The organism is Prauserella rugosa (assembly GCF_000719975.1).
Lineage (GTDB): Bacteria > Actinomycetota > Actinomycetes > Mycobacteriales > Pseudonocardiaceae > Prauserella > Prauserella rugosa.
Window position 1 is genome coordinate 1 of the sequence record NZ_JOIJ01000006.1, and the last position, 115343, is coordinate 115343.

At 70.5% G+C, this 115343-nt stretch carries 108 protein-coding genes and 1 pseudogene (1 of these 109 running past the window's edge); 45 read left to right on the plus strand and 64 right to left on the minus strand.

Annotated features, from left to right (window positions below; translation table 11 throughout):
• The 12 genes from IF64_RS26530 to pyrR all read right to left on the minus strand — a co-directional run.
• The coding region (locus IF64_RS26530) for an S-adenosylmethionine synthetase N-terminal domain-containing protein (RefSeq protein ID WP_157575510.1) at positions 1–114 on the minus strand (114 nt) is incomplete at its 3' end.
• Positions 115–200: 86 nt separating this feature from the next.
• Positions 201–1454 carry a bifunctional phosphopantothenoylcysteine decarboxylase/phosphopantothenate--cysteine ligase CoaBC gene (coaBC, locus tag IF64_RS0110110; protein ID WP_051757692.1) on the minus strand — a complete coding sequence of 418 codons (1254 nt, stop codon included), beginning with the start codon at positions 1452–1454 and terminating at the stop codon, positions 201–203.
• Positions 1455–1637: 183 nt separating this feature from the next.
• Positions 1638–1913, minus strand: a complete 276-nt coding sequence (rpoZ, locus tag IF64_RS0110115) for a DNA-directed RNA polymerase subunit omega (RefSeq protein WP_030531793.1) — start codon at positions 1911–1913, stop codon at positions 1638–1640.
• Positions 1914–1988: 75 nt separating this feature from the next.
• The gene (gene gmk / locus IF64_RS0110120; protein ID WP_030531794.1) at positions 1989–2642 is read right to left on the minus strand and encodes a guanylate kinase; all 654 of its coding nucleotides are present in this window, start codon (positions 2640–2642) and stop codon (positions 1989–1991) included.
• Positions 2639–2956: an integration host factor, actinobacterial type gene (gene mihF / locus IF64_RS0110125; protein WP_030531795.1), complete on the minus strand. Its 318-nt coding sequence runs from the start codon at positions 2954–2956 to the stop codon at positions 2639–2641. Before mihF ends, gmk begins: the two co-directional genes overlap by 4 nt.
• 341 nt (positions 2957–3297) lie before the next feature.
• On the minus strand, positions 3298–4173 hold the full coding sequence (gene pyrF, locus IF64_RS0110130) for an orotidine-5'-phosphate decarboxylase (RefSeq protein ID WP_051757697.1): 876 nt from the start codon (positions 4171–4173) through the stop codon (positions 3298–3300).
• On the minus strand, positions 4170–7511 hold the full coding sequence (gene carB, locus IF64_RS0110135) for a carbamoyl-phosphate synthase large subunit (protein ID WP_030531797.1): 3342 nt from the start codon (positions 7509–7511) through the stop codon (positions 4170–4172). The genes pyrF and carB overlap by 4 nt, the downstream gene beginning before the upstream one ends.
• Complete coding sequence (gene carA, locus IF64_RS0110140; RefSeq protein WP_030531798.1) at positions 7511–8635, minus strand: glutamine-hydrolyzing carbamoyl-phosphate synthase small subunit; 1125 nt, start codon at positions 8633–8635, stop codon at positions 7511–7513. Before carA ends, carB begins: the two co-directional genes overlap by 1 nt.
• Positions 8632–9135, minus strand: coding sequence for a PH-like domain-containing protein (locus IF64_RS0110145; protein WP_030531799.1), 504 nt, complete (start codon positions 9133–9135; stop codon positions 8632–8634). Before IF64_RS0110145 ends, carA begins: the two co-directional genes overlap by 4 nt.
• Positions 9135–10448: a dihydroorotase gene (locus IF64_RS0110150; RefSeq protein WP_030531800.1), complete on the minus strand. Its 1314-nt coding sequence runs from the start codon at positions 10446–10448 to the stop codon at positions 9135–9137. The genes IF64_RS0110145 and IF64_RS0110150 overlap by 1 nt, the downstream gene beginning before the upstream one ends.
• A gap of 183 nt (positions 10449–10631) precedes the next feature.
• Positions 10632–11567, minus strand: a complete 936-nt coding sequence (locus IF64_RS0110155) for an aspartate carbamoyltransferase catalytic subunit (protein WP_030531801.1) — start codon at positions 11565–11567, stop codon at positions 10632–10634.
• The gene (pyrR, locus tag IF64_RS0110160) at positions 11568–12173 is read right to left on the minus strand and encodes a bifunctional pyr operon transcriptional regulator/uracil phosphoribosyltransferase PyrR (RefSeq protein ID WP_030531802.1); all 606 of its coding nucleotides are present in this window, start codon (positions 12171–12173) and stop codon (positions 11568–11570) included.
• A 259-nt stretch (positions 12174–12432) separates the two neighbouring features.
• On the opposite strand from pyrR, the gene bldD reads away from it, so the two are divergent.
• On the plus strand, positions 12433–12921 hold the full coding sequence (bldD, locus tag IF64_RS0110165; protein WP_003096372.1) for a transcriptional regulator BldD: 489 nt from the start codon (positions 12433–12435) through the stop codon (positions 12919–12921).
• A 79-nt stretch (positions 12922–13000) separates the two neighbouring features.
• Here the strand turns inward: bldD and nusB are convergent, their stop codons facing one another.
• Genes nusB through IF64_RS0110180 form a run of 3 tightly spaced genes read right to left on the minus strand, consistent with a single transcriptional unit; the run spans position 13001 to position 15179 of the window.
• A complete protein-coding gene (gene nusB, locus IF64_RS0110170) occupies positions 13001–13465 on the minus strand; it encodes a transcription antitermination factor NusB (protein ID WP_030531803.1) in 465 nt (154 codons plus the stop codon).
• Positions 13462–14019, minus strand: a complete 558-nt coding sequence (gene efp, locus IF64_RS0110175) for an elongation factor P (RefSeq protein WP_030531804.1) — start codon at positions 14017–14019, stop codon at positions 13462–13464. Before efp ends, nusB begins: the two co-directional genes overlap by 4 nt.
• Positions 14020–14057: 38 nt before the next feature.
• Positions 14058–15179: a M24 family metallopeptidase gene (locus IF64_RS0110180; RefSeq protein WP_030531805.1), complete on the minus strand. Its 1122-nt coding sequence runs from the start codon at positions 15177–15179 to the stop codon at positions 14058–14060.
• Between the two features lie 69 nt (positions 15180–15248).
• Here IF64_RS0110180 and IF64_RS28135 point away from each other — a divergent pair, with 69 nt between their 5' ends.
• Positions 15249–16040 carry a B-4DMT family transporter gene (locus tag IF64_RS28135; protein WP_169741936.1) on the plus strand — a complete coding sequence of 264 codons (792 nt, stop codon included), beginning with the start codon at positions 15249–15251 and terminating at the stop codon, positions 16038–16040.
• 48 nt (positions 16041–16088) lie between these two features.
• Here IF64_RS28135 and IF64_RS0110190 read toward each other — a convergent pair whose 3' ends face one another.
• From IF64_RS0110190 to IF64_RS0110225, 8 genes are all read right to left on the minus strand, one after another.
• Positions 16089–17321 (minus strand): family 43 glycosylhydrolase, encoded by a 1233-nt coding sequence (locus IF64_RS0110190; RefSeq protein WP_425468471.1) that lies wholly within the window; start codon positions 17319–17321, stop codon positions 16089–16091.
• A 472-nt stretch (positions 17322–17793) separates the two neighbouring features.
• Complete coding sequence (gene aroQ / locus IF64_RS0110195; protein WP_030531808.1) at positions 17794–18222, minus strand: type II 3-dehydroquinate dehydratase; 429 nt, start codon at positions 18220–18222, stop codon at positions 17794–17796.
• On the minus strand, positions 18219–19337 hold the full coding sequence (gene aroB / locus IF64_RS0110200; protein ID WP_030531809.1) for a 3-dehydroquinate synthase: 1119 nt from the start codon (positions 19335–19337) through the stop codon (positions 18219–18221). Before aroB ends, aroQ begins: the two co-directional genes overlap by 4 nt.
• Positions 19337–19945 (minus strand): shikimate kinase, encoded by a 609-nt coding sequence (locus IF64_RS0110205; protein ID WP_246134695.1) that lies wholly within the window; start codon positions 19943–19945, stop codon positions 19337–19339. Before IF64_RS0110205 ends, aroB begins: the two co-directional genes overlap by 1 nt.
• A 14-nt stretch (positions 19946–19959) precedes the next feature.
• Positions 19960–21153 carry a chorismate synthase gene (aroC, locus tag IF64_RS0110210; RefSeq protein ID WP_030531811.1) on the minus strand — a complete coding sequence of 398 codons (1194 nt, stop codon included), beginning with the start codon at positions 21151–21153 and terminating at the stop codon, positions 19960–19962.
• 48 nt (positions 21154–21201) lie between these two features.
• Positions 21202–21933, minus strand: a complete 732-nt coding sequence (locus tag IF64_RS0110215; RefSeq protein WP_030531812.1) for a prepilin peptidase — start codon at positions 21931–21933, stop codon at positions 21202–21204.
• A gap of 384 nt (positions 21934–22317) precedes the next feature.
• Entirely contained in the window at positions 22318–22779 is a 462-nt protein-coding gene (locus IF64_RS0110220) for a PTS sugar transporter subunit IIA (protein ID WP_030531813.1), read from the minus strand.
• Entirely contained in the window at positions 22776–23078 is a 303-nt protein-coding gene (locus tag IF64_RS0110225) for a PTS sugar transporter subunit IIB (protein ID WP_084705772.1), read from the minus strand. The genes IF64_RS0110220 and IF64_RS0110225 overlap by 4 nt, the downstream gene beginning before the upstream one ends.
• Before the next feature lie 270 nt (positions 23079–23348).
• On the opposite strand from IF64_RS0110225, the gene IF64_RS0110230 reads away from it, so the two are divergent.
• The 4 genes from IF64_RS0110230 (at position 23349) to IF64_RS25375 (ending at position 26444) form a co-directional block, all read left to right on the plus strand.
• Positions 23349–24704, plus strand: a complete 1356-nt coding sequence (locus IF64_RS0110230) for a PTS transporter subunit EIIC (protein WP_048807771.1) — start codon at positions 23349–23351, stop codon at positions 24702–24704.
• A 74-nt stretch (positions 24705–24778) separates the two neighbouring features.
• Complete coding sequence (locus IF64_RS0110235) at positions 24779–25072, plus strand: HPr family phosphocarrier protein (protein ID WP_030531816.1); 294 nt, start codon at positions 24779–24781, stop codon at positions 25070–25072.
• 67 nt (positions 25073–25139) lie between these two features.
• Positions 25140–25961, plus strand: coding sequence for a serine hydrolase domain-containing protein (locus IF64_RS0110240; RefSeq protein ID WP_030531817.1), 822 nt, complete (start codon positions 25140–25142; stop codon positions 25959–25961).
• A gap of 123 nt (positions 25962–26084) precedes the next feature.
• A complete protein-coding gene (locus tag IF64_RS25375; protein WP_036876309.1) occupies positions 26085–26444 on the plus strand; it encodes a hypothetical protein in 360 nt (119 codons plus the stop codon).
• A 10-nt stretch (positions 26445–26454) separates the two neighbouring features.
• Here the strand turns inward: IF64_RS25375 and IF64_RS0110250 are convergent, their stop codons facing one another.
• Positions 26455–27264, minus strand: a complete 810-nt coding sequence (locus IF64_RS0110250; RefSeq protein ID WP_030531818.1) for a siderophore-interacting protein — start codon at positions 27262–27264, stop codon at positions 26455–26457.
• A 166-nt stretch (positions 27265–27430) separates the two neighbouring features.
• On the opposite strand from IF64_RS0110250, the gene IF64_RS0110255 reads away from it, so the two are divergent.
• Entirely contained in the window at positions 27431–29113 is a 1683-nt protein-coding gene (locus IF64_RS0110255) for a GMC family oxidoreductase N-terminal domain-containing protein (protein ID WP_030531819.1), read from the plus strand.
• A 28-nt stretch (positions 29114–29141) separates the two neighbouring features.
• Positions 29142–29777, plus strand: a complete 636-nt coding sequence (locus IF64_RS0110260; RefSeq protein WP_030531820.1) for a TetR/AcrR family transcriptional regulator — start codon at positions 29142–29144, stop codon at positions 29775–29777.
• On the opposite strand, the gene IF64_RS0110265 is transcribed toward IF64_RS0110260, so the two are convergent.
• From IF64_RS0110265 to IF64_RS0110275, 3 genes are all read right to left on the minus strand, one after another.
• Complete coding sequence (locus tag IF64_RS0110265) at positions 29764–30426, minus strand: histidine phosphatase family protein (protein ID WP_030531821.1); 663 nt, start codon at positions 30424–30426, stop codon at positions 29764–29766. The genes IF64_RS0110260 and IF64_RS0110265 overlap by 14 nt on opposite strands.
• Positions 30426–31181 carry an SDR family oxidoreductase gene (locus IF64_RS0110270; protein WP_030531822.1) on the minus strand — a complete coding sequence of 252 codons (756 nt, stop codon included), beginning with the start codon at positions 31179–31181 and terminating at the stop codon, positions 30426–30428. The genes IF64_RS0110265 and IF64_RS0110270 overlap by 1 nt, the downstream gene beginning before the upstream one ends.
• A gap of 184 nt (positions 31182–31365) precedes the next feature.
• A complete protein-coding gene (locus IF64_RS0110275; RefSeq protein ID WP_030531823.1) occupies positions 31366–32565 on the minus strand; it encodes a S8 family peptidase in 1200 nt (399 codons plus the stop codon).
• Between the two features lie 293 nt (positions 32566–32858).
• Between IF64_RS0110275 and IF64_RS0110280 the strand changes: the two genes are divergently transcribed.
• Positions 32859–33722 (plus strand): hypothetical protein, encoded by an 864-nt coding sequence (locus IF64_RS0110280; protein ID WP_030531824.1) that lies wholly within the window; start codon positions 32859–32861, stop codon positions 33720–33722.
• Between the two features lie 185 nt (positions 33723–33907).
• Here the strand turns inward: IF64_RS0110280 and IF64_RS0110285 are convergent, their stop codons facing one another.
• Complete coding sequence (locus tag IF64_RS0110285) at positions 33908–35533, minus strand: acyl-CoA synthetase (RefSeq protein WP_030531825.1); 1626 nt, start codon at positions 35531–35533, stop codon at positions 33908–33910.
• A gap of 148 nt (positions 35534–35681) precedes the next feature.
• Here IF64_RS0110285 and IF64_RS0110290 point away from each other — a divergent pair, with 148 nt between their 5' ends.
• Entirely contained in the window at positions 35682–37337 is a 1656-nt protein-coding gene (locus tag IF64_RS0110290) for a bifunctional 3'-5' exonuclease/DNA polymerase (RefSeq protein WP_030531826.1), read from the plus strand.
• Between the two features lie 100 nt (positions 37338–37437).
• The gene (locus IF64_RS0110295) at positions 37438–38490 is read left to right on the plus strand and encodes an SDR family NAD(P)-dependent oxidoreductase (protein WP_030531827.1); all 1053 of its coding nucleotides are present in this window, start codon (positions 37438–37440) and stop codon (positions 38488–38490) included.
• A gap of 27 nt (positions 38491–38517) precedes the next feature.
• On the opposite strand, the gene IF64_RS0110300 is transcribed toward IF64_RS0110295, so the two are convergent.
• The 3 genes from IF64_RS0110300 to IF64_RS0110310 form a co-directional block, all read right to left on the minus strand.
• Positions 38518–39069, minus strand: a complete 552-nt coding sequence (locus tag IF64_RS0110300) for a TetR/AcrR family transcriptional regulator (protein WP_030531828.1) — start codon at positions 39067–39069, stop codon at positions 38518–38520.
• Positions 39070–39160: 91 nt separating this feature from the next.
• Positions 39161–39931 carry an SDR family NAD(P)-dependent oxidoreductase gene (locus IF64_RS0110305; protein ID WP_030531829.1) on the minus strand — a complete coding sequence of 257 codons (771 nt, stop codon included), beginning with the start codon at positions 39929–39931 and terminating at the stop codon, positions 39161–39163.
• A gap of 17 nt (positions 39932–39948) precedes the next feature.
• On the minus strand, positions 39949–41409 hold the full coding sequence (locus IF64_RS0110310; protein WP_084705797.1) for an aldehyde dehydrogenase family protein: 1461 nt from the start codon (positions 41407–41409) through the stop codon (positions 39949–39951).
• A 371-nt stretch (positions 41410–41780) separates the two neighbouring features.
• Between IF64_RS0110310 and IF64_RS0110315 the strand changes: the two genes are divergently transcribed.
• The 6 genes from IF64_RS0110315 to IF64_RS0110340 all read left to right on the plus strand — a co-directional run bounded on the left by IF64_RS0110315 (position 41781) and on the right by IF64_RS0110340 (position 50504).
• Positions 41781–42518, plus strand: a complete 738-nt coding sequence (locus IF64_RS0110315; protein ID WP_246134693.1) for a GntR family transcriptional regulator — start codon at positions 41781–41783, stop codon at positions 42516–42518.
• Between the two features lie 9 nt (positions 42519–42527).
• Positions 42528–44630, plus strand: coding sequence for a hydantoinase/oxoprolinase family protein (locus tag IF64_RS0110320; RefSeq protein WP_030531832.1), 2103 nt, complete (start codon positions 42528–42530; stop codon positions 44628–44630).
• Between the two features lie 17 nt (positions 44631–44647).
• On the plus strand, positions 44648–46819 hold the full coding sequence (locus tag IF64_RS0110325; protein ID WP_030531833.1) for a hydantoinase B/oxoprolinase family protein: 2172 nt from the start codon (positions 44648–44650) through the stop codon (positions 46817–46819).
• A gap of 161 nt (positions 46820–46980) precedes the next feature.
• The gene (locus IF64_RS0110330; RefSeq protein ID WP_030531834.1) at positions 46981–48126 is read left to right on the plus strand and encodes a 3-isopropylmalate dehydrogenase; all 1146 of its coding nucleotides are present in this window, start codon (positions 46981–46983) and stop codon (positions 48124–48126) included.
• Positions 48123–48893 (plus strand): FadR/GntR family transcriptional regulator, encoded by a 771-nt coding sequence (locus IF64_RS0110335; protein WP_030531835.1) that lies wholly within the window; start codon positions 48123–48125, stop codon positions 48891–48893. Before IF64_RS0110330 ends, IF64_RS0110335 begins: the two co-directional genes overlap by 4 nt.
• Before the next feature lie 99 nt (positions 48894–48992).
• Entirely contained in the window at positions 48993–50504 is a 1512-nt protein-coding gene (locus IF64_RS0110340; RefSeq protein ID WP_084705773.1) for an MFS transporter, read from the plus strand.
• Between the two features lie 294 nt (positions 50505–50798).
• Here the strand turns inward: IF64_RS0110340 and IF64_RS0110345 are convergent.
• The 4 genes and pseudogenes from IF64_RS0110345 to hisD (IF64_RS0110360) all read right to left on the minus strand — a co-directional run.
• Positions 50799–52091: pseudogene (locus IF64_RS0110345) on the minus strand (NAD(P)/FAD-dependent oxidoreductase); the annotation flags it as partial.
• A gap of 71 nt (positions 52092–52162) precedes the next feature.
• Positions 52163–52990, minus strand: a complete 828-nt coding sequence (locus tag IF64_RS0110350; RefSeq protein WP_030531838.1) for a nitrilase-related carbon-nitrogen hydrolase — start codon at positions 52988–52990, stop codon at positions 52163–52165.
• On the minus strand, positions 52987–54309 hold the full coding sequence (locus IF64_RS0110355; RefSeq protein ID WP_211252559.1) for an ester cyclase: 1323 nt from the start codon (positions 54307–54309) through the stop codon (positions 52987–52989). The genes IF64_RS0110350 and IF64_RS0110355 overlap by 4 nt, the downstream gene beginning before the upstream one ends.
• A complete protein-coding gene (gene hisD / locus IF64_RS0110360; RefSeq protein WP_030531840.1) occupies positions 54306–55637 on the minus strand; it encodes a histidinol dehydrogenase in 1332 nt (443 codons plus the stop codon). Before hisD (IF64_RS0110360) ends, IF64_RS0110355 begins: the two co-directional genes overlap by 4 nt.
• Before the next feature lie 72 nt (positions 55638–55709).
• On the opposite strand from hisD (IF64_RS0110360), the gene IF64_RS0110365 reads away from it, so the two are divergent.
• A complete protein-coding gene (locus IF64_RS0110365) occupies positions 55710–56606 on the plus strand; it encodes a LysR family transcriptional regulator (protein WP_030531841.1) in 897 nt (298 codons plus the stop codon).
• Here the strand turns inward: IF64_RS0110365 and IF64_RS0110370 are convergent.
• The 5 genes from IF64_RS0110370 to IF64_RS0110390 all read right to left on the minus strand — a co-directional run bounded on the left by IF64_RS0110370 (position 56601) and on the right by IF64_RS0110390 (position 62165).
• Positions 56601–57599, minus strand: a complete 999-nt coding sequence (locus IF64_RS0110370) for a nuclear transport factor 2 family protein (RefSeq protein WP_246134692.1) — start codon at positions 57597–57599, stop codon at positions 56601–56603. The genes IF64_RS0110365 and IF64_RS0110370 overlap by 6 nt on opposite strands.
• Positions 57596–58990, minus strand: a complete 1395-nt coding sequence (locus tag IF64_RS0110375) for an ABC transporter substrate-binding protein (protein ID WP_145600330.1) — start codon at positions 58988–58990, stop codon at positions 57596–57598. The genes IF64_RS0110370 and IF64_RS0110375 overlap by 4 nt, the downstream gene beginning before the upstream one ends.
• Positions 58987–59889 (minus strand): carbohydrate ABC transporter permease, encoded by a 903-nt coding sequence (locus tag IF64_RS0110380; RefSeq protein WP_030531844.1) that lies wholly within the window; start codon positions 59887–59889, stop codon positions 58987–58989. Before IF64_RS0110380 ends, IF64_RS0110375 begins: the two co-directional genes overlap by 4 nt.
• The gene (locus IF64_RS0110385; protein WP_048807781.1) at positions 59886–60803 is read right to left on the minus strand and encodes a carbohydrate ABC transporter permease; all 918 of its coding nucleotides are present in this window, start codon (positions 60801–60803) and stop codon (positions 59886–59888) included. Before IF64_RS0110385 ends, IF64_RS0110380 begins: the two co-directional genes overlap by 4 nt.
• 240 nt (positions 60804–61043) lie before the next feature.
• Positions 61044–62165, minus strand: a complete 1122-nt coding sequence (locus IF64_RS0110390; protein WP_036876243.1) for a LacI family DNA-binding transcriptional regulator — start codon at positions 62163–62165, stop codon at positions 61044–61046.
• Between the two features lie 114 nt (positions 62166–62279).
• Between IF64_RS0110390 and IF64_RS0110395 the strand changes: the two genes are divergently transcribed.
• The 6 genes from IF64_RS0110395 (at position 62280) to IF64_RS0110420 (ending at position 68274) form a co-directional block, all read left to right on the plus strand.
• Positions 62280–63443, plus strand: coding sequence for a cupin domain-containing protein (locus IF64_RS0110395; protein WP_030531847.1), 1164 nt, complete (start codon positions 62280–62282; stop codon positions 63441–63443).
• Positions 63440–64171 (plus strand): alpha/beta fold hydrolase, encoded by a 732-nt coding sequence (locus tag IF64_RS0110400; protein WP_030531848.1) that lies wholly within the window; start codon positions 63440–63442, stop codon positions 64169–64171. Before IF64_RS0110395 ends, IF64_RS0110400 begins: the two co-directional genes overlap by 4 nt.
• Complete coding sequence (gene hisD, locus IF64_RS0110405) at positions 64156–65541, plus strand: histidinol dehydrogenase (protein WP_084705776.1); 1386 nt, start codon at positions 64156–64158, stop codon at positions 65539–65541. Before IF64_RS0110400 ends, hisD (IF64_RS0110405) begins: the two co-directional genes overlap by 16 nt.
• A complete protein-coding gene (locus IF64_RS0110410; RefSeq protein WP_030531850.1) occupies positions 65538–66302 on the plus strand; it encodes an SDR family NAD(P)-dependent oxidoreductase in 765 nt (254 codons plus the stop codon). Before hisD (IF64_RS0110405) ends, IF64_RS0110410 begins: the two co-directional genes overlap by 4 nt.
• Positions 66299–67054: an HpcH/HpaI aldolase family protein gene (locus tag IF64_RS0110415; protein WP_036876245.1), complete on the plus strand. Its 756-nt coding sequence runs from the start codon at positions 66299–66301 to the stop codon at positions 67052–67054. The genes IF64_RS0110410 and IF64_RS0110415 overlap by 4 nt, the downstream gene beginning before the upstream one ends.
• A 128-nt stretch (positions 67055–67182) precedes the next feature.
• Positions 67183–68274 (plus strand): ABC transporter ATP-binding protein, encoded by a 1092-nt coding sequence (locus IF64_RS0110420; RefSeq protein ID WP_030531852.1) that lies wholly within the window; start codon positions 67183–67185, stop codon positions 68272–68274.
• A gap of 20 nt (positions 68275–68294) precedes the next feature.
• On the opposite strand, the gene IF64_RS0110425 is transcribed toward IF64_RS0110420, so the two are convergent.
• The 4 genes from IF64_RS0110425 to IF64_RS0110440 all read right to left on the minus strand — a co-directional run bounded on the left by IF64_RS0110425 (position 68295) and on the right by IF64_RS0110440 (position 71743).
• Entirely contained in the window at positions 68295–69437 is a 1143-nt protein-coding gene (locus IF64_RS0110425) for an NAD(P)-binding protein (protein WP_030531853.1), read from the minus strand.
• Between the two features lie 91 nt (positions 69438–69528).
• Positions 69529–70461, minus strand: a complete 933-nt coding sequence (locus tag IF64_RS0110430; RefSeq protein ID WP_030531854.1) for a zinc-binding dehydrogenase — start codon at positions 70459–70461, stop codon at positions 69529–69531.
• Between the two features lie 70 nt (positions 70462–70531).
• Positions 70532–70930: an Atu4866 domain-containing protein gene (locus IF64_RS28205; protein WP_425468424.1), complete on the minus strand. Its 399-nt coding sequence runs from the start codon at positions 70928–70930 to the stop codon at positions 70532–70534.
• A gap of 162 nt (positions 70931–71092) precedes the next feature.
• Complete coding sequence (locus IF64_RS0110440; protein ID WP_246134691.1) at positions 71093–71743, minus strand: GyrI-like domain-containing protein; 651 nt, start codon at positions 71741–71743, stop codon at positions 71093–71095.
• Positions 71744–72007: 264 nt separating this feature from the next.
• On the opposite strand from IF64_RS0110440, the gene IF64_RS0110445 reads away from it, so the two are divergent.
• The 6 genes from IF64_RS0110445 to IF64_RS0110470 all read left to right on the plus strand — a co-directional run bounded on the left by IF64_RS0110445 (position 72008) and on the right by IF64_RS0110470 (position 79421).
• On the plus strand, positions 72008–73012 hold the full coding sequence (locus IF64_RS0110445; protein ID WP_030531857.1) for a LacI family DNA-binding transcriptional regulator: 1005 nt from the start codon (positions 72008–72010) through the stop codon (positions 73010–73012).
• A gap of 92 nt (positions 73013–73104) precedes the next feature.
• Entirely contained in the window at positions 73105–74406 is a 1302-nt protein-coding gene (locus IF64_RS0110450) for an MFS transporter (protein WP_036876247.1), read from the plus strand.
• Positions 74403–74762 (plus strand): L-rhamnose mutarotase, encoded by a 360-nt coding sequence (locus IF64_RS0110455; protein WP_030531859.1) that lies wholly within the window; start codon positions 74403–74405, stop codon positions 74760–74762. The genes IF64_RS0110450 and IF64_RS0110455 overlap by 4 nt, the downstream gene beginning before the upstream one ends.
• Complete coding sequence (rhaI, locus tag IF64_RS0110460; RefSeq protein WP_030531860.1) at positions 74762–75928, plus strand: L-rhamnose isomerase; 1167 nt, start codon at positions 74762–74764, stop codon at positions 75926–75928. Before IF64_RS0110455 ends, rhaI begins: the two co-directional genes overlap by 1 nt.
• Positions 75925–78015, plus strand: coding sequence for a bifunctional rhamnulose-1-phosphate aldolase/short-chain dehydrogenase (locus tag IF64_RS0110465; protein WP_084705777.1), 2091 nt, complete (start codon positions 75925–75927; stop codon positions 78013–78015). Before rhaI ends, IF64_RS0110465 begins: the two co-directional genes overlap by 4 nt.
• The gene (locus IF64_RS0110470; protein WP_030531862.1) at positions 78012–79421 is read left to right on the plus strand and encodes a rhamnulokinase; all 1410 of its coding nucleotides are present in this window, start codon (positions 78012–78014) and stop codon (positions 79419–79421) included. The genes IF64_RS0110465 and IF64_RS0110470 overlap by 4 nt, the downstream gene beginning before the upstream one ends.
• A gap of 47 nt (positions 79422–79468) precedes the next feature.
• Here the strand turns inward: IF64_RS0110470 and IF64_RS0110475 are convergent, their stop codons facing one another.
• The gene (locus IF64_RS0110475) at positions 79469–80722 is read right to left on the minus strand and encodes an MFS transporter (protein ID WP_030531863.1); all 1254 of its coding nucleotides are present in this window, start codon (positions 80720–80722) and stop codon (positions 79469–79471) included.
• Between the two features lie 296 nt (positions 80723–81018).
• Here IF64_RS0110475 and IF64_RS0110480 point away from each other — a divergent pair, with 296 nt between their 5' ends.
• Entirely contained in the window at positions 81019–82041 is a 1023-nt protein-coding gene (locus IF64_RS0110480; RefSeq protein WP_036876250.1) for a LacI family DNA-binding transcriptional regulator, read from the plus strand.
• A gap of 6 nt (positions 82042–82047) precedes the next feature.
• Here the strand turns inward: IF64_RS0110480 and IF64_RS0110485 are convergent, their stop codons facing one another.
• Genes IF64_RS0110485 through IF64_RS0110495 form a run of 3 tightly spaced genes read right to left on the minus strand, consistent with a single transcriptional unit; the run spans position 82048 to position 85078 of the window.
• The gene (locus IF64_RS0110485) at positions 82048–82302 is read right to left on the minus strand and encodes a hypothetical protein (RefSeq protein ID WP_030531865.1); all 255 of its coding nucleotides are present in this window, start codon (positions 82300–82302) and stop codon (positions 82048–82050) included.
• 19 nt (positions 82303–82321) lie between these two features.
• On the minus strand, positions 82322–83665 hold the full coding sequence (locus IF64_RS0110490; protein WP_030531866.1) for a TRAP transporter large permease subunit: 1344 nt from the start codon (positions 83663–83665) through the stop codon (positions 82322–82324).
• Between the two features lie 57 nt (positions 83666–83722).
• Positions 83723–85078, minus strand: a complete 1356-nt coding sequence (locus tag IF64_RS0110495; protein WP_030531867.1) for an RraA family protein — start codon at positions 85076–85078, stop codon at positions 83723–83725.
• A 133-nt stretch (positions 85079–85211) separates the two neighbouring features.
• Between IF64_RS0110495 and IF64_RS0110500 the strand changes: the two genes are divergently transcribed.
• Positions 85212–85988 carry an IclR family transcriptional regulator gene (locus IF64_RS0110500; RefSeq protein ID WP_048807793.1) on the plus strand — a complete coding sequence of 259 codons (777 nt, stop codon included), beginning with the start codon at positions 85212–85214 and terminating at the stop codon, positions 85986–85988.
• A gap of 95 nt (positions 85989–86083) precedes the next feature.
• On the opposite strand, the gene IF64_RS0110505 is transcribed toward IF64_RS0110500, so the two are convergent.
• Entirely contained in the window at positions 86084–86380 is a 297-nt protein-coding gene (locus IF64_RS0110505; RefSeq protein ID WP_030531869.1) for a hypothetical protein, read from the minus strand.
• Between the two features lie 179 nt (positions 86381–86559).
• Here IF64_RS0110505 and IF64_RS0110510 point away from each other — a divergent pair, with 179 nt between their 5' ends.
• Positions 86560–87627, plus strand: a complete 1068-nt coding sequence (locus IF64_RS0110510; RefSeq protein WP_051757702.1) for a PQQ-dependent sugar dehydrogenase — start codon at positions 86560–86562, stop codon at positions 87625–87627.
• On the opposite strand, the gene IF64_RS0110515 is transcribed toward IF64_RS0110510, so the two are convergent.
• Complete coding sequence (locus IF64_RS0110515; RefSeq protein WP_169741937.1) at positions 87607–88689, minus strand: AbrB family transcriptional regulator; 1083 nt, start codon at positions 88687–88689, stop codon at positions 87607–87609. The genes IF64_RS0110510 and IF64_RS0110515 overlap by 21 nt on opposite strands.
• A gap of 210 nt (positions 88690–88899) precedes the next feature.
• On the minus strand, positions 88900–89670 hold the full coding sequence (locus tag IF64_RS0110520) for an IclR family transcriptional regulator (RefSeq protein ID WP_030531872.1): 771 nt from the start codon (positions 89668–89670) through the stop codon (positions 88900–88902).
• An 88-nt stretch (positions 89671–89758) separates the two neighbouring features.
• Between IF64_RS0110520 and pcaH the strand changes: the two genes are divergently transcribed.
• From pcaH to IF64_RS28055, 7 genes are all read left to right on the plus strand, one after another.
• Positions 89759–90505: a protocatechuate 3,4-dioxygenase subunit beta gene (gene pcaH / locus IF64_RS0110525; RefSeq protein WP_030531873.1), complete on the plus strand. Its 747-nt coding sequence runs from the start codon at positions 89759–89761 to the stop codon at positions 90503–90505.
• Positions 90498–91055, plus strand: a complete 558-nt coding sequence (pcaG, locus tag IF64_RS0110530) for a protocatechuate 3,4-dioxygenase subunit alpha (RefSeq protein WP_030531874.1) — start codon at positions 90498–90500, stop codon at positions 91053–91055. The genes pcaH and pcaG overlap by 8 nt, the downstream gene beginning before the upstream one ends.
• Positions 91052–92236 carry a lyase family protein gene (locus IF64_RS0110535; protein WP_036876252.1) on the plus strand — a complete coding sequence of 395 codons (1185 nt, stop codon included), beginning with the start codon at positions 91052–91054 and terminating at the stop codon, positions 92234–92236. Before pcaG ends, IF64_RS0110535 begins: the two co-directional genes overlap by 4 nt.
• A 111-nt stretch (positions 92237–92347) precedes the next feature.
• Positions 92348–92725, plus strand: coding sequence for a 4-carboxymuconolactone decarboxylase (pcaC, locus tag IF64_RS0110540; protein ID WP_030531876.1), 378 nt, complete (start codon positions 92348–92350; stop codon positions 92723–92725).
• A complete protein-coding gene (locus tag IF64_RS0110545) occupies positions 92722–93912 on the plus strand; it encodes a 4-hydroxybenzoate 3-monooxygenase (RefSeq protein ID WP_030531877.1) in 1191 nt (396 codons plus the stop codon). The genes pcaC and IF64_RS0110545 overlap by 4 nt, the downstream gene beginning before the upstream one ends.
• A 291-nt stretch (positions 93913–94203) precedes the next feature.
• The gene (locus tag IF64_RS25380; protein ID WP_425468423.1) at positions 94204–95436 is read left to right on the plus strand and encodes an amidase; all 1233 of its coding nucleotides are present in this window, start codon (positions 94204–94206) and stop codon (positions 95434–95436) included.
• The gene (locus IF64_RS28055) at positions 95385–95726 is read left to right on the plus strand and encodes an amidase family protein (RefSeq protein ID WP_425468422.1); all 342 of its coding nucleotides are present in this window, start codon (positions 95385–95387) and stop codon (positions 95724–95726) included. Before IF64_RS25380 ends, IF64_RS28055 begins: the two co-directional genes overlap by 52 nt.
• A gap of 143 nt (positions 95727–95869) precedes the next feature.
• Here IF64_RS28055 and IF64_RS0110560 read toward each other — a convergent pair whose 3' ends face one another.
• The 5 genes from IF64_RS0110560 to IF64_RS0110580 all read right to left on the minus strand — a co-directional run bounded on the left by IF64_RS0110560 (position 95870) and on the right by IF64_RS0110580 (position 101632).
• Positions 95870–97012, minus strand: a complete 1143-nt coding sequence (locus tag IF64_RS0110560) for an L-talarate/galactarate dehydratase (protein WP_030531879.1) — start codon at positions 97010–97012, stop codon at positions 95870–95872.
• A gap of 100 nt (positions 97013–97112) precedes the next feature.
• On the minus strand, positions 97113–98645 hold the full coding sequence (locus IF64_RS0110565) for a tripartite tricarboxylate transporter permease (protein WP_030531880.1): 1533 nt from the start codon (positions 98643–98645) through the stop codon (positions 97113–97115).
• A gap of 12 nt (positions 98646–98657) precedes the next feature.
• Entirely contained in the window at positions 98658–99305 is a 648-nt protein-coding gene (locus tag IF64_RS26015; protein ID WP_051757703.1) for a tripartite tricarboxylate transporter TctB family protein, read from the minus strand.
• Positions 99302–100306, minus strand: coding sequence for a tripartite tricarboxylate transporter substrate binding protein (locus IF64_RS0110575; RefSeq protein ID WP_051757704.1), 1005 nt, complete (start codon positions 100304–100306; stop codon positions 99302–99304). Before IF64_RS0110575 ends, IF64_RS26015 begins: the two co-directional genes overlap by 4 nt.
• Positions 100307–100342: 36 nt before the next feature.
• Positions 100343–101632 carry an enolase C-terminal domain-like protein gene (locus IF64_RS0110580; protein WP_051757705.1) on the minus strand — a complete coding sequence of 430 codons (1290 nt, stop codon included), beginning with the start codon at positions 101630–101632 and terminating at the stop codon, positions 100343–100345.
• 335 nt (positions 101633–101967) lie between these two features.
• Here IF64_RS0110580 and IF64_RS0110585 point away from each other — a divergent pair, with 335 nt between their 5' ends.
• Together IF64_RS0110585 and IF64_RS0110590 are read left to right on the plus strand one after the other, a co-directional pair.
• Positions 101968–102804, plus strand: coding sequence for an IclR family transcriptional regulator (locus IF64_RS0110585; RefSeq protein ID WP_051757706.1), 837 nt, complete (start codon positions 101968–101970; stop codon positions 102802–102804).
• A 36-nt stretch (positions 102805–102840) separates the two neighbouring features.
• Positions 102841–103716 (plus strand): SCO6745 family protein, encoded by an 876-nt coding sequence (locus IF64_RS0110590; protein ID WP_145600328.1) that lies wholly within the window; start codon positions 102841–102843, stop codon positions 103714–103716.
• Positions 103717–103762: 46 nt separating this feature from the next.
• Here the strand turns inward: IF64_RS0110590 and IF64_RS0110595 are convergent, their stop codons facing one another.
• Positions 103763–104677 carry an alpha/beta hydrolase gene (locus IF64_RS0110595; RefSeq protein WP_030531886.1) on the minus strand — a complete coding sequence of 305 codons (915 nt, stop codon included), beginning with the start codon at positions 104675–104677 and terminating at the stop codon, positions 103763–103765.
• Between the two features lie 111 nt (positions 104678–104788).
• Between IF64_RS0110595 and IF64_RS0110600 the strand changes: the two genes are divergently transcribed.
• Positions 104789–105214: a MarR family winged helix-turn-helix transcriptional regulator gene (locus tag IF64_RS0110600; protein WP_030531887.1), complete on the plus strand. Its 426-nt coding sequence runs from the start codon at positions 104789–104791 to the stop codon at positions 105212–105214.
• Between the two features lie 122 nt (positions 105215–105336).
• Here IF64_RS0110600 and IF64_RS0110605 read toward each other — a convergent pair whose 3' ends face one another.
• From IF64_RS0110605 to IF64_RS0110625, 5 genes are all read right to left on the minus strand, one after another.
• A complete protein-coding gene (locus IF64_RS0110605; RefSeq protein ID WP_211252560.1) occupies positions 105337–107049 on the minus strand; it encodes a class I adenylate-forming enzyme family protein in 1713 nt (570 codons plus the stop codon).
• Positions 107050–107107: 58 nt separating this feature from the next.
• A complete protein-coding gene (locus IF64_RS0110610) occupies positions 107108–108391 on the minus strand; it encodes an acyl-CoA dehydrogenase family protein (protein ID WP_030531889.1) in 1284 nt (427 codons plus the stop codon).
• Positions 108392–108589: 198 nt separating this feature from the next.
• Positions 108590–109534, minus strand: coding sequence for a crotonase/enoyl-CoA hydratase family protein (locus tag IF64_RS0110615; RefSeq protein WP_425468470.1), 945 nt, complete (start codon positions 109532–109534; stop codon positions 108590–108592).
• A gap of 45 nt (positions 109535–109579) precedes the next feature.
• On the minus strand, positions 109580–111607 hold the full coding sequence (locus IF64_RS0110620; protein WP_030531891.1) for a CocE/NonD family hydrolase: 2028 nt from the start codon (positions 111605–111607) through the stop codon (positions 109580–109582).
• Between the two features lie 3 nt (positions 111608–111610).
• The gene (locus IF64_RS0110625; RefSeq protein ID WP_030531892.1) at positions 111611–112897 is read right to left on the minus strand and encodes an ATP-grasp domain-containing protein; all 1287 of its coding nucleotides are present in this window, start codon (positions 112895–112897) and stop codon (positions 111611–111613) included.
• Positions 112898–113239: 342 nt separating this feature from the next.
• Between IF64_RS0110625 and IF64_RS0110640 the strand changes: the two genes are divergently transcribed.
• Positions 113240–113443 (plus strand): cold-shock protein, encoded by a 204-nt coding sequence (locus tag IF64_RS0110640; protein ID WP_030531893.1) that lies wholly within the window; start codon positions 113240–113242, stop codon positions 113441–113443.
• Between the two features lie 229 nt (positions 113444–113672).
• Complete coding sequence (locus IF64_RS27110) at positions 113673–113816, plus strand: hypothetical protein (RefSeq protein ID WP_157575511.1); 144 nt, start codon at positions 113673–113675, stop codon at positions 113814–113816.
• 25 nt (positions 113817–113841) lie between these two features.
• On the opposite strand, the gene IF64_RS0110650 is transcribed toward IF64_RS27110, so the two are convergent.
• Both IF64_RS0110650 and IF64_RS0110655 read right to left on the minus strand, forming a co-directional pair.
• Complete coding sequence (locus IF64_RS0110650) at positions 113842–114741, minus strand: alpha/beta fold hydrolase (RefSeq protein WP_084705780.1); 900 nt, start codon at positions 114739–114741, stop codon at positions 113842–113844.
• A 57-nt stretch (positions 114742–114798) separates the two neighbouring features.
• Positions 114799–115343: the 3' portion of an isochorismatase family protein gene (locus IF64_RS0110655; protein WP_051757710.1), read on the minus strand. Its footprint extends 166 nt past the window's final position; the window shows 545 of its 711 coding nt (coding positions 167–711); its start codon lies beyond the right edge, outside the window; its stop codon occupies positions 114799–114801.

The following is a 115343-nucleotide window of genomic DNA, read 5'->3' on the forward strand; positions in this document are numbered from 1 at the left end:
CCGCGGATCCTGCGACAACATCGCATCCAAAATCGTGTCACTGATCGCGTCACAAATCTTGTCCGGATGACCCTCGGTCACGGACTCACTGGTGAACAGACGCTGGACGGGCACGGATGGCACCTACCTCTCGCTTCGGTCAGGACGCCTTCACCCTATCGGCGGCAGCACCCGTTTCCTGGAATGTGAGACGTCGCCGGTCACCCCTGGTCGGCGACAGGGTCCGCGGCGTCGGCCGGGTCCACCCCGAGCAGTCGAGCGGCGGCGTCCCACACCGTGGCCGCCAGCTCCGACTTGGCGCCCAGCGGGATCCGCTCCTCGGCGCCGTCCGCGGCCAGCAACCACCCCGTATTGTCCTCGGTCTCGAACGCCTTGCCGTCCCCGACGGCGTTGACGACGAGCAGGTCGCAGCCCTTGCGCTTGAGCTTGGCCCGCGCATGGTCGAGGACACTGCCGTGGGGGTCCCCCGTCTCGGCCGCGAATCCGACAACGATCTGCCCGTCGCGGCGGTGCTGGACGAGATCGGCGAGGATGTCGCGGTTCCGGGCGAGTTCGATCACCGGATCCGGGGCGTCGTCGCTCTTCTTGATCTTGTGGTCCACCTCGCCCACGGGCCGGAAATCCGCGACGGCGGCGGCCATGACGACGACGTCGGCATCCCGCGCGGCGGCATCGACCGCGGCGCCCAGTTCGGCCGCGCTCGACACCGGAACGAGGTCGGCACCGGCGGGTGCGGGCAGGGCGTCGGTGTGCGCAGACACGAGCGTGACGTGCGCGCCGCGCTGCGCGGCCACCCGCGCGAGCGCGTAGCCCTGTTTGCCGGACGAACGGTTGCCCAGGTGGCGGACGGGGTCCAGGCGTTCGCGGGTGCCGCCGGCGGAGACGACGACGCGGCGGCCCTCGAGGTCGCGGGGCAACGCGTCGCCGCGGGCCAGCAGGAGCCGCGCGAGGTCGACGATCTCGCGCGGGTCGGCGAGCCTGCCCTTGCCGCTGTCGACGCCCGTGAGTCTGCCGGAGGCCGGTTCGGCCACGACGGCGCCGCGCGACCGGAGCGTGGCGACGTTGTCGCGGGTGGCGGGGTGCTCCCACATCTCGGTGTGCATGGCGGGAAAGAACGCCACGGGACACCGGGCGGTGAGCAGGGTTCCGGTGAGCAGGTCGTCGGCAAGCCCGTGGGCCGCCTTGGCGAGCAGGTCGGCCGTCGCGGGCACGACGATGACGAGGTCGGCATCCTGCCCGATGCGCACGTGCTGCACCTCGGGCACCGCCGTGAAGACCCCCGTGTGCACGGGATGACCGGAGAGGGCTTCGAACGTGGCGGCCCCGACGAAGTTCAGGGCTGCCTCGGTCGGCACGACACGGACGTCGTGGCCGGTTTCGGTGAGTCCGCGCAGAACCTCGCAGGCCTTGTAGGCCGCGATGCCACCGCCGACCCCGAGAACGATCCGCTTCATATCAGTACGTCCTACGGCCGAGGGCGGCGGAAAGCAACGTGCGCGTCGACACGCGGCCGCGCTCCACACCGCCCGGTGCGACGGTTCGGCCCACCCCGGACACGACGCGGCCCGGCTCGGGTACCCGCGATGCGGTACCCCGAGCCGGGCCGTGGACGCCGTGGAAGGCCGGCCGAGCCGTCGTCACTCGCCTTCGGTGTGCTCGAGAAGGCCTGCGTGGATCTCGCGGAGCGCGATGGACAGCGGCTTCTCGCGCGGACCCGGCTCGACGAGCGGGCCGACGTACTCGAGCAGGCCCTCACCGAGCTGCGCGTAGTAGTCGTTGATCTGGCGCGCACGCTTGGCCGAGTAGACCACGAGCGCGTACTTCGAGCTGACCTTGTCGAGCAGGTCGTCGATGGGCGGGTTGGTGATGCCCTCGAGCTGCTCGCTCTGCGGGCCCAACGTGAACGCGGTCACTACTGCTCCGAATCTGCGAAAGCGTCGGTGTCGGGAATCAGTCGGAAATCAATGGGCACCGGGCGGCACCCCGGGTCAGTCCGGGGAGCCGGACGCACCGTTGACCAAGTCTAACAACTCGCGTGCGGCCGTCTTCACATCGGCATTGACGACCTGCGCGTCGAACTCGCTGGCAGCGGCCAGTTCGCGCTCGGCCTCCCCGAGACGGGCCTGCACGGCCTCGATCGCCTCGGTGCCGCGCCCGGTCAGCCGGTCGACCAGCTCGCCCCACGACGGCGGCAGGAGCATGACCAGCTGCGCGTCCGGCATGGCCTGACGGACCTGCCTGGCGCCCTGGAGTTCGATCTCGAGCACGGCCGGCCTTCCGGCCTCGAGGGCCCGCTCCACCGGCTCGCGGGGCGTGCCGTAGCAGTTGCCCGCGAATTCGGCGTGCTCGAGGAAGCGGCCTTCGGCCACCATCGCGTCGAACGTCGCACGGTCGACGAAGTGGTAGTGCGCTCCGTCCACCTCGCCCTCGCGCGGTGCGCGCGTGGTCATCGAGATGCTGAAGAAGATGTCCGGGTCGAGGGCACGCAGCTCACTGACCACACTCGACTTTCCGACCCCGGACGGGCCCGATACGACGGTGAGCCGGCGCCGGGCGGTCGTGCCCGACACCGGCTCACCGGATGCCCTCCGGCCGCCGCGCACGCCGGCCTGGTTCGAGCCGCGCTGTCGCTGCTCGCTCACTCGCCGCTGAACTCGGCGAGCAGCGCCTTGCGCTGCCGTTCACCGAGGCCACGCAGACGACGGCTGGCCGCGATCTCGAGGCGCTCCATCGTCTGCTGCGCACGTACCTTGCCCACGCCCGGCAGAGCCTCCAGCAGAGCGGAGACCTTCATCTTGCCGAGCACCTCGTCCTCGTCGGCCTGCTTCAGCACATCAGCGAGGGTCGTACCGCCGCGCTTGAGCCGCTCCTTGAGCTCCGCGCGGGCGCGACGGGCGGCGGCGGCCTTCTCCAGCGCCGCAGCACGCTGTTCCTCGGTGAGCTGGGGAAGTGCCACGTTTTCCTCCGGTATTACTCAAAATTCTGGGTGGGTGTGGCGACCGTACCCACCCCTGACCTGGACTCACAATGCGGGGGTGAGCGCTGAATGCGGGCCTGTGAGACCCGGGAAACCCCGGGACCGTGCGGCCTGCCGGCGCCCGGCGTGCCACGACTGGAGGCCGCGGCACGCGACCCGGGAAGACCCTACCCGTGGCGTCCTCCCCGATCGCCACAAGCCGGAAAACCGCCTCCCGGGCGGCGGACACGATGACACCACCTACCCCCGCCGCGCCATCTTGGTGAACAGCCTAGTGCAAGATCAACATCCCGGTAGACCTGGGGATCGGTTCGCGTACGCTAACCGGACGCGGGCCGGCCGGCCCCCACTTCACCCCACGGCGCACCGGCCGTGATCCGCCTCAGTTCGGCCTGGACGCCGCGCAGCCTCTCCCGCATCGAAGCCGGGTCGGGCCCGGCCCGCAGCAGGTCGCGGGACGAGGCCGGAAGCACCGCCGGCAGGGCCGTTCCGAACACCGCGGAGAGATCCTCCGCGGTGGCTCCCTGCGCCCCGAAACCCGGCGCGAGAATTGGGCCGTTCAGCCCAGCGAGGCGAAGCTCACCCGGGACGTTCGTCGCACCGACGACGACGCCGACGTCACCGACCGGCTCCGCTCCGGCGTTGCGCTCGGCCAGCTGATCCACAATGGACTGGGCCACCGAGATGCCGCCGGCGTCGGCGGTCTGCACCGCCCGCCCGTCCGGATTCGACGTGCGGGCCAGCACGAACACCCCCCTGCCGTGTTCGGCCGCGGTGGCGAACGCCGGTTCCAGCGCCCCGACACCGAGGTAGGGCGAGACCGTCACCGCGTCGGCGGCCAGCGGTGCCCCCTCGGACAGGTACGCCTCGGCGTAGGCCGCCATCGTCGAGCCGATGTCCCCGCGCTTGACGTCGAGCAGCACGAGCGCGCCCGCCTCGCGGCACCGCGCGATGACGCGTTCGAGGACCGCCACACCCTTCGCGCCGTACGCCTCAAAGAAGGCCGACTGCGGCTTGACGATCGCGACGTGCTCGGCGAGGGCCTCCGCCGCGGTCAGCGCGAACCGTTCGAGACCGCTCGCGTCGGCGGGCAGGCCCCATTCCGCCACCAGGCCGGGGTGCGGGTCGATGCCGGCGCACAGCGGCCCGCGCGCGGTGATCGCGCGGGCCAGCCGTGCCCCGAACCGTTCGCTCACGAGGAGGCCCGCAGTGCCGCCTGCAGCTTCTGCAGGGCACGCACTCCCACGTCTCCCCTGATCATCGCCTCGATGCCGTGCACGGCCGCGGAGGCGCCCTGCACGGTCGTGACACACGGGATGCCGCGGGCCACGGCCGCGCTGCGGATCTCGTACCCGTCGATCCGCGGTCCGCTGTTGCCGTACGGGGTGTTGATGACCATGTCGACCCCGCCGTCGAGGATGAGCTCCACGACGTTCTTCTCCCCCGCGTCCGCACCGGCGGCGACCGCGGGAGTCACGGCGTCCTCGTGCTGCTTGCGCACGACACGGCAGGACACGCCGTTGCGGCGCAGCACCTCGGCCGTACCCTCCGTGGCGACCACCTCGAAGCCGAGGTCGGCGAGCCGCTTGACGGGGAACACCAGCGACCGCTTGTCCCGGTTGGCCACCGACACGAACACGGTGCCGCTGGTGGGCAGCGATCCGTAGGCACCGGACTGCGACTTGGCGAACGCGGTGCCGAACGCGGTGTCGACCCCCATGACCTCGCCGGTGGACTTCATCTCCGGGCCGAGCAGCGAGTCGACGCCGTGTCCCTCCGGGGTGCGGAAGCGGTGGAACGGGAGCACGGCCTCCTTGACCGCCACCGGCGCGTCGACCGGCAGGTCTCCGCCGTCACCGTCGGCCGGCAGCACGCCGCGGCCACGCAGGTCCTTGATCGACGAGCCGGTCATGATCAGCGACGCCGCCTTGGCCAGCGGCACGGCGGTCGCCTTCGACACGAACGGCACCGTGCGGGACGCCCGCGGGTTCGCCTCGAGCACGTACAGCACGTCGTCCTTGAGCGCGTACTGCACGTTCAGCAGACCGCGGACGCCCACACCCCGCGCGATCGCCTCGGTCGAGCGGCGCACCTGCTCGAGGTCCGTACGGCCCAGCGTGATCGGCGGCAGGGCGCACGCCGAGTCACCGGAGTGCACGCCCGCTTCCTCGATGTGTTCCATCACGCCGCCGAGGAACAGCTCCTCGCCGTCGAAGAGGGCGTCGACGTCGATCTCGATCGCGTCGTCGAGGAACCGGTCGACCAACACCGGGTGTTCGGGCGTCACCTCGGTGGCGCGCACGATGTAGTTCTCGAGCGAGGGCTCGTCGTAGACGATCTCCATGCCCCGGCCGCCGAGCACGTACGAAGGGCGCACCAGCACGGGGTAGCCGATCTCGTCGGCGATCTGCTTGGCACCCTCGAACGAGGTGGCGGTGCCGAACTTCGGCGCGGGCAGGCCTGCCGAGGTGAGCACCTCGCCGAACGCGCCGCGGTCCTCGGCGTGGTTGATCGCCTCCGGCGGCGTACCGACCACGGGCACGCCCGCGTCGGCGAGCCGCTGCGCCAGGCCCAGCGGAGTCTGCCCGCCCAGCTGGACGATGACGCCCGCGACCGTGCCCGACTCCTGTTCGGCGCGCACCACCTCGAGCACGTCCTCGAACGTCAGCGGCTCGAAGTACAACCGGTCCGAGGTGTCGTAGTCGGTCGAGACGGTCTCGGGGTTGCAGTTGAGCATCACGGCCTCGAAGCCCGCCTCGCGCAGCGCCAGCGCGGCGTGCACGCACGAGTAGTCGAACTCGATGCCCTGGCCGATGCGGTTGGGCCCGGAGCCGAGGATGAGCACCTTCGGCTTGTCCGGCTGGGGCGTCACCTCCGACTCGGCGGCGGGATCGGACTCGTAGGCCGAGTAGTGGTACGGCGTGCGCGCCGCGAACTCGGCGGCGCACGTGTCGACCGTCTTGAACACCGGGTGCACGCCGAGCCGCTGGCGCAGCGAACGGACCCCGGCCTCGCCCGCGAGTTCGGGGCGCAGCGCCGCGATCTGCCGGTCGGACAGCCCCGTCCGCTTGGCCCTGCGCAGCAGCTCGCCCGACAGCACCGGGGCGTCGCGGACCTCGGCCCCGACCTCGCCGATCAACGCGATCTGGTCGATGAACCACGGGTCGATGCCGCTGGCCTCGTGCACCTGCTCCGGCGTGGCACCGAGCCGCAGCGCGCGCTCCACGGCGTAGAGGCGGCCGTCGTGCGGCGTACGCAGTTCGTCCAGAGTGGACTCGAGCGTCGCGCCCTCGGGGTCCGGGCTGGTCCAGAACCCGACGCGCTTGGTCTCCATCGACCGCATCGCCTTGCCCAACGCCTCGGGGAAACTTCGCCCGATCGCCATGGCCTCGCCGACGCTCTTCATCGTCGTGGTCAGCTCGGGATCGGCGCCGGGGAACTTCTCGAACGCGAACCGCGGCACCTTCACCACGACGTAGTCGAGCGTCGGCTCGAAGCTCGCCGGGGTCTCGCCGGTGATGTCGTTGCTGATCTCGTCGAGCGTGTAGCCGATGGCGAGCCGCGCCGCGATCTTGGCGATCGGGAACCCGGTGGCCTTCGACGCCAGCGCCGAGGAGCGGGACACGCGCGGGTTCATCTCGATGACGACCATGCGCCCGTCGTCCGGGTTGATCGCGAACTGGATGTTGCAGCCGCCGGTCTCCACGCCCACGGCGCGCAGCACGTCGATGCCGACGTCCCGCATCCGCTGGTACTCGCGGTCGGTCAGGGTCATCGACGGGGCCACGGTGACCGAGTCGCCCGTGTGCACGCCCATGGCGTCGACGTTCTCGATCGAGCAGACGACCACCACGTTGTCGTGGCCGTCGCGCATCAGCTCGAGCTCGTACTCCTTCCACCCGAGCACGCTCTCCTCGATGAGCACCTCGGTCACGGGGCTCTCCTCGAGCCCGAGCGCGGCCAGGCGCTCCATCTCCTCCTCGGTGTGCACCATGCCCGAGCCGAGACCGCCCATGGTGAACGACGGGCGGATGACGACGGGCAGGCCGACCTCGGCGACGGTCGCGCGGACCTCCTCCATCGAATGACAGACCGCACTGCGGGGCACGTCCCCGCCGACCTGCCGGACGATGTCCTTGAACTTCTGCCGGTCCTCACCGCGCTGGATCGCGTCGATGTCGGCGCCGATGAGCTCGACGCCGTACTTCTCGAGCACGCCGTTGTCGTGCAGGGCCACGGCGCAGTTCAGCGCCGTCTGCCCGCCCAGGGTCGCCAGCAGCGCGTCGGGTCGTTCGGCGGCGATGACCTTCTCGACGAACTCCGGGGTCACCGGCTCGATGTAGGTCGAGTCCGCGAACTCCGGGTCGGTCATGATCGTGGCCGGGTTGGAGTTGACGAGGCTGACTCGCAGGCCCTCCTGGCGCAGCACACGGCACGCCTGGGTTCCCGAGTAGTCGAACTCGGCCGCCTGGCCGATGACGATCGGCCCCGAGCCGATCACGAGCACGTGCTCGATGTCAGTGCGCTTGGGCATCAGTTCCGCGCCTCCATGAGCGAGACGAATTCGTCGAACAGCGGGTCGGCGTCGTGGGGCCCCGCCGCCGCTTCGGGGTGGTACTGCACGGAGAACGCGGGCACATCGAGGCAGCGGACGCCTTCGACCGTGTCGTCGTTCGGGCAGTGATGGCTGATCTGAGCGGCACCGAACGGCGACTCGAACCGCTGGCCGGGTTCGCCCTCGAGCGCGAACCCGTGGTTCTGCGCGGTGATGGCGACCCTGCCGGTGGCGGCGTCTATCACCGGGATGTTGAGGCCCCGGTGGCCGTACCGCATCTTGTACGTCCCGAGCCCGAGCGCGCGGCCGAGGATCTGGTTGCCGAAGCAGATGCCGAACAGCGGGATCTCCCGCTCCAGCACCGACTTCGTCAGCTCGGTCGCGTGGTCCTGGGTCTGCGGGTCGCCAGGGCCGTTGGACAGGAACACCCCGTCGGCCTCGACCGCCAGCAGATCGTCCACCGTGGACGATGCGGGCAGCACGTGCACCTCGATGCCACGCTCGGCCATCCGCCGCGGCGTGTTCGACTTGATCCCGAGGTCCAGCGCCGCCACCCGGAACCGGGCCTGGCCCGCCGCGGGCACGACGTACGGCTTCGCCGTCGTCACCTCACCCGCGAGGTCGGCACCGGCCATCGCCGGACTCGCGGTCACGGCCTCGATCATCTCGTCCGGTCCGGCCAGGCCGTCGCCGGAGAACACGCCCGCGCGCATGGCGCCGTGCTCGCGGATGTGGCGGGTGAGCGTCCGGGTGTCCACATCGGAGATACCGACGATCCCCTGCGCCTGCAGCTCGTCGTCGAGACTGCGCGTCGCACGCCAGCTCGACGGGCTGCGCGCGGGATCGCGCACCACGTAACCGGCGACCCAGATGCGCTTCGACTCGTCGTCCTCGTCGTTCCACCCGGTGTTGCCGATCTGCGGCGCCGTCTGCACCACGATCTGCCTGCGGTAGGACGGGTCGGTCAACGTCTCCTGATAGCCCGTCATGCCCGTGCAGAACACGACCTCGCCGAGCGTGGAACCCTGAGCACCGTAGGCGGTGCCCCGGAAAATGCGGCCGTCCTCGAGCACGAGTGCGGCCGGTGTACGTGTGCCGGTCATACCTGGGCACCTCCCTTGACCTTGTCGATCCACTCCGGATACACGCCGCGATCGTCCGCGCGGAAGCCCGTGTCGACCTCCACCGCGTCGTCGCCCTCGCCGGCACGCCAGGTCACGATCAACAGGCTGTCGGTGCCCATGACCTTGCCCGCCATGCCCTTACCGGTGGCCACCGCGGTGATCGCCGCGCGCGGGATCCAGAACCCGGGCATGCCCGCGCGGTCGACGTCGATCCCGTCGGCGTGCAGGCGCAACGTCGCCGGCCCGCGCAGCCCCGCGCCGCGCGTCACGATGCGCTCCTGCCAGTGCCCGGCGTACGTGGTCGCCACGTACAGCCCCGTCGTCTCCAGCTGCGGCGCGCCCGGATCGGCAGGCCGCTGCGGGAACGGAGGGATGCGCACGCTCTGCGTCCGCGCCTGTCGTCGCCAGCCTCGCCACATGCCGTAGACGCACAGCAGCAGCAGCGCGACGAACACCAGCGTCAGCAACAGCCTGTCCATCAGTCACTCTTCCCTTCACGTGCCGTGATCCGCCCACGCAGCAGCGTGGCCGTCACCACGGCCGGCAGTCGCATCCCCTCGAACGGGGTGTTCTCGGAGACGCTCGCGAACTCCGCTCCCCGCACGGTCCACTCGGCATCCGGGTCGACGAGAACCAGGTTCGCCGGCTCCCCTTCCGCCAACGGCCTGCCCTGGTCGGGCAGCCGCGCGATCTCCGCGGGCCGCTCACTCATCACCCGCGCCACGCCGCGCCAGTCGAGCAGCCCCGGCCGCACCATCGTCTGCGCCACGACCGACAGCGCCGTCTGCAGTCCGAGCATGCCCGGCCGCGCGGCACCCCATTCGCAGCACTTGTCCTGCTCCGCGTGCGGCGCGTGGTCGGTGGCGACACAGTCGAGCACACCGTCGGCCAGCGCCTGGCGCAGCCGGTCGACGTCACGCTCGGCGCGCAGCGGAGGGTTGACCTTGTTGACCGGGTCGTAGGTCTCGAGCCGCTCGTCGGTGAGCAGCAGATGGTGCGGGGTCACCTCGGCGCTGACCTCGACCCCGAGCTCCTTCGCCCAGGTCAGCACGTCCACGGTACCCGTCGTGGAGACGTGGCAGATGTGCAGTCGAGCACCCGCGTGCCTGGCCAGGATGCAGTCCCGCGCGACGATCGACTCCTCCGCCGACGACGGCCAGCCCGCATACCCCAGCCGCGAGGCACGCTCGCCCTCGTGCGCCTGCGCGCCCTGGGTCAACCGCGGCTCCTCCGCGTGCTGCGCCACGACCACACCCAGCGCCGTCGAGTACTCGAGCGCCCTCCGCATCACCAGCGGATCGGCCACGCACACCCCGTCGTCGGAGAAGACCCGCACCTGAGCCTCCGAGGCGGCCATCGTGCCCATCTCGGCGAGCCGCTCCCCCTTCAGCCCCACCGTGACCGCACCCACCGGGTGCACGTCGACGAGCCCGACCTCCTCGCCACGCCTGCGCACATGGCCCGTGACGAGCGCGTTGTCGGCGACCGGGTCCGTGTTGGCCATCGCGAACACCGCCGTGTACCCGCCCAGCGCCGCGGCCCGCGAGCCGCTCTCGACGGTCTCCGTGTCCTCGCGGCCCGGCTCCCGCAGATGCGTGTGCAGGTCGACGAACCCGGGCAGCAGCACCTGGCCGCGGGCCTCGATCCGCTCCGCCGACTCGGGCGCCTCCACCGTGCCCGGCGCACCGATCTCGGCGATCACGCCGTCGGCAACGAGCACGTCCACCGGATCGCCCTCGCCGTACGGCCGCGCGCCCGTGATGAGAACGTCCGCCTGCCGAGTATCAGACATGGTGGTCTCCATCTCCTGCGGGACACCCTCCCCTACTGCGGCGGAGAAGCGTGCCGCAGCGGGGGCCCATCCCGGTCGACCCCCATGTCCAGAAGAAGCAACGAGTATCAGACATGGTGGTCTCCGTCTCCTGCGGGACACCCGCACCCGGTCGACCCCCATGTCCGGAAGAAGCAACGAGTATCAGCCATGGTGGTCTCCGTCTCCTGCCAGCAAGTGGTACAGCACCGCCATCCGCACGTGGACGCCGTTGCGCACCTGGTCGGTGATCGCCGCCCGCGGGTTGTCCGCCACCGACGAGGCGATCTCCATCCCACGCAGCATCGGCCCCGGGTGCAGTACCACCGCATGCTCGGGCAGCATCGCCAACCGCTTCTCGTTGAGCCCGTACGCCACGGAGTACTCCCGCGCCGACGGGAAGAACCCTCCGTGCATCCGCTCCGCCTGGACGCGCAGCATCATCACCGCGTCCACGGTGGGCAGTTGCGAATCGAGGTCGTAGGCGGTCGTCACCGGCCACTGCTCGACGCCCTGCGGCAGCAGCGTCGGCGGCGCCACGAGCACCACCTCGGCGCCGAGCGTGGCCAGCAGGTGCACGTTCGACCGCGCCACCCGGCTGTGCAGCACGTCGCCGACGATCGCGATGCGCCTGCCCTCGATCGCGCCGAGCCGTTCGCGCAGGGTCGCGGCGTCGAGCAACGCCTGGGTCGGGTGTTCGTGCATGCCGTCGCCCGCGTTGACGACCGCGGTGCGCGTGTCGGCGAGCCAGTCACTCAGCCGCTGCGGAGCGCCCGAGGCCGGGTGCCGGACGATCACGCAGTCGGCGCCGGCGGCCGACAGCGTCAGCGCGGTGTCGCGCAACGATTCGCCCTTGCCGACCGACGAGCCGCCCGCCGAGACGTTCACGACATCGGCGCTCATCCACTTGCCCGCGATCTCGAACGAGACGCGGGTGCGGGTCGAGTTCTCGTAGAACATCGTGATGACCGTGCGCCCGCGCAGGGTCGGCAGCTTGCGGACCTCACGTCCGAGCAGGGTGCGCTTGAGTTCGTCGGCGGTGTCGAGCACCGCCGTGGCCTCGTCCAGGGTGAGGCCGTCGGTGCTGAGCAGATGTTGCATCTACTGCCCCCTGATCAGGACGGCGTCGCGGCCGTCCGTTTCCGCCAACAACACCGACACGTCCTCCGAGCGTGACGTCGGCACGTTCTTGCCCACGTAGTCCGCGCGGATCGGCAGTTCCCGGTGTCCGCGGTCGACCAGCACGGCGAGCTGCACGGCGCGGGGACGTCCGTGATCGCGCAGGGCGTCGAGCGCCGAGCGGATGGTGCGACCGGAGAACAGCACGTCGTCGACGAGGACGACGATCCGGTCGTCGATCCCGCCGGGCGGCAACGCGGTCTCCTCGAGCGGGCGGGTGGGCTTACGGCGCAGATCGTCGCGGTAGAGCGTGACGTCGAGGGCGCCGGCGGGAACGCTCACGCCGGAGAACTCGGCGATGCGCGCGGCGAGCCGATCGGCGAGTGGAGTCCCGCGCGTCGGGATACCCAACAGGACGGGCGGTGGCGGCAGGTCATCGGAGCCGGCGGTGCCGGCGCCCCCTTCGGGAGACGCCAGAGCGGTCTTCTCGATGATTTGGTGCGCCATTCGAGCGATGGTGCGCGCGACGTCGCCGGCCGAGAGCAGCTCGCGCTCGACCGGATCCGCCGCACCACGGGGTGGTGCCACGGTGAGAGCTCCTTTCCCGCCTCACGGGACGGGTCTTTAAAGGATGTCGAACCCCTACTTTAGGAGGTCCGGCACAGACCGTAGCAGCCGTGACGCGCTACCCGATCGAGTGGTCCATCTGTGGCAAACAACTCACCGGGTGCGATGACCTCCTTGACCTGGTGACGACAACGCGTAACCATTACTCTGAGTATTCGACTCACGAGTTCCCTGTCGGTCAGCCGGGCCGATCCGGGGCGAAGAAACGGAGAACCACCACATGGGCGATTACGCCAAGGCGCTCGGGGCCAAGCTCCGCGGTATCCGCCAGCAACAGGGCCTGTCCCTGCACGGAGTCGAGCAGAAGTCCGGCGGCCGCTGGAAGGCGGTCGTGGTGGGCTCCTACGAGCGGGGCGACCGCGCGGTGACGGTCCAGAAGCTGGCCGAGCTGGCCGACTTCTACGGCGTGCCGGTGGTCGAGCTCCTGCCCGAGGGTCGGGTCCCGTCGGGCGCGGAACCCGCGACGAAGATCGTGATCAACCTCGAGCGGCTCCAGCAGCTGCCCGCCGAGAAGGTCGGGCCACTCGCGCGCTACGCGGCGACCATCCAGAGCCAGCGCGGCGACTACAACGGCAAGGTCCTGTCCATCCGGACCGAGGACCTGCGCTCGCTGGCGATCATCTACGACATGACGCCGGGCGAACTGACCGAGCAGCTCATCGACTGGGGAGTGCTGCCGCCGGAGGCCCGTCCCTCCAAGGAGGACTGAACCGACGAAACCGCCTGGGCCGCGAACGGCACCAGGCGGTTTCGTCGATCCGGGCTGTGCGAGCCGGGGTCGCCGCGGGTCAGAGGACGGCGCGCAGCCGGTCGGCGATGCCGCCGATCCTGCCCAGCACGCCGTTGATGAACCGCGGCGAGTCGTCCGTGGACAGTTCCTTCGCCAGGCCGACGGCCTCGTCGATCGCCACGGGGTCGGGCACGTCGGCCGACCACAACATCTCGTAGACGCCGACCCGCAGGATCGCCAGGTCGACGGGCGGCATCCGCTCGAGCGTCCAGCCCTGTGCGTGCTCGGCGAGCAACTCGTCGACCCGCTCCTGATGCGCGTCGAGGCCTTCGACGACCGAGTACGTGTAGTCCGCGACCACGTCGACCTCGGGCGAACCGACGTGATCCCGCAGGACGGCCGCGGGGGAGATCTCGCGCTGCGCCGCTTCGTACAGCAGTTCCACGGCACGGCGCCGCGCGGCGCGGCGGCTGATTCTGCCGCCGCGCCGGGACGAGGACTCGGAGCTCACCGCGGTGCTCACACGCGGCCGAGGTAGCGGCCGTCGCGGGTGTCGACCTTGATCTTCTCGCCGGTGTTGACGAACAGCGGCACCTGCACCTCGGCACCGGTCTCCAGCTTGGCGGGCTTGGTGCCGCCGGTGGAGCGGTCGCCCTGCAGGCCCGGGTCGGTGTGCTCGATCGTCAGTTCGGCCGAGGCGGGCAGCTCGACGTAGAGCGTCTCGCCCTCGTGCTGCGCGACCTGCACCTCGCTGTTCTCCAGCATGAACTTCGCCGCGTCGCCGACGATCTCCGGCGACACCGACACCTGGTCGAACGTCTCGCCGTCCATGAAGACGTAGTCGGTGCCGTCGTTGTACAGGTAGGTCATCGTGCGGCGGTCCACCGTCGCGGTGTCGACCTTGGTGCCCGCGTTGAAGGTCTTGTCCACGACCTTGCCGGAGAGCACGTTCTTCAGCGTCGTGCGGACGAACGCGCCGCCCTTGCCCGGCTTGACGTGCTGGAAGTTCACGACAGACCACAGCTGGCCGTCCAGGTTGAGGACCATGCCGTTCTTCAGGTCGTTGGTGCTGGCCACTGGTGTGAGTTCTCCTGTGTCGGGGTCGGGCCGCGCGCTTAGACGACCACGAGTTCCTTCGTGCTGAGGGTGAGGACCTCGGGAGCTGACTCCCGCACGACGAGCGTGTCCTCGATGCGGACTCCACCTCGGCCGGCGAGATACACGCCGGGCTCGACGGTGACCGCCATACCGGCGGCCAGTGTACCGGCGGCCGTCGTGGCCAGACTCGGAGCCTCGTGAACCTCGAGGCCGACGCCGTGACCCAGGCCGTGGAGGAACTCCGCGCCGCGCCCCGCGTCGGCGATCACGCGGCGCGACGTGGCGTCCACCTCGGCGGTGTCGGCGCCGGGAACGGCCGCGGCGACACCCGCTTCCTGCGCGGCGCGGACCAGGTCGTGGATCTCCTTCTGCCACTCCGCCGGTTCGCCGAGCACGACCGTGCGTGTCATGTCCGAGTGGTACCCGTCCACGGTCGCCCCGAAATCGGCCTTGACGAGATCGCCCATGCGCAGCACCGCGTCGGTGGGCCGGTGGTGCGGGATCGCCGAGTGCGCACCCGCCGCCACGATGGACGGGAAGGCCGCGGCCTCGGATCCCTCGTCGAGCATGCGCGCCTCGAGGTCGCGGGCGACGTCGCGTTCCGTCCGGCCCGGCCGCACTCCCCCGACGGCGAGCAGCGACGCCCACGCACGGTCGGCGGCCGCGCACGCCCTCCGCAGCGCGTCGATCTCGACCTCGTCCTTCACCTCACGCAACCGCTCGACCAGTCCGGGGCTCCTGCGCAACTCCGACTCGCCGGTGACCTCGTCCAGGTCCGCGGCCTGTTCGACACTCACGTACTGGCTCTCGAACCCGACCCTGCCGTACCGGCAGCGGTCGCCGCCCACGGTGGCCGCGAGCGCCCGTGCGCTGGCCCGGTCCACGACCGTGGTGAGGTCGGGGACCTCGGAGGCGGCCTGCGTCGTGTAGCGGCCGTCGGTGCAGAAGACGGTGTCCTGCTCGCCGCCCGCGTGGAGCAGGAGTGCGGCGTTCGAGCCGGTGAAGCCGGTGAGATAGCGGATGTTGCGCAGGTCGGTCACCAGCAGCGCGTCGAGGTCGGCGGCGCCGACGAGCTCGCGCAGTGCCGCCCGGCGGCGGGGATGCGCCTCGGCCTGCGAGCCGGGAGAGGATACGGACATAGCGAGCAGCTTAGGAGCGAGCGTCTCGGGTGGGACCGGCCGGTTGCCCCGTGCGGTTACAGTGACCCGATGGCGCCCTGGGTCCTTCGCACACTCGGCATGGCGGTGCTGCATGCCGCCGCGGCCGTCGCACTCGCCAAGATCGCCGTGTTCCAGCCCGGCGACACGACGTTCGCCCGCGCCGCCGCGCTCGCCCTGCTGGTGGGGGCCGCCGCGCTGTGGGGCGCGCTCGACGGCTGGACTTCGCGCCCCGACAGCGGGCGCACCTGGTTCATCGCCGGACTGGTGGCCGGGCCGCTGGCGGGCGTGCTGAGCGTGATCGGCAAGGCGGCGCTGGTCGACCAGACCGGCACCGGTGAGCTCGGCGCCGCCCTGACCGGCGGAGCGGCGTTCACGGCGCTGCTGGTCATCGTGCCCGCGGCGGTCGGACTGCTCGTGGGCGGGCGGCTGCCCCGGCCCGGCGGCGATCTGGACGACGACCCGGAGGAGACCGAGCAGGACTCCCGCACGGGCGATTCGGGCACCGGCGACTCCGGATCCGAGACCACCGGCCGCACCCGTCGGTCGGGGCGCACGCGTACGCGGTCCCGCCGGCACCGCGCCACCGCCGGCCGCGACGCCGACCCCGAGGGCAGCGGCGCAGGCAGTGTGGACGGCGCAGGCAGTGTGGGCGACGCGGACGGTGTGGAGGGCGATGCGTGGAAGGCGCCCGCGGTCGCCGAGATCCCCTCCGGCCCCGATCCCGCGCGCGCCAAGCCCGACGAGCGGGAGGAGACCGTGATGACGGCGAAGCCGCGGCCCTACCGTCATCCGCGGCCGAGCCCGCGCACCCCACGCGGCACCGACGACACCACACGCTGACCCCCGCCGACGGCCAGAGGAAGCCGTGCCGGGCGCGCGGCGGGGTCCTCAGGAGCCCAACGTCGAACCGAGCGCGTAGGAACGCCACTCGTCGGAGGTGATCTCCTCCACCTCCGAGCCGTTCAGCTCGAACGCGTCGGCCGCCCCGTCGGCGACCGGCCAGATGGTGCGGCCGACGAGGAAACCCCTCCCCTCGGGCGATTCCACGGCACGCGCTCCGGCGGGCAGCCGTCCCGCGACGGCGGTGCCGGCGAGGGCCTCCGGCCGCTCGTCGACCATTCCGGACGTCAGGGCCTCCGCCACCGACCTGCGTTCGACCCGCAGCACGCGCCCGTCGGCGACGACGTCCATCGTGCGTTCCGGCGACGGCATCGTGAACCCGTCCAGCGCGGCGAGCGCACCGTCCTCGGTGCCGCATCCGTCGAACCCGGTGGCGTCGACCCCGAACCGCCGCAGGTCGGTGGGCGCCTTGGCCTTGCCGACCCGCGTGGCCTGCACGACGTCGAGCGGCACGCGGCCACAGGGATCCTCGGGCGAGATCCGCGCGTGCCCCTCCGGTGTGCGCACCAGGCCGGGGCCCTCCTCCCACGGGACCGACAGCACCACCGGTTCGTACGGCCGGGCGGAGAAGTCGCGGTTCCAGAAGGTGAGCGTGGTGCCGTCGTCGGTTTGGTGCGCGATGGCGAAGGCGTCCATGGCGTCGATCCACATCAGATCGGCGCTGAACGCGTCGACCACCGAGTGCTCGCGGGGCGCCTCGGGGCTGTCGACGTCGGCGAATCCGTCGGGGCCGAGCGCCTGCACGGTGCCGGAGAAGGTCGGCTCCTGTGCGCGCAGCACGAACTGCCCCGCCCCGTTCCACCCGGCCGCCGCGCCCGTGGTGTCGGTGAACATGAGGTAGAACCAGCCGTCCACGTGCACGGCCGCGGGCTGACCGGCGCCGTAGGTGTTGTCGCGGGTGGTGTCGTGCGCGGCGCGCACGATCGGCTCGTCGACCCGCTTCCACGTCCGGCCGTCGGTGCTGGTGGCCAGGCCGACGGCGTTGCCGTGGTCATGACTGCCCGCGGCGCCGGTGTAGTAGAGGTAGTACACCCCGCCCACGCGGATCACCGAGGGATCGCACGTGTGCTTGCCGTCGAACGAGCCCGGCGACCCCGACAGCACGGCCTCCGGGATACCGCCGCCCGGCGCCCGGAAGGGGCCGTCGAGGCGTGCCGACTGCGCGTGCAGGATGTCATCGCCGGCCGGCCGCGCACTGCCGTACTGGCTGCACCACCACATCCGCGTCGTGTCGCCGTCCTGCATGACGGTGGGGCCGTAGTTGTACGGTGCGTCGGCGCCTCCGGCGGCGACCACGCGGTGACTGCGCCGATCGCGATCGGTCTCGAGGCGCACCGGGTCGGTGTGCTGGGTCTCGGCCTGCGGCCGGCCGGAACCTCCGCCCAGGGGATCGCCCGCCATCTCGGCGTCGCTCGGCGTGCACGAGACGACCAGGGCGGCTCCGGCGAGCGCGGCTCCCACGGACACGCCGCGGCGGCCACGACTCCGCCGGCCGACCGGAAGCCGATCGTCGGTGGGCAGGTCGGGCGAGAGCCGGTCACCGCGACCGCGTCGCGGTCTCCGACCACGGCGTTCGTGCATGGCGCCGACCAACCTCCGTCCCTCCCCCGACGCTCGCGCGCCTCCCCTGCCGCGGCACGCGCCCTCACGCGGGTGGACGCTCAGTGTACGACCGACGTCACCCGGTCGGTGATCACGGTTGCTTCGCGAGCCACTCCAGTGCCAGGCGGTAACCGTCGACGCCGAATCCGGCCAGCACACCCGTCGCGATGTCGGACAACACGCTGTGGTGCCGGAACGACTCACGGCGGTGGACGTTGGAGATGTGCAGCTCCACGAGCGGGCCCCGCAACTGGGCCGCCGCGTCGCGGACCGCGATCGAGTAGTGCGTCCACGCGCCGGCGTTGAGCACGACCGCCGCGCCCAGGTCCGTCGCCTCGTGCAGCCACCCGACCATCTCGCCCTCGTGGTCGGTCTGGCGCACCTCCACATCCAGTCCGAGTTGCTCACCGGTGGACGTGCAGAGTGCCACGAGGTCGTCGTGGGTCGCGGACCCGTAGACGTCGGGTTCGCGGGTGCCCAGCCTGCCCAGGTTGGGCCCGTTCAGGACGAGGACCCTCACAGCAGCAGCCCTCCGCCGCCCGTCGAGGGCTGGTCGTCGGAGGCGATCGCCGAGTAGGCACCCGCCAGCAGCGCCGGGTCGGGGCCTTCGAGCCTGCCCGGCTTGGCGAGTCCGTCGAGCACGACGAACCGGAGCGTGCCGGAACGGGTCTTCTTGTCCGAACGCATGTTGTCGATCAGTTGCGGCAGCGCGTCGGCGTCGTAGCGCGTCGGCAGTCCCAGTGCGTGCAGGACGGTCGTGTGCCGATCGGCGGTGGCGTCGTCGAGCCTGCCCGCGAGGCGGGCGAGTTCGGCGGCGAACACGAGTCCGACGCTCACGGCCGCACCGTGCCGCCAGCGGTACCGCTCGCGCCGCTCGATCGCGTGGCCCAGGGTGTGGCCGTAGTTGAGGATCTCGCGCAGGTCCGCCTCGCGCAGGTCTGCCGACACCACGTCGGCCTTCACCTGGATCGCCCTGCGCACAAGTTCGCCGAGCACCTCGCCCTGCGTGTCGACGGCCGCGGCCGGGTCGGCCTCGATCAGGTCGAGGATCTGCGGGTCGGCGATGAAACCCGCCTTGACGATCTCGGCCATCCCCGCCACGAGCTCGTTCGGCGGCAGGGTGTCGAGCGTGGCGAGGTCGGCCAGCACCGCGGTCGGTTCGTGGAACGCGCCGACGAGGTTCTTGCCCGCCTCGGTGTTGATGCCCGTCTTGCCGCCGACCGCGGCGTCGACCATGCCCAGCAACGTCGTGGGCACGTTGACCAGCCGCACGCCGCGCATCCAGGTCGCCGCCACGAAGCCGGCGAGGTCGGTGACCGCTCCCCCGCCGAGTCCGACGACGACACCCCTGCGGTCCAGGCCCATCTGACCGAGCACGTCCCAGCAGAAGTCGGCGACCTTCAGTGCCTTGCCGTCCTCGGCGTCCGGGATCTCGACCCGATGCGCGTCGAGACCGGCCTCGGCCAGTTCGGCGCGGACCGCCTCGGCGGTCGTCGTCAGGGTCGGCGGGTGGATCAGCGCGACGGTGGAGGCGTCGTGGACGGTGTTGGTCAGCTCGCCCAGCAGGCCGCGGCCCACCAGGACCTCGTAGGGCCGCCCGCTGCGCACCCCGATGCGGACCGGATCGCTGGTCATCACGTGCTCCTCACAGTGCTCGGGTCCGTGCTCGGGTTCCCACCCGAGCTCCGGTGGCGTTCGTCGATGCAGCGCAGTGCCTCGGCGGCGATGTCGTCCGGGGTGCGCTCGTCGGTGCTCACCTCACAGGTGGCGACCTCGCGGTACAACGGCAGCCGGGCGTCGAGCAGGGCCTTGTAGGTGGCGCGGGGGTTCACGCCCGCCAGCAGCGGACGGGCGCTCGACAACCCCGTACGGCGCACCCCCTCGGCCATGCCCACGTTCAGGAAGACGACGGTGTGCTCACGCAGCCGTGCGCGGGTGCGTTCGGACAGGATCGCACCGCCGCCCAGGGCGTACACGCCGTCGTGGTCGGCGAGGGTCGCGGCGATGGTGCGCTCCTCGATGGCCCGGAACGCGTCCTCGCCGTCCTCGGCGAAGATGTCGCTGATCGTGCGGCCCTGGCCGGCCTCGATGTCGGCGTCGGCGTCGGCGAACGCCACGCCGAGCCGCTCCGCCAGCACCCGGCCGACGGTGGTCTTGCCGGATCCCGGCGGTCCCACGACGACGATCGGTCCGTCCGTCCCACCCGTTGCGCCCATCGCGCCCGTTGCGCCCGTTGCGCCCATTGAGCCCATTGCGTTCAGCGCTTCCACCAGTCGTCGAGTCCGGCCACGTACGCCTCGGCGTTGCGCTTGGCCTCGGCCAGCGAGTCGCCGCCGAACTTCTCGAGCGCGGCGTCGGCCAGCACGAGCGCGACGACCGATTCCAGCACCACGCCCGCGCGCGGAACGGCGCAGACGTCGGAACGCTGGTGGATCGCCACGGCCGGTTCGCGGGTCTCGACGTCCAGTGTGGACAGAGCCTTGGGCACGGTCGAGATCGGCTTCATGGCCACGCGGACCCGGAGCGGCTCGCCGTTGGTGATGCCGCCCTCGAGCCCGCCCGCGCGGTTCGAGCGACGGGTGACGCCCTTCGGACCGGGGCCCGGGTCGATCTCGTCGTGTGCCTGGCTGCCCCACCGGTGTGCGGTGGTGAAGCCGTCCCCGACCTCGACACCCTTCATCGCCTGCACGCCCATCAGCGCGCCGGCCAGCTTGGCGTCGAGCCTGCGGTCCCAGTGCACGTGCGAACCGAGCCCCGGCGGCAGGCCGTAGGCCAGCACCTCGATGACGCCGCCGACGGTGTCGCCCGCCTTCCGCACCGCGTCGACCTCGGCGACCATCGCCTCGGTGGCCGCGTCGCCGAAGGCGCGCACCGGGCTCTCGTCGATGGCGGCGAGGTCGTCCGGTCCGGGCAGCTCGCCCTCGGGCGCCTCGGCCGCGCCGATCGACACCACGTGGCTGATCACCTCGACGCCGAGCAGCTGCCGCAGGAACGCGCGGGCCACCGTGCCGAGCGCGGTCCGGGACGCCGTCTCCCTGGCGCTGGCCCGCTCGAGCACGGGCCGTGCCTCGTCGAAGCCGTACTTCTGCATCCCGGGCAGATCGGCGTGACCGGGCCGTGGCCGGGTCAGGGCCTCGTTACGCGCCAGACCTTCGAGGGAGGCGGGATCGACCGGGTCGGCCGCCATGACCTTCTCCCACTTCGGCCACTCGGAGTTCTCGATCTGCACCGCGACAGGCCCGCCCTGGGTCCGGCCGTGCCGGACGCCGCCGAGGAACTCGACCTTGTCGGTCTCGAAACCCATCCGCGGGCTGCGTCCGAAACCCAGCCGCCTGCGGGCGAGCTGCTCACCGATGTCGTCCGTCGTCACCTCGACCCCGGCGACCATGCCCTCGAGAATTCCGGCGAGAGCCGGGCCGTGCGACTCACCTGCGGTTATCCAGCGCAACACACCGCCGATCCTGTCACGTCGCGGCGAGGTCACCTCAGAGGCCCTCGGCTACCCGATGCCCGATGTGACCACCCCCATTTCCGCACCCGTTCCCGCGCCGGGGAAGGTCGCCACCAGGCACGCGCCGAGGAGCAGGCCGGGACCGTGCGGCACCCCGCCGTTCCCGCGGGCGGCGACCAGGCAGAACCGCCATCCCGCGGTCCGCACCGCGCGGACTACCCGCGCCACGGCCGCGGTCGTCGCCACCGCCAGCGTGACCAGCGAGGCCAGGCAGGCCGCGACGACGAGCGCGGGCCATCCGACCGCACCGAGCGCATCGCCGAGGGCCGCCGCGAGCTTGACGTCCCCCGCGCCCAACGAGCCCGGCACCACGAACCGCACGAGCAGATGAGCACCGGCGAAGGCAACCACTCCAGCCACGGCGCCGACGACGAGGCCGGTGTCGACGCCGTCTCCTGGTCCGCTCACCGCGGCGACAACTACCGCTGCCAGCACCAGCGGGACGGCGGGCAGCGTCACCACGTCCGGCAACCGCCGGTACCGCAGGTCCGCAGCCGCCAACGGCACCGCCACCGCGGTGACCACGAGCGGAACCGGCAGCCACCACCACGGCAGCCCGCCCACCGCGGCACGCCATGCCAGCCACGCCCACACCGCGCCGGTCGCCACCACGCAGAGCCCCGGCGGCACCGCGGCCGGACTCCGGGATCGCGCCAGCGCCAGGCACACCGCCCACGCCGCGAGCGCACCGCCCACCGCGAAGACACCGACCCCGGGCACCACGGCACCTGCCGGAACAGTGCTCGCCGAAACAGTGCTCGCCGAGGCGGTGCTTGCCGGGACGGTGGTTGCCGAGACGCTTGCCGAAACGGTGCTCCCGACGAGGCCGCTCACGTGTTCGCTCATCACGCAGCACAGCCTGCGGTTCCGCGACGACCAGGGCAAACGGCCCGCGTCGCGAGATGCACCGCGCCGTGCGCAGCGGCCCCGAGGATCACCCGTGCGGCTCAGCCGCAGCGGCGTGAACGGTCCGTTCGCGCCGCCCGCTCCGCACCCGCTCGCTGAACGCGGGGCGACCCGGAGAGTTCAGTCGCATCGGACACTCAAGCTCCGAGGGCCCTCGAGCGCGTCACAAACTCGACAGAACTCGACCGCCTCGAGCGATCAGGCGTTCCAGGTGAACAGCTCGTCGCCAGGGCGCACCGTCGCCCCCGTCTCGGCGGTCGCCAGCGCGCTCTGCTCGGCGTCGAGCGCGATCACCGGCACGATCGGCGCGTACCCAGCCGCGCGCACCGCCGCCGGATCCCATCCGACCACCGGCTGCCCCGCGCGCACCCGCTCGCCTTTGACCACGTGGAGCGTGAATCCCTCGCCCTGCTGTTTCACCGTGTCGATCCCGAGGTGCACCAGCACGGCCCTGCCGTCGTCGGCCGCGATCACGAAGGCGTGCGGGTGGACGGTGGCGAGCGTGCCGTCGATCGGAGCGACGGCGTCGGCGGGCCCGTCCTGCGGTTCGACCGCGATTCCGGGCCCCACCATGGCCTGCGCGAACACCGGGTCCGGCACGTCGGCGAGGCCGGCGACGGTGCCCGCGACCGGGCTCTGGACGGTCAGCGCCGCGGTCACAGCAGGTCCTGGATGTCCTCGGCGATCGTGTCGGCCTCGGGGCCGACCACGACCTGCACGACCGTGCCCGCCTTCATCACGCCGTGCGCGCCTGCCTGTTTGAGCGCGGCCTCGTCGACGACCGAGCCGTCTTCGAGTTCACAACGCAGCCGCGTGATGCAGCCTTCGATCTCCACCACGTTGTCCGCGCCGCCGAGTGCCGCGAGGATCTTCTCCGGCCTGTCGTCCGCCATCGCGGCCTCCCTGCTGTTCGAATCCACTGTTCGCGTGTGACCTGGTGTCGCGACGTCCCGTGCCATGGACCGGTCGGATTCCGCGTCGCCGCGGGCGCCGCCGGTACGGGTCCATCTTCCGTACGAACGGTAACGGCTTGACACCCGGTCGTGCGACGGAGCATTCTCCCACCTCGACCGAGTGGTCTAGACCGGAACGTACCACCGCAGCGACGCGGAACGCCGATACCGAAACGCTCACGGTGGCGCCGGTTTCCCGCTAGTCTTCCGCCCCAGGCCGTCCAGCCGGACGACCCGAGGCGGACCCGCCCCGACCGGCCGCACACGGAGGACGTCATGAGCGATCGCGCGAAAGGCAAGCGCCCGGGCCTCGCCGGCCTGCAACGTTTCGGGCGCAGTCTCATGCTGCCCATCGCCACGCTTCCCGCAGCGGGCCTGCTCAACCGGCTCGGCCAGGACGACATGCTCGGCCGCTGGGATGCGACCTCGGGCATCGCCGAGGTCATGGCTGCGGCAGGCGGTGGCCTCTTCGACTGGCTGCCGCTGCTGTTCGCCGTCGGTATCGCGGTGGGCTTTGCCCGCAAGGGCGACGGCTCCACGGGCGTGGCCGCCGTCGTCGGCTTCGTGGTCTTCAGCAAGGTCGTCCAGGTCTTCGCACCCATCGAGGAGATCGAGGGCTACTACGAGCAGACCCCGGACGGCGTCGTCGAGCACACCGAATGGTTGCTGCAGCCGATCAAGTGGCCGTTCAGCGTGCTCTCGGGTGTGGTCGTCGGACTCGTGACGGCCGTGTTGTGGCAGCGGTTCCACCGCATCAAGCTCCCCCCGTACCTGGCGTTCTTCGGCGGGCGCCGGTTCGTGCCGATCATCAACTCCGTCGTGCTGTTGCTGATCGGCGTCGTGTTCGGGCTGGCGTTCCAGGTCATCGACGCCGGCATCCAGAACGTCGGCGAGGCCGCGACGAGTGACGCCGTCATCGGCGGCGGTCTCTACGGGCTGCTGAACCGCCTGCTGATCCCGATCGGCCTGCACCAGCTGCTCAACGTGCCGCTGTGGTTCATCTTCGACGGCGGCGACATCAACAACTTCTTCGCCGGCGACCCGAATGCCGGCGCATTCATGACAGGCTTCTTCCCGATCTTCATGTTCGCCCTGCCCGCCGCGGCACTGGCGATCTGGCAGACGGCCAAGCCGAGCCAGAAGAAGGTCGTCGGCGGCGTCATGATCTCCGCAGCGGCCACGGCTTTCCTGACCGGTGTCACCGAGCCGATCGAGTTCGCGTTCATGTTCGTCGCGTGGCCGCTGTACCTGATCCACGCCGTGCTGACCGGTACATCGATGATGCTGGTCAACGCGCTCGACATCCACCTCGGATTCTCGTTCTCCGCCGGCGGGATCGACTTCCTGCTCAACGCCGGGGCCACGGCCGCCAACAAGGCGTGGCTGCTGGTCCCGATCGGCCTGGTCTACGCCGCGATCTACTACGTGCTGTTCCGGTGGGTCATCACGAAGTGGAACCTGCGCACGCCGGGCCGGGAAGAGGACGAGGGCTCCGGTACGGACGGCAGCGACGACGACTCCGACCGCTCGGGCTCCACCTCGTCCAAGGTCGACGCCGGGACCACGGCCGATTCCGCCGCGCAGACCGGTGACGCGCCGGGCGGCGCAGCCGGAGACGGCGTCAGCAGCTGACGGTCGCCCACGACCACCGCCGAACACGTGTGCCTGGCTCTGGCCCGCGCACACCGACGAAAGGAACACACGTCATGCCGCAACGCCGGGTCACCGTGGGCTCGACGGTCGGGCTGCACGCCCGTCCGGCCGCACTGGTCGCGAAGACCGCCGCGGCGCAGCCGGTCACGGTCACGATCGCCAAGGACGGCGGTGACCCGGTGCCGGCGGGCAGCATCATGAACCTGATGACGCTCGGCGCGCAGCACGGCGACACGGTGGTCGTCGCAGCCGAGGACGCGACGGGCGCCGACGAGGCGGTCGAGGCGGTGGCCGACCTCGTCGCCCGCAACCTCGACGACGCCGCGGGGGACAACGCAGCAGGTTGACGACGCAGGGACTCGAGGCGCGGCCCTGCCAGGCCGTGGCCTCCACCCGCTGCCTAGGGTGATGCGCATGGACAGCCTGCGGTTGATCGAACAGTGGCCCGTTCCCCACGCGGCGACGGCGGTCGTCGGTGCCGACGGGACCGTGCTGGGCACACACGGCGACACGACGCGGGTGTTCCCGCTGGCATCGGTCACGAAGCTGCTGACGGCCTACGCGGCGCTCATCGCCGTGGAGGAGGGTGTCGTCGACCTCGAGACGCCCGCGGGCCCGGACGGCGCGACGATCCGCCACCTGCTGGCGCACACCGCGGGCCTGGCGTTCAACGAACACAAGGTTCAGGCGCCTCCCGGCCAGCGCAGGCTGTACTCGAGCTCGGGTTTCGAGCAGTTGGCCGACGCGCTCACCGAACACTCCGGGATCCCCTTCCCGCAGTACCTGTCGGAGGGCGTGTTGCAACCGCTCGGTATGACGAACACGACGTCGACCGATTCGCCGGGCGCGGGTTCTGCGTCCACGGTGGACGACCTCGTGCGGTTCGCCGCGGAGCTGCAGTCTCCGACGCTGATCGCCCGCTCCACTCTGGACGAGGCGACCTCGGTACAGTTCCCCGGCCTCAACGGAGTCCTTCCCGGACTGGGTCACCAGAAGCCGAACGACTGGGGCCTGGGTTTCGAGATCCGGGACGGCAAGAGTCCCCATTGGACCGGGGCGCACAGTTCGCCGCGCACGTTCGGCCACTTCGGACAGTCGGGCACGTTCCTGTGGGTCGATCCGGACGCCGGGGTCGCCTGCATCGCGCTGACCGACCGGGACTTCGGCCCGTGGGCCGTCGAGGCCTGGCCTGCGTTCACCGACGCCGTGCTGGACGACCTGCCGACGAGGAGCTGAGGCGCTCACCGATCCGGGGCCGAGACGACACCGTCTCGTGACCGCGGTCCACTCCGCTTCCACTAACATCGGCCGGGACCGTGCACCGAGGCCACGGCGGAAACGATGGAGGTGTCGGGCGACGTGTCGAGTATCCGGTTCACGGCAGCGACACTGGCGGGATTGGGCGCATTCCAGACAGGACTGGCTGCGGGAGCACCGTGGGGACACATGGCCTACGGCGGCAGCCATCCCGGACGCCTACCGACGAGACTGCGCACGGTCAGCGCAGTCGCCGCGGCCGGATACGGCGTTGCCGCCGCCCTCGTCGCGACCGAGCGCGGCACCGTGACCAGCCGTCGCATCGGCCTGACCTGTCTCGCCGGTTTCCTGGGCTTCGGCACAGCACTCAACGCCGTGTCGCCGTCGCGCACCGAGCGGATCTGGGCTCCGGTGTGCGCGGCCACCGCAGTCGCGGCGTGGCGGGCACGCCCGCCTGCCTGACCACCTGCGATCAGCCGGCCGTGGCCTCCTCGGCGGCGCGTTCGGCGGCCTTCTCCTCGCGCCACTTCTCGTCGTCGGCACCGCGGCGCCAGTAGCCCGAGATCGACGTCCATTCCCTGGCCACGCCGCGCTCGCCGAGCAGCTGCCTGCGGATGTCGCGGACGAAGCCGGCCTCGCCGTGGACGAAAGCATGGACCTGGCCGTCCGGCCACTCCGCGTCGCGCACGGCGGCGGGCAGGTCGTCGCCGCGTGAGCGGTGCAGCCACCAAATGCGCGCGTCGGCCTTCGTGACCAGGGGTTGCTGTTCGGCCTCGTCCTCGACGAGCACGTACACGTGGGCGAGAGCGCCGTCGGGCAAGGCCTCCAGCGAGGCGGCGATCGCGGGCAGCGCACTCTCGTCGCCGACGAGCAGATGCCAGTCCGCCTCCGCCGATGGCGCGTATCCACCGCCTGGCCCGACGAGCAGCACGTCGTCACCCGGGGTCAGTGTCGCAACCCACGGACCGGCCAGGCCCTCGTCGCCGTGGTACACGACGTCGAGCACCAGCTCCCTGGCAGCGGCGTCGAACGAGCGCACGGTGTAGGTCCGCATCCGTGGGCGCTGTTCGGGCGACAGGTCGGCGAGATCGAGTGGATCCGGGTAGGTCACCCCGTCCGGCGCGAAGAGCACCTTGACGTAGCTGTCCGTGCACTCGGTGGACCGGAAGGCCGCGAGACCCTCACCTCCGCAGACGATCCGGATCATGTGCGGGGTGAGACGTTCGGTCCGCAGCACCTGCGCACGCATCACCGGCCTGCTGCGTCCCTGCCGATCGGCCATCTGACACTCCTCACCTCGTGGACGTCCTCACAGGTAAGGCTAACCTTCCGATCACCCGCTCGCAGCAACGCCCGTCACGGCCCGTCACGATGTGGCCGACGGAGCGGGCACCACCTCGGCGACAGCGCCTCTTGACACTATGCCAACAAGGTACGACTGTGTCCGCATGACGCAGTTCGACTACGACGTCCTGGTCATCGGCTCCGGCTTCGGTGGCAGTGTGAGTGCCCTCAGGCTGACGGAGAAGGGCTATCGCGTCGGGGTGCTCGAAATGGGCAGGCGCTTCGCCGATCACGAACTTCCCAAGACGTCGTGGCGGCTGCGCGACTACCTGTTCGCCCCGGCCCTCGGCTGCACGGGCATCCTCCGCATCACCCCGCTCAAGGAGGCCTTGATCCTCTCGGGCGCGGGCGTGGGCGGCGGTTCGCTGGTGTACGCCAACACCCTGTACGAACCACCGGACGCGTTCTACGGCGATCCGCAGTGGTCACACATCACGGACTGGAAGTCGGAACTGGCGCCGTACTACGACCAGGCCAAACGCATGCTCGGCGTGAATCGGTATCCCGGCACGACGCCCGCCGACGAGGTGATGCGGTCGGTCGCCGAGGACATGGGGATCGCCGACACCTTCGGGCCCACCCCGGTCGGCGTGTTCTTCGGCCAGGAAGGGACCAAGCGCGGTGTCACCGTGCCCGATCCCTACTTCGGCGGTGCCGGACCGCAGCGGCGCACCTGCACCCACTGCGGCGAATGCATGACCGGATGCCGGCACAACGCGAAGAACACGACGGTGAAGAACTATCTGTATCTGGCCGAACAGGCCGGTGCGACCGTCCATCCCCTCACCACCGTGACGGAGGTGCGCCCGCGTCCGGGCGGTGGCTACGCCGTGCAAACCACGACCACCGGAAAGCCGTGGCGGAAGCGGACCTTCACCGCCGAGCAGGTCGTGTTCTCGGCGGCGGCGCTCGGCACCCAGCGGCTTCTGCACGCGATGCGCGACCGCGGGACGCTCCCCCATCTGTCCAGCCGCGTCGGCGTGTTGGCGCGCACCAACTCGGAGGCGATCCTCGCCGCCCGTTCACTGGGTGAGGGCACCGAGTACCACCGCGGCGTCGCGATCACCTCGTCGATCCATCCCGACGCCGTGACCCATGTCGAACCGGTTCGCTACGGCAAGGGCAGCAACCTGCTCGGCCTGCTCGGCGCCGTGCTCGTCGATCCCCGCCCCGGCAGGCCACGCTGGTGGTTGGGGCTGAAGGAGATGTGGCGCCAGCGCCGCAACCTGCCCAAGCTGCACAACCCGAAACGGTGGTCGGAGCAGACCATCGCGCTGCTGGTCATGCAGACGCTCGACAACTCCGTCACGACCTACACCAAGCGGGGCAGGCTCAAGACCAAACAGGGCATCGGCGAGCCCAACCCGACGTGGATCCCGGCCGGGCACGAGGTGACCCGGCGCGTGGCCGACAAGATCGACGGGATCCCCGGCGGCGGATGGAACGATCTGGCCAACGTGCCGCTCACCGGGCACTTCATCGGCGGGTGCGCCATCGGCGACTCCCCCGAGACCGGTGTCGTCGATCCGTACCAGCGGCTGTACGGCCACGAGGGCCTCCACGTCGTCGACGGCGCCGCCGTCTCGGCCAACCTGGGCGTCAACCCGTCGCTCACGATCACCGCGCAGGCCGAGCGGGCGATGGCGATGTGGCCCAACAAGGGCGAACGCGATCCACGGCCGCCGCTCGGCGCGGACTACCGGCGCATCACCCCGGTGGCGCCGAGGAATCCGGTCGTTCCCGAGGCCGCCCCCGGCGCGCTGCGCCTGCCCCTGTCCCCGGCGTGAGCGTGGTCGGCGTGCGAAACTGCACCGCATGACCGCCGGATCCGCGCCGAAATGGCGAAGGCTCGAGCCGGACCAGCGCAGGGAACAGATCTTCGCCTGCGCGGCCGAACTCTTCGGCGAACGCCCGTACGCGGCGGTGTCCACGGCCGACATCGCCGCCCGCGCGGGTGTGGCCCGTGGCCTGATCAACCACTACTTCGGCACGAAACGCGAGCTGTACCTGTCCGTGGTGCGCCGGGCGCTGACGTTGCCGCCGTCGGCGGTGGCGACCCTTCCCGACGGGCCGTTGGCCGAACGCACCGACGCGGCCGTCGACTGGTTCCTCGACATGGTCAGCAAGCAACAGAAGACGTGGCTGGCCGCGATCACCCCGGAGGGCATCGGCCGCGACGACGAGGTCGAGCGGATTCTCGACGAGGCCGACCGGGAGGCCGCCACGCTCGTCCTCGAGGCCATGGGGTTCGACCGGTCCGACGCGCGCTGGGAGCAGCTCGTCGCCGTCATCCGCACCTATGCGGGCATGGTCAAGGCGGCCAGCAGGGAGTGGCTGGACCGCGAGACGCTCAACCGCGACCAGGTGCACACCGTGCTCTCGCAGGTGTTGCTCACGCTCGTGTCGGACGTGATCCCGCGGGCCAGGCAGCAGGCTGCTAGCGATAGCTGACGAGGTCGGCCGCCGGTCCGTCGAAGTGGCCGTGTTCGTTGAACGAGATCAGCGTCGTTCCACCACGTCCGGTGGCGACCTTCGTGATGCCCGCGTTCACGGCGACCCTGCTGTAGGGCACCAGATGCGTCTCGGGCGTGCCGAGCAGCAGTCCGCACAGGGTCGCGATCACGCCTCCCGAGGTGAACACCACGGCCTGTTCGCCCTTGCCGAGCGAGGCGGCGACGTCGGTGAGCGCGGCGCCGACCCTGGCGCGGAACGCGGGCCAGCTCTCGGTGCCCGCGCCGGACTCCCCCGCGGCCACCCACGCCGTCAACGCCGATTCGAGGACCTGCTGGAACCCCCGCGGGTCGCTGGCGTCCTGGTGGCGGCCACCACCGTAGGCCCCGAGGACGCCGGCGTCGGAGTACTCGTCCCAGCGCGCGTCCTCCTTCAGCACGGCACCGGGTGCGCACTCGGCGAGTGCGAGTTCGGCCGTCGCCCGCTGCCGCGACAGCGATCCGCACCACGCGTGGTCGACGCGCACGTTCCGGCGAGCCAGTTCGGCGCCGACGAGTCGTGCCTGCCTCCGGCCGAGGTCGGAGAGCCGGTCGTAGTCCGCGGTGCCGAACGAGGCCTGTCCGTGCCGTACCAGGAAGATCGCGCCCATCAGACGAGCCTGCGGAACACGCCGACGGGCAGTGCCTTCAGCAGCACCGACAGCGGCGTCCACGGCCACGAGGGCACGTACGACACCGCGCGCTCGGACTCGATCGCCCTGACGAGGGAGTCGGTGCCCCGGTCGGCGTCGGCGACCAGCGGGGTCCGCCCGCCCGAGCGCGACGTCATCTCCGATTCGATGAACCCGGGAAGGACGGTGCTGACCCGGATCGGACTGCCGTGCACGTCGGCACGGATGCCGTCCGCCAACGCCGAGACCCCCGCCTTGGAGGCGCCGTAGGCCGTCATGTTCCGCGGCATGCCGCGGATCGCGCTGAACGACGACACGACCACCAGATGTCCGGCGTTCTGCTCGCGGAAGATCTCCATCGCCGCCTCGCACTGCGCGAGCGCGGCGACCATGTTCGTCTCGACCGTCTGCTTGTTGGCCTCGAAGTACCCGCTGCCGACCGGCTGGCCCTTGCCGAGCCCCGCGTTGACGACGACGCGGTCGAGCCCACCCAGTTCGTCGCGGAACGACCGGAACACCGAGAAGACGTCGTCGTGCCGGTTGACGTCCAGTCCGGCGGTGGTGACCCGGATGCCGGGGTGCCGCTCGGTGAGTTCGGCGGCGAGTGCGTCGAGCCGCTCGGTGCGGCGCGCGCACAGCGCCAGATCCCTGCCTGCCGCCGCGAAGCGTCGCGCCATGCCTTCGCCGAGCCCGGAGCTGGCTCCCGTGATGAGAATCCTCGTGCGGGTGGTCATTCCGGCACTCTGCCACGGACGCGGCGGTCATGGCCGTGGCGGTCGCTACACCGCCGGAGCCCGGCGCCCCAGGGCCGCCCGCCCTCGCACCCCGGACCGGCGGCGCCCCGAAACGGCCGATGGCCCAGCGCGGCACGCGCTGGGCCATCGGTGAATCGCCGTGAGCGGCGGGATCAGGAGCAGCTCACTCCTGGCCCGTGTTCAGCAGCAGGTTCGGCGTCTCGCCGGTCGGGTTGCTGATCGCACCCTCGGTGGCCGAGGAGGTGAGGGCCTCCGAGACCTCGGCCGGGGTGGCCTGCGGGTTGTCGGCGAGGTACAGCGCCGCGGCGCCGGCCACGTGCGGGGCCGCCATCGAGGTGCCCGACATGGTGGTCTCGCCACCGCCCATGGCGGCCGAGGTGATGTCCACGCCCGGGGCGTAGAGGTCCACCACGGAGCCGTAGTTGGAGAACTCGGCCTGGGCGTCGTTCTCGTCCGAGGCCGCCACCGTGATGGCGGACTCGACCCGCGACGGCGAGCCGTTGCCGGCGTCGGCGCTCTCGTTGCCGGCTGCGGCCACGAAGGTCACACCCGCCTCGATGGCACCTTCGACGGCGGTGTCGAGAGCCTGGTCGGCCGTGCCGCCGAGGCTCATGTTGGCCACGGCCGGACCCTCGGCGTTCTGGGCGACCCAGTCGACACCGGAGATGACGCCCTCGGTCGTGCCCGAGCCGTTGGCGTCGAGCACGCGCACCGGAACGATGCTCGCGCCCTTGGCGACGCCGTACTCGCTGCCCGCGACCGTGCCGGCCACGTGGGTGCCGTGACCCTGCTGGTCGTCACCGTCGCCACCGCCGTCGACGAAGTCCTGGCCGGGCTGCACGCGGTCGCCGAAGTCCTCGTGGGAGGCGTCGACACCGGTGTCGATGATGTACGCGGTGACGTTGTCGGCCGTGGTGCTGTAGGTGTACGAGTCGTCCAGCGGCAGCTCGGCCTGGTCGATGCGGTCCAGACCCCACGACGGCGTCGGCGACTGCGTCTCGGTGGCGTGCACGCGCTGGTTCTGCACCACGTAGTCGACCGACGGGTTGGCGGCGAGGCGCTTGGCCTCGGCCTCGCTGGCCTTGACCGAGAAGCCGTCCAGCGCCGAGCTGTAGGTCTTCGCCACGTCCGCGCCGTAGCGGTCGGCCAGCTGCGTCGCGGCAGTGGTCACCGACTTGGCGTTGAGGCTGTCGTTGAGGACGACGATGTAGCTGCCGTCGACCGCGTTGGGCGTGTTCGCCGAGAGGATCTGCCCCTCCGGCGCCGCAGCGGCGGTTCCCAGGCCTGCGGCGACCAGTCCGGTCACACCGGCGGCCACGACGCCTGCGTTCAGGCTCCGCCTCAGCTTGCGCGAGTTACCCATTCGGATTCCTTCCGTTATCCCCGGCAGGTTCGTGAGTCATGCAAGCTGCGCCGGCAGACTTCGGCAATGATTCACAGTTACCAGTCGTGGATCGTTCACCGTAGTCAGCGATACTCCGAATGGTGTAGTCCTCACGCTGTGCAGCCACGCGGTGACGCGTTACACGATACTGCTAACGTTGGCCATATCGTTATCGGCGCGGCGACATCGTTACCGCCGTCGCTATCGGCTCCGTTTCGAGGCCGTTATCGACGACACCATCAGCGACACAGCACTGGGAGGCGATTCGACAGGTGGGCGGTACCGCATTCTCGGTGGCACTCCGCTCCGCGATCGCGACGAGCGGACTCGGCCTGGACCGAATTCAAGCCCGCCTGCAGGACCACGGAATCGCCATCAGTGTCACGGCGCTGAGCTATTGGCAATCCGGAAAACGGCAGCCGGAGCGCCAGAGCTCCATCTCCGCGGTCCGGGCACTCGAGGAGATCCTCGAGGTGCCGACCGGCTCCCTGCTCGGACTGCTCCCCCCGCCGCGGCCCCGCGGGGCGACCTCCCGGCGCCGGCACGACGAGGGCGACCGTGCCCCGCTCAGCCTGGACCGCCAGCCGGACGTCTCCCTGGTGGGGCTGCACGACCACTGCACCGTGACGAGCAACGGGACAGCCGACCACAGCATCGTCACGGCCAAGGCGGTCTTCCGGGCCCAGGCGGACGGGCAGGACCGCTGGCTGCTGGCCTACCGCCAGGACGGGATGGGTGACGCGGCGGCCACTCCGGCGCTGTCGGCGGTGCGCAACTGCGCCGTCGGCCGTGTCGAAGAAGACCCACAGGCCGGACTCACCCTGGCGGAACTGGTGTTCAGCAGGCCGATCGACACCGGTGAGACTCATTTGATCGAGTATTCCCTCGAATATCGCCACCAACCCGATTCCGATTCCCGGAAAGCACATTTCCGCGAATTCTGGAAGCCGATTCCGGAATACCTGCTGGAAGTCGATTTCGAGCCCGGGAGATTCCCGGAGCAATGCTGGCGTTACTCCCACCGAAGCAACGGCGGTGCCGCCGAATCCCACGACCTCACGATCGACGAGTTGGGCCGCGCCCACGCGATCGCGACGAACTTCGGTCCGGGAGTCTTCGGAATCGGCTGGATGTAGCGACTTTCGTCTGGTCACCCGGGCAAGCGAGGCCGACAGTGGTGACGACCCAGCCTGACCTGGAACATCGCCACACATCCGCACCGAAACGCGCCACATGTCGGCTTCGTCCGTTTCGGACGATCGGCGCGCCCAGCCGCCCTGCACCGTCCACGACGGAGCAGAGGATAGGGCGCCGGGAAGGTCTAGGACAGCTTGTTGCGCAGCAGTTTCCCGGTGGCGTTGCGCGGCAGGGCATCGAGGAATTCGACGTCGCGCGGGACCTTGTAGCGGGCCAGGTTCTCCTTGACGAACGCGCGGACACCGTCGGCGTCGAGGGTCGAGTCTGCGGAACGCACGACGAACGCCTTGAGGCGCTGGCCGAACTCCTCGTCGGGCACGCCGACGACCCCGGCTTCGAGGATCTCCGGATGCTCGACGAGCAGGTTCTCGACCTCGATGGGGTACACGTTCTCGCCGCCCGAGACGATCATCTCGTCGTCGCGTCCGTCGATGAACAGGAGCCCGTCCTCGTCGAAGTGCCCGACATCGCCACTGGCCAGCAACCCGTCGATGATCTCCTTGTTGCGGCCGTCGGTGTAGCCCTCGAACGCCAGCCCGCTGCCCACGAACACCCGTCCGGTGACATTCGGCTCGGTGATGCGCTCGCCCTTGTCGTCGTAGAGCGCGACCCGGCAGCCGACCGGCGGCCGGCCCACGGTTCCCGGTGCCTGCGCCCAGTCCTCCGGGGTCGCGACGGTGGCGACCGCAACCTCGGTCGAGCCGTAGAGGTTGTGGATCACCGGGCCGAAGATCTCGGTGGCGCGGTTGCCGATGTCGGGCGGCAGGGCCGAACCGGCCAGGAAGACGATGCGCAGGCTGGAGGTGTCGTACTTGCCGATCACCTCGGGCCCGAGGTCGATGATCCGCTGGAGCATGGTCGGCACCAGCACGAGGGAGGTGCAGCGGTGCTTGGCCACGCCCCGCAACGCGTCCTCAGGGTCGAACCTGCGCCGCACCACCACCGTGCTGCCCAACGCCAGCGACAGGATGAACTGCGAGATCCCCGTGCCGTGGAACAACGGAGCACCCATGTACGTGGCCTCGCCGACCCGCAGCGGGATCCGGTCGAGGAACTGCGCCGAGTCGAGTCCGGAGATCTTCGGCCGCGGGGCGCCCTTCGGGGTGCCCGTGGTGCCGCTGGTGAGCAGGACGAGTCCGCCCGGCTTCGGCGGAGCCTCGGGAGCGGAGTCGTCCGTCGCCGCAATCAGTGTGTCGAGTGTGGTCACCTCGCCGGCGGTGGCCTCGTCGTCGACCCAGGCGAGGTAGCGGTCGACACCGTCGATACCGCCCAACAGGTCGGTGAACTCCTGGTCGTAGACCAGCACGCGCACCTTCTCGCGTTTGGCGACGTCGGTGAGTTGGGGCCGAGCGAACCCGGTGTTCATCAACAGCAGTGCCGCGCCGAGCTTGTTGGCCGCCAACATGGTGAGCACGAGCCCGCGGTGATCCCGGCACAGCGCCGCGACGCTCGCGCCCGGTCCCACGCCACGGTCGCTCCACGCGCGGGCCAACGCGTTGGACTGTTGGTCGAGTTGGGAGAAGGTCAACGGCCCGCGTTCGTCGACGAGGCCGATGTCCATCGGGTTCCGGCGCGCGGCGATGCGGACGGCTCCGGCGATGGGCCCGAACTTGTTGGTGAGAACCAGTGAACGTACGCCCTCGTCCAGCCGTGGGAACGGCAGCAGGCCTGCCTTCCACATCACGCCTACGCTGCGGGCCTTCTCGGCCATGCGCGTGGTCAGCTCCGTCACCACCGGTGGCGTCATCATCCGGGCACCTCCTCGAGCTCGTGAGCCACAACCTACCCGCTGGTAGGGCAGACGGAGCAACCCTCGCCCGGGCGAACCGGCTGTGGGAGTAACGCACGTCTCACCGACCGGTCCGGGACTGTCCGACCCGTGCAGCAGAATCAACGCCGTGCATGTCATCGTCACCCGGGATCCGACCGGCCGCTTCTCGATGCGCTGCCCGGACGCCGATCTGGTGGTGCCGGACGACGTGGCTGCGGAGGAACTGCCCGCCCGCGCCGAGCGCATCGAACGCGAGCACCGGCCGCGCTGGGTGTTGCCGTCGACCGACCGTGACTACCGCCCCCTGCTGGAAGCCGGCGTCCGGGTGCGCCGCTGCCACGACCTGTCGCTCGTCGAAGGACTCCTGCTGGCCGCCGAGGGCGCCGGCGACCGGCCGCGCTCACTCGCCGCTGCCTACGCGCGTCTGCGCGGACTGCCCGTCCCTGCCGACAACGAGCCGCACGGCCCGCCCGACGACCGCCCCGCCCTGTTCGAGCCGCACGAGACCGGCCTGCCCGCCGGGGTCGACCCCGCCGACGCAGCCGCGGCGGTGCTGTCCGACCAGACCGCGCGAATCGAGCGCCTCGGCAGGCTGCGACTGCTGGCGGCTGCGGAGTCGGCGAGCGCACTCGCGGCCGTCGAGATGTCGACCGACGGACTGCCCTGGCGCCGCGAACGGCACGCGGCGTTGCTGACCGACCTCCTGGGTCCACGGGTGCCGGCCGGCAGCCGACCCGCCGCCCTCGCCGTCCTGGCCGAGCGCATCGCGGCGGCGTTCGGCAGGCCGGTGAACCCCGACCACCCCGACAGCGTCGTCCGGGCGTTCGGCAGGGCCGGGATCTCCGTGCCGTCAGCACGCGCCCACGTGCTCCGGCGCGTCGACCATCCCGCCGTCGCTCCGCTGCTCGAGTACAAGGAGCTCGCCCGGCTGAACTCGGCACACGGGTGGGCGTGGCTCGACCAATGGGTGCACGCGGACCGGTTCCGTCCGGTGTACGTGGTGGGCGGGGTGGTGTCCGGCCGCTGGGCCAGCCGAGGCGGCGCCGCGCTGCAGATTCCCCGCATGCTCCGCGGATGTGTGACCGCCGATCCCGGGTGGAAGCTCGTGGTGGCGGACGCGGCGCAGCTCGAGCCCCGGATTCTGGCCGCACTCTCCGGGGACCGACGGCTCGCACAGGTGTCCCGTTCGACGGACCTGTACACGACCCTGGCCGAGGAGCTGCATCCCGAGGCGGGCGACGACCACCGGCACAGCGCCAAGGTCGCCATGTTGTCGGCCATGTACGGCGGGACGGCCGGTGACGCGGCGGCGACGTTCGCGCTGCTGCGGCGCCGTTTCCCGGACGCGGTGTCCTATGTAGAGCACGCGGCGGCGGCCGGGGAACGCGGTGAGATCGTCCGCTCCCGCCTCGGCCGTACGTCCCCGCCACCGTCGGAGGCCTGGCGCACGCTGACCGGCGGCGACGGAGCCGAAGGACCGGCACGGCGCGCGGCGCGCGACTGGGGTCGGTTCACCCGGAACTTCGTCGTCCAGGCCAGCGCCGCCGACTGGACCGCGGTGCTGCTCGCCGGCCTGCGCGCGCGACTGCCACACCCGGCGCACCTCGTCTTCTTCCAGCACGACGAGGTGCTGGTGCACACGCCGGCCGAGCTGGCCGGCCCGGTCGTCGCCGCCCTCGAGGAGGCCGTAGCGGAGACCACCGCGCTCGTGTTCGGTCCGTCGTGCCCGGTGCACTTCCCCATGCCCGCCGCCGTCGTCGACAGCTACGCCGACGCCAAGTGATCACGCGCGCACGCCGGGACCGCGCCTGCCGGGGCACCGCCGACGTAAACTACGTTTACCTTCGAGGTCCGGGTCCCGAGCCCAGTGGGAGGCAGAACGGATGAGCAGCACGTCCCCGATCATCACCGCCGACAGCACGGTCGGCGAATGGCTGGCCCATCCGGAGGGCGGGACCGCGCTCCGGGAGATGCTCGGCGAGTCCGGTTTCGGCGCCGAGGTGCTCGAGCCCGTGGCCGCGCTGCCGCTGTCCGAACTGGTCGGGCTGAGCCAGGGCGCCCTCACCGACGACGTCGTGCAGGCGCTCGTGCGGCGGGTCAACGGGGGCGGCACCCCGTCAGCACGGGACGCACAGGCCGCGGCGGAGACGACAGAGGCGACGGCGGCGACGGGACCGTGGCGGGAACGCGTCGTGCCCGGCCGGTTCGACGGTCGAACGGTCGTCGTCACCGGCGCCGCGTCGGGGATCGGCAGAGCGACCGCGTCCCGCATCGCTCGCGAGGGCGGCCACGTGGTCGCCGTCGACATCACGGCCGAGGGTCTCGACAACCTGGCAGGCGAGTTCGACAGCGCCGTCTCCCCGGTGCCGGCCGACGTCACCCGCGCCGAGGACATCGACCGGATCGTCGCGGCCGCGGGACCGATCGACGGTCTGGCCAACGTCGCCGGTGTCACCGACGACTTCTCCCCCGCCCACCAGACGTCCGACGAGCTGTGGCGGCGGGTGTTCGCGGTGAACGTCGACGGCCTGTTCCGCCTGACGCGCGCCGTGCTGCCCGCGATGCTCGACCGTGGGCGCGGGTCGATCGTGAACATCGCCTCCGAGGCGGCGCTACGCGGCAACGCGGCGGGTGCGGCCTACACCGCCTCGAAGCACGCCGTCGTGGGGCTCACGAAGAACACGGCGTTCATGTACGGCCACCGCGGTATCCGGGTGAACGCGGTCGCCCCCGGCGGTGTGGCGACGGGGATCGCCGCGGGCGGCGGGCCCGTGTCCGAGTGGGGCCGGGAACGGACCGCGCCGTTCCTGCGCAGCATCCCGCCGATCGCCACCGCGGCCCAGCTGGCCGCGTCCATCACGTTCCTGCTCAGCGACGACGGTGTGAACGTCAACGGCGCGATTTTGCCCTCCGACGGCGGTTGGTCGGTGCAGTGACCAACCCCGGAGACGTGCCGTCCCGCATCAGGTCTCCGGCGTGATGATGTCCTGCACGATCGCGCCGTAGCGCCGCACCAGTACGTCCCGTTCGGACTCGAGCGCGTGATCACCGACGATCCACAGCGAGTACAGCAGGCCGCCGACCACGGCCGCCGCCATGCGCGCCCGCAGGTCGGCGTCCACACCGGACAGCCGCGCGCGCAGCGGGGCGACGAGCGAGTCCTCGTGCACCTCGCGCAGCCGCTCGGCGATCCGCTCCTCCCCGCTCCCGCGCACCAGCGCGAGATGGACGTCCCTGATGTCCTGCTCGCTCGAGAGCACGACGTCGACGAACCGCTCGCCGAACCGGTCGATCGGCACGTCCAGGAGTGGTTCGTCGTCGATCGTGAGCCGCATCGTCTCCAGGAACAGTTCCTCCTTGCTCCCGAAGTACCGGATCACGAGGGCAGGGTTGACCTCGGCAAGCGCGGCGATGTCGCGTACCGGCGTGCGCGCGTAGCCGCGCTCCCGGAACAGGCGGGACGCGGCCGCCCGAATCGCCTCCCTCGTGGACCGTCCCGACGCGCGTGTGGCCATGCACGTCAGGCTAGTGAGCCCGCACGGTCACCGCCCGCACGGTCCGCATGCACCGCCGGCGGACGAGCCCGTGCGAGGGCGCGCCGGAACGTCACGCAGGCGGGTCGAACCGCCCGTCCACGGCGGTCCAGCCGCCGTCGACCATGAGCGTCGAACCGGTCACGTAGGTCGAGGCGTCCGAGGCCAGATACACCACGGCTCCGGCGAGTTCCGAGGGCTGCGACCACCTTCCGAGCGCGCTCTTGGCCGCGTACGCGTCGTACCACTCGGGGTGGGCCTTGATCTGAGTCGTCAACGGGGTCTCGACCACCCCCGGAGCGACGGCGTTGACCCGCACTCCCGCGCCGCCGAACTCGGCGGCCGCGGTCTTGACCAGTTGCACCGCCCCCGCCTTGGTCGCGGCGTAGACCGACTGCCCGGGTTCCACCACCTGGCCGCGGACGGAGGAGAACACCACGATGCTGCCCGCACCGCGCTGCACCATGCGCCGCCCGAACGCCTGCAGCACGATGAACGTGGCCTTCAGATTGAGCCCCACGACGCGGTCGAACTCCTCCGGGGTGTAGTCGAGGATGCGCTTGCGGACGTTCATCGCCGCGGTGAGCACGACGACGTCCGGGCCCGCGACCTCGAACGAACTCGCGACCCGTTCGACGGCGTCCGGGTCGGTGAGGTCGAGCTCGAGTGCGCGTCCGCCCACCGTGTCGGCGGTGGCCTCGGCCGCGGCCCGGTCCCGGTCGGCGCAGGTCAGCTCGGCGCCGTGGGCGGCGAGCGCCGACGCCACCTCCTGTCCGATACCGCCTGCTCCGAGAACCAGCGCCCGTTTGCCGTCGAGCCGGAACAGCTGCGAGTAGTCCGTCATCGAAGGTCCTTCCACTCTCATTCCGGCCGGATGACGGCCATGCGGGTGACGGTCAGTTCCTCGATCGCGAAGCGAGGCCCTTCCCTGCCGATGCCGGAGTCCTTCACGCCGCCGTAGGGCATGATGTCGGAACGGAAGCCGGGCACCTCGTTGATCACGACCCCGCCCACGTCGAGTTCCTCGATCGCGGCGAACGCGGTCGCCAGGGATCGGGTGAACACGCTGGCGTGCAGGCCGTAGCGCGAACGGTTGACCAGTTCCAGTGCGGCGGTCAGATCCGGAACCGTGCGCACGGCCACGACGGGCGCGAAGATCTCCTCGCACCATGCGCGCACGTGCTCGGGCGGGTCGAGCAGCACCGTGGGCTCGACGGCACCGTCCACGACGGACCCACCGTGGGCGACGGTAGCGCCGGCTCCACGCGCCTCGTCGATCCAGTCCAGCACCCGCCTGGTCGACGCCGCGTCGATCAGCGGCGCGATCCGCGTGGCGGGGTCCCGTGGGTCGCCGACCGTCAGCTCCCCGATCCGCGCGCTCAGCCGTGCGACGAACTCCTCGCGCACGGGCGCGCACACGATGACCCGCTGTACGGCGATACACGCCTGGCCGTTGAAGTAGAAACCGCCGCGCAGCACGGCGTCGACGGCCTTGTCGAGGTCGGCGTCCACATCGACCACGAGGGCCGCGTTGGAGCCGAGTTCCAGCAACACCTTGCGCGGCGCCGCGTCACGGGCGATCCGGTGGCCGACCTCGGCCGAGCCGGTGAACGACACCGCGGCGACCCGCGGATCGGTGACCAGCGCCCTGCCCACGTCCGCGTCTCCGGTCACCACCTGCACGATTTCCTGCGGTGCACCGTGGCGACGGGCCGCCTCGCGCACGAGTTCGGCGAGCCACAACACGCTCAACGGCGTCGCGGGCGCGGGTTTGCAGATCACCGGGCAGCCCGCGGCGATCGACGGTGCGATCTTGTGACTGGCCAGCAGCAGCGGGGCGTTGAACCCGGCGATGCCGACGACGAGACCGATCGGCTTCCGCGTCCAGTACCCGAGCATGCCCGCGCCGGAGGCCTGCAGGTCGAGCGGCACGGTCTCGCCGTGGATGTGCGCGACCTCCTCGGCGGTGGCCTGCCAGGTGAAGAGGGTCCTGGTGGCTTCCACCTCGCAGTCGGCCCTGGTCTTGCCCGTCTCGGCGATGAGCAGGTCGACGAACTCGTCGGATCGCTCGCGCAGCTGCGCCTCGACGTCGAGCAGGATCGCCCTGCGCGCCTCGGAGGTGAGCCTGCGGACCGCACCGCGGGCGGCCGTGCCTGCCTCGAGCGCCGCCTCGGCGTGGGCGACCGAGCCGACCGGGGCCTCGGCGACGTGGGACCCGTCGTACGGGAACACGACCGGTGCGGTGGTCTCCGCGGCCATCCAGCCGTCGCCGATCGGCAGTCCGGGACGCAGATCGGGCACTGCGAAGCCCGCGGAATCCATCAGTTCGTCTCCTTCGGACGTCATCGTCCAGTACCGAGTCCGCTGCTGGCACGGGGCGCTGCTGGTACGACCAGCACGCGTCCTGAGAGAGGATCGCCCAGCGCTCCCTACCGCGTCAAGGTCGGACTCGTCCACACCTCGGAGGCGGACCGGACCCCCCGAACACCGGGAACAGAGTGGGATTCGCACCACAACGTCGCACCACAACGTCGCACCACAACGTCGCACCACAACGTCGCACCACAACGTCGCACCACAACGTCGCATCACAACGGAGTCCCGAACGCACGAGCGGGTTGACTGCCACGGGGCGGTGAGTCACGCTTCTAGACGCTGTATCCAATCCGCTGAGCAAGGAAGGTCGGCGCGCTGTGGGCAGTACGGACGACCGCGCGGATGCCGCCCGGCGGCTGCCGCTCGTGGAGGAGACCGCGTCGGTCATCCGCGAGCGGATCTACGCCCGCCGGTATCCGGCCGGCACGTGGCTGCGCCAGCAACAGCTCTCGACCGAGCTCGGCGTGAGCCGCACGCCGCTGCGGGAGGCGTTCCGGCTTCTCGAGCAGGAAGGCCTGGTCACGGTGACGGCCGGGCAGGGCGCCCGGGTGGTCAGCGGTGATCTCGACACGTTGCTGGACGCCTACGCGCTGCGTGCGGTCGTCGACGGTCTCGCCGCCCGGCTCCTGGCCGAGAACGCCGGCCGCGACGACCTCGCCCGACACGTCCGGAGCCTCCGGCGCACGATCGACGTGCAGCGCGCCACCCTGGACCCGTGGCGTGCCCGCGAGTACACCGCATCCAATGTGGACTTTCACGAGGAGATCGTCCACTTGTCCGGCAACGAGTTCGTCGTCGGACAACTACCCATCCTGCGCATGACCGCGCAGGTCTTCGCACCCGTCGCACTCGTCGAACCCGGCAGTGCGCGACGGGCCATCGCCGAACACACGGCGATCACCGACGCGATCGAAGCAGGCGACGGCGCCGAGGCGGAGCGGCTCGCCCGCGCCCACATCGAGGCGACGACCGCCGAACTCCGCAGCCGGACAACGCGCACCCGAAAAACCCGCGACGCCGCGGAAGGTACCGAAACCAGCGCCACAAAGGAGTGACCCGCCGGTATGCCCAGTTACTACGTCGCCTCCGACATCGGGGGCACCTTCACCGACACGGTCGTGATCGACTCGGCGGGCACGGTCGGCCGGCACAAGTCGTCCACCGTGCCCGACGATCCCGCGCACGGCGTGCTCGACACGCTGGTTCTGGCCGCCGAGGAACGCGGAGTGCCGCTCGACCAGCTGCTCGCCGACGTCGAGGTGTTCGCGCACGGCACGACCGTCGCCACGAACGCCATGCTCGAGGGCCGGGGCTGCGCCGTCGGGCTCATTCAGACACGGGGATTCGGCGACACCCTTCCGATCATGCGCGGGTTCAAGGCGGGCGGGCTCGACGAGGAGGAGACGAAGCGGTTCCGCACGCTGGTCAAGCAACCGGTGGTCGTCCCGCGGACGCTGACCGCGGAAGTGACCGAACGCATCGACTACGCCGGCCGCATCGTCTGCCCGCTCGACGAGGACGACGTCCGCCGCGCCGTCCGTGAGCTCGTCGAGGCCGGTGCCGAGGTGTTCGCGGTGTCACTGCTGTGGTCGTTCGCCTGCGACGTCCACGAACGCCGGGTCGCGGAGATCGTCGAGGAAGAGGTGCCGGGCGCATCGGTCACCCTGTCCTCGGAGTTCCTGCCCCGCATCGGCGAGTACGCGCGCACCCTGACCACGGCGATCAACGCCAGCCTGCGCCCGGTGCTGCGAACCTCCCTCGACTCGTTCGAATCCACGCTCAGCGAGGCGGGCCTGTCCGCCGCGCCGCTGCTGATGCAGTCCAACGGTGGACTGGCCACCTTCGGCGACGTCGAGCGCCGGGCTGCCGCGACCGTGATGTCCGGTCCGGTGGGCGGCGTCGTCGCCTCGCAAGCGCTCGGCGCTCGCGCGGGATACCGCAACATCGTGACCACCGACATGGGCGGCACGAGCTTCGACGTGGGACTGGTGCTCGACGGGCGCCCGGTCATGTCGAACACCACGCTCATCGGCCGCGACGAACTCGCGCTTCCGTCGGTCGCCGTCCGGGCAATCGGCGCGGGCGCAGGTTCGGTCGCGTCGGTGCGCGGCGGGGTTCTCCAGGTCGGCCCCGAGTCGGCAGGGGCACGACCGGGGCCCGCCTGCTACGGCCGCGGTGGCACCCGGCCAACCGTGGCGGACGCCGACCTCGTCCTCGGCTACCTCAACCCGGACAACTTCCTGGGCGGCAGACTGACCCTCGACGTCGACCGGGCGCGGCGAGTCATCGACGAGCACGTCGCCCGTCCCGCCGGGTTGTCGGTCGAACAGGCCGCAGAGGGCATCAAGACCATTGTGGACGCACGCATGGCAGACCTCGTGCGCAAGGTGACCGTGGAACAGGGTTACGACCCCGGAGACTTCGCCGTGTTCGCCTACGGCGGCGCGGGACCGCTGCACGCGTTCTCCTACGGTGCCGAACTCGGCTGCCCGCAGGTCGTCGTGCCGATCACCGCGTCGGTGCATTCGGCGTTCGGGATCGGGTGCAGCGATCTGACGATGGTCGAGGAACTGTCCAAACCGATGCAGACCCCGCCCGGCACGACCGAGCACTCCTCGGCCCTGCCACCGGCCGAGCTCGACGCGACGTTCCGGCAGCTGGCCGAGCGGGCACGCCGCAACCTCGTCGCCGCCGGTGCGGCCGAGGACTCCGTGTCGGTCGCGAAATTCGTGGAGATCCGCTTCCGAGCCCAGATCCACGTGTTGACCGTCCCGATCGAGGCCGAACGGATCACCGCCGCGGACGTGGACGCCATGGTGGACCGGTTCGTCGACATCTACGAGGGCCGGTTCGGCAAGGGCGCCGCCTTCCTCGACGGCGGGGTGGAGATCACGACCTTCCGGGTCGTCGCGACCAGCCCGGTGCCGCGCACGGAGTTCGACGGCAGCACGCTCGGGTCCGCGGCGCCCGCCCGGCCGGACCGCCGGCAGGTCTTCTCCGGCGGTACGTGGCGCGAGGCGGCGGTCTACCGGGCTGACCACCTTCACGAGGGCCTCGCCATCGACGGCCTGGCAATCGTGGAACTGCCCGACACGACCGTGGTGGTCGGCCCCGACCAGACCGCAGGCGTGGACGGTCTCGGCAACATCGTCATCGAGAACCGCTGACCGGGAAGGAGATCCCCATGACCACCACCGTCGACCCGGTCGTCTACGAGGTCATCCGGCACAAGCTCTGGTCCATCAACTCCGAGGGCGCCACCACGGTCGAACACGTCTCGGGTTCGCCCGTCGTGCACGCGACCGACTACAACTTCGGCATCTACACCGCCGCGGGTGAGATGGCGATCATCGGCACCTATCTGCTCACGCCGATCTACACCGGCGCGATGGCGATCGAGGTCTTCCTCGACCGGTACGACGACATCGAGCCGGGTGACGTCTTCATCATCAACGACCCGTACCTCGCCGCCATGCACCAGAACGACGTGCAGTTCTGCAAACCGGTGTTCCGCGACGGCGAGATCGTCGCCTGGCTCGGCTGCATGGCCCACCAGGTGGACCTCGGCGGCATGGACCCGGGCAGCTGGTGCACCACGGCGACGGACGTCTTCCAGGAGGGCATGCGCATACCGCCGGGACGGATCGTGCGCAAGGACGTGGTCAACCAGGAACTGTGGGACACGATCGTCTGCAACTCCCGCATGCACGACACGGTGGCAAACGACTTCCGCGCGTTCCTCGCCGGACTGCGCGTGGCCGAGCAACGTTTCCACGAGCTCTGCGATCGCTACGGTGCGGACGCGGTGCGGGCCACGATGGCGCGAACGCTCGACAACTCCGAGGCCGAACTCAGGGAGATGCTCCGCACGCTGCCGGACGGCGTCTACGAGCACACGTCCTATCTGGACCGCCCGGACGGCAGTGGCCGACCCGGTGACGACGGCATCGAGCTGCTCCAGGTGCCCTGCCGGCTCGAGAAGACCGGCGACCGGATCGTGTTCGACTTCTCCGGGGCGAGTCCGCAGTCACCCGCCTATGGGATGACGACACGCGGCGGCCTGCTCGGCGCGGTGGCGACGCTGATGCTGTGCACGTTCGGCTCGGACATTCCGTGGAACCACGGACTGATGCGGCCGGTGGAGGTCTCCGCGCCCGACGGCCTGTGCGTCACCGCGGTCGAGCCCATGCCCGTCTCGGGTGGAGCGGCCGGCGCCAACTGGACGGCGACCTGTTCTGCGGGCGGAGCGATCGCGAAGATGCTCTCGTTCTCCGAGACCTACGAGAGCTATGCGTTCGGCCCGTCGGACGGTTCGTGGCAGCTCAGCCAGTTCGGTGGCATCGACCAGCACGGCGAACCGTTCGCCTCGATGTACATGGACTCCCTCCTGTGGGGAGGCCCCGCCTTCTCGTTCCGGGACGGGGTGGACGCCGGCGGTGCCATGGTGATCCTCGCGGGCGGTGCCGGCGACGTCGAGCAGCAGGAGATGCGCCACCCCCTGCTGTACCTGTGGCGACGCATCGTTCCCGATTCGGGCGGTGCAGGCCGGTTCCGGGGCGGCAACGGCGTCCAGTTCGCGATGACGCCGATCGACACCGAGGAGGTCACCGGTATCCTCGGCACCCACGGCGTCACGCTACCCAACCGCACCGGCCTGTTCGGCGGTCTTCCCGGTTCCTGCGCCCGGTTCGAGCGGGTGACGGGCGCGGCGCCGCTGGAACGGTTCGGCGCTGGCAACGCGATCGGCCGGCTCTCGGAACTCGACGGCGAGCATCAGGTCCTGCCTGGTGTCTCACCGGCGGCCCGGATCGCCCGCGGCGACGTGTTCGAGTGCACCGTCCAGAACGGAGGCGGGTACGGCGATCCGATCCTGCGCGAGCCGGAACGCGTCGCAGCCGATGTCGAATCCGGTGCGGTGACCGCGGAGGCCGCCGAGCGGATCTACGGGGTCGTCGTCCGCGGCGGAGTCGCCGACGAGACCGCGACCCGGGACCGCCGGGAGCGCATCCGCGCCTCGCGCCGCAGCCGGATGACCGTGCCGGAACGGCCCGCCCACTCCACCGCGACCGGCGAACCGACCGGCATCTGGGGCGCCTCCCTCACGACGCGCGCTGACGGCGACTCCGTCGTCGGGGCCTGCCGGCACTGCGGCACGGTGCTCGGCGAGTTGGGCCACGGCTGGGAATCGGTCGCAGGCCGGGTGCGTCTCGACGGCAACGATCTCGGTGCCCACGTCGCCGTGCACGACACGCTCGACGTGATCGCCTACGTCTGCCCGCACTGCGTGACAGCCCTGTGGGTCGACGTGGAACCCTCCCAGGGCAAGACGTGGCGTGACTTCGCACTGCGCGCCTGACGGCCCCTGCCCCTCACCCACGGCACGGCAAACGACAACGACACCGCAACCCCCGACACCGCAACCCCCGACACCGCAATCCACGACACGGCAATCCACGACACGGCCACCGGCCGTGCCGGCCCGACCGTGCGGGCCGGCGAGTGAGGAGTACACGACGCATGCGCAGCTATCGGCTCGCGGTCATCGCTGGGGACGGCATCGGTCCGGACGTGACAGCGGCCGCCCTGGCCGGTGTGGAGGCGGTCTCCCGGCGGTTCGGGTTCACGGTCGAGACGACCGACGTCGACCTGGGCGCCGAGGCCTACCTGCGCACCGGCGAAGTCCTCGACGAGGCCAGCCAGTCGACCCTGGCCGAGCACGATGCGATCCTGCTCGGTGCCGTGGGCGATCCCCGGGTGCCGCCGGGTGTGCTGGAGCGCGGGCTGATCGTCGCGTTGCGGATCGCGTTCGCGCAGTCGGTGAACATCCGGCCCGTCCGGCTCTATCCCGGGGTGCCGAGTCCGGTTGCCGGGGTGCACCCCGGCAACTGCGACCTGGTGATCGTGCGTGAAAACACCGAGGGGCTGTACGCAGGCGGCGGCGGGCTCACCCATCCCGGGACGCCGCAAGCCGTCGCCCTGCAGAACTCCGTCACCACGGCGGCGGCCACCACCGAGGCCGTCGAGTTCTCCTTCCGGCTGGCCGCCGCGCGGCGCGGACGCCTCACGCTCTGCCACAAGACGAACATCCTGACCCACGCCGGCCGGCTCTGGCAGGAGGTCGTCGACGAGGTCGGCGCCCGCTACCCGCAGGTGGAACGCGACTACGTGCACGTGGACGCGATGTGCCAGCACCTTCCGCTGGATCCGGGCCGATTCGACGTGGTGGTCACCGACAACCTGTTCGGCGACATCATCAGCGACCTCGGCGCCACCATCCAAGGTGGACTCGGTGTGGCGGCCAGCGCCAACCACAATCCCCGCGGCAGCGCGCCCAGCATGTACGAACCGGTCCACGGATCGGCCCCGGACATCGCAGGCACCGGTACGGCGAACCCCGCTGCGGCCACGCTGTCGGCCGCGCTGTGCCTGGCCGGGCTCGGCGAGCACGACGCCGCGGTCACCCTCGAGGCGGCGACCGCCTCGGTGCTCGCGGAGCTGCCTGCCCTCGCGGGTACGGCGATGGGGGCGAGGACCGGCGAACTCGGCGAGCGCATCGCCGCACGCGCGGCCGACATCGACGCGGCGGTCGTCGCCGACCCGGCGGGCTCACTGCTGAGCGCGCTGGCCGGGCTCGCCCCGGCTCCGGCGGAGGCGCGTGGATGACGGCTCGTCGGGACACGTCCGGGCAGCGCCTGTTCCAGCGCATCGTCGACTACGTGCAGGACGGCGTCGCCTCCGGAGCACTGCGGCCGGGCGACCGGCTGCCCAGCGAACGCGAACTCGTCGAGCGGTTCGGCATCGGCAGGGCATCGGTACGGGAAGGCCTGCGGGTGCTCGAGAACATGGACCTCATCCGCTCGAGTCCGCGCGATCCACGCGGTCCGCTCGTGTTGCCGGTGTCGGTGGAGCCGATGCGCCGTTCGGTCGCGCTGCTGACCTCGGGCGGCGGGATGGAGTTGGCCGAACTCGTGCAGTTCCGCATGATCGCCGATGCGTCGGCGAACCTGCTGGCCGCCTCCCGCAGAACCGACGACCAACTCGTGGCGCTGGAACGCAACATGGCCAGGATGCGCGCCTGCATGAACCGCGGCTACGCCGAGTTCAGCCGCGCCGACCTGGAATTCCACGAACTGATCGCCGAAGCGGGCGGTAACCGGGTCGTCCAGGTGTACGGCGACGTCATCCGCGAGGCGATCCTCGACCTCATCACCAGGACCGTCCTCGACGCCGACGACCAGACCGCGCTCATGCTGCAGTCGCTGCGCCACCACCGCGACGTGTTCACGGCGATCTCCGACCGCGACGGTTTGGCCGCCTCCCGCCTGGCCCGCCAGAGCCTCTACGCCTACTACGCCGAGTACGTCTCTCCCGCCGATCGCGCGATCATGGCCGATCTCGTCCGCGAGTGCGGCGGCACCGTCAGCGACTGAGCACGGCCGCGTGTCCGGTTGCTCCGGCCGTGCCCGGATTCCCACCCACCGGCCCGACAGCCGGGATTGACACACGGGCCGCCGGGTTACACCACCGGCATGCACGATCACGGCAACGCGCGTTCCGGCGAGCACACCCGCGACCACGCGCGACACGGAAACAGGCGACACGGCGGCGGGGCGGAACGCATCACGGTGATCCGCCCTTCCCGCCTCAAACGCACGATCTCCGGAACCGCCGTCGGCAACATGATGGAGTGGTACGACTTCGGCATCTTCGCGTTCCTGGTCCCGACCATCAGCCAGGTCTTCTTCGCAGGCCAGGGTTCGGGGTCGGTGGTCGCCACCTTCACCATGTTCGCCGCCGCCTTCGTCGCCCGGCCGATCGGGGGCATGATCTTCGGCCCGCTCGGCGACCGGCTCGGCCGCAGGCGTGTCCTGGCCATCACGATGATCACGATGGCGTGCGGAACGCTCGGCATCGGACTGATCCCCAGCTACGAAGCCATCGGTTTCTGGTCCCCGCTCCTGCTGTTGCTCGGCCGCCTGGTGCAAGGCTTCTCCACCGGCGGGGAGTACGCCGGTGCGATGACCTACCTGGGCGAGCACTCCCCCGACACCCGCCGCGGGTTCCTGACCAGCTGGTTGGAGTTCGGCACGCTCAGCGGCTACGTGCTGGGCGCGGCGGTCGCGACCACCGTCACCACCGTCGTACCCGAGCAGGCTCTGCTGTCGTGGGGTTGGCGCATCCCGTTCCTGGTGGCCGGCCCGCTGGGCCTGATCGGCCTCTACGTCCGAACGCGACTCGAGGAGTCCCCCGCCTTCGAACAGCAGACAGGGCGACACGACACCTCGGAGGGAGACCGCCGCGCCGGAGACACCGGTTCCGAGTCCAGCGCACCGGATTCGTCCGAACCGCCCCGTCGCTCGGTGCGGGAACAGTTCCGTGACACGGTGATCAAGCCGTGGCGGCCACTGCTGGTCTGCATCGGACTCGTGGTGACCTACAACGTCGTCAACTACACGCTTACGCAGTACTTCCCGACGTATCTGTCCGAAGAGGTCGGACTGCCGGCCACGCCCGCGCTGCTGATCGTGCTGGGCGTCATGGTCGTGCTGATCGCGATCATCCCGTTCGGCGGCCGGCTCTCGGACCGCATCGGCAGGAATCCGATCCTCTACACCGGCTGCGGACTCGTCGTGGTGGCCAGCGTGCCGGCGTTCCTACTGGTCAACGCGGGCGGCTACCTGGCGGCGTTCGCCGGCACCCTGCTCATCGGGCTGACGCTGCTGTGCTTCAACAGCACGCTGCCCTCGACCCTGCCTGCGCTGTTCCCGGTCGACGTGCGGTACGGCACGCTCGCGATCGCCTACAACGTCGCGACGTCCGTGTTCGGCGGTACGACCCCGCTCATCGCCTCGTCCCTGGTGGCCGGAACGGGAAACCCGATCGTGCCCGCCTTCCTGCTCATCGCCGCCGGCATCATCGGCGCGATCAGTGTGGTGTTCACCCGCGAGAAGGCACGCCGACCGCTGCCCGGTTCCCCTCCGTCGGCCGCGAACGAGGAGGAGGCCCGGCAGCTCGCCGAGGAACGCAGGAGCGCGGACTGACCGGCGGCCGGTCGTCCCGGCGGCCTCGCACCCCCGGGACGACCGGCACGTCACAGCGGTGGCTCAGGGCTCCCGCGAGACGCCCTGCTGCCCACGCTCACCCGCGTCCGCACCACCGGACGCGGCACGCCGGGATTCGGCGCCACCGGGGTCCGCACCACCACCGGAACCGGCGTCGCCGGACTCCGTGTCGCCGGACTCGGTATCACGGCTGCCGGTGTCCCCGGACTCCGTGCCGGCCGAATCCGTGTCCTCGCCTGCCGTACCGCGACCCTGCTCCGGCACGGGCAGTTCCGGCAGTTCGGGCGACGAGCTGTCCAGGGGCACGGCGGGCGACCGCACGAGTCCCAATTGGACCAGCTCACGGCTCACCGTCGCGTGCAACGCCCAGTCGGCCACCACGCGCGCCCGGTTCGACGGCATGGCCAGCAGGTGGTAGGCGCGGGTCACCAGCTTCGCCGGCCACCCGGACAACGGGATGTGCAGCGGATTCGCCGCCGCGCGACCGGCACCGAGGTCGACCACGAAGCCCAGATCACGATGGCGGTACCGCGTCAACGGCCTGTCGTGCAGCGACGCGACCACGTTGCGCGCGGCCAGCGTGCCCTGCCGCACGGCGTGCTGCGCGGTCATCGCCGTCGGCTCGCCCGCATTGCGGTGATCGGGCACAGCGGCGGCGTCGCCACAGGCGAACACCTCGGGCGCGCCCGGAACCTGGAGCTGGTCGGTCACGGCCAGCCTGCCCTGGCGGGTGTCCATGCCGAGCGCCTCCACGAGCGGGTCGGGACGCACACCGACGCACCAGATCAGCGACCGGGTGGGCACGGTGCGGCCGCCGTCGAGCGTCACGCCGGTCTCGGTGGCCTCGTCGATGGAGGTCTCGGTGAGCACCTCGACGCCCCGTTCGGTCAGCACGTCGTGCGCGGTCCTGGACAGCCGTTCGTCGAGACCGGGCAGCACGCGGGGCGCGACGTCGAGCAGCAGCCAGCGCATCGGCTGATCACGCAGCTCGGGATGCCGCCGCGCCAGCATGGCCGTGAACGCGGGGCCCTGTGCGGCCACCTCCGTACCGGTGTAGCCCGCTCCGACGACGACGAACGTGCACCGTGCGTCGCGTTCGACCTGGTCCTCGGTGGCCGCGGCCAGTTCGACCTGGCGCGTCACGTGGTCCCGGAAGTACAACGCCTCCGGCAGACCACGAAAGCCGTGTCCGTGCGTGGCCACACCGGGGATGGGCAACAGCTTGTTGACACTGCCGACCGCCAGGATGATCCGGTCGTAGGACAGCGAACCGTCCCGGCCCTCCGGGTCGGTGTAGCGCACGAGCCGTGCCCGCGCGTCGACCTCGGTGACCTCGCCCGGCACGAACCGCACGTCCGGCAACGTGCCCGGCAGGGACACGGCGACCGAACGGGGATCGAGGATCCCGGCGGCGACCTCCGGCAGCAACGGCAGGTACAGGAAGTAGTCGGTCGGGTTGATCAGGACGATCTCGGCCTCGGCGGGGTCCAGGCGTGTCCGCAGTTCCGCGGCGGCGTGATAGCCGGCGAACCCACCACCGACGACCAGCACGCGATGACGGTGCACGATGCCTCCTCACACGACGGGATCTCGCGGCTGCCCGAACACGCCGGGAACGAAACCCGCCCAGGCAAGGCTCACCAGCCCGGGTACAGCTCCGGCCTGCGGTCCAGCAGCACGTCGTTGCGCTCCGAGACGGCTTTGTCGCGTGCCCGGGCGGGATCGATGTCGGCGACGACGAGCCGGCCCGGTCCCCCGGGAACGGCGCCGCCGGCGACGATCCATCCCGCCTCGTCGATGACCACACTGCCGCGGGTCCAGCGCTGGCCGCGTTCGGTCCCCCACCGGTCGCACGCCGCGACGAACACGCGGTTGGTGCGGGCCGCGGCCATGGCCTGCACCACCTCCGGTGGCCGCTCCCCCTCCGGTCTGGCCACCAGCGGCCAGTTCACCGGGGCGGTGATCACCTCGGCACCGCGCAACGCCAGCGAGCGCACCAGTTCCGGGAACTCCAGGTCGTAGCAGATCGCGAGCCCGATCCGGCACCCGGCGACCGACACCACCGGGGGCGGACAGCTGCCCGGCCGGAAGACGAGCTTCTCGGCGTCCCACAGGTGGGTCTTGCGGTACACGGCACGCACGACGCCGCCGTCGAGCACCGCTGCGCTGTTGTACAGGGCGCCGCCACCGTCCCGGTCGTCCCCGAGTTCGCAGAAGCCGACGACGACGGCCGTGTCGCCCGCGGCGCGCGCCCACGAGGCGAGCACCGGGTCGTCGGCGCGCATCGCCACGGCCCTGGCCTCCGCCGCGTCGGCGAACACGTACCCGGAGGAGGCGAGTTCCGGTAGCACCGCGATGTCCACACCGGACGTGCGCGCGCGCTCGATCCAGTCGAGCACGCGCGCACGGTTGCCGTCGAGGTCACCGACGACCGGTGCGAACTCCGCGCACGCGATCCTCGTCACGCGTCCGGGTCGTCCCGCAGCAGCTGTGCGAGGACGTCGAACTCGTTGAACAGCGACCACTCCTCCACGATCCGGCCCTGCGCGAAGTACAGCTGGGAGATGCCCCACAGGTGCACGCGCCTGCCCGTGGGATCGCCGTACAGCCCGTACCCGCGGTGTGTGCCGGACCCGCTCCAGCGCACTGACACGCTCTGACCGTCGGTGTCGTTGCCCATCCAGTACACCTCGTCGACCTGGACGCCCATGTCCGGGAACGTCGCGAGGAGGTTGCGCGCCATGCCGCGCACGTCGGACCGGCCGTAACCGCTGCGGTTGGTCGTGCCGTGCCAGCGCACCGTGGGGGCGTAGATGCGATCGATGGCGCTGAGGTCCCGGCGGTTGTAGACGTCGTGGAACAGGCGGCGCACCTCGTGCTCGACGTCGAACCCGGGCCCGGCCGGTTCCGGGTACGGCATCGGCTTGCGTCCGCCCTGGATCCGGTCGGTCTCCGAGAAGCCGCGTTCACCGAGGCCGGGGAAGTCCTTGCTGTTGCCGTATTCGCGGGCGGCCGCCAGCACGTCGATGCCGAGCTGCTGGAGCTTGGCCGCGGTGTTGTAGAGGACCCACTCCTCGTAGATCTCGTTGTTCCGCACGACGCAGTTGGCGATGACCCACGTCTCGAGTTTGCGGCCGGTGGGACCGCTCCAGCGCCACGGACCGGTGTGGTGGCCGATGTTGATGGCCCGGTGGGAGGTGACGAACCCCTCCTCGTCGGACCCGGCCCAGATCACGTCGTCGGCGTAGTGCCGGCAGTCGGGGAAGGCGTTGATGCTCTGCATCGTGCCCGCGATGAGCTGTTCGACTCCGAAGTGGACACCGCTGTCGTCGTAGAGGCGGCAGCCGGGCGCGTAGGTGTCGTAGATGTAGCCGACGTCCTGGTCCTCCCAGATGCGGTGGGTGATCCGGACGATGTAGTCGACGATGTCGGTGTAGGTGTCCTCGAAACCGTTCAGCGACTGCCTGCGTTCACCGTGCACGACGTTCGGGGCGTCGACGCCGTAGCCGGGGTCGACGGCGATCGTGTGATCCCCCGGCATCGTCCGCCTGCCCGGTGCCATGGTGCCGGGCGGGGAGGACGGCACTGTGGTGGGCGCTGTGGTCACGGGCGCTGTCGCCCCAGCCGGCGCTGTGGAACCGGTCGCGATGCCGTTGCCGCCGGGACGGGCGGCCGGGGCGACGGCTGCGGACGGGGTCCGGCCCGCATCCGGTGCGGTGTCCGGCACGGATTTCGGTGCGGCCTGCTCGGCCGCGGCGTCCCTGCTGTCGTCTGCCTTGCTCATGAGTCCTCCTGCGCGCTGCGGTGACGGTCCGTCCGCAGGGTCGCGGTCCTGCGGTGTGCCGCCATGCCCTCGTACTCGGAGATCGCGTCGACGGCATCGGCGAGCAACGGCGTGGCCTCGCGGGTCACGCGCTGGTACGTCAGTGGTTTCAGGAATCGCGACACCGACAGGCCGGCGCTGTGCTTCGCACCGCCCGCGGTCGGCAGGACGTGGTTCGTCCCGGCCATGCCCTTGTCCGAGTACGCCACCGTGCTCCACGGGCCGAGGAACAGCGAGCCGTAGTTGCGCAGGGCGTCGTGGTAGTACGCGTCGTCGGCGGTGTGGACCTCGAGGTGCTCGGGTGCCAGGTCGTCCATCAACGCGACGGCCGTGGCCGCGTCCTTGGCCCACGTGACCGAGCCGTAGTCCCGCCAGGCGGGGCCGGCGACCTCACGGGTGTCCAGGGTCTCGAGCTGACGTTCGACCTCCGCGATCACCTGCTCCCCCAGTTTCTGCGACGTGGTGACGAGCGCGGCCGGGGAGTTCACGCCGTGCTCGGCCTGGCCCAGCAGGTCGGCGGCGACGAGTTCGGCGTCGGCGGTGTCGTCGGCGATGACCGCCACCTCGGAGGGCCCGGCCAGCAGGTCGATGGCGACCGTGCCGAACAGCTGCCGTTTCGCCTCGGCGACGTAGGCGTTGCCCGCGCCGACGAGCATGTCCACACCGGGTTCGCCGAGCAGTCCGAAGGCCATGGCGGCCAGCGCCTGCACGCCACCCAGGGCATAGGCACGGTCCACACCGGACAGATAGGCCGAATAGAGCACCGCGGGGTGCGGCTCACCGTCGGGGCCGGGCGGGGTACAGGCCAGCACCGAAGGCACGCCCGCGGCCTTGGCGACACCCACGGTCATGAACGCACTGGCCAGCAGGGGGAATCGCCCGGCGGGCAGGTAGGCACCGACCCGGCCGACCGGCACGTACCGGTGTCCGGTGACGAGTCCCGGAGCGAGTTCGGTCTCGAAGTCGACGAGGTGGGCACGCTGGGCCAGCGCGAACGTACGGGTGCGCTCGGCGCCGAGTTCGAGGCCCGCACAGACGTCCTTCGGCAACGCGTCGCCGGAACGTTCCAGCGCTCCCGCCGTGATCTCGACGTCCGAGCCGCCCCACCCGTCGAGTTCACGGGCGTATCGCAGAACGGCGTCCATGCCGTCGCGTTCGATCTCGGAGAGCATCGCCGACACACGTTCGGCGACGCGCGGGTCACGCTGGGCTGGCGGCCTGTCGGCAGGCTGCTTGAGGATGCGGTAGGCGCCGTCGAGTTCGGCCAACCGGGACGGGGTGAATCTCATGGCAGCGACGCTAGAGTCGGCGCTGACAAAGGACAACCCCGTAAGATCTTGACCTTCCGATAGGGTTTCCCTATGACACTGAAGCAGCTGCGCGCCTTCCTCGAAGCGGTGCGCACCGGCTCGTTCACCGCCGCGGCAGCACGCATGGACATCACGCAGGCCTCCGTGTCCGAGCTGATCCGCAAACTCGAGGACGAACACGGCACTCCGGTGTTCTCGCGCGGGGGCAGGCGTCTGGTGCTCACGGCCGCGGGGTCGGCGCTGCTGCCGTTCGCCGAGCAGGCCGTCGCGGCGGCCGACGGCGCCGAGCAGGCGCTGCGGTCGGTGCGGTCCCTGCGCGGCGGCGTCGCCACGTTCGGCCTGCTGCGCAATGCCGCGTACTACCTGCTGTCCGATCTGGCCCAGCAGTTCCACGACAGCTACCCCGAGGTGCGGATCCGGCTCATCGGCCTCAACTCGGTCGAGGTGGCCTCCGCCGTCGCCGCGGGCACGGTCGAGGCCGGCCTGGTGGTGCTGCCGATCGACGACGACGGGCTCGACGTGACGCCGTTGATGCGCGACGAGGTGGTCTACGCCAGCGCCGACCCGGCCCGCGTCGCCGAACCGGTGACGACGGCGGGCCTCGGCCGCTCGCGGCTGATCCTCTACGACGCCCACTACGGCTGGGCCGACCCGACGCGCCGCCAGCTGGCCGAACGTGCCCAGCTGGCCGGTATCCGGCTCGAACCGTGGATCGAGGTGGAGCACGTCGAGTCGGCGCTGGCGCTCGTGGCCAGAGGCATCGGCGACACGATCATCTCGCGTGCCGTGGCCGAGAGCGCCACCTGCCCGGACTCGGTGCACACGGTGGGTTTCGCCGAGCCGCTGTACGACACGATCGCACTCGTGCGGCGGAAGGCCGAGGTCCTCTCCCCCGCCAGCCGCGAACTGGCCAGGTTGGCCCAGCGCATGCTGCTCAGCCGATCATGACGGCTCGTCCCCGCGGGCCAGGGCGATCTGCGCCATGACGGCGAGTTCGTCGTACACGCGCCATTCGCGCACGATCCGCCCGTCCCGGAACAGGAACTGCGAGGCACCGAGCACCGCCACCGGACTTCCGGTCGTCTGCCCGTAGGCGGGCGCGCCGCTGTAGGTGCCGTCGAGGCGCCACACCACGCCGACCCGGACGCCTCCGTGGGCGGGCGAGTCGTGGGCGACGACATCGCGCACCTCGAACCGTCCGTCGGGCACGGGGGCGAGCAGGTCCAGCAGTCCGCGCTGGTACCCGTCGGGCCGGGTCAACGTCCTGCCCCGCGAGATGTCGCACGTGACGTCGCGGGCGACGAAGTCGGTCACCTCGTGCAGCATCCGCCCGTTCCAGACCCGGTCGACGAGTGCGAGGACGTGCTCGCACTCCCGCCGGTGCAGGTCCGGCCGCGGACCGGTGTCACCCGCCGCCAGCACATCGGCCCCGGGGCCGCACGGCTCCTGGCCCTCCCAGCCGGGGAAGGCCAGTCGCCGCGCGACCTCGGCCGGATCGAGTCCGAGCTGCTCCACGACGGCGTACTCGTCACGGACCACCCACTCGAACTCCATGACGCCACGCCGGTACAGGCAGGTCGCGATCGTGCGCGAGGAGAAGGCGCGGTGGCTGGGCGGTCCGTACGCCGAGATCCCGGTGTGCGTGCCCGAACTGAAGACGCGGTGGGAGCTGAGGAACGCCTCGTCCCCACGGGGCTCCCACACGACGTCCTCGGCCTGTCCCACCCGGTCCGGGTACGCCGCGATCTTCGTGAGGGTCGAGCGCACCACCGGCTCGACGCCGCGCACCGTGCCGTAGGCGCCGTGCACGATCGCGTCGGCCGCGTAGTTCTCCCGGATCGTCCCGATGCCGCGACGCACCCAGATCCGGTCGGTCCATTCGACGATGAACTCCTCCGGGTCCCGGTACGGCTCGTAGGCCACCGGCTTCACCGTGCTCACGAGGCATCCCCTCCGCGGCCCCGGTCCAGCAGCGCCTGCACGTCGGCCGCGGCCTTCTCCAGTTGCGTGCGAACGTCGCCGCCGTGTGCCATCTCGTTGATCGCCACCTCGAGCACGTCCTGGATCTGGGGCCAGTCGATGGTCATCGGCACCGTTCTGGCGGTGCGCAGTGCCCGTTCCTGCACGGCGGGCAGCCCGTGGTTGGCCGCGTTGACCTCCTCGTCGCGCATGTTCTCCGTGTGCACGACGACGCTCGTGGCCTTGTCCGGGTCGGACTTGTCGAGCGCGATGTCGCGTTCGACGTCGGCGTTCGTGGCCCACTTCAGGTACTCCCACGCCGCGCCCTGGTTGTCGGACGTGTTGAGCACGCCCATCAGCCACGTGTAGCCGTAGGTCACGGACGGCTTGTCGCCCCACCCCGGCAGCGGCGCGACGCCGACGTCGTCGGCCACCTCGGGCTGCACCTTGCCCGGGTCGGTGAAGTCGTCGATCTGCCATGCCCACGTGAACACGGAGTTGCTGGCACCCTGTTCGAACTGCTGGGTCGCGTCCGTCTCGGTCCAGTTCACCGAGGCGGGCGGGCTGTGGCCGTCCCTGAGCAGATCGATGTACCGCTCGGTGGCCTCGACGGCCTCCGGGCTGGTGAACGCCGGATCGCCGCGCTCGTCGAGCACCTCGCCGCCGTTGCTCCACAGCATCGCCAGCCACGTGTACAGGTTCTGCCCGCCGTTGCGTCCGTACTGACCGGCCAGGGCGGACCGCTGGCTCGCGCCGTCGAGCCGATCCAGCTGCTCGCCGAACTCGTCCCACGTCGAGGCCGGCTTCATGCCCAACCGTTCGAACTCGCTCTCGCGGTAGAAGTAGTTGTAGGAGAACCCGCGGAACGGCAGTCCGTAGATCGTGCGGTCGTCACCGGCCCGAGCCGCCTCCTGGAACGGCGGAGGGAACTCCTCGATCGACCGGCCGGCCTGTTTCAGCACCCGGTTCAGCGGCTGCAGGCCGATCTTGGCCGACGCGCCGTAGGCGTCGGGCCACACGACGACGTCGTAGGTGCCACCACCGATGGCGGTCTCGGCCACGATCTGCTGCAGGTAGGACTCGTACGGGATGTTCGCCCACTCGACGGTGATGCCCGTCCTGGCGGTGAACTCGCGGTCGGTCTTCTCCTGCAGTGCCGCGAACTGCGCGGTCGTCTTGCAGCAGCTCAGCAGGCGGATGTGGGTGCCGTCGTAGGGTTTGCCCTCGAGCAGTCCCATGTCGCCTGCGGGCGCCTCGGCGACCGCGTCCAGCAACTGTTCCTCGCTCGGGCCGGCCGCGCACCCGGCCGCCACCAGCATCGCGGTGACGGCCAGCGCCGCCACGCTCCTGCCCGTACGTCGCGTGCGCCTCATTTCACCGCTCCCATCGTCATGCCCTCGGCGAAGTGCCTGCGCACGAGGAAGGCCATCACCAACATCGGCGCCATCACCAGCAGCCCCGCGGCCGCCATCTGTCCCCATGCGACACCTTCGGGCAGCACCAGTGTCATGAGCGCCACCGGAAGGGTCTCGGCGTCCGAACGCGACAGGAAGGTCGGGAACAGGAATTCGTTCCAGGCCAGCAGGAACGAGAACACCGCGGCGACGAAGATGCCCGGGGCAGCCAGTGGCGTGATCACGCGCCATAGCAGGGCCACCTGTCCGCACCCGTCGATCCGGGCCGCCTCCTCGATCTCCGTCGGCAGCCCGTCGACGAATCCCTTGAGCAACCAGGTGATATATGGAACGACGATCGACAGGTTGACGATCACCAGCGCCAGGTGGGTGTCGATGAGGCCGAGGCTACGGAAGAGCGTCAGGAACGGCAGGGCGATCGCCACCCCCGGGATGAACTGCGTGGCCACGATCGCCAGCAACATCGCGCGGTGGCCGGGGAACCGGTACCGCGAGAAGCCGTAGGCGGCCAGCAACGCCAGCGGGACGGCGACGACCGTGGTCGCCACGCCCACCACGACGCTGCTGACCAACGCCGACGTCAGGTCACTGGCTCCGCCGAGGATGGCGGCGAAGTTCTCCAACGTGGGCGAGAAGATCAGCGACGTGGAGAACGCATCGCGAGCGGGTTTGAACGCGGTGATCGCCATCCACACGATCGGGAAGAGCACGAAGAACAGGATGGCCAGCGTGGTCAGCACGCGTGCCACCGAGCGCACCGTCGCCCAGGCGCCGCGGGAACGCGGCCGCCTCCGCGGGGGCGGCGGGGCCTGCCGCGGCGCCGCCTCCGGTTCGGGTTTCACGGCCGTGTCGGTCATGTCGCCTCCTGCCTGGCCATCGCGATCAGATACAGGGCGGCGAGCGCGCCGAGCACGACCACGATCACCCAGGACACGGCCGAGGCGTATCCGATGTCGAGGAACGTGAAGCCCTGCGAGTATGCGTAGAAGTTCAGACTCTCGGTCGCACGGCCGGGACCACCGCCGGTCGTCGTGACGACCTGGTCGAAGATCTTCATGGAGAACACCGCCTTCAGGAAGACGATGATGAGCAGAAGCGGCCGCAGCAGCGGGAACGTGACGCGCCAGAACTCCTGCCACGGTGAGGCACCGTCCAATTTGGCCGCTTCGCGGACCTCCGGCGAGATCGAGCCGAGCCCGCCCAGGAGCATCAGCGCGATCAACGGTGCCCAGCCCCACACCTCGGTGAGCGCGAGAACCATCAACGCCCAGAACGGATCACCGAGCCAGTTGATGTCACCGACGAACGGCAGTGCCGTGTCGATCATCTTGTCGTAGACGCCCGTGTCCGGGTTGAGCATGAACCGCCACGAGAAGCCCTTCAGCGCGGGGGCGACCGCGAACGGCAGGATCAGCAACGCCTTGGTGAAGGCGCTGAGCCGAGTCCGATTGTTCAGGATCAGCGCGATGCCGAGTCCGATCCCGACGGACAGCACGACGGAGATCGCGGTGAACTCGAACGTCACCCACGCGCTGTTGTAGAACGTGTCGTCGGTGAACACCCGGCTGTACTGCTCGACACCGACGAATTCGCCGGGTTCCTGACTCTCGTTCAGGCGCCAGTGCCGGAAACTGGTGATGAGTGCGGAGACGAGCGGATACAGCGTCGTCAGTCCGATGGCCAGCAGCGCAGGCGCCAGATGCATGTACGGCTCGGCACGTCGGCGCCAGCCGGAACGCCTGCGCGGCGGGGGGACGGTGGATGCCACCATCGAAGGTCGACCTCCTCTGCCGGGAGAACGGCACGATTGGGGTGCCGCGCAGTGTATGCGTATTCACACTCGCGGGACAATGCCCGCGGGCCGATTTGTCCCGACGCGATACACGGACGCCACGAAGCGGCAATGACCTGCGATGTTGTAGCTCCCCATCGGAGCCGAGGAACTCGAGACGCTACGGAAACCGGCGATTCTGCGTATGTAACGCGGCCTCGCCGACTGTTGGGCGGCGGATCAGCTCTCGCCGGAGGGGGCGCCGTGCGTGCGGCGCGCGACGAAGTGCGGGGTGAGCGTGACGCGCCGCGGCTCACCGGCGGCGCGTCCCTCCTCGCCCGGCACACCGCGGGTACGACGACCGTTCCCCACGGCCGCCCCGTCGGCGGGGTTACCGTCGCCGGCGGCACTCGGGTCCGGCGACGCGTCCAGCACGGCGTCATCCCCCGAGACCCTGGCGACGAGCAACCTCGCCGCCGTGCACGCCATCTCGTCGAGGTCGTGGCGGACGGTGCTCAGCTCGAAACTCGCCCACGAGGCCATGGGGATGTCGTCGAAGCCCACGACCGACAGCTGTTCCGGGATCGCGATGCCCAGGCGCCGCGCGGTGTCGATCACGCCGATCGCCACGACGTCGTTGCCACAGAACACGGCCGTCGGAGCCGGGTCGGCCGCCCACAGTTCCGCCAACGCGGCGGCACCGGTCTCGAATTCGAACGGGCCGTGGCGCACGTGGGCCGGACGCAGGGCGATCCCCGCATCGGCCAGCCCCTGCCGGAAGCCGATCTCCCGGTCGCGACCGGTGCTGGTGTTGTCGGGACCGAAGATCGCACCGATGCGGGTGTGTCCCGCACGGACCAGTTCCTCGGCGACGAGCTCGCCACCTCGACGGTTGTCGACCACGACGGCGTCGGCGGGGACGGTGCCCTCCCGGTTGAGGTAGACGAACGGCAGTCCGCGCCGATCCAGCTCCGCGGGCAGCCCCGAATCCAGTGTGGACGTGGCCAGCACGAGGCCGTCGATCGACCGGTCGACGAGCCGGTCCGCCGCGGCCGTCGCCTCCGACCGCTCGGTGAAGAGCATCATGCGGTAGCCGAGCCGTTCGAGCTCGTCGTGCAGGGGGCCGACGAGGTGCGGATAGAACGGATTGGTCAGGTCGGTGACGAGGACGCCGATACGGTGACTGATCCGCGTCGACAGGCTGCGGCCCGCCTCGCTGGGAACGTAGTTGAGCGCCTCGGCCGCCGTGCGTACCTTGCGCACGGTGTCGGCCGACACGCGGGGATCCCCGCGGAGCGCCCTCGACACGGTCGGCTGCGACACGCCTGCCAGTCGAGCCACGTCGCGACTGGTGATCCCCACGTAGTCCTCCCCGTTCTCGTCCGGTCAGAGCATACGTCCTCGCACGCATCTCGACCCAGCCGACCCTGGTGACGGTTGACAACGAGCACCCCGCTCCGACTAGTGTGCATACGTATGAAGCAAACGGACGTGACCGCGTACAACGACTCCGTGATCGTGACCGAGGCCGAGGCGAGCAGGCGCACCATCCGCCGCAGCGACTTCGTCTCCTGCAACCAGGCGTTCATCGACTGCCGGACGCCCGGGTCCGATCGCAAGGAGAACTACGCGATGATCGGGCCGGGCGTGTCGCAGAACTCCGATCAGGTCGTGAACCTGCGTGAGCCGCACGGCTACAACATCGGCGCCGCCGCGATGCCCCACGGCATCACCAACAACCTGCACCTGCACTTCACCGCCGAGGTCTTCTACTGCTTCCGCGGTGAGTTCCTGCTCCGCTGGGGAGCCGACGGCAAAGACGGCGAGCTGGTCCTGCGTGAGGGCGACATCGCCTCGCTTCCGACGTGGATCTTCCGCGGGTTCACCAACATCGGACCGGACGACGGCTGGCTGTTCACCACGCTCGGGCACGACGACACCGGCGGCATCATCTGGGGGCCGTCGGTGCTGCGTCAGGCCGCCGAGCACGGTCTCTACCTGACCACCGAGAGCACACTCATCGACACCGAGGCCGGCGACGAGCGGCCGGATCCCGACGAGCTCGTGCAACCGATGACCGACGAGCAGATCGCGAGCCTGCGCAGCTACTCGGTGGAGCAGATGCGCAAGCGGGTGGCCTCGCTCGACGAACTGGAGTTCTCGTCCCTCCCGTTCCTCGACAGCCTGCTGCCCGGTGGCGGGGCCGAACTGGCCCTCGTCATCGGATACGGGATGTCCGAGGACCGGCACCAGGAGCCGCCGATCCACAATCCGCACGGGCACAACGTCGCGTGGCTGCGCGCCGAGCCCGGCAAGGGCATGCGCGCCCACCGCCACCACGAGACGCAGGTGTTGCTGGTGAAGGACGGCGAGTGGGAGGTCACCCTCAACACCGACGACGAGGTCACCGTCCTCCTCGGACCGTGGGACATGCTCTCGGTGCCGCGCGGGGCATGGCGCTCGATCCGCAACGCCGGCGACGACACGGCGTCGATGCTCGTCATCAACAGCGGCGACGGGCGGGTGCGCCTCCAGTGGGAGGACGAGGTGCCCAAGGCCGCGGCCGACACCGGGATCGCGCTCGACCACAACGGTTACGTCGCTCCGTATGCGCTGGTTCCGAGGAAGATCGGCGAATGACGGACGATCCCGTCGTCACGGTGTCCGGCATGCTCTGTGATGCCGGGCTGTGGGACGACGTCCGGCCCGCGCTGGGCCAGGCGGTCGTCGACGTCGTACCCACCGGGCCGAGCATCGGCGACATGGCCGAGGAGGTCCTCGCCTCCACCGATCGTCCGTTCGTCCTCATCGGACTGAGTCTCGGTGCGATCGTCGGCTTCGAGGTACTGCGGCGCGCGCCCGAGCGCGTGCGCGCGTTCGCCGCGATGTCGACGAACGCGGGCGCACCCACCCCGGCCCAGCTCGACGGATGGGCCCGGTTGGACGCCCGCACCGTGGACGGCGAGTTCACCGCACTCGTCCACGACACCGTCCTGCCGACGATGTTCGCCTCCCCCGAACCACCCGCGGAGCACGCCCGCCGATTCACCGACATGGCCGCGCGCGTGGGACCGCGGGTGCTGCGCAGGCAGCTCGCCGCACAGGCCACGCGCACCGACGCCGTGCCGCGCCTGGCCGACGTCACCGTCCCCACGCTCGTGCTGGGCGGCACCGCCGACGCACTGTGCCCGCCCGCGTTCCACACCACGATCGCCGACGCCGTGCCCGGCGCGGAACTGCATCTTCTGCCCGGGGCCGGGCACCTGCTCCCCGTCGAGCGGCCCGCCGAGGTCGCCGACCACCTGACCGACTGGCTCACCCGCTGCCGCACCGCGAAAGGAAGCCCGCACCCATGCCCGAGATCCTGAAAGCCCCCACCGGCGGTGCCCGCGACACCGGTACCGACGCCTCCGTCGCCGAGCGGGTTTCGACGATCATCTCCGACATCCGCGCCCGGGGCGACGAGGCCGTCCGGGAGTACTCCGAGCGGTTCGACCGGTGGTCACCCGAGTCGTTCCGTCTCTCCGAGGAGGAGGTGGAACGGATCGTCGCCGGAGTGCCGGACCAGGTGCTCGACGACATCCGTTTCGTGCAGGACCAGGTGCGCGGGTTCGCGAGGCACCAGCGCGATGCGCTGGCCGACGTCGAGGTGGAGACGCTGCCGGGCGTCCACCTCGGACACCGGCACGTGCCCGTGGCCGCGGCGGGGGCGTACGTGCCGGGTGGTCGCTATCCCCTCACCGCGTCGGCGCACATGACGATCGTGACGGCCAAGGTGGCCGGCGTGCCGCGCGTGGCGGCGTGCACCCCGCCGATCCGTGGTGAGGTCCCGGCCGCGACGGTCGCCGCCATGCACCTGGCCGGCGCCGACGAGATCTACCTGCTCGGCGGCGTCCAGGCCATGGCCGCGCTCGCCGTGGGCACCGAGTCGCTGCCGCGCGTGGACCTGATCGCCGGGCCCGGCAACGCCTACGTCGCCGAGGCGAAACGGCAGCTGTTCGGCGAGGTCGGCATCGACCTGTTCGCCGGACCGACCGAGATCCTCGTGGTCGCCGACCACACCGCCGACCCGTTCGTCGTCGCCGTCGACCTGCTGTCCCAGGCCGAGCACGGACCGGACTCCCCCGCCGTGCTGGTCACGACCTCGGCCGAGCTCGGCCGCGCGGTGCTCGACCACGTCGAACGGCTCCTGCCCGGCATGCCGACCCGCGACTTCGCCGAACCGGCGTGGCGCGACCACGGCGAGGTCGTCGTCGTCGACTCGCTCGACGAGGCGTACACCGTCGCCGACGGATACGCCAGCGAGCACGTCCAGATCCTCACCGAGAACCCGCGGCAGGCACTGGACCGCATGACCCAGTACGGGGCGTTGTTCCTCGGCGAGGGCACGTGCGTGTCGTACGGCGACAAGGTCAGCGGTACCAACCACGTGCTGCCCACCAAGGGCGCCGCGCGCTACACCGGCGGGCTGTGGGTCGGCAAGTACCTCAAGACCGTGACGTACCAGGAGATCACGGATCCGGCGGCGAGTGCGCGGCTCGGCGAGGTGTGCGGCAGGGCGGCCAGGGTCGAGCTGTTCGAGGGGCACGCACGCTCGGGTGACGTCCGGGCAGCCAAGTACGCGGGCGCCTCGTTGCCGTGGGCACCCGAGTACGGGAGCGCGGAATCCGCCCCGGCATCGCCTGCGGCGAGCTCCTCTGCGGACTCCGGCGCGCCGGCATCCGGGGTGTCGGTATGAGCGCCGCGCTGACCGGACGCACGGCACTGGTCACCGGTGGCGGTTCGGGACTCGGCAGGGCGATGTGCGCGGCGCTGGCCGAGCACGGCTGCCGGGTGATCGCCGCGGGCAGGACCCGCGCGAAGGTCGACGAGACCGTGGCGGGCCTCTCCGTGCCGGGCCGTGCGGCGACCGTCGACGTCACCGATCCGGCTTCGGTGGAGGCGCTGGCCGCCGATCTCGCCGACGAGGAGATCTCGGTGCTGGTCAACAACGCGGGCACCCCGGGACCGGTCAAACCACTGACCGACATCGAACCCGGCGAGTGGTCCGAGGTGTTCGCCTCCAACGTCCACGGCACGTACCTGATGTGCCGGGCGTTCCTGCCGGGCATGCTCGCGCGCGGTTCCGGGGACATCGTCAACATCGCCTCGGTGAGCGGGAAACGGCCGCTGGCGCGCCGCACGCCCTACTGTGCGTCCAAAATGGCCGTTCTCGGGCTCACCACGACCCTGGCCGCGGAGGTGGGCCCGCAGGGAGTGACGGTCAACTCGCTCTCGCCGGGACCGGTGGCGGGGCCGCGCATGGAACGTAACTTCCGGCTGGAGGCCGAGCGCACCGGTTCGACCTACGAGGAGGCGGAGGCGGCGTTCGTCGCGCGGTCGGCTCTCGGCCGGATGGTCACCGAACAGGAGGTGGCGGCGGCGTTGGTGGCGATGCTGTCGATGCCGGGGCTCTGCGCGGCCGACATCGATCTGTCCGCGGGGATGGTGGCGCGATGAACGGCGGTTCCGGCAGGCCGACGTTGAAACGGCGGCTGCACGGTGGTGAACGGCTCCGGGGCGGCATTCTGCGGATGCCGTGCGACTACCTCGTCGAGCTGTGCGGCATCGCAGGCCTCGACTTCGTGTTGATCGACTGCGAGCACGGACCGTCCGATCAGGTCCCGTTGCAGCAGCACATCCAGGCAGCGCAGGCACGCGGAATCGCCGTGCTCGTGCGTGTGGGTCACGGCGAACCGTCGTTGATCCTGCGCGCTCTCGACCTGGGTGCCGACGGCATCGTGGTTCCCCACGTCGACACGGCGGAGGAGGCACGCGCCGCCGTCGCGGCCGCGCACTATCCGCCGCGGGGTGAACGCGGCTTCGCAACCTATTCGCGGGCCGGCGCGTTCGGCGCCGCCGGGGCCGACGACCATCTGGCTCGGGCCGCGGAGACGACCCTGGTGGTCCCGATGCTCGAGACGGCGGCCGCGTGCGCAGCCGCGGCCGACATCGCCGCGGTCGAAGGGGTCGACGCGCTGATGATCGGCCCTGCCGACCTCGCAGTGGCGATGGGCAGGCCGGGGGCCGTCGCGGATCCGGACGTGCGGTCCACCGCCGACGCCGCGGTGCGCGCGGCATCGGAGACGGGGACGCCGATGGTGAGCATCGTGTCGTCCACCGAGGCCGCCGCCACGGCGCCTGCCGGGGCGGTCGTGTTCAACCTCGCGCGCATCCTGCTCGACACGGTGCGGTGCCTGGCCTCCGCATGAGACCTCGTACGACTTCTCCGTCGCCCTGCCAACCGGCGGCAGGGCGGCAACGTCCGCGGACGGCCGATCCGCGGCCGCATCCGACGCCGGCCGAAGGAGTCCGGCGCCCACGGTGAAAGGTGGTTTCCATGGCAGAGGTCAGCTACCGGCGCGCATCGCGGCTGTATCCCGGTTCCCCGCCGGTGCGGGCGGTCGACGAGCTCGATCTGACGGTCGCCGACGGTGAGTTCCTCGTGCTCGTCGGTCCGTCCGGATCGGGCAAGTCGACGGCGTTGCGGATGCTCGCCGGGTTGGAGGACGTCGACGAGGGCGCCATCCACATCGACGACCGGGATGTCACCGACGTTCCGGCGAAGGACCGCGACATCGCGATGGTGTTCCAGTCGTACGCGCTGTACCCGCACATGACCGTGGCCGAGAACATGAGTTTCGCGCTGAAACTCAAGGGTGAGTCGAAGGCCGCCGTCACCGAACGGGTGCGCCAGGCCGCGGACGTGCTGGACCTGACGCCGTACCTGGACCGCAAACCGAAGGCACTGTCGGGCGGCCAGCGCCAGCGCGTCGCGATGGGGCGGGCGATCGTGCGGGAGCCGTCGGTGTTCCTCATGGACGAGCCGCTGTCCAATTTGGATGCGAAACTGCGGGTGGAGACCCGGGCGAACATCGCCTCGCTGCAGGACCGGCTCGGCACGACCACGATCTACGTCACGCACGACCAGATCGAGGCCATGACGATGGGACACCGGGTCGCGGTGCTCAAGGACGGCACGCTCCAGCAGTGCGACACCCCCCGCGCGCTGTACGAGCGGCCCACGAACGCCTTCGTCGCCGGTTTCATCGGCTCGCCCGCGATGAACCTGAAGACGGTCGCCGTCGGGGACGACGGTGCGCGTCTGGACGGTCTGACGGTCCCGCTGCCGCGTGCGACGCTGGCGGCCTCCGGTACCACGCTGACCCTCGGACTGCGGCCGGAGTCGCTGCGACTGGCGGGCACCGGCGAGGACGGCGCGGCGATGACGGTCGAGCTCGTCGAGGAGCTCGGGGCGGACGCGTACGTACACGGCACGGTGCGGGTGGGCGAACGGCCGGAGCGGTTCGTCGTCCGTGCCGACGGGCGGACGCCCCCGAAGCTCGGCGAGACGGTCCGCGTGGCGATCACCAGCGCCGACGAGGTGCATGCCTTCCACGCCGACACGGGGGCACGACTGCCGGCGCAGTAACCGTCCGGCACGGCGCGGGGTCACGTTCGAGCGCAGGTCAGCGTGGCGGCGTGCACCGCGCTGTTGACGGAGATCTCGCCCCGCATGCCGGGGGCGGCGACCATGTCGCCGACGAGGTAGACGTCTCCCCCGCGGTCGATGGCCGGCCGGTCGCGCCATGTCCGGCCCGGCCGGTCGATCGCTCCGGTACGCCCCTGTGCGGTCGCGGTCCGGTGCCACGTCGCCCGTTCCCGCCACCCGGGGACGGTCCGGTCCGCGAGTCGTGCCAGTCGGGATGCGGCGTCGGCCTTCCGCTCGCCCTCACGGACCGGCATCTGCAACTGGAACAGGGACTCCCCGGCGGGAGCGACCGTGGCGTCCTGGGCCGAGTAGCACTCGTGGAACCCGCCCTCGTCGAGGTCGAACACGACGAACCGGTCCCCTCGGCCGCGCGGAACCGCGATGTCCAGGAGCGCGGCGTGCCCGCTGTCCCACCGGAGCGTGTCGTCCCCGAGCAACCGCCGGGCGGAAGCCAGTTCGGTGGCGACGATGGTGGGCGTGTTCGGCACCTCGGTGATCCGCGAGCCAAGCACGATGTCCACACCCCGCGCGCCCGCCGTCGCAGCCAGTCGGTCCACAACGGACTGCCAACCGCCGACGACCCACCGCACCGCGGGCGGTTTCGGCGCGAACACGCGCTTGAGCAGGTGCCACACGAACGCGGCCGACAGCCGCCCGGTGTCGGCGTCGTAGGTGGCGGCGGCGATGGCGTGCGCGGCCTGACGTGCCGCGTCCTCGCCGACGAGGTCGCTCGCCCACGAGTGGAAGTCGCGGTCCACGGGCGCCGTCCGGCCGCGGTGGGCGAGCAGCATCGTCAGGAACCGCCGCGGCGGTAACCGCCGCAGTCCGCCCTCGACGCGAAAGCCGATCCCGGCCTCACGCAGCGACGGCATGCCGAGCCGCCCGATCACGCCATGGCGGGTCAGCCACCTCCAATGTGGGCCATCGGCGTAGAACACGTGGGCTCCGTCATGCGCCACGTGCGGTCCCGACGTGGCACGCGCGCGCCCGCCGAGTGTCGAATGTGCCTCGTGGAGCGTCACCCTCGCACCGCGTTCGGCCGCTTCGATCGCGGCGACCAGGCCGGCCAGGCCGCCGCCGACGACCGTGATCTCCTTCGCCATGCTGTCCTCCGGTTCGGTCGGTCTCTATCGGAAGGACGAGACACACCGAACGGATGTGACAGCCGACCTCAACGACCACGACACGCCACGATCAACGCACCTCGACCACGGCCTTGCCGTGCAGCGTTCTGTCCAGCATCGCCGTGGTCGCCTCCGACAAAGACTGCCACGGTCCGCGCCACGCGATGCCGGGATCGAGCTCGCCGGCGGCCACCCGATCGGCCAGCATCCTGAGATCGTCGCCGAGGTCGGGTGTGGTCGACAGGAGGAAGAAGCTCGTCAGCGTGCGGTCGTGCGTACCCGGTCCGCCGAGGAGGCTCCCGTACGGGAACACCACGTCCTGCTCGGACGAATGTCCCACCATGACCAGCACACTCCCTTCGGCGAGGAGTCCGTAGGCCGACACGAGCTGGTCCCCGCCCACGGTGTCGACGACACCGTGCACCGGTCCGTCCACTGTGGCCGGATCGGGGACGACCTCGGCCGCGCCGAGGGCGATCAGTTCGGCGCGCCGCCGTTCGACCTTGCGCGTGGCCGCGACCGGAACCGCGCCGGCGTCGCGGAGCAGCTGCACCGCGAACCGCCCCACTCCGCCCGTGGCACCGGTGACCAGCACACGCCGCCCGCGCACATCGCCCAGACGTCGGATCGCGCGCAGGGCACTCGCACCGGCGATTCCCACTGTGCTCGCGGCGCCGAGGTCGGCGCCGTCGGAGAGTGGAGCCATCAGGTGTGCCGGCACCGCCCGCAACTCCGCCCACCCGCCGCCGACGCCGAGTGTCAGAACCGGGGTTCCCTCCCGTGGCCCCGAGCCGTCCCGCGCCGCGCGCACCACGACACCGGCGGCCTCCCAGCCCGGCACGGTCCCGGCCTGTGGCGGCGTGAGCCCGCCGTGGATCTCCCCGAAATTGACCGTGAACGCATCGACCTGCACCAGCGCCTCACCCAGCGCCGGGCTCGGGTCCGGAACCTCCGACAGCGTGAACGCCCCTCGCCCGTTCCCCGACACGACAGCCCGCACCATCGGCCCCTATTCTGTATCGATCGTTATAGATGTGCCCACGATACACGCGAGCACGGTCGGAGGTCGGCGATCACGAAGCGCCGTCGACGGCACGCCGGTGCGCCGGACTGCCCTCGCGATAGAAGACGTAGCCCCCGTGGTGCAACACGTCGCCGTCGAACTCGCCGTCGGCGCTGAACCCGGTGTCGTCGCGGTACTCGATACGTTCGCCCGCGACCCGGTATCGACCGGTGTAGGCGCTCTGCCGAGCGCCACGTGCCTCGTCGTAGCGACCGTCGGGCAGCAACTCCTGCCGGATGTGCCCATCTGCGGTGACCCACATCCCCACGTAGGGATGCCCGGGGTCCGGCCGCGCCGGGTCGTCGGTTGTCGGAGCCTGGGGTGTTGAGCCGTCGGGTGCTGAGCCGCCGGGTGTTGGGTCGTTCATCGTCGTCCCTTCGAGCCTGGAGTCTTCCGCCGTGGTGGACACGGCGGCACGGTGCGGTGAACCGGCGGCGCATCCGGCCGCGATGACCGCGGCCAGACAGACCGCCGCAGAACGGCGAATCGTTCTCATACGTCGACCGTGACCCGAACCGTCGACGCCATCCAGGCCCCGGTGATCCCAGGAGCACCACACCCTGCCTCGCGGCTAGCGGATCTCCTCCACGGGTTGGCGCAGGATGGTGCGTTGCTTCTCCGGACAGGTTCTGCGCGGGTCGGTCAGGTAGATCTCGTGGTGGGGTCCGGTCATGCGCAGTCCTGCCTCGGGGATCACCTCGTGGTGCATTCGGGCGAGCACGCCTGCCTCCTCGTCGAAGGGGCCGACGTGCAGTGTCTGCACGCACCGGCCTTCGATGAGCGTTCCCATGCGGACATCGCGCACCCGCGCGGTCCTGCCCTTCGCAGCGACCTTGCCGACCGCTGCATCGAAAGCCGCCTCGTCCGTCCACTCCGGAACCATGAGCAGGAGTGTCCACTGCCACCGGTGCTTGTCCCGCGCGGTCGTGAACGCCGTCATGTCGTCGGCCCACCACAGACCTTCCAGCGGCATCACGACGTAGTCCCGTCCGAGCTCGGTCTTACTGGCGAACTTCAGTGCGTACGCCACCGGATACAACGCCTCAACGGCACCGGTGAACAGCGGCGAACCGTTCGGGTCGCCGTGTCCGTCGACCATGAGGTACCGCAGTTCGGGGACGTCGATCACGTCGAAGCGATTCCGCCGCGCGCGATACGCCTCCAGCGTCTTCTTGAAGTCGACCTTCCCCGCCATCACCGTCATCACCGCCAGCACCGTCATCTCCGCCCACCGTCAACCCGACCCGGTGCCATTGTGTCCACATCGCCGGCCAGCCCGCCCGACATCTCGGCAACCACCGTCCACAGTGAGCGGTTCGGACTTGACATCCGCTTCCTCGGCGCGCCACCACCGTGAAAACGATTCAAGTGCGTTAGGGTGCGATCATGAACGGATCCATCGGTACGCGACGTGGCCACAGCGGCCACCGCGGCCCCGTCGGCGGGAGCGGGATTGGCCGGCCGATCCGATAACCGTTCCCCGGGAGTGCGCATCAAGGACGTCGCCCGCGAGGCGGACGTGTCGGTGGCCACGGTGTCGAACGCGCTCAACCACCCCGAGCTGCTGTCCCCCAACACGCACGCCCGCGTGCTGCGCGCCGTCGAGAAACTCGGCTACGTGCGCAGCGAATCCGCACGTCAACTGCGCGCAGGCAGCAGCCGCATCCTGGGTCTGCTCGTGCTGGACATGCGCAACCCGTTCTTCGTGGGCATGGCGCACGGCGCCGAACAGGCCGCGCGCGCCGACGGGCTCGGCGTCATGCTCTGCGACAGCTCGCAGGACCTCGCCGCCGAGGAGTTCTACCTCGGACTGTTCGCCGAGCAGCGCGTCCGCGGTGTCCTGGTCACGCCCACCGAAAGCTCGACCCCGTCGCTGTCGCTGCTGCGCAGACACGGCATCCCCTACGTCTTCCTCGACCGCGTCGCCTCCGGCGACGAGGCCTGCTCGGTGTCGGTCGACGACGTCGCAGGCGGCCGGCTCGCGGTCGGCCACCTGCTGGAACAGGGCCACCGCGACATCGCCTACCTCAGCGGGCCCATGTCCCTGAACCAGTGCCGTGACCGACGCGACGGCGCCCTGCTCGCGTTGACCGACGCCGGCGTCGACCCCGGCGCCCTGACCGTCGTCGAGACCGAACGCCTCGACGTCGAGGCGGGTCGCGACGCGGGCTCCCGCCTGCTGGGCCGGAGCCCTCGGCCGACCGCCGTGTTCTGCGCCAACGATCTCATCGCTCTCGGAGTGCTGCAGACACTGGTCGCCGCGGGCATCCGGGTCCCCGACGACATCGCGCTCGTCGGCTACGACGACATCGACTTCGCCGCAGCCGCCGCGGTACCGCTCACCTCGGTCCGCCAGCCCGCCACGCAGATGGGCGCGACGGCGACCGAACTGCTGGTCCGCGAGATCTCGGGCGACGAACCGCACGCGCACCACAACGTCGAGTTCACCCCCGAACTGGTCGTCCGGCGATCGAGCCTCACCCGTCGCTGACCCGGATTCGCACCCGCTCTTGTTCCCACGTTCGTGGTCCCCTATCGTCCGTTAAAACGATTCAACCAACGGCGGCTGAAGCGGGAGGACCAATGACGGTCCGAGTGGGCGCACGACGCACGACAGGCTGGCGAGCGACGATCGCGGTGGCCATGTCGAACTACATCGAGGCGGGCTCGATCATCGCGATCGCGACGAGCCTGAGCCTCTGGCAGCAGAGTTTCGGGCTGGACGACCTCGCGGTCGGACTGCTCGCCTCGCTGAGCGCCAACGCGTTCGGTGCGGCGGCGGGCGCCGCCATCGGCGGTCCCCTCTGCGACCGGTACGGCAGAAAGTTCATCTACACCTACGACCTGCTGCTGTTCATGCTCGGCTCGCTGCTGGCGGTGTTCGCCACGTCGTTCGCCATGCTGCTCACCGCGTTCGTCCTCACCGGTATCGCGGTGGGCGCCGGCGTCACGGCGTCGTGGACCTACATCGCCGAGGAGGCACCGGCCGACCGCAGGGCCGCGCACGTCGGCACCGCACAGCTGGCGTGGTCGATCGGCCCCATGATGGGGTACCTGCTGGCCGCCGCCCTCGAACCGCTCGGACTGCTCGGCAGCAGGATCATCTTCGCCCACCTGTTCGTCGTCGCCGCCGTCACGTGGTGGGTCCGCCGTGGCCTTGCGGAGTCGGAGATCTGGACCAACCGTGCCAACTCCGGTCAGCGCGTCACCTTCCTGGCCAGCCTGCGGGGCCTGCTCACCAAACGCGTCAACATCACCGCGATGCTGTTCCTGTTCGGCGTCTACGCACTGTGGAACGCCGTGGCCGGCCAAGCGGGCATCTTCCAGCCGCGGGTCTACGACGCAGCCGGCTTCACCGAGGTCACCCAGCAGTACCTGCTCCAGGTGGTCGTGTGGGGCTGCACGAGCCTGGCGACCTATCTCGGCTTCATGCTCCTGGCCGACCGGGTCAGCAGGCGTTGGCTCTACTTCTCCGGCGCTCTGCTCGGCATCCTCGCCTGGGCGGCACTCATCTACGCCCCGCCCGGCACGGGCACGCTGCTGTTCTTCGCGATCGGCTGGGGTGTGTCGTCCGGTATCGGTGCGCAGGCGTTCTACGGCCTGTGGACCAGCGAGCTGTTCGCCACCCAGTACCGCGCCAGCGCACAGGGTGTGCTGTTCCTGGCCGCGCGGGTGGTCGTCGGACTACTCAGCGTCTGGTTCCCGATGATGCTGACCCACCTGGGGCTCAAGGGCGTCGGCGTGATCATCCTCGCGCTGCTCGTGGTCGCGCTGCTCGTCGGCACGATCGGCGCACCCAACACGCAGGGCAGGACGCTGCGCGACATCGAGGACGAACGCTACGGAACCCAGCCTCCCGAGGGCGATCTGGCGGTGCGGTCGTGATCAGGGTGTGCTTCCAGCTCCAGGTCGACCCGAACCGGCTCGACGAGTACCGCAGGCGGCACGCCGCGGTGTGGCCCGAGATGCTCAGGGAGATCGAGGCGGCGGGCAGACGGAACTACTCGTTGTTCCTGCGCGAGGACGGCCTGCTCATCGGCTACTACGAGACCGAGTCGGTGGAGCGCGCGGACGCCTACCTCGCTCGCTCGGAGGTCGCCGCACGGTGGGAGGCCGAGATGAGCGAGTTCTTCGTCGGTGACGGCCGCGCCGACCAGACCGCCACCGTGCTCCAGGAGGTCTTCCACCTGGAGGACCAGCTTTCCGGTACCGACCCGACGCACGAAGGGACGCACACCTGATGCCCCAGTTCTCCGACATCACCCCGACACTCGCGCGGCAGGCGATCGAATTGCCGAGTTGGGCCTTCGGCAACTCGGGCACGCGGTTCAAGGTCTTCGGCACTCCGGGTACTCCGCGCACTCCCGAGGAGAAGATCGCCGACGCCGCGAAGGTGCACGAGCTCACGGGTCTCGCGCCGACCGTGGCGCTGCACATCCCGTGGGACACGGTGGACGACTACGCCGCGCTCGGCCGCCACGCCGCCGACCTCGGCATCGCGCTCGGGACGATCAACTCGAACACGTTCCAGGACGAGGACTACAAGTTCGGCAGCCTCACCCACTCCGACGCGCGCATCCGGCAGAAGGCCATCGACGCCCACCTGCGCTGCATCGACATCATGCACGCGACCGGTTCGACGGATCTGAAGATCTGGCTCGCCGACGGCACCAACTACCCGGGACAGGATTCGTTGCGGGCCAGGCAGGACCGCCTCGCCGAGTCCCTCGCCACGATCTACGAGCGGCTCGCACCGCACCAGCGGCTGGTGCTCGAGTACAAGTTCTTCGAACCGGCCTTCTACCACACCGACGTGCCCGACTGGGGCACCTCGCTCGCCCACGTCAGCGCACTCGGCGATCGCGCACTGGTGTGTTTGGACACCGGGCACCACGCCCCCGGCACGAACGTCGAGTTCATCGTCATGCAGCTGCTGCGCCTCGGCAGGCTCGGGTCGTTCGACTTCAACTCCCGGTTCTACGCCGACGACGACCTCATCGTCGGCGCGGCCGACCCGTTCCAGCTCTTCCGCATCCTCCACGAGGTCGTGGTGGGCGGTGGCCTCGACGAGGGGTCGCCGGTGCGGTTCATGCTCGACCAGTGCCACAACGTCGAGGACAAGATCCCCGGCCAGATCCGTTCGGTGCTCAACGTCCAGGAGATGACCGCGCGGGCGCTGATGGTCGACCGAGCCGCGCTGGAGAAGGCGCAGGCCGACCACGACGTCCTCGGCGCCAACGAGGTGCTCATGGACGCGTTCCAGACCGACGTCCGCGGCGAGCTCGCACAGTGGCGGGCCGCGCGCGGCCTGCCCGCCGACCCGATGCGCGCCTACGCCGAGTCCGGCCACCAGCGGCGACTGGAGCAGGAGCGGGTCGGCGGCACCCAGGCGGGCTGGGGCGCATGACCGGCCGATCCACCCCGGACCGTTCGCAGGTGAAGGAGAACATCGTGACCAACCCCGATTCCGTCGTCGCCGATCTGCTGGCACGCAGCAACCGGCTCGGATCCGACCCGAAGAACACCAACTTCGCCGGAGGCAACGCCTCGGCGAAGGGCACCGACCTCGACCCGGTCACCGGACGGCCCGTCGACCTGTTGTGGGTCAAGGGATCCGGTGGTGATCTCGGTACGTTGACCGAGAAGGGCCTTGCGGTGCTGCGGCTGGACCGGCTGCGCGCGCTGCGCGAGGTGTATCCCGGCCTCGACCGCGAGGACGAGATGGTCGCCGCCTTCGACTACACGCTCCACGGCAAGGGCGGAGCAGCGCCGTCGATCGACACGGCCATGCACGGTCTCGTGGAGGCCGACCACGTGGACCACCTGCATCCGGACAGCGGCATCGCGATCGCGACCGCCGCCGACGGCCCCGCGTTGACCGAGAAGATCTTCGGCGGTGCCGTCGTGTGGGTGCCGTGGCGCAGGCCGGGCTGGCAGCTGGGCCAGGACATCGCCGACGTCAAACGGGACAACCCGGACGCCGTCGGGGTCGTCCTCGGCGGCCACGGCATCACGGCGTGGGGCGCGACGAGCGAGGAGTGCGAACGCAACTCGCTGTGGATGATCGACACCGCCGCGGCCTACATCGCCGAGCACGGCAGGCCGGAACCGTTCGGTCCCGTCCTGGACGGCTACGCCCCGCTGCCCGAGCAGGAACGGCGGAACAAGGCCGCCGCGCTCGCGCCCGTGATCCGCGGCCTGGCGAGCACCGACCGCAGGCAGGTCGGCCATTTCACCGACAGTGACGAGGTGCTGGACTTCCTCGCGCGCGCCGAGCACCCGCGGTTGGCCGAGCTCGGCACGAGCTGCCCGGACCACTTCCTGCGTACGAAGGTCAAGCCGCTCGTGCTGGACCTGCCCGCATCGGCGCCGATCGACGAGTGCGTGGAGCGGCTGCGCGAGCTGCACGCCCGCTACCGGCAGGACTACGCCGACTACTACCACCGGTACGCGACCGAGGACTCACCGCCGATGCGCGGAGCCGACCCGGCGATCGTGCTCGTGCCCGGCGTCGGCATGTTCAGCTTCGGCGGGGACAAGCAGACCGCACGCGTCGCGGGCGAGTTCTACGTCAACGCGATCAACGTGATGCGCGGTGCCGAGGCACTGTCGAGCTACCGGCCGATCGACGAGTCGGAGAAGTTCCGCATCGAGTACTGGGAACTCGAGGAGGCGAAGCTGCGCAGGCGGCCTGCGCCGAAGCCACTCGCGACGCGCATCGCGCTCGTCACGGGCGCGGCCTCCGGGATCGGCAAGGCCACCGCGGAGCGGCTGGCCCGCGAGGGTGCCAACGTCGTGCTCGCCGACCTCGACGCCGACAAGGCCACCGCGGCGGCGGCCGAACTCGGTTCGTCCGATGTCGCCGTCGGTCTGCACGCCGACGTCACCGACGAGGCGGGGATCGCCGCCGCCGTCCGGGAGGCGGTCCTCGCCTTCGGCGGCATCGACCTGGTGGTCAACAACGCGGGGTTGTCGCTGTCGAAGCCGCTGTTGGAGACCACGGCCGAGGACTGGGACCGCCAACACGACGTCATGGCGAAGGGCTCGTTCCTCGTCAGCCGCGCCGCCGCCGAGGTGTTCATCGCGCAGGACATGGGCGGGGACATCGTCTACATCGTCTCGAAGAACAGCGTGTTCGCCGGGCCCAACAACATCGCCTACTCGGCGACGAAGGCCGACCAGGCCCACCAGGTCCGGCTGCTGGCCGCCGAGCTCGGCCAGTACGGCATCCGGGTCAACGGCGTCAATCCCGACGGCGTGGTCCGCGGCAGCGGCATCTTCGCCGGCGGGTGGGGCGCCGAACGGGCGAAGGTCTACGGCGTTCCCGAGTCGGAACTGGGCGCGTTCTACGCTCAGCGCACGCTGCTGAAACGCGAGGTGCTGCCCGAGCACGTGGCGAACGCGGTGTTCGCGCTGACCGGTGGCGATCTGAGCCACACCACGGGATTGCACGTTCCGGTGGATGCCGGCGTCGCGGCGGCGTTCCTGCGATGACGGGCGCCGCTGGCAGCGTCACCGCCGTCGATCTGGGCGCCTCCGGCGGGCGGGTCATGGTGGGCCACGTCGGCCCGGACGCGTTGCGGATCGAGACCGTGCGCCGGTTCGACAACATTCCGGTGTCCATTCCGGACGGTCTGCACTGGAACGTCCTGGAGCTGTACCGGAACGTGTGCTCCGGCATCGCCGATGCCACGCGTCGATGCGACGACGTGGCGAGCGTGGGCATCGACTCGTGGGCGGTCGACTACGGACTGCTGAGGTCGGGCTCCCTGCTCGGGATCCCGTATCACTACCGCGACGACCGCACCGCAGCCGGCGTCCGCGACGTGCACGCCGTCGTCGGACCCGAGGAGCTGTACCGGCACAACGGACTCCAGCACCTGCCGTTCAACACCGTGTTCCAGCTGGCCGCCGAGCGGCGCGCCGGGCTGCTCGACGTCGCCGACCGGCTGTTGCTCCTGCCGGATCTGCTGGCGCACTGGCTCACCGGTGCCGAGGTGGCCGAACGCACCAACGCCTCGACCACCGGACTGCTCACCACCGACGGACGTGCGTGGAACACGGAACTGCTCGAACGGCTGGGGTTCGAGTCGTCCCTGTTCGCACCGCTGGTATCGCCGGGGGAACGCATCGGCGACACCGCCGTGGCGGGAGGGCCGCCGATTCCGGTCACCGCGGTCGGTTCGCACGACACGGCCTCGGCGGTGGTGGCCGTGCCCGCGGCCGACGAGTCGTTCGCCTACATCTCGTGCGGCACGTGGTCGCTGGTGGGCGTCGAACTCGACGAGCCCATCCTGTCGGACGAGTCGCGGCTTGCGGGATTCACCAACGAACGCGGGGTGGACGACCGGATCCGTTACCTGCACAACGTCATGGGACTGTGGCTGCTCGACGAGTCCGTCGCGCAGTGGCGCTCCGAGGGCGTGGACGTCGACCTGCCCGCACTGCTCGCCGAAGCAGCGGACGTCCCGCCGGGCAGGGTTCCGGTGTTCGACACCGACGACGAGCGTTTCCTGCCGCCCGGTGACATGCCGGCACGGATCGCGGCGTGGCTGTCCGAACACGACGAACCGGTCCCCCGCACCCGCGCCGAGTTCACCCGATGCATCCTGGAAAGCCTGGCGCAGGCCTACGCCCGCACGATCACCGAGGCCGAGAAACTCACCGGCCGGACGGTGTCGGTCGTGCACATCGTCGGCGGTGGCTGCCGCAACACGCTGCTGTGCAGGCTCACCGCCGAACGTACCGGCAGGCCGGTGGTCGCCGGCCCCGTCGAGGCGACGGCCACCGGCAACGTGCTGGTGCAGGCACGTGCGGCCGGCTTGGTCCACGGTGGACTCGACGACCTGCGCGACCTCGTTCGCCGCACCCACGCCCTGGAGACGTACCAACCGTCGTGAGGCGGCAACGCCGGCCGGGCACCGCTCGACCGGCGCTGCCGCCGGCGTCAGCAGACGCGCTCGGCCACGGCCTCCACCGGTTCGGCGGCTCCCACGGTGTCGGTGTGCTCGGCGCCGCCGGATGCCGCGGGCTCGGCTGCCTGCCCGGAATCCTCCGTCCGGTCGCGGTCGATCGCACCGGCGGCGAGCGCGATCCCCAGGCCGACCACGGCCAGCACGGCGCCGATGAGTGCGGGCGAGGCGTAGCCGAGTCCGGCACTGATGCCGACGCCACCGAGCCACGCTCCCCCGGCGTTGGCCAGGTTGAACGCCGAGTGGTTCGAGGCGGCCGCGAGTGTCGGCGCGTCCCCGGCCTTGCGCATGATCAGCACCTGCAGCGGCGCGGTGACGCCGAAACCGACGGCACCGAGCACGACGGCCATGATCACCGCCGACCACGGCGCCTCGATCGCGAACCGGAACATCACGAGCACGACGGCCAACGCCGCCAGGGAACCGTAGATCGTCGGGCGCAACGCACGGTCCGCGAGCGGCCCCACGATCAACGACCCCGCCGTCATGCCGACGCCGAACAGCGCGAGCACGACCGGGACCGCACCGTCGCCCATGCCCGCCAGTTCGGTCAGCATCGGCGAGATGTAGCTGTAGACGGCGAACACCCCGGCGAACCCGAACACCGCGGTGGTCAGGCCCAGCACGACCTGCTTGCGGCCGAGTGCGACGACCTCCCTGCGCAGGCCGATGCCCTCGGGTTTCGCCATCACCGGTACGAACGCCGCGACGCCCGCTGCGGCCGCCAGGCCCAGTACCGCGACGACCAGGAACGCAGCGCGCCAGCCGAAGACCTGCCCGAGGAACGTGCCCGCGGGCACACCGACGATGTTGGCGACCGTCAGTCCCATCAGCACCCGCGCGACGGCCGTGGCCTGACGGGTGGGGTCGACGAGCTGTGCCGCGACGAGACTGGCCGCACCGAGGTAGGCACCGTGCGGCAGCCCGGCGACGACCCGCGAGGCGAACACCGCGCCGTAGCCGGGCACGAGCACGGTCGCGAGGTTGCCCAGTACGAACAGGCCGAGGAAGGCCAACAGCGCCTGCTTCCGTCCCAGCCTCGTGGCCAGCGCGGTCAGCAGCGGTGCGCCGACCACGACGCCGAGCGCGTAGGCGGAGATCAGGTTGCCCGCGGTGGACACGGACACGTCGAGGCCGCCCGCCACCTGTGGCAGCAGGCCCATGACCACGAACTCGGTGGTGCCGATGGCGAACGCTCCGAGCGCGAGAGCGCACAACGCCAAAGCCATAGGGCAGGACCTTTCCTGGATACGACGACGTGGACTACGACGACGTGGGCACGACGGTGTAGGCACGGCGGTGTAGGCACGGCGGGGTGGATACGGCGAGTGGAGGGATGCGGCGACGGCAACGGAGCTCTCGGCGTCGTGAGCTGTTTGGCACGTGCCAAATCCAGGATCGCAGGACCGGTCGGGATCGTTCAAGTCGAGACCGTGTGATCTGCCTCGCCGGGGTGCCGCGCGGTTCCGGCGGGCGGGCGCGTCGGTAGCATCCCCGGCACACGCGCTCGGAGCAGGAGAGACGAATGCCGCGGTCGGAGGGCAGCGACGCCACCAGGCGACCCACGATGTCGGACGTCGCCGCGCGGGCGGGCGTGTCCCGGCAGACCGTGTCGCTGGTGCTCGGTGACAAGCCCGGCCCCAACGCGCACACGCGCGAACACGTCCTGCGCGTGGCCGAGGACCTCGGATTCCACGCCGACACGGCTGCACAGCTGCTGCGCCGCGCCCGGAGCCGCCAGCTCGGCGTGCTGTTCACCATGGAGCACTCGTTGGACCCGTTGGTGATCGAGGGGCTCTACGCCACGGCGGCCAGGCTCGACTACAGCATCGTGCTGGGCGCCATCCTGCCGACGCGGGGTGTGCGGAAGGCGGTCGACGAACTGCTCGGGCTGCGGTGCGAGGCCGTGATCCTCATCGGTCTGTCGATCGAGTCGCCCGCCCACCTGACGAAGGTGGCTGAACAGGTTCCGGTGGTGGAGATCGGCCAGCACACGGGTGCGCCGGGGATCGACAGCGTGCGGGTGGCCGACGTCGACGGCGCGAAGCTGGCGGTCGATCACCTGGTGGAGCTCGGACACCGCCGCATCGTGCACGTCGACGGTGCGGCACTGCCGGGGTCCGCCGACCGGCGTGCCGGCTACCGCGACCGGATGCGCGAACACGGCCTGGCCGAGCACACCGAGGTGCTGCCCGGCGACTACACCGAGGAGTCCGGAGCACGCGCCGCACGGGAGCTGCTCGGGCGATCCGAGATGCCGACCGCGGTGTTCGCCGCGAACGACAGCTGCGCCGAGGGGCTGATGCACACGCTGGGCCGCGCCGGCGTGCGCTGCCCGGAGGACGTGTCGATCGTGGGCTACGACGACAGCCGCACCGCCTGCCTGTCCTATGTGGATCTCACGACGATCAGGCAGGACGCGACGGAGATGGCGGAGTTCGCGGTGCAGGCGTGCGCGGAACGGCTCGACGACCAGCGCACCGCCACCAAGGACGTGGTGCTGAAACCGATCCTCACCCCGCGGGGCAGCACCGCCGCCCCGGCGTGAGGTGGATCAGTCACCACCCGCGGCCTCGGCAGGCATGACGTACGCACTGACGAACGCCACCACCCCGAAGACGACGGCAGCGGTGATGCACGGGGTCAGCAGCACGTCCGACCCCCAGCTCACGAGGCCGGGCTGCATGAGGACGACCCCGACGAGCTGGGTGCCGACCAACACGCACGCCATCGCCAGGAACAGCAGGAGCGTGCCGGTGAACACGCGACGACAGAGGGTGCGCGCACGGAGCTTCACGGTGCTGGTCACGGAGTTCCTTTCAGGACGGTCAGCCGAGGACGGGGAGGAAGCCCCACGCGATCAGACAGCCGATCACCAGGACGGGGATCATGAAGTAACCGATCAGCGGCAGGAACATCTTCTCCGGTTTCGCGCCGGTCAACCCTGCTGCGACGAAGATCGACCCGGACACGGGCGGGGAAGCCCCTTCGGTCGAGGCGAACACGAGAATCGCCGTCACGGCCAGTACGGGGTCCACCCCCACGGAGATCAGCGCGAGCAGCGACACCTGTCCGACGGCGGTCAGGGTGGCGGTGGACGACAGCGGCCCGGCGACCACCGCGACGAGGATCGCGACCACGAGAGCCATGACGTACTTGTTCAGCTGGAGACCGTTGAGGATGGCGTCGATGTCATCGGCCAGCCCGAGTTCGCCGAGCACCTCGCTCGACGAGACGGCGAAGAACAGCAGGGCGCCGATGCTCGAGAAGCGCGGCATGGCCTCGGCGAACCAGTCGCCCCAGGCGCCGACACTTCTCGGCAACGTGCGACGGCCCACCACCAGGGCGAGCGCCGTCACGAGGATGGGGATCCACGTGAGGATCGAGATGTCCTCGAGCGATGCACCGAGCAGTTCGGGGCGCATGAGCAGGTCGCCGAGGGGACCGACGGTGAGCACGATCGGCACGAGCGCCCCGAGCACGACCAGCAATGCGGTGCCACCCTCGTGCAGGGCCTGGCGCAACGGACGCAACCGTTCGTCCGGCGTCCTGCTGATCCCGTCCTTGCGGACGAAGTAGGCGATGAGCAGCACGCGCCAGATCACCTGGTAAATGCCTGCGGTCAGCAGTGCCAGGTAGATCTCGCCCGTGGTCACCAGTGACCCCGCGAATCCGATCATGATGACCATGGAGGTACTGGGCGGCATGGCGGCGCCGAGCCCTCCGTTGCCCGCCATCACCGTTGCGCTGCGGGTCGGCGACCAGCCGGACCGCACCATCCACGGACCGGTGAACGCGCCGGTGGCTGCCGTGTTGCCGGAGTTGGATCCCGACAGCGCTCCCATCGCGGCCGATCCTGCCGTGTCGACGAGCGCGGGGCCGCCACGCACGCGGCCGACCACGGAGTTGAGGATCTCCAGCAGACGCTGGATGACTCCGGTCCGGTCGACGACGTACGCCATGAAGACGAAGGCGATGGCCGCGTACAGCACTTCTTCGTCCAGCGCCCCCAACATGCCCGCGACGGCGGCGCTCGGCGCATCCGAGCCCGCGAAACATGCGGTCACGACGAAGCCGACGAGCATGGCTTCGCCCATGTTGCGTTTGAGGATCACATTCCAGCCGATGATGACGGCGATGAACGCGCCGAGTGCGATGAGCCCTGTGGGCATGGGGACGTCCCCTCTTCGACGGTGGAGCGGGGTGTGGGAGAAGGTCGGCGCCGCCGGTCAGCGGCCGCGTTCGGCGAGGATCGCGGTGTGCCGGGACGCCTCGTCGTCGAGGACGGCACGCGCGCCTGCGAGCACGCGTTCGGCCTCGGCCACCGGAACGACGATCACGCCGTCCCCATCGGCCACGACGATGTCGCCGCGATGCACCACGACTCCCCCGATCGCCGCACGGCCCTCGAGGCGGAACGGGCCGGACTTGTAGGGGCCAGCGGGCGAGCGGCCCACTGCCCACACGGGGAAATCCGCCTCCTGCAGTGCTTCCACGTCGCGCACGGCTCCGTCGATCACCATGCCGCGGACTCCGCGGTTGATCGCGCGGTGTGCGATGAGTTCACCCATGAGGGCCCGGGAGGCGTCGCCTCCCCCGTTGACGACCAGGATGTCCCCGGGACGGCTCACCGTGAGGGCCTCATGAATGCCCTTGTTGTCACCGGGCCTGCAGGTGACGGGCAGTGCGCGGCCCGCGATGTGACTGCCGGGGCACATCGCACGAATCCGAGGGTCGACGACACCCAGCCGGTCGCGCGCGTCACCGATCGCGGCCGTCGGGACTGTGGAGTACGCATCCAGGAGTGCCCCCAGATCGCGCGCGGGCTGGCCGGTCAAGGCGCGATGCCGATCGGCGGTAGCGGTGGCGAGCGTCGGGACCACGCCGAGAGAGGCGACGAGGTCGGCGGCTGCCTCGGACTCGTGCGCCCGCCGACGGGCGTGTTTGCGGGTGCCGCGGTCGAGCCGGTCGAGTGCCGTCTCTCCCCCGGCCAGCTCCGCGGCGATCTGGCGCCGGACCCACGCGCTCTCGCCCGCGGCCTCTCCTGCGTCGACGGCCTCGGTGATGATCGCCCCGAGTCCCTTCATGAAGACGGTGCGGAGGATCTTCCGACGCGAGGCGTCCCCGGGCCGTCCGCCGATGGCATCCACGTCGGCCCCGAGCGCCCGGAATACCTCCGCGGCTTCCTCGGCCGCAGCGCCGGAGATCACGAGCGCCGTCCTGGCGCCGAACGTCGGTACCGATCCGATGACGGCCACGTCCACGCAGCGATCCTGCGCCTCGCCCAGAGCCGCCGCCACCTCCGATTTCCGCTGTGGGGACGCCGCGTTGAGGTCGGCGTAGATCGCCGACGCCCCCAAATACGCCTGCGCCTCGCGCGCCACGCCGACCGCGTGTTCGGCTGTCACGAGACTGAGCACCACATCGGCGCCGCGGACAGCGTCGTCCACACCAGCCGCGCGCACCACGCCGTCCGGTGTGGACGACACCACGGGGTCGAAGCCGGCGACGGTGGCGCCACTGCGGGCGAAGCCTTCCGCATAGATGGTTCCGGCCTCACCCAGACCGAGCACCGCGATCCTCATCGATCATCCTTCTCATAGTGTGATAACTACAATCACTAAACGAGAGTCTCGATCGCACCCAGTTGGAGAGTCAAGAAATGTGAGCAAACTTCTCATGCAGTGATAGTTTCGGGTCGAGACAGGAGGCGAGCACGTGGCAAGTACCGGCACCGGCAGCACGATGCGCTCGGTCCATCGAGCGTTCGAGGTCCTCAAGGTCCTGGAACTGGCGCAGCGACCGTTGCGGCTGACAGAACTCGCCCACCGGTCGGGACTGCATGTCGCCACCACGCAGCGCCTCGTCGGCGTGCTCACCGACCACGGTTACGCGAGCAGACACGCGGACGGATACACGGCCGGCCCGGCCGCGTTGTCGACGGCCCACGCCTTCGCGACCACCAGTCCGCTACGACTGGTGGCCAGGCCCGTGCTGGAGCAGCTCGCCGACTCCAGTGGCTTCACCGTGTCCCTGTACGTCCGCGTGCAGGACCATCGCGTGCTCATCGACCGCGTCGAACGGGGGCAACGACCGCAGTACTCCTTGCCGATCGGCGAACGACTGCCGCTCTATCCGGGTGCGGCCGGCAAGGTCTTCCTGGCCCACGACCGTCGAACCGACCTCGACACCCTCGTCGCACGGCTGGGCACGATCACTCTCGCCGACGGCACGGTGCTGGACTCCGAGTACATCCGCGACGATCTGGCCGCGGCACGAAAGAACGGGTACGCCGTGTCGATCGACGAACGTCAACGCGGGATCACGGCGGTCGCGGTCCCGATCGTCGACAGCGGCAACGGCATCGTCGGCTCCATCGGTATCAGCGGGAACACCGGCGAATTCCCCGACGTCGCGAACACGGCCCTGCCCGACGAAGCGCGGCGGGCGGCGCACACGATCGGAGCCCGCACCCCGTCGACCGCACCGAAGTGACCGACGGCCGGACCACCGCGGTAGACACGTCCGCGGGCCGGTGAACGGAGTCGCTCACCGGCCCGCGGACGTAAGACCTGTCGTCGTGTGCGGCGTCAGTGCTCGTCGTAGTGGTCGCCGTGGGCGGCGTGCCGATGCCCGTCGTGGACGTAGTCCACATGGTCGCCGTGCGGCACCGCGACGTGCCCACATCCCTCGCCGTGGACGTGGTCGTGGGCGTCGTGGCTGTCGTGCCCCGAGGGCTCGCACTCGTCGAAGTGCCCGTCGTGGGCGCGGTGCAGATGTCCGTCGTGGGCGTAGTCCACGTGGTCGCCGTGGGGGACGGCGACGTGGCCGCATCCCTCGCCGTGTACGTGGCCGTGTCCCGTGTGCTCGGCGTGTGCCGTCGTCATAATCCTCACCCGTCGTCGATACCGGACGTCTCACGGCAAGCATTAGCGTTCGTGCATATTTCCGCCAGTCGACGTCGCCTGCCCCGCCCGGCCGGGTGACCCGGCACTCGCACGGCGGGGTCGGGCAGGTCGTGTCCGAACCCTCCCCACCTGCCGGATCGGTCCGTAATGTCGTCGCTATGACCGTTCTGCACGCTCCGGGCGCTCGCGGCGCTGCCAGGCTCACGGCGGCGGTTCTCGGCACGCTTCTCGCCGGGGTCACCGCCTGCTCCCCTGCCACGTCCGGCTCGGACACCGGCTCGGCCGAGACGGTCGCCACCGGCCTCGACGTGCCGTGGTCAATCGCGTTCCTCGACGGCACACCGCTGATCAGCGCCAGGGACAGCGGACAGATTCTCGAGCTGACCGGCGGCGAGCCGCGGGTGATCGGCACGGTGGACGGCGTCGAACCCGGCGGCGAGTCGGGGTTGCTCGGGCTGGCGACCCACCGCGACGGGCTCTACGTCTACTCGACAGGAGCCGACGGCAACCGGATCCAGCGGTTCGCCGTGGACGGTCGCCCCGGCTCGTTGTCGCTCGGCACGGCCGACACGATCATCGACCGGCTGCCCTCCGCCGCCTACCACTCGGGTGGCCGGATCGCGTTCGGACCGGACGGCATGCTCTACGCCACCGTCGGCGACGCAGGAGTAAGCGAGGACGCACAGAACCTCGACACCCCCGCCGGCTCGATCCTCCGCCTCACGCCGGACGGCGACGTGCCCGCCGACAATCCCTTCGACGGCTCCCCGATCTACAGCTACGGGCATCGCAATCCGCAGGGCATCGCCTGGGCGGCCGACGGCACGATGTTCGCCTCCGAATTCGGCCAGGACACCTGGGACGAGCTCAACGTCATCGAACCCGGCGGCAACTACGGATGGCCGGAGGTCGAAGGCATCGCGGGCGACGACCGGTTCGTCGACCCCGTCCAGCAGTGGCGGCCCGACGAGGCGAGTCCCAGTGGGATCGAGATCGCCGACGGCACGATCCACATCGCGAACCTGCGCGGAGAAGTGCTGCGCACGGTGCCCGTCGCGGACCCGACCGACCCGTCCTCGTCCGAGGAACTGCTCGAGGGCGAGTACGGCAGGCTGCGCGACGTCGCCCGCACCCCGGACGGCGAGCTGTGGGTGCTCACGAGCAACACCGACGGCCGTGGCTCACCCGCCGACGGCGACGACCGGCTACTGAGACTCCCCGGTTGACGCGCCCGACCCGCCGCCCTCGTTCCTGCCCCGCACGATGCGGCCCAGCACGGGCAGCATCAGCAGCGCGATGAACACACGGATCAGTTGCATGGCGATGATCAGCCCCACGTTCGTGGCCGACCCGACCGCGACCGCCGTGACGGCGGGCAGCCCGCCCGGCGTGGTCGCCAGGTAACCGTCGAGCATGCTGATGCCCGCGATGTCGGCGAACACGAAGCCGATCACCGCGCACACCGCGACACTCAGCACCACCTGCACCAGCACCAGCGGCATGAGCAGCACCAGCTGACGCAGCGTCGCCCTGGTGAACGACAGGCCCACCATCACCCCGATCAGGCCGTAGCCGACGGCCAGCACCGGCTCGGGGGTCTGCGTCGACGGGAACACGCCCACCGCGGCCAGCACCGCGGAGATCACGAGCGGAACGACCAAACCGGACGCGGCGAAGTGGACGACGCTCGACACGGCGAAGCCGGCCACGAGCGCCACCACGGTGAACGCCACGCCCGACCAGTCGCCCGTGGACTGGTCGGCCTGCTCCCCGCCCGACGCGCCGAGCAGGGTCGACACCAGCGGCAACGTCAGCAGGATGAACAGCACGCGGAAGTACTGCACCGCAAGGACGATGACCTCGTCGGCGCCCACCTCACGCGCGGCGGCCGACACCCCGGAGGCACCACCGGCGATCGACGCGAACACCGCCGTCGAGGCCGTCACGTGCGGGGACAGGCGCAGCAACTGACCGATTCCCATCGTGACGACCACGGTCAGCAGCACACCCGAGAGCAGCAACACCGGTTGTGCGGCGAGCGTGCGCAACAACCCCGCGTCGAGCATCGAACCGGCGGCCACGCCGATCACCGTCATACCGGCGCGCCTGCCGACATTGGGCAACGTGACGTCCCTGCGGCTGGTGAGCGTCACGACCGCGCCTGCGACCACCCCGGCGAACAGATACGGCGACGGGAGCCCGGCCACGGCGAACACCGCGGACGCCACGCCGAACAGGACGACCAGGACGGCCCATTCGCGCACCCGCGCGTCCCCTCGCCCCTTCACTGGTCCCACTGTAAGCCGCGCGATCTCGACGCGATCACGGGCGGGCATCGCCCGTCCGGCCACCGGCGGCCGGCTTCGCCGCGAGCAACGGGAAGAGCAGGACGGTGACCGCCGCCGGGCTGCGCGTACGCGGCGGGCCCACGCCCGCGAGGACCCGCCCCGGAGACCCGAGCCCCGCCCGCGGTGTTGCCACGGCCGTTCACGGCGGACTCACGGCAGGCTGCGGGCGATTCCCTGCGCGGCGACGTGCAACGCCGTCAGCAGGCGGGTGCGTTCCCGTTTGAGGGTCGGCACGACGATGCCCAGCGCCGCCACCACCTCCGAGCCGCCCGCGGCACCCGGGGCGGTCCGCACGATCGGCACGGCGATGGAGCAGGCGCCCAGGGTCATCTCGTCCTCGGTGGTGGCATGTCCCTCCCGCCGCACGGCGGCGAGCTGTCTGCGCAGACGCCCCGGCTGGGTGATCGTGTGGACGGTCGGCGTACGCAGGTCGGCGGCAAGGTATGCGTCGCGGAGCTGTTCCGGCGCGTGGGCCAGCAACACCTTGCCCACGCCCGTGGCGTGCAGCGGAAGCCGCGATCCGGGACGGCTGACGACCGGTACCGACGCACGCCCCGACAGCCGGTCGAGGTACAGCACCTCCATGCCGTCCCGTACGGCCAGGTGCACGGTCGCGCGGGTGGCCGCGTGGATGTCGCTGAGGAACGGCGAGGCCACCTGCTGCAGTTCGGTCTGTTCGGGGGCCAGCCTGCCGACGTCCCACAGCCGCCTGCCGATCACGTATCTGCCGTCGTCGCCGCGGGTCAGTGCTTCGCCCGCCGCGAGCTCACGCAACAGGCGGTGCACCGTCGGCGCCGGCAGCCCGGTGCGGCGCGCCACCTCGGCGACGCCGAGTCTGCGATGTCCGTTGTCGAACGCGTACAGCACCGCCAGCGCCCGCGACACCACGGTGGCGCCGGGTGTGGACACGTTGCCCGCCATGCTCACCCTCCGATCGCCCACCCGACGGTTTTCACTGAGTGAAAGTCAACCCTAGCCCCCGCCGTGATCTCCGAGCACGATGTGGCCCATGACGCCCGCAACGCAGCGGTCCATCTCCGACGAGATCGCCCGGATCCACGCCGAGGCCGAACCCGGTGAGACCCGGACCTGGCTGGACTTCGCCCCGTACCGCAGTTCGGTACTCCGACACCCGACCAAGCTCCCGCTGGCCGCCGATCCCGAGGACGTCGAGCTCTCGGCACCCGTGTTCGGCCAGTCCGATGTAGACCCCACCGAGGCGGATCTGACCCTGCACCCGCAGGGCGAACCGATCGGCGAACGGATGGTGGTCACGGGCCGGGTCCTCGATGCCGACGGTCGCCCGGTACGCCACCAGTTGGTCGAGATCTGGCAGGCCAACGCCGCGGGGCGATACGTGCACAAACGCGATCAGCACCCGGCGCCCCTCGACCCGCACTTCCACGGCGCGGGCCGGTGTCTGACCGACGACGAGGGCCGCTACCGCTTCACCACGATCAAGCCGGGGCCCTATCCGTGGCGCAACCACCACAACGCCTGGCGGCCGGCCCACATCCACTTCTCGCTGTTCGGCCACGAGTTCACGCAGCGACTCGTGACGCAGATGTACTTCCCCGGCGACCCGCTGTTCCCGTTCGACCCCATCTACCAGTCGATCACCGACGAGAAGGCCCGCGAACGGCTGATCGCCACGTACGACCACGACCTGACGACCCACGAGTGGGCCACCGGATACCGCTGGGACATCGTGCTCACCGGGGCGCACGCGACACCGATGGAGGACGAGCATGTCTGACCTCGCCCCGACGCCGGGCCAGACCGTCGGCCCGTTCTTCCACTACGCACTGCCCTACGACGACGGTCCGCGACTGTCCCCTCCCGGATCGGCGGGCAGCATCCGGTTGCACGGCACGGTCTACGACGGTGCGGGCGAGCCCGTGCCGGATGCGCTCCTCGAACTCCGGCAGGCCGACGCCGCGGGGCGCATTGCCCGATCGGAGGGTTCGCTGCACCGGGACGGCCGGTTCACCGGCTGGGGACGGGCGGCCACCGACACGGCGGGCCGCTACGCCTTCACGACCGTCGAGCCGGCGCCTGCGCGCGCGGGCGCGGCCGCGTACTTCGCGGTCACGGTCTTCGCCCGCGGCCTGCTCGACCGGCTGTTCACCCGCATCTACGTGCCCGCACCCGGCCTCGAGACCGACCCGGTGCTCAGTGAGCTGCCCGAGGAGCGCCGCGCCACCCTCGTCGCGGTGCGCGAGGCCGACGGCGGCCTTCGGCACGACATCCGGCTGCAGGGCGAGCACGAGACGGTGTTCCTGACGTTCCCCGGACACGACCGATGAGTGGCCTGCTCGAACCGGGCGCCCACCGCGGCACCGAACTCACCGACGACGACGCCGTGGCCGGTGCGCTGCGGCGGGTCGAGATCGCGTGGGTGCGCGCCCTGGCCGCGACCGGCGACCTGAACGCCGGCGAGGCCGAGCGCATCGCGCGTGCGCTCACCGTCGCACGCCTCGACGTCGGCGAGCTGGCCCGCGAGGCGGAGTCCTCGGGAAACCCGGTGGTACCGCTCGTGGCGGCCCTGCGGCGGGCCGTGGACGACGAGCGGCTCGCCCGCGCCGTCCATCGTGGACTGACCAGCCAGGACGTGCTCGACACCGCGCTCATGCTGGTGGCAGGCTCCGCACTCCGCCGAATCGGCGGCGATCTCACGACAGCGGCCGGCCACCTGGCCGCGCTCGCGGCGCGGCACCGCGACGACGTCATGCCGGGCCGCACGCTCACCCAGCACGCCGTTCCGGTGACGTTCGGTCTGGTAGCCGCGCAGTGGCTGGCGGGTGTACTCGACGCCCGCGACGCGGTCGCCGCGCGCGCGAGCGCCCTTCCGGTGCAGTGCGGCGGCGCGGCGGGAACGCTGTCGCTGACCGGCGAACTGGCCGCCGATCCGATCGCGACCGCCCGTGCGTTCGCAGGCGAACTCGATCTCCAGTGGCCCTCCCTGCCCTGGCACACCCGCCGCCGCCCCATCACCGACGTCGGTGACGCACTGGTCGGCGTGTGCGATGCGGCCGGGGTGATCGCCACCGACGTCACCGTGCTCGGCAGGCCCGAGATCGGCGAGGTCCGGGAGGGCACCGCCGGTGGACGCGGCGGGTCGTCGACCATGCCGCACAAACGGAATCCGGTGCTGTCGGTCCTGATCCGCGGTGCGGCGCTGCAGGCTCCGCAGCTGGGCGCCACCCTGCACCTGGCGGCCGCGCAGGCCGTCGACCAACGCCCCGACGGCGCGTGGCACGCCGAATGGCCCACACTGCGCCGGTTGCTGAACCTGACCGCCACGGGCGCATCGCAGGCAGCCGACCTCGTCGGCGGCCTCGAGGTCGACGTCGCCGCGATGCGCGCACACGTCGATGCCGCCGCGGACGAGCTGCTCGCCGAACGCGGCGGAACCGGGGACCCCGGCGACTACCTCGGCGCCGCGGGCCGCTTCGTCGACGCCGTCCTCGACCGGCACCGCGGCTGACCAGGCCCGCCGACCGCACGAGCCCCACCGCCAGGCACGACGAGCACACGACCACGACCACTCCAGCACGATCCAGCACGATCCACCACGACGAGTCCGACGGGAGATGCCATGGCCGATCGCTACGACGACGGGATGCGGGTGCGCCGCGAGGTACTCGGCGACGATCACGTCGACCGGGCCGAAGCGGCCAAGGACGCCTTCACCGAGGACTTCCAGGACCTGATCACGCGGTACGCGTGGGGCAGCGTGTGGACCCGCCAGGGACTCGACCGGCGCATGCGCAGCGTCGCGGTGCTCACCGCACTGCTCGCCCGCGGCCACTGGGACGAGTTCGCCATGCACGTGCGCGCGGCCCTGCGCAACGGCCTGACCCGTGACGAGATCGGCGAGGTCATCCTGCAGAGCGCGGTGTACTGCGGCGTTCCCACCGCCAACCACGGATTCGCCGTCGCGCGGCGGGTTCTCGCCGAGGCCGACCAGGCATGACCGCACCGGAGATCACCACGACCCGGGTCGGCATCGTCGGCGGCGGTCCGGCCGGGCTCATGCTCTCGCATCTGCTCGCCCTCCGCGGCATCGACTCGGTCGTCGTCGACCACCGCGAGCGCGCCGACATCGAACGCACCGCGAGAGCGGGCATTCTGGAGGCCGACAGCGTCCGGATGCTCAGCGAGACCGGCGTCTCGCAGCGGGTGTTGACCGAAGGCGATCGGCACCACGGCACCTGCCTGGCCTTCGGCGGCGAGGTGCACCGCATCGACTTCCAGGAGTTGGCCGGCGCGTCGGTGTGGCTGTACCCGCAGACGGAGGTGTTCGCCGACCTCGCCGACGCCCGCGCCGCGGCCGGTGCGGACGTGCGCTTCGGTGTCCGCGACACGACCGTGCACGACGTCACCACCACCCGCCCCGCGATCCGGTTCACCGGAGCCGACGGACGCGCCCACGAGATCCGATGCCGCTACCTCGTCGGCGCCGACGGCTCGCACAGTCTGTGCCGGCACCAGATCCCGGCCTCCGAGGTCCGGCAGTACCGCAAGGAGTATCCGTACGCCTGGTTCGGAATCCTCTGCGAGGCACCGAAAAGCGCACCGGAACTGATCTACAACCATTCCGATCGCGGATTCGCGTTGATCAGCCAACGCACCGAGACCACCCAGCGGATGTACTTCCAGTGCGATCCCGACACCGACGTCGATGACTGGTCCGGCGATCGCATCTGGACAGAGCTGCAGGCGCGGGTCGGCGCCAACGGACACGAGCTGGTCGAGGGTCCGATCATCGACCGATCGGTGCTCCGCTTCCGCAGCAACGTCGTGGAGCCGATGCGCCACGGTGCCATGGTGCTAGCCGGAGACGCCGCGCACACCGTTCCGCCGACGGGAGCGAAAGGCCTCAATCTCGCGCTCGCCGATGCCGCCGTGCTCGCCGAGGTACTCGAACGGGCCCTGGCCACGAAGGACGACGACGTGCTCGACGAGTACACCCGGCGCGCATTGGATCGGGTGTGGCGTTCCCAGCACTTCTCCTACTGGATGACCGCGATGTTGCACCGCGGTCCGGGAGCCGACGAGTTCGACCTCCGCCGTCAGGTGGCCGAACTGCGCTCGGTGGTGCGGTCCACCGCCGGTGCGACCTACCTCGCCGAGGCCTACACCGGCTGGCCCGCGCGCTGACTCGGCTCACCACCCCCACGTGCGCGTGGGCATCACGATCAACCGGGTGGACAGCGCGGCGTCGAATCCCGCCCGGGTCGTATCCCAGGCCCGCGTGGAGATGTTCGTACTTGGCCAGGAAACCGGGCCGGAGCGTCGGATGCACGGCGACTCCGGGCCAATCGCCGGATTCCTCCACTTCGGACCGGTACGCAGGGCGTACACCCCCACCGGCCACCGGGACGGGCGTTGACATCGCGTGTGCCACGCTCGTAGCTTCCTCGATCAGGGCCATCGAATCGAGGAGCCGGCATGGCGATACCTCCACCCGACAACGACCGTCTGGCCGCGCTGAACGACCACTTCGCGTTCGGCCTGAGCGAGACCGACCTCGCGGAGTTCGCACCCGCCGTGGCGGGGACGCTCGGCGCGTCCGAGCGCGTCGAACAGCTCTACGCCGCCTCGGCGCCGACACCGCCCGAGCGCGACTGGTCCGAGCCCGCGGACAACCCGCTCGGCGCCTGGTACGTGCGGACCTCGATCGAGGGTTCCTCCGGCGGCCCGCTGGCCGGCCGCACCGTCGCGATCAAGGACAACGTCGCGGTCGCCGGGGTTCCGATGATGAACGGATCGCGCACCGTCGAGGGATTCGTGCCGTCCAGGGACGCGACAGCGGTGACGCGGCTGCTCGAGGCGGGCGCGACGATCGTGGGCAAGTCGGTGTGCGAGGACCTCTGTTTCTCCGGCGGCAGCTTCACGTCGTGGCCCGGCCCGGTGCGGAATCCGTGGGACCACTCGCGCAACGCGGGCGGTTCCTCCTCGGGCAGCGCCGCACTGGTCACCACGGGAGAGGTCGACCTCGCGCTCGGCGGCGACCAGGGCGGCTCGGTGCGCATGCCGAGCGCGTTCTGCGGCGGCGTCGGCCATAAACCCACCCACGGCCTGGTGCCCTACACCGGTGCGTTCCCGATCGAGCAGACGATCGACCACCTCGGGCCGATGACCCGCACGGTCGCCGACGCGGCGGCCATGCTGGGCGTCCTCGCCGGCCCGGACGGTTTCGATCCGCGGCAGCCCACCACCGTCGACCGGGTCGACTACACGGCGGCACTGACGGGGTCGGTGTCGGGCGTGCGCATCGGCGTGGTCACGGAGGGATTCGCCCGCGACGGATCCGAGGCGGGCGTCGACGAGTCGGTACGCGCGGCGATCGACCAGCTGCGGGCCGCGGGTGCCGTCGTCGAGGAGATCTCGATCCCGTGGCACGCGGACGCGATGGCGGTCTGGAACGTCATCGCCACCGAGGGCGCGGCGTTCCAGATGGTCGACGGCAACGCCTACGGCATGAACTCGTGGGGCCTCTACGACCCCGAGCTCATCGCGCACTACGCCGCCAACCGGATCACCCACGGACACCAGCTGTCGAAGACCGTGAAGCTCGTCGGTCTCTCCGGCCGCTACACGTTCGAGCTCGGGGCGGCAAGTACTACGCGATGGCCCGCAACCTGGCCTACGAACTGCGCAAGGCCTACGACGACGCGCTGAGCGGCTACGACGTGCTCGCGATGCCCACCGTGCCCTACACCGCGCAGCCCCTCCCCGATCCGGACGCTCCGCTGGAGGTGTACCTGTCGACGGCGTTGGGCATGCTCGCCAACTGTGCGCCGTTCGACGTCTCGGGCCATCCGGCCTGCACCGTGCCCGCAGGACTCGTCGACCGCCGGCCCACCGGACTGATGCTCGTGGGCGGGCGGTTCGACGACGCGACCGTGCTCCGCGTGGCCGACGCCTACGAGAAGACGGTCGGCGGTTTCCCGGCACCACCGACGACGTGAACCGGGCGGCCGCCACCGGACCGCGGCATCCCAAGACCGCCGCATCCCAAGACAGCCGCATCCCAAGACAGCGGCATCCCAAGACCGCGGCATCCAAGACCGCGATGCCGCGCTGCGAGGCGGCCGCCCCCGATCACGCCCGGCTAGCGGGCCGGTTCGGTGATGGTGGTGTGGTGCACCGTCCACTCCTCTGCCTGCGCCGACGGGGTCAGCCCCAGGCCCGGACGGGGCGGCACGAGCATGCGGCCGTCGGAGAGTTCGAGACGTTCCTCGAACAGCGGCTCCAGCCACTCGAAATGCTCCACCCAGGCCGGTCCCGGGTAGGCGGCGGCCAGGTGCACGTGGATCTCCATGGCGAAGTGCGGTGCCATCGACAGGTGATGGTGGTCGGCCAGGTTCATCACCCGCAGGAACGGCGTGATCCCGCCGACCCGCCCCGCATCCGGCTGGACGAAGTCCGCCGAACCCTGACGGATCAGGTCCCAGTGTTCGGCGACGCTGGTCAGCATCTCACCGGTGGCGATCGGGGTGTCGAACCGTTCGGCGAGACCGGCGTGCCCGACCGCGTCGTAGGCGTCGAGCGGCTCCTCGATCCAGGTCAGGTCGAACTCCTCCAACGCGCGGCAGGCCCGCCGCGCCTGCGCGCGGTCCCACTGCTGGTTGGCGTCGACCATGAGCGCGACCTTGTCCCCGAGGTGCTCGCGTACCGCGCGGACCCGTTCCAGGTCGGCCGCCGTGTCCGGCTGGCCGACCTTCACCTTGATGCCGCCGATGCCCTTGTCCAGCGCCCCGTCGATGTTGTCGAGCACCTCCGGCAACGGCGTCGACAGGAATCCACCCGAGGTGTTGTAGGACGGCACGCCGTCGCGGTGGGCACCCAGCAACTTCGCCAGCGGCAGGCCCGCCCGGCGGGCCTTGAGGTCCCAGAGCGCGATGTCGAGCGCCGCGATCGCCTGCGTGGCCAGTCCGCTGCGGCCCACCGACGCACCGGCCCACACCAGTTTCGTCCACAGGCGAGCGACGTCGTTGGCGTCCTCCCCGATGAGGTCCGGGGCGATCTCGGACGCGTGGGCGTACAGCCCGTCCCCGCCCGCGCGTTTCGAGTAGCTGAAGCCGAACCCGTGGTGCCCGCCCGCGGTCGTGATGTCGGCCATCAGCACGGCCACCTTGGTCAGCGGGCGCTGCCTGCCGGTCAGCACCTTCGCGTCGCTGATCGGGGTCGCCAACGGCAGGTGCACGAGGGCGAGCCGGACGGAACTGATCTCGTCGGGACGATCGTCGGTCACTGTCGGTCCTTTCTTCTCACGTCTCTTCTCACGTCGAACAGGCCGGGTGGCGATGTCGGGTCGAACGGGCCCTGGTCGGGACGGTCTGGTCGGGGCGGGGTCAGACGCGCGTGGTCCGGTCCTCCTCCGGAACGTCGTCCGCGGCCTTCCCGGCCCGCGCGGCGCGGAACGCCTTCAGCATCGTGAACGCCACCAGCACCGCCATCGCCACGAGCAGGGTCGCGGCGATCGGGTGGGTGAAGAAGCCGGTGAGTTGCCCGTCGAAGATCCGCATCGAACGGCGGAACGCCGATTCGAGGATGCCGCCGAGAATGAACGCCAGCACCAGCGGCGCCGGTTCGAATCCCGTCTTCTTCATCAGATAGCCGATGACGCCGAGGCCGATTATGAGGAACATGTCGAACACACTCATGCGTACCGTGTAGACGCCGACCAACGTGATGATCAGCGCCACCGGTCCCAGCACGGCGACCGGGATCCGCACGATGCGCACGAATACGCCGATCAACGGCAGGCACATCAGCACCAGCAGGATGTTGCCCAGGTACATCGAGTTGACGACGCCCCAGAACAGATCGGGCCGGTCCTCCACCAGCAGCGGACCCGGTGTGATGCCCTGCAACAACAGCGCACCGAAGATCACCGCCATCGACGCGTTCGCCGGAATACCCAACGACAGCAACGGAATCATCGACGACGAGGCCGCTGCGTTCGACGCCGTCTCCGGACCGGCGACGCCCTGGATGGCTCCGCGGCCGAACAGCTTCGGCGTGCGCGACACGCGCTTCTCCATCGCGTAGGACACCATCGACGACATCACGGCACCACCGCCGGGCAGCACGCCGAACACGAATCCGACGACCGATCCGCGTCCCATGGCACCGCTCGAGGCCCGCAGATCCTTCTTGCTCGGATACACCCGGCCCACCTCGGGCAGCCGGCCGCGCGCCTTGCGCACCGATTCCAGGTTGTAGAGGATCTCGCCGACGCCGAACAGTCCCATCGCGACGATCACGAACGGGATCCCGTCGAAGAGCTGGTCGGAACCGAAGTTCAGCCTGCCGGTGCCGTCGATCGGGTCCTGGCCGATGCTGGCCAGCAACAGGCCGAGCGCGGCCGCGACGATGCTCTTCAACGCCGATCCGGTGCCCAGTGTGGCCACCATGAGAATGCCCAGCAGGGCCAGTGCCGCGAACTCCGGTGGTCCGAAATCGAGCGCGAACCCGGCGACGACGGGCGCGACGAACGTGAGCGCGACGATCGCCACCGTGCCGCCGACGAACGAGGAGATCGCCGCGACCCCGAGCGCCGTACCGGCTCGTCCGTTGCGGGCCATCGCGTAACCGTCCAATGCGGTCACGGCGCTGGAGGCCTCGCCGGGCAGGCGCAGGAGGATCGCCGTGATCGTCCCGCCGTAGAGCGCACCGTAGAAGATGCCCGCGAGCATGATGATCGCCGCGGTCTCGTCGAGCGTGTAGGTCACCGGCAGCAGGATCGCGATCGAGGCCGCAGGCCCGAGCCCCGGCAGCACGCCGACGAACATGCCGAGCGTGACACCGATGAGGCAGAACAGCAGGTTCATCGGCTGCAGCGCGACGCCGAAGCCTTCGAGAACGGGAGTCAGAAAGTCCATGATGCGCCTCGCTCAGAACACGACGATGTGTGGAAGGGGGACGCCGAGCGCGGAGATGAACACCGCGTAGATCACCGCGCACGAGCCGAACGACACCGACAGCGAGGTGATCCACGACTGGCGGCCGAGCCCCTTGATCCACAGCATCAGGATCGCGACCGTGGGGACCTCGAAACCGATGTTCTCGAACAGCGCCGCGTACGCGATCAGGGACACGACGGCCACCACGACGATCAGCGATTCGCGGCCGAACGCCTGCTCGTCACCCTTCTGCCCGGACTGCAGGAGCAGCACCACCGAGAACGCGACGAGGACGACGCTGACGATCAACGGCCACATGCCGGGCTCCGGTTCGGCCAGACTGCCGACGCCCAGGCTCGCCGACATCACGGCGGCCGCGACACCGATCAGCAGGAGGACCCCTGCCGCGATCAGGTTCTGCGTGCGGGCGTAGCCGGGCGAGACCGCCGGATGCTCGCCGGACGACCCGCTTCCGGTCGTGCTGTCTCCGGTGGGGGTTTCTGCGGTAGTGCCGCCTCCGGCCGCGGCTGTGCCGGCTGTGCCGTCTTCACCGGGTTCCGTGTCGACCGTGTCGACCGTGTCGGCCGTGTCGGCCGTGTCGTCGCGCACTCCGTGTGTGTCGCCGTGTGTGTCGGTCATGCGTCACCGCCCAGTTCTACGCCGTGGTGGTCGGCCAGTTCCGTGAACCGCTTCCGGCTCTCGGCGAGTTCGTCGCCGACCTCCCCCGGTGGTGCGTTCCACTCGCGGATGTAGTTGCGGCGCAGGATTCCCTCGTACTCGTCGCTGCCGGTGGCCTTGTCGGTCGCCTCACCGAGTCGCTCCACCAGCTCCTTCGGCAGCCCCGCCGGTGCGGCGAGGAACCGCCGCTGGTCGACGACGACGTCGTAGCCGGACTCGGTGACCGTCGGGGTGTCGGGCAACGCATCGAGCCGCTGATCCGAGAAGACGGCCAAGGGACGCAGGTCCCCCGCCTCGATCTGCGGCATCACCTCGGCCGGGTGCAGCGCGGCCACGTCCACCTGCCCGCCGAGCACGGCCGTCAGCGTGGGACCGCCACCGTCGAACGGGATGTCGGCGGCGTCGACGTCGGCGATGCTGAACAGCAGCGCCTGCGCGAGCTGCCCGCCCGTGCCCGGACCCGACGTGCCGAACGTCAACCGCTTCTGGCCCAGCAGATCGTCGAGGCTCTCGTGCTCGGACGAAGTGGGCACCACGAGGACGTAGTCCTCGATCGTCAGTCCCCGGATGAACGACATGTCGTCGAGTTCGATCGGCTCGGGATCGTCCACCACCAGCGGTCCGATGGAGAACAACGACTGCGGCATCACGGCGATCCGGTGCCCGTCCGGCTGACTGCGGAACACCGAGTTGCCCGCGACCTTGCCGTTGGCGCCGGGTTTGTTCACCACGATCGTCGTCCCGCCGAGGTGCTCCTCGGTGCTGCGGGCCAGCGCCCGTGTGACGAGATCGGAGCTGCCACCCGGTTCGGTGGGCACCGTGAACTCGATCGGCCTGTTGGGGAACTCTCCGGTTCCGCTGCCGTTGGTGCCGCCGTACACGGTGCACCCCGCGGCGAGGACGGCCGAGCTCACGAGCGCCACGGCTGCGGCGCCGACCCGGCCAGGACGGTGGGACATCATCGTCGACCCTCCACACATCGTCGGACGATTACGTGATCACCAGCGCGGCAGCGGCGGCTGTGTCCACTCCGGATACTTCACGCGCATGGCGGCGACGTCGTCGCGGCCGCGGACGTCGAGCCGGCGCCACCGCTCGTGCAGTGCGGCGAGCGCGTCGCGGTCGAGTTCGACGCCGAGACCGGGCGTGTCCGGCACCTCCACCGCACCGTCACGGAACACGTGCGGCGTGGTGATGACGTCCTCGGTCTGCCACGGCCGGTGCGTGTCGCAGGCGTACCTGAGCTCGGGAACGACGCTGGCCACGTGGGTCATCGCGGCGAGGCTGATGCCCAGGTGCGTGTTCGAGTGCATCGACAGGGCCACGCCGTAGGTCCGGCAGTGCGCCGCCAGTTCCCTCGTGGCGTGCAGCCCGCCCCAGTAGTGGTGGTCGGACAGCACGACCTGCACGGCGTCCGCGGCGAACGCCGCCGGGATCTCCTCGAACGAGGTCACGATCATGTTGGTGGCGAGCAGTGCACCGGTGCGCCTGCGCACCTCGGCCATCGCCTCGACGCCCGGCGTCGGGTCTTCGAGGTACTCGAGTGTGCCGTCGAGCTCGGTCGCCACGTGCACCGACGTGTCGACCGTCCATCCGCCGTTGGGGTCCAGTCGCAGCGGGTGGTCCGGAAACTCCTTGGCGAGCGCCTTGATCGCCGCGATCTCCTCGTCCGGCGAGAACACGCCGCCCTTGAGCTTGAACGAACCGAAGCCGTACTCGGAGGCGAACCGGCGGGCCTGCGCGACGACGCCCTCCGGGTCCAGCGCCGCGCCCCAGTCGTCGGACGGCGCGTCCGCGACCGGGTGCTCGGCCCAGCGGTAGAACAGGTAGGCGCTGTAGTCGACCCGGTCGCGCACCTTGCCGCCGAGCAGGGCGTGCACGGGCAGCCCGAGGACGGTGCCGAGCGCGTCCAGGCTCGCGATCTCGAACGCCGACACGACACTGCGCACCAGCTTCGACGGCGTGCGCCTGCCGCGCAGTCCCGCCGGGTCGAACTCGGGCGCCGCGTCATCGGCGAATCCGCCCGCCTCGTAGGCGAGGTCGAACAGGCCGTTCAGCGCGGTCACCGGCGTACCGACCACCGCGTCCGCGAGACTCGTGGCGAGCGCGAGGTACTCGGCGTCGCCGTAGGTCTCCCCCACCCCGACAGCCCCGTCGTCGGTCTCGATCTCGACGATGCACCGCGGCGTGTACGGCTGGTGCACGCCGAGCACGTTCAACAACGGCGGATCCCCGATGAGGATCGGGGTGGCTGCGGCCCGCACGATTCGAGGCACACGACGCCCCATGGCAACCTCCTGGCTCTCCTGGCGTGTCCGGCGCGTCCGGACCCTGCGACTTTCCTGGCTCGTCTCGAGCTGCCGGACCCGCTGGTCAGCGGCTGCGGTCCGGCGTTTCCCGCCGGTGGGTCGGGGCGTCACGACGCGACGACGGGAACGGAGCCGCCGTCATCGGTTCTGTCCACACATGCACACCGTTGTCTTCATATGTAGACGACGTATTCATGTGCAACATCGTGATGACTCGTTGCTACCGTGTCAACACCCGCCCAGCGACAGATCATCTGGAGGAACCAGCGACCGTGAGACAGTGTCTCCGTCCACGGAGAACGAACTGAGGTGCGATGACCACGCCCGGCAAACCCGCGGCCGACACGGGCCGCCAGAGCAACGGAGTGCGCGACGTCAAGTCGGCCGCCCGAGCGGTGGAACTGCTCGAACTACTGGCCTCGCGGCAGAACCGGCCCGCGCGCCTACGGGAACTCAGCGAGGCCCTCGAGGCGCCCCGCAGCAGCGTCTACGCCCTCATTCGCACGTTGACCAATCTCGGCTGGGTGCGCACCGACCCGTCCGGCACCCAGTACAGCATCGGTATTCGCGCACTCCTGGCGGGAACGACCTATTTGGACACCGACCCGTACCTTCGGATCGTCCACCCGCACATCAACGATCTCAGCGCCGAACTCGACGAGACGATCCACTTCGGACGTATCGACCGGTGCGACATCGTCTACCTGGCGACCAAGGAGTCGAGTCAGTACCTGCGGCCGTTCAGCAGGGTCGGCCGCAGACTTCCCGCGTTCAGCACCTCCATGGGTAAGTCGCTACTGGCCGACCGGCTCGACGGCGACGTCATGGCCCACGTTCCCGCGGAGCTGACGGCCCTCACCCCGAACACGATCACCGACCACGACGCGCTGCTCGCCGACCTTGCCGCGACCGCCGAACGCGGCTACGCCGTCGACAACGAGGAGAACTACGACGGCGTGCGCTGTTTCGGGTTCGCCCTGCGCTACGCCAGCCCGGCGACCGACGCGATCAGCTGTTCGGTGCCGGTGGACCGCCTCGCCGAGGAGCGGACCGCCGAGATCATCGCCGCGATGCAGCGGACGCGCCTCGCGATCGAACGCATGGCCCCGGTCGACCTCACCGACCCGTCCGAACCCGGCTCGGTGAGCTGACCGGCGTATCCGCACCACAACCGTCTGGAGGGACACGTGGCGAAACCGGCTCGCGCGCTCGCCCGCGCACTGGAACCCGTCGTCGGGCAGGTCTACTTCGCACCGGAATGCCACGACGCCTACGAGGCGCTCGGCTTCCACGGCAGTCCCGGTACGCGCAACGGGGTCGCGAATCCGGACGGACCGGCCTACTTCGTCAGCCGCGGTTCGATCCTGGGCCAGGTTCCCGGCGAGGTGATCGCGGCGACGTTCGCGGTGTTCAATCCACAGGTCGTCGTTCCCGCGGTGGCCCACGGCTGGTCGCTCACCGACGCCGCGACGATCGGCCGAGCGCGCACCGAGGGCGCCATCGCGCACCTCGTCCGTGTCCTCGGTGAACGCCCCGAACGCCTCGACGAGGCCCGTCCGCTGCTCGAACGGGCGGTGGAGCCGCTGCGTCCCGAGGGCAAGCCGCTGTTCGCCGGACTGCGTTCCCTCGGCCTGCCCGGAGATCCGGTCGGCGACGTGTGGCGACTCGGCGACATGCTCCGGGAGTACCGCGGCGACGCGCACATCGCCGCCTGGACGGCCGCCGGGTTCGACGCGACGGAGATCGGCCTGCTGACCGAGCTGCACTGGGGGCTGCCGATGCGCACGTACATCCGTTCGCGGGCGTGGACCGACGACCAACTCGACGCGGCCGAGGAGCGACTCGTCGCCCGTGGCCTCGTCGCCGACGGCGCGCTGACCGACCGGGGACGCGCCAAACGCGAGGCCGTGGAGGCCGCGACGGACCGGCAGTGCCGGCCCATCGTGGAAGCCCTCGGCGACGACCTGCAGACACTCGTCGACATCGCCCGGCCCTGGGGCCAGGCGATCTGCGACGCGGGCGGCTACCCGGCCGCCGGCCCCATGACGACCAGCCGCGGCTAGCGAGCCGGCGGCCGCGCGGAGGACCGCACGACGCCGTACGGGACGGTCACAGGTGGTCCTCGTAGAACGACGCGAGCCGGTCGACGGCCGCATCGACGTACTCCGGCACGTCGTACATCTCGTAGTGGCCCGCCCCGTCGACGACCATGAGATCGACCGGGCGGGGCGCGAGCTTCCAGAGCCGCATCCCGGATTCGTAGGCACCGGTGGTGCCGACGCGCCCGGCAAGGATCACCTGCAGCGGCTGGGTCATCAGCCGGTCCACCAGGTGGTAGGCATCGAAACCGAGTGCGAGCGCGTCTCCACGGGCGAGCCGGCGGTTCGTCGAACGCTCGTGGCGACCGCGCTCGGTGCGGTAGTAGGTCACCGCCTGGGTCGTGTCGAGGTCGGTCATCCTGGCCGCGGCAGCCTCCTCCGTCGTGTCGGGAAGCCACCTCACACGAGCGAGGTCGCCGGTCCGGTTCTCCCGCGTGCGTGCCGTGGCCAGCGCGTCGAGGGCAGCGACCGGGCCGTCGGGCTGCAAGCCGCGAAACGCCTCGCCCAGATCGCTCGGCACGACGGTGCCGACGGCCTTGATCCGGTGGTCCGTGCGCGCCGTGTGCACGGCATACCCTCCGCCGGCACAGATGCCGAGCACGCCGATACGGTCCGAGTCGACGCCGGGAACCACTTCGAGCGCGTCGATCGCGCAGGAGATGTCCTCACCACGCCGGTACGGATCCTCGAGATCGCGGGGCAGGCCACCGCTGGCTCCCTGGTGGGCGGGGTCGAAGGTGAGTGCGGCGATCCCCTTCTCCGCCAGCCGCGACGCGTAGTTGGCGCCGATCTGTTCCTTCACGCTGCTGCCGGGCGTCGCGAGGACCACGGCGCGCAGCGGGCGACCACGATCGGAAGTGTCGGGCAGATACAGGTCGCCCGCCAGGTCGATCGGCCCTCGGGGAATGGTGATGTGGCGCAACACGTGGTCGCCTCTCGCGTAGAGTTCGGCCGATCCGTTCAAGGCAGTACTAGTCCGAAACAGTACTAGTACAACCCTGAACTAGTACGAGACTGTACCACCTGGGAGGTGTGCGTGCGGGACGATGCCGCGCAACTGTGGTCGCTCAACCAACGGCTCCTGACCGTCGTGCTCGACGCCTGCCGCGACGAACTCGCCGACCTCGGCATCGATACCAAGGAGTTCTTCGTGCTCGCCGAGGTCGCGACATCGCCCTACCCGGCCGAGTTGGCGGCGACGCTGATGATGCCGAAGGCGAGCGTGACCGTGTACGTGCGCAACCTGGTCGCGAAGGGGCTCCTGCGCCGCGAGATCGATGACGCCGACCTGCGGCGCCACCGGCTCGTCCTGACCGACGAGGGTGCGGCCGCTCGCGAGCGGGCGGTCACCGCACTCGCCGCGGAGTTCGACCGCAGGCTCGCGAGGATCACGGCCCGGGACCGCGGCGAGCTCCGGCGCATTCTGCTCGATCTGCTCTCCGACGAAGAAGAAGGCGGATGACGCGGAGGACACGGACAACGCGGAGGACGCCGAGGACGCGGAGGACGCCGCCCCTCCGGCGGACGGGTTCCACATCGCACGTCTCGCCGGCCCGGCGGAGGTTCGCGCGGCCCGCTACCGCGTCATGACCGCGAGCTCGCCGCCCACGCGGTGAGTTCGTCGCGGAGCCGCCGTTTGAGCACCTTTCCGGTCGCCGTCCGCGGAAGCGGCTCCCGGACGAACACCACGTGCTCGGGAACCTTGAATGCCGACAGACGCTGCGCCGCGTGTTCGCGGATCTCGTCGGCCATCACGTCCGAACCGCGTGGATACACCACCGCGGCGACCTGTTCGCCGAGCACGTCGTGCGGCACGCCCACCACGGCGACGTCGGCGACACCGGGATGGTCGAACAGCGCCGCCTCGACCTCGGCGCAGTACACGTTCTCGCCGCCCCGGATCACGACGTCCTTGAGCCGGTCGACGACGTGCACCCACCCGTCGCGGACGTAGCCGAGATCGCCGGTGCGGAACCAGCCGTCGACGAACGCCGCCGCGGTCGCCTCGGGATTGTTCCAGTAGCCGCGCACCACGTTCGGACCGCGGAACCACAGTTCGCCGACCGTGCCGTCGGGCACGGGCTGCCCGTTCGACGGATCGACCACGCGCAGGTCCGCACCCGGCATGCAACGGCCGACGCTGTCGGGATGACGGACGTAGTCGGCCCCCGTGTTGCTCACCACGGCGGAGGTGGTCTCGGTGAGGCCGTACCCGTTGCTCGGCGCCACGATCGAGCCGAACGTGCGGTCGATCCGGCCGACCAGGTCGGGCGGGATCGGAGCGCCGCCGAGCGAGATACCCGTCAGCCCGGGCAGTTCGCGGCCCTCCTCGGCGAGCCCGGTGACCAGGTCACGCATCACCGTCGGCACGCCCGACACGCCGGTGAGCCCCTCGTCGCGGACCAGCTGTTCCGCCCGCGCGCGGTCCCAGCGGTAGAGCGTCGCCAGCTTCGCGCCGATCATCGTCGTCGTGCCGAGCCCGGTGAGGCCGGCGATGTGGAACAGCGGGAAGGTGACCAGCGTGCCCGGTTGTGGCCCTTCGGCGTCGGCCGTGCCCGCCAGCAGCTGGCTCACCCGCAGGTTCAGCGCCGTGTTGCACAGGTTCGTGCAGTGGTTGCGGTGACTGCCCACCGCGCCTTTCGGGCGCCCGGTCGTGCCCGACGTGTACAGGATCGTCGCATCGTCGTCGGGGTCGACGGCGACCTCGGGCAGCTGCGCCTCCGGGTCGAGTCCGGCCACCACGTCCGCCCATGCCCGGACGCCGGGCTCCGGGTCGGCTCCGCGCACCTCGATCACGGGCACCCCGGCGAAGTCCGGGCGCAGCAGTGCGACCCGTTCCGCATCGGCGACCAGCAGGCGCGCGCCCGAATCGTCCAGGGCGTACCGCAGATCGTCACCCGTCCCCCACGCGTTGATCGGCACGACGATCACGCCGATCGCCTGTGCCGCCCAGAACACCGGCGCCCACTCCGGATAGTTCCGCATCGAGACGGCGAGCCGGTCGCCGGGGCGCATTCCGTAGCGGTCCCACAGCTCCCGCGCCAGCCCCGAGGCCGTCCGCAGGTGGTCGGCAAAACTCATGCGCTCCGACTCGTAGACGAGGAACGTGCGATCCCCGAACGCCTCCGTCGCCAGCAACACCTCGCGCAGCGTCGAAGGTCCGGTCGCGTACACCCGCATGGGCACCCCGCGCACGGTGCGCTCGACGAGCTCGAACTCCCCGCCGGGTGCGGTGAGTTCCCGCACCAGCCGCGCCCGCTGTTCGATCACATCGTCCACAGAGGACTGCATCGTCATTGATCCCCCGTCCCCACTTCCGCTCCGTTGCCTCCCGCGGCGGATGTTCACCGCGGGCTCATTCCACGCCGCGTCCCGCGCGCGTGCGGGCGCGCGGTCCGGCGTAGCCGAACAGGTACCCGGCGACCTTGCGCATCTGGATCTCCTCCGACCCCTCGGTGATGCGGTACCGGCGGTGGTGGCGATAGATGTGTTCGAACGGGGTGTGCCGGGTGTAGCCGAGTCCACCGTGGACCTGGATGGCCCGGTCCGCGGCGTCGCAGACCAGACGGTTCGCCCGGTAGTTGCACATCGACACCCGGTCGCTGATCGTCAGATGGTCGACCCGGTCGAGCTGCCAGGCCGTCCTGCGCACGAGGGTGCGCACCAACTCGGCCTCCGTGTGCAGCTCGGCCAACGGCCACTGCACGGCCTGGCGATCGGCCAGCGGCCTGCCGAAGGTGACCCGTTCGCGGGCGTACTCGACGCTGCGGTCGATGCAGTACTGCGCCGCGCCGACGCCGGATGCGGCTTGGCGGATCCGGTTCTCGTGCACGAACTGCTGTGCCACGGCCAGACCGCCACCCACCTCGCCGAACACGGCCGACGACGGCACGCGCACGTCCCGCAGGGTCACCTCGGCATGATCGGTGGGCATGTTGAACGTCCACCAGTGGTGTTCCACGGTGAATCCGGGGGTGTCGGTCGGCACGATGAACGCCGTGATGCCCCGCGGGTCACCGTCCGATCCGGACGTACGAGCGAAGACCACGTCGTGGGTGGCAGAGTGCATCCCGGAGTTGAACCGTTTGACCCCGTTGATGATCCAGTCGCCGGACCCGCCGTCCTGGACGCCGGTCGTGGCCATCCACGTGGCGTCACTGCCGTGTTCGGGTTCGGTCAGTCCGAATCCCACGCGTTTGCGATGCGTGATGATGTCCTCGAGGAACTCCTCGCGCTGCTCCGGCGTTCCCGACGACAGGAACATGTGCACGAAGGGGAAGTTGCCGACCACCGACGACTCGTTCTGCAGGTCGTTGTGGAGTCCGAGCCCCTGGTGTGCCAGGTGTTCCCGGATGACCGCCATGTCGAGGTTCGAGCCGCCGCTGCCGCCCACCTCCTTCGGCAGGCCGTACCGCAGCCAGCCCGCGGCGTCGGCTCGCCGGAACATCTCCGCGAGCAGCGCCTCCCATTCCGGGCGTGGGGTGCCGCCCGCCTCGAAGTCGGTGCGGGCGTACTCGCGCCGATGATCGAAGAACCGTACGTTGTCGTCCTGCTGTTCCAACGGCCGGATCTCCCGGTCGATGAAGGCGTCCAGTTCGTCCAGAAGGGACGTCAGTGCGGCGGGAAGCTCGAAATCCATCGTCTCTCCTCAGGCGTCGCCGACGTGGCGTTGGCATGCCGGAGTTTCGGGCGACGCCGCTGACCGGATCACGTGCTCCGGCGACGGGTACTCGGCACCTTCTGGACGGAACTGATCGTCGGCCAAGGCTACGGCGGCCGCACCGAAAGGGACAAGACGTCGCCCACGAAGGGAGCAGACATCGCACCGGAAGGGCGGTTACGGCCCGTTCCGGGTGCCCGGTCCCGTGGCGTCGTCGGGCGGCAGCGGCCACCGCGGAACGCCGGCCGGGAAGTCCGCGCCCGCACGCCCCGGGAACCGTGCGGGCCGCTTCTCGAGGAACGCCGCGACACCTTCGGCGGCGTCCGCACCGCGACCGAGCTCGTACATGGCACGCGAGTCGGCGCGGTGTGCGTCCCACGGCGTGGCCGATCCGAGCATGCCCCACAGAAGCTGCCGTGCGACGGCGACCGACACGGCCGAGGTGTTGTCGGCGATCTCGGCGGCCAGTTCCGTCGCGGTCGCCAGCAGCCGATCACCGGGCACCACGCGCGAGACGAGACCTCCGGCTCGCGCTTCCTCGGCGTCGAACACCCTCCCCGTGGCGACCCACTCCATGGCCTGCGACATTCCGACGATCCGGGGAAGGAACCACGTCGAGGCGGCCTCCGGAACGATGCCCCTGCGCGCGAAGACGAATCCGAATCGGGCCTCCTCGGCGGCGATACGGATGTCCATCGGCAGCGTCATCGTCACGCCGACCCCCACGGCCGGGCCGTTGATCGCACCGATGACCGGTTTCCTGCACGAGGCGATGCGCAACGACACCGTGCCGCCACCGTCCCGCGGCACGCCGTCGATCTCGCCGTGCGCCGCGCGCCGGGACCGGCCGTCGCCTGCGTCGAACGTGTCGGCACCGCCACCGAGATCGGCTCCTGCGCAGAAGCCGCGCCCCTGCCCGGTCACGATCACCACGCGCACCTCGTCGTCGGCGTCGGCGGCATCGAAGGCGTCGACGAGTTCGTGGGCCATCGTCGTGGTGAACGCGTTGAGCCGTTCGGGGCGGTGCAACGTCACGGTCGCGATCGGGCCGGTGACCTCGTACCGAATCTCGGTGTACTCGCCCATGTCCGTGCCACCGTCCCCTTCGACAGGCTGCCGCATCACCCGAACGACCGTGAAGTTAGCAGGACCGGTGGCGCGGGCCAATCACACGAGATCACGCGGGATCGCGGTGTTCCAGTTCAGCGAGACGACACGCTCGCCCCCCTCGTAGGCGTCGAGCTCGGCGTGCAGCAGGAACTCGGTGCGCGTCGACGTCAGCACCGTGCGCGTCTCGGTCCGCACGCGCCAGTCGTCCCTGGTGAAGCCGATCGTCCAGGCCACCTCGCCCCGGACGGAGGTGAAGTCGTCGCGCTGCGAGCTGTAGCGCTCCTCGGCGCGCTTGGTCACCTCGAGCCCGGTGTCGTCCATGCGCTCGGTGCCCGAATCCTTCACCACCTCCAGAGCGGAGTGATAGTCGATCAGGTCCCGCACGACGTTCCACTTCTGTTCCCCCGGACGGAGCACCGTGGTCGGCAGGGGCACGGCACCTTCCGGCTCGTCGAACGGGCGCGGGGCGACGTCGTCCCCCTCCCCGGCGTCCCGCAACGGCAGGGTCAGCGCCGAGGAGGCCAGGAACACGGTCAGCCGCGCCGACTCGGGCGGTGGCCACGCCAGGGGCCAGTAGGACGTCGACAGCGACAACCGGATCCGATGCCCCGGCGGGAACGCCTGCGCGACGCCGTTCAGGTGCACCGTGACGCGGTACCGCTCCCCCGGCTCGAGCCGTTCGGGGGTGTCGTGCCCGTCGCGGTGGGTGAGGTTCAGCAGTCCGTAGGTCACGCGCGTGGCCCGGCCGTCGGGGGCGACGTCGGACAGGCGGGCCGCCACCATCGCGACCGGCCGGTCGACCGTGAACTCGAGGTGCACGGCCGGCGAGCCGAGGATCTCGCACCGCTCGGTGAGCACGTCGCTGTCGAATACCAGCGACCCGCCGTCCTCCTCGCGCTGGTCGTACGGCAGGTCGGGTGGTGCGTTGTACGAGCACCACTTGCCCGCGAACTGCCCGACCGACAGCGGCGACTCCACGTGCAGGGCCTCGTCGGTCTCGGAGTTCTCGCCCGCGGGCAGGATGCGATGCGGTGCCAGGCCGTACCGCGCAGACGTGACATGGGGCGAGGGCCAGGACGGCTCGCCCACCCAGCGCCCGGGTCGTTCCTCGTACGCCGTCGACGGCGGCACGCTGTCCTGCATCCACGTCCGCAGCATCGGCTCGTCGAGCACGCCGTTGTCGACGTCCTTGAGGAAGTGGTCCCACCAGCGCACCATTTCCTGGAGGAAACCGATCGCGGGCCCCGGTTGTCCCAGGTGCGGATACTTGTGCGACCACGGTCCGATGAGGCCCTTCCGCGGCACGTCCAGCTCGGCGAGCATCCGGAACACGGCGTTCGAGTAGCCGTCGGCCCATCCGCTCACCGCCAGCACCGGACAGGCGACGTCCGCGTAGTTCTCGCACACCGAGGCGTGCCGCCAGAACTCGTCCCTGCGCTGGTGTTCCAGCCAGTCCTGCAACCAGAGTCCGCTGCCGTGCAGCCGCTCGTGCCACATCCGCCGCCAGTCCTCACCGACGATCGCCGGGTCGGGCGGGCAGGAGTTGTAGGCGAACATCGTCGAGGCCCACGACAGGTTGTCCCCCAGCAGGCATCCGCCCATGTAGTGGACGTCGTCGGCGTAGCGATCGTCCGACGAGCACACCGACACGATCGCGCCCAGGCTCTCGGGGCGCCGCGCGGCGACCTGCAGCGCGTTGAACCCGCCCCACGAGATGCCCATCATGCCGGTGCGTCCCGTGCACCAGTCCTGGTCCGCGATCCAGGCGAGCACCTCCTCGGCGTCCTGGAGTTCCTGTTCCAGGTACTCGCCCGTCAACACGCCGTCCGACTCGCCGCTGCCCCGCAGGTCGACGCGCACCGCCGCATACCCGTGACCGGCCAGATAGGGATGGTGGATCGAGTCACGGACCGCGGTGAAATCCCCTTTGCGGTACGGGATGAACTCGAGCACGGACGGCACGGGGTTCTCGTCCGAGTCGACGGGGCGCCAGATGCGCGCGCCGAGCCGGGTTCCGTCGCTCAGCGGGATCCAGACGTGGTGGTCCTCCCGCACGTCGTGGGGAAAGGACGTCACCTCGTGCATTCCTCACCTCCCGGACGTATCGACGTCCTCGATCTCGAAGGGCAGTTCCTCGACGCACCGTTCGTAACGCTCGGTCAGCTCGCGCTCGTCGTCGGCGCCGACGTGCACCATGGCCAGTACGTAGCTGTAGCTGTCCTCACCGTGTTTGGCCGAGAGCCGTTCGCCCTCTTCCACGCCGACCTCCACGTGACATCCGGGGTGCCGTGCCTCGAGGTCGGCGATCTCCTGGTCGGTCGGCACGCGCCGCACGACGCCGTCGGCGAACCGGCGGAGGAACCACTTGGCCGCGAGGCGGTGCGGTCCCTGGCGATGCGGCAGGTCGGGATCCTCACCGAGCGCCAGGCGCAGCGTGCACTGGTGGTTCGGGACACCGTCGACCTCGGTGAACAGCCTGGCGTGCGACTGCGAGTGCCGCGGGTTGATCTCCAGCAGCCGGATCGTGTCGCTGTCGGCGTCCCAGAAGTACTCGATGTTGAACGCGACGTCGGTCAGTCCGATGTGGTCGATGACGCGGATGGAGATGTCGGCGAGGCGGCGTTGAACCGACGCCGGAAGCGACGAGGGGTATTGGTAGCGCAGGAAACTCGACGACTCGGGATAGGTGTGGGAGTCGATCACGCCGTAGACGTGGGTGTAGTCGCCCGTGCTGTACCCCTCGACGGTCACCTGCGAACCCGTGACGGCCTCCTCCGCGATGCAGGCCTTGCCGCCGATCGCCGCGATCTCCTCCGGCGGGTCGAGGAACTCCATCACCTGCTGGAAGGGTTTGCCGATGCGGTCGATGCCCTCACGTGTCTCGGCGAGCGCGGCGGCGAACTCGTCGGCGTCCCGTACGTGGAAGGCGAGTTCGGACGAATACGCCTTCACCGGTTTGATCCACATCGGATACCGGACGCCCTCGGGCGGTTCGGTGTCGTCGAGGTTCACGAGTCCGAACCGGGGGTACTCGTCGATCACTTCCTGTTGCCGCAGCCGCGACCAGTACTTGTGCTCACACGTGACGACGGCGTCCAGGCTCGCCGACCGCAGGCCGTGCCTGCGGCACAGGATCGGCACCATCGAGCTGGTGGGAAAGTCCCAGTAGCCGATGATCGCGTCGATGGTGCCGTCGAAGTCGGCGAGCTGCCGCTCGGCCTTGTCCAGCAGTTCACCGAGGGCGACCTGCTCGCCGCTCACCAGTTCTTCCTCGGTCAGCAGGCCGTGGAACACGCAGTCGTCGGTGCCGGGGATGTTCCGGAGCTGGTCGAGGTTGCCCTGGTCGAGACCGAGCACGAAAACGTTCCTGGTCATGCGCATGGCTCCCTTCGTCGCGGCCCGGAGGGTCCCTCACCTGATCCACTTCGAAACCACGCACCGCTTCGACGTCTCGGCGCCTCGGTGCCTCGCTGCCTCGCTGCCTCGGTGCAGCCAGCGGCCCGCGGGCACCGACGTGGTCACCCGGCCGGAACTCGTGTAGTGTCGACGGTGGTCGAAATATTTCTGGGTTCGTGTTCGTACATGCTCGCAGGATGTTGATGCGGGCGCGCTTCTTTCTTTGGTTGTAGCTGGAGTTAGCCGCCGTCTGAGATCCCCGGCCCGGGCCTCCACGCAGTGTGGTCGTCCGTCATACACCAGCTCCTGAAGGAGAACATCATGGCAAGTGGAACCGTGAAGTGGTTCAACTCGGAAAAGGGCTTCGGCTTCATCGCTCCCGATGAGGGTGGCCCCGACATCTTCGTGCACTACTCGGCGATCGACGCCGCGGGCTTCCGGAACCTCGAGGAGAACCAGCAGGTGACCTACGAGGCCAGCCAGGGTGCCAAGGGCCCGCAGGCCGACGTCGTGCGCGTGGCCTGATCTGATCATCACCCGACGCGGGCCGGTGGCCGTCGCCGCACCGGCAGCAGCCACCGGCCCGCGAGCGGGACCTCTCGTCGTCGTGACGAGAACGACATTCCCGGACGGATCCCGTCCGGATCACCGAAGGACTCTCATCACCACATTCACCTCGGTACCGCCCACGCAGCGTCCCACCCGGTCGCCGTCGGTGTGGCGGTCCTCGCCGGGTCCGCACACGGTGCACCCGGTGCAGTTCCTCGAACCCGCACGCCCCCGGGCCTCCGCGGAGACGTCGCCGACGTCCGCGCCGGCGTCCCCACCGCAGGCCGACCACAGCGAGGCCGCGATGCGCCGACTGCGCACCCCCTTCGAGACCGCCGCCGCAGTCTGACGGCCGGCCCGGCCTCACTCGGCCGCTATCGCAGGGCCCGGAGGCATTCCCGGACGGTCGCGAGACCGTCCTCCGGCCGGTCCCAGAACACCATGTGACCGGCGCCGTCGACGCGCACGAGCGTCGCAGCCGGATTCGCCCGTGCGGCCTCGTCCGCTCCCGCCGCCGTCACCACGGGGCTGTCGCCTCCGTACACGAGCGTCGTGGGAGCCGGGACCGCCGACCACACCGGGACGAAGTCCTCCGATTCGAACGCCGCATGGGTCGCCGCGATCGCCGTCCGCGAGCAGGACGCCAGCCACCGCGCACGCAGTTCTTGCTCACGGCGGGGCCAGCTCGGCCACGACCGCGCCACCTCGTCGGCGTCCGTCCCCCGCCGTGCCTGCTCGAGTTGCCCCAGGAACGCCTCCGACGTCGTGGGGTAGCGATCCCGGCCCGGCCCGCTCATCGGCGGATCGACGAGGACGGTGCCCCGCAGCGCGGATGCACCTCCCGCTGCCACCGCCGCGGCGATCCGCGCCCCCATCGAATGTCCCAGCAGCACGGGACGGTCGAGCTCGAGCTGAGCGACGACGGCGTCCACGTCCGCGGCGTAGCTGCCGAGGTCGTATCCACCCACACCGTCGTCCGTCGCGGGAGCGCTGTCCGACAGTCCCCTGCCCCGCACGTCGAGGACCAACGGCCGGACCAGGTCGGTGAGCCGCCGTGCCACGAAATCCATCGTCACCGCCGGGCTCGTGATCCCCGGGATGACGAGGACCGGCACGCCTGCGGCGGGTCCGTAGTCCAGTACGTGCAGGCGCACCGTTCCGGAACGCACCCACCTGCTGTGGGCGGGCACGTCCGCGAGGTCGGCGAGCGCCGGTTGGGTCAGGACGCGTGCGGCGGGGTCCTCGACGGGAATCGGCGGAACTGCTGCGGTCACGGGAAACGGCCTCCTGTGTCGGTCCGGGGTCAGTCGATCCGGGGTCAGTCGATCCGGTCAGTCGATGGCGGCGGTGCGGGCACGCGGCGCCGGCAGCGACCCGACGTACTCGAGCGCCTCGTACAGATCGATCACGTCGGCGTACTTGGCGTGTAGGTCGAACAACGCGGCATCGTGCGGGCCGCGCGCGCGATCGCCGCACGCCTCCCGGACCACGAGGGTGTCGAAACCGGACTGCACCGCGTCCACGGCGGTGGCACGCACGCAGCCCGACGTCGTCGCCCCGCAGACGATCGTGGTGTCCACCCCGAGTCCGGTCAGCAACGCCGCGAGGCCGGTGCCGTGGAAGGCCGACGCGCCCTTCTTCACGAGGACGTGGTCGCGTGCGGTCACGTCGAGACGGGGATCGAGCGCCACCGCGTCCGTGCCGTCCCTCAGCGCGCGCATGCCGGGGGCCTTGCGCAGCCAGGCGATCGCGTTCCCGTCGGCCTCCGCGGGCGAGTAGCTGATCACCGTGTAGATCACGGGGACGCCGGCCTGGCGCGCCTGCTCCACCAGCACGGCGGTCGCCGTCACCTCGGCGGTCAGCTCGGCCCCCGACG

Bases quoted from the DNA above. Each gene is read 5' to 3' on its own strand.
- IF64_RS0110615 (WP_425468470.1), bottom strand. From the start codon at position 109,534: ATGCGGCAGCCTGTCGAAGGGGACGGTGGCACGGACATGGGCGAGTAC.
- IF64_RS0110285 (WP_030531825.1), bottom strand. From the start codon at position 35,533: ATGATGACGCCACCGGTGGTGACGGAGCTGACCACGCGCATGGCCGAG.
- IF64_RS28135 (WP_169741936.1), top strand. From the start codon at position 15,249: ATGGCGCCCTGGGTCCTTCGCACACTCGGCATGGCGGTGCTGCATGCC.
- IF64_RS0110255 (WP_030531819.1), top strand. From the start codon at position 27,431: ATGACGCAGTTCGACTACGACGTCCTGGTCATCGGCTCCGGCTTCGGT.
- IF64_RS0110365 (WP_030531841.1), top strand. From the start codon at position 55,710: ATGACACTGAAGCAGCTGCGCGCCTTCCTCGAAGCGGTGCGCACCGGC.
- IF64_RS0110640 (WP_030531893.1), top strand. From the start codon at position 113,240: ATGGCAAGTGGAACCGTGAAGTGGTTCAACTCGGAAAAGGGCTTCGGC.
- IF64_RS0110225 (WP_084705772.1), bottom strand. From the start codon at position 23,078: ATGGCACGGGACGTCGCGACACCAGGTCACACGCGAACAGTGGATTCG.
- IF64_RS0110465 (WP_084705777.1), top strand. From the start codon at position 75,925: ATGACCGGCCGATCCACCCCGGACCGTTCGCAGGTGAAGGAGAACATC.
- bldD (WP_003096372.1), top strand. From the start codon at position 12,433: ATGGGCGATTACGCCAAGGCGCTCGGGGCCAAGCTCCGCGGTATCCGC.
- IF64_RS0110535 (WP_036876252.1), top strand. From the start codon at position 91,052: ATGAGTGGCCTGCTCGAACCGGGCGCCCACCGCGGCACCGAACTCACC.
- IF64_RS0110300 (WP_030531828.1), bottom strand. From the start codon at position 39,069: ATGGCCACACGCGCGTCGGGACGGTCCACGAGGGAGGCGATTCGGGCG.
- hisD (WP_030531840.1), bottom strand. From the start codon at position 55,637: ATGAGATTCACCCCGTCCCGGTTGGCCGAACTCGACGGCGCCTACCGC.
- IF64_RS0110190 (WP_425468471.1), bottom strand. From the start codon at position 17,321: ATGTGGTGGTGCAGCCAGTACGGCAGTGCGCGGCCGGCCGGCGATGAC.
- IF64_RS0110410 (WP_030531850.1), top strand. From the start codon at position 65,538: ATGAGCGCCGCGCTGACCGGACGCACGGCACTGGTCACCGGTGGCGGT.
- IF64_RS0110495 (WP_030531867.1), bottom strand. From the start codon at position 85,078: ATGAGGATCGCGGTGCTCGGTCTGGGTGAGGCCGGAACCATCTATGCG.
- pcaH (WP_030531873.1), top strand. From the start codon at position 89,759: ATGACGCCCGCAACGCAGCGGTCCATCTCCGACGAGATCGCCCGGATC.
- IF64_RS0110340 (WP_084705773.1), top strand. From the start codon at position 48,993: ATGCACGATCACGGCAACGCGCGTTCCGGCGAGCACACCCGCGACCAC.
- pcaG (WP_030531874.1), top strand. From the start codon at position 90,498: ATGTCTGACCTCGCCCCGACGCCGGGCCAGACCGTCGGCCCGTTCTTC.
- IF64_RS0110275 (WP_030531823.1), bottom strand. From the start codon at position 32,565: ATGGGTAACTCGCGCAAGCTGAGGCGGAGCCTGAACGCAGGCGTCGTG.
- IF64_RS0110250 (WP_030531818.1), bottom strand. From the start codon at position 27,264: ATGGCCGATCGGCAGGGACGCAGCAGGCCGGTGATGCGTGCGCAGGTG.
- IF64_RS0110510 (WP_051757702.1), top strand. From the start codon at position 86,560: ATGACCGTTCTGCACGCTCCGGGCGCTCGCGGCGCTGCCAGGCTCACG.
- IF64_RS28055 (WP_425468422.1), top strand. From the start codon at position 95,385: ATGGCCCGCAACCTGGCCTACGAACTGCGCAAGGCCTACGACGACGCG.
- carB (WP_030531797.1), bottom strand. From the start codon at position 7,511: ATGCCCAAGCGCACTGACATCGAGCACGTGCTCGTGATCGGCTCGGGG.
- carA (WP_030531798.1), bottom strand. From the start codon at position 8,635: ATGACCGGCACACGTACACCGGCCGCACTCGTGCTCGAGGACGGCCGC.
- IF64_RS0110325 (WP_030531833.1), top strand. From the start codon at position 44,648: ATGACCACCACCGTCGACCCGGTCGTCTACGAGGTCATCCGGCACAAG.
- IF64_RS0110270 (WP_030531822.1), bottom strand. From the start codon at position 31,181: ATGACCACCCGCACGAGGATTCTCATCACGGGAGCCAGCTCCGGGCTC.
- IF64_RS0110235 (WP_030531816.1), top strand. From the start codon at position 24,779: ATGCCGCAACGCCGGGTCACCGTGGGCTCGACGGTCGGGCTGCACGCC.
- IF64_RS0110575 (WP_051757704.1), bottom strand. From the start codon at position 100,306: ATGATGTCCCACCGTCCTGGCCGGGTCGGCGCCGCAGCCGTGGCGCTC.
- IF64_RS0110385 (WP_048807781.1), bottom strand. From the start codon at position 60,803: ATGGTGGCATCCACCGTCCCCCCGCCGCGCAGGCGTTCCGGCTGGCGC.
- coaBC (WP_051757692.1), bottom strand. From the start codon at position 1,454: ATGAAGCGGATCGTTCTCGGGGTCGGCGGTGGCATCGCGGCCTACAAG.
- IF64_RS0110425 (WP_030531853.1), bottom strand. From the start codon at position 69,437: ATGGCGAAGGAGATCACGGTCGTCGGCGGCGGCCTGGCCGGCCTGGTC.
- IF64_RS0110295 (WP_030531827.1), top strand. From the start codon at position 37,438: ATGAGCAGCACGTCCCCGATCATCACCGCCGACAGCACGGTCGGCGAA.
- IF64_RS0110230 (WP_048807771.1), top strand. From the start codon at position 23,349: ATGAGCGATCGCGCGAAAGGCAAGCGCCCGGGCCTCGCCGGCCTGCAA.
- IF64_RS0110415 (WP_036876245.1), top strand. From the start codon at position 66,299: ATGAACGGCGGTTCCGGCAGGCCGACGTTGAAACGGCGGCTGCACGGT.
- rhaI (WP_030531860.1), top strand. From the start codon at position 74,762: ATGCCCCAGTTCTCCGACATCACCCCGACACTCGCGCGGCAGGCGATC.
- IF64_RS0110205 (WP_246134695.1), bottom strand. From the start codon at position 19,945: ATGGGCGCAACGGGCGCAACGGGCGCGATGGGCGCAACGGGTGGGACG.
- IF64_RS0110380 (WP_030531844.1), bottom strand. From the start codon at position 59,889: ATGACCGACACGGCCGTGAAACCCGAACCGGAGGCGGCGCCGCGGCAG.
- IF64_RS0110620 (WP_030531891.1), bottom strand. From the start codon at position 111,607: ATGCACGAGGTGACGTCCTTTCCCCACGACGTGCGGGAGGACCACCAC.
- IF64_RS0110240 (WP_030531817.1), top strand. From the start codon at position 25,140: ATGGACAGCCTGCGGTTGATCGAACAGTGGCCCGTTCCCCACGCGGCG.
- IF64_RS0110605 (WP_211252560.1), bottom strand. From the start codon at position 107,049: ATGACGATGCAGTCCTCTGTGGACGATGTGATCGAACAGCGGGCGCGG.
- aroB (WP_030531809.1), bottom strand. From the start codon at position 19,337: ATGACCAGCGATCCGGTCCGCATCGGGGTGCGCAGCGGGCGGCCCTAC.
- IF64_RS0110440 (WP_246134691.1), bottom strand. From the start codon at position 71,743: ATGACGGTGCTGGCGGTGATGACGGTGATGGCGGGGAAGGTCGACTTC.
- IF64_RS0110180 (WP_030531805.1), bottom strand. From the start codon at position 15,179: ATGTCCGTATCCTCTCCCGGCTCGCAGGCCGAGGCGCATCCCCGCCGC.
- IF64_RS0110260 (WP_030531820.1), top strand. From the start codon at position 29,142: ATGACCGCCGGATCCGCGCCGAAATGGCGAAGGCTCGAGCCGGACCAG.
- IF64_RS0110625 (WP_030531892.1), bottom strand. From the start codon at position 112,897: ATGACCAGGAACGTTTTCGTGCTCGGTCTCGACCAGGGCAACCTCGAC.
- IF64_RS0110610 (WP_030531889.1), bottom strand. From the start codon at position 108,391: ATGGATTTCGAGCTTCCCGCCGCACTGACGTCCCTTCTGGACGAACTG.
- IF64_RS0110155 (WP_030531801.1), bottom strand. From the start codon at position 11,567: ATGCAACATCTGCTCAGCACCGACGGCCTCACCCTGGACGAGGCCACG.
- IF64_RS0110480 (WP_036876250.1), top strand. From the start codon at position 81,019: ATGCCGCGGTCGGAGGGCAGCGACGCCACCAGGCGACCCACGATGTCG.
- IF64_RS0110305 (WP_030531829.1), bottom strand. From the start codon at position 39,931: ATGACGGACTACTCGCAGCTGTTCCGGCTCGACGGCAAACGGGCGCTG.
- IF64_RS25380 (WP_425468423.1), top strand. From the start codon at position 94,204: ATGGCGATACCTCCACCCGACAACGACCGTCTGGCCGCGCTGAACGAC.
- IF64_RS0110330 (WP_030531834.1), top strand. From the start codon at position 46,981: ATGCGCAGCTATCGGCTCGCGGTCATCGCTGGGGACGGCATCGGTCCG.
- IF64_RS0110475 (WP_030531863.1), bottom strand. From the start codon at position 80,722: ATGGCTTTGGCGTTGTGCGCTCTCGCGCTCGGAGCGTTCGCCATCGGC.
- IF64_RS0110430 (WP_030531854.1), bottom strand. From the start codon at position 70,461: ATGGTGCGGGCTGTCGTGTCGGGGAACGGGCGAGGGGCGTTCACGCTG.
- IF64_RS0110265 (WP_030531821.1), bottom strand. From the start codon at position 30,426: ATGGGCGCGATCTTCCTGGTACGGCACGGACAGGCCTCGTTCGGCACC.
- IF64_RS0110395 (WP_030531847.1), top strand. From the start codon at position 62,280: ATGAAGCAAACGGACGTGACCGCGTACAACGACTCCGTGATCGTGACC.
- IF64_RS0110580 (WP_051757705.1), bottom strand. From the start codon at position 101,632: ATGGGGCGTCGTGTGCCTCGAATCGTGCGGGCCGCAGCCACCCCGATC.
- IF64_RS0110585 (WP_051757706.1), top strand. From the start codon at position 101,968: ATGACCACGCCCGGCAAACCCGCGGCCGACACGGGCCGCCAGAGCAAC.
- IF64_RS26015 (WP_051757703.1), bottom strand. From the start codon at position 99,305: ATGACCGACACACACGGCGACACACACGGAGTGCGCGACGACACGGCC.
- IF64_RS0110320 (WP_030531832.1), top strand. From the start codon at position 42,528: ATGCCCAGTTACTACGTCGCCTCCGACATCGGGGGCACCTTCACCGAC.
- IF64_RS0110310 (WP_084705797.1), bottom strand. From the start codon at position 41,409: ATGGATTCCGCGGGCTTCGCAGTGCCCGATCTGCGTCCCGGACTGCCG.
- IF64_RS0110520 (WP_030531872.1), bottom strand. From the start codon at position 89,670: ATGGCGGGCAACGTGTCCACACCCGGCGCCACCGTGGTGTCGCGGGCG.
- IF64_RS0110375 (WP_145600330.1), bottom strand. From the start codon at position 58,990: ATGAGGCGCACGCGACGTACGGGCAGGAGCGTGGCGGCGCTGGCCGTC.
- IF64_RS0110145 (WP_030531799.1), bottom strand. From the start codon at position 9,135: ATGGACAGGCTGTTGCTGACGCTGGTGTTCGTCGCGCTGCTGCTGCTG.
- IF64_RS0110335 (WP_030531835.1), top strand. From the start codon at position 48,123: ATGACGGCTCGTCGGGACACGTCCGGGCAGCGCCTGTTCCAGCGCATC.
- IF64_RS0110400 (WP_030531848.1), top strand. From the start codon at position 63,440: ATGACGGACGATCCCGTCGTCACGGTGTCCGGCATGCTCTGTGATGCC.
- IF64_RS0110450 (WP_036876247.1), top strand. From the start codon at position 73,105: ATGACGGTCCGAGTGGGCGCACGACGCACGACAGGCTGGCGAGCGACG.
- IF64_RS0110545 (WP_030531877.1), top strand. From the start codon at position 92,722: ATGACCGCACCGGAGATCACCACGACCCGGGTCGGCATCGTCGGCGGC.
- IF64_RS0110470 (WP_030531862.1), top strand. From the start codon at position 78,012: ATGACGGGCGCCGCTGGCAGCGTCACCGCCGTCGATCTGGGCGCCTCC.
- IF64_RS0110565 (WP_030531880.1), bottom strand. From the start codon at position 98,645: ATGGACTTTCTGACTCCCGTTCTCGAAGGCTTCGGCGTCGCGCTGCAG.
- IF64_RS0110420 (WP_030531852.1), top strand. From the start codon at position 67,183: ATGGCAGAGGTCAGCTACCGGCGCGCATCGCGGCTGTATCCCGGTTCC.
- pcaC (WP_030531876.1), top strand. From the start codon at position 92,348: ATGGCCGATCGCTACGACGACGGGATGCGGGTGCGCCGCGAGGTACTC.
- IF64_RS0110355 (WP_211252559.1), bottom strand. From the start codon at position 54,309: ATGAGCAAGGCAGACGACAGCAGGGACGCCGCGGCCGAGCAGGCCGCA.
- IF64_RS0110490 (WP_030531866.1), bottom strand. From the start codon at position 83,665: ATGCCCACAGGGCTCATCGCACTCGGCGCGTTCATCGCCGTCATCATC.
- hisD (WP_084705776.1), top strand. From the start codon at position 64,156: ATGCCCGAGATCCTGAAAGCCCCCACCGGCGGTGCCCGCGACACCGGT.
- IF64_RS0110505 (WP_030531869.1), bottom strand. From the start codon at position 86,380: ATGACGACGGCACACGCCGAGCACACGGGACACGGCCACGTACACGGC.
- IF64_RS0110150 (WP_030531800.1), bottom strand. From the start codon at position 10,448: ATGTCTGATACTCGGCAGGCGGACGTTCTCATCACGGGCGCGCGGCCG.